Origin of the sequence: Pantoea sp. sgz302252 (genome assembly GCF_042610525.1) — a bacterium.
Lineage (GTDB): Bacteria > Pseudomonadota > Gammaproteobacteria > Enterobacterales > Enterobacteriaceae > Erwinia.
The window spans coordinates 57,672-157,001 of the sequence record NZ_JBHDVM010000009.1 but is presented as its reverse complement, the minus strand read 5'-3'; the positions used below and the strand labels follow the sequence as shown (position 1 = coordinate 157,001).

Here is a 99,330-nt window from a genome sequence, read left to right as displayed (position 1 = left end):
CGATTCCGCCAGGTAGCCGTCTTCCTGCGCCATCATTTCGGTCGCCAGACGAATACGCGTGAGGGGCGTGCGCAGATCGTGGCTGACGCCTGCCATCAGCAGCGTACGGTCATCCGCCAGCTGCTTGACGCCCGCCGCCATCTGGTTAAAAGCTCGAGTTACTGAACGCACTTCGGAGGCGCCGTACTCGCGTAGCGGCGGCGGGATCACGCCTTTGCCAACCTGTAGCGCGGCATGCTCCAGCTCTACCAGTGGCCGGTTCTGGATGCGGATAAACAGCCAGGCACCGCCTATCGCCAACAGCATTATCGCCAGCGTATAGCGGAACAGCGGCGAGAAGTCGCCCTGGTGGATTTCGGTTAGCGGAACCCGTACCCAGATATCCGGCGATAGCCAGGTTTTCAGCCAGACTACCGGCGAATTTTTATTCACCTCTACGCGCACGTCGGTCGGGCCGCCGAGCTGCTGCGCCATCTGCTGGCTGAGGAATTCGTAATGCTGCGCCCAGCGCAATCCGCTCTCTTCCGCCGCCGCGTTGGTATACAGCGAGATCCCCAGCTCGCGGTAAATTTCGCGGCGGAACGCTGGCGGCACCTCCAGCTGCGTGCCGTCTTCCAGCTGCAGCCGGTCGGTCATCAGCATCCGCACCTCATACGCCAGCACCTTATTGAACTGCTGCAGGCTGGGCAGAATAGCGAAGTTCAGCACCACCAGGTAGGTCGTCACCAGGCTGACAAACAGCAAAGTGACGATCAGCAGCAGCGTACGGGCAAAGGAGCTGCGGGGAGAGAAGCGGATTCGCCTCATGCTTTACTGCCGTCCGGTACGAAGACGTAGCCTAAACCCCAAACGGTCTGGATATAGCGCGGATGCGCCGGATCTTCTTCCACCATACGGCGCAGGCGAGAGATCTGCACATCGATAGAACGTTCCATCGCGCTGTACTCGCGGCCGCGAGCCAGGTTCATCAGCTTGTCGCGGGAAAGCGGCTCGCGCGGATGGCTGACCAGCGCTTTTAGCACGGCAAACTCGCCGCTGGTGAGCGGCATTGGCTCATCTTCGCGGAACATTTCGCGCGTGCCCAGGTTCAGCTTGAATTTGCCGAAGGCGATAACCGCTTCTTCCTGCGAAGGCGCGCCTGGCAGTTCGTTGGCCTGGCGGCGCAGCACGGCGCGAATACGGGCCAGCAGCTCGCGCGGGTTAAACGGCTTAGGAATGTAGTCATCGGCGCCGATTTCCAAACCAACGATGCGGTCGACTTCTTCGCCTTTCGCCGTGACCATAATAATTGGCATCGGGTTGCTCTGGCTGCGCAGACGGCGACAGATGGAAAGGCCATCTTCGCCCGGCAGCATTAAATCCAGCACCATCAGATGGAAAGATTCGCGGGTCAGCAGACGATCCATCTGCTCGGCGTTCGCCACGCTGCGCACCTGGAAACCCTGCTCGGTCAGATAGCGCTCCAGCAGCGCGCGTAAACGCATATCGTCGTCCACGACCAGGATTTTGTAGTTCTCTTGCATTTCGATACTCCCAAAGGCGCTATTGCCTGAGCCATTATTCTTAAAAAAGATGCCTGAATGTAACAGTCAATAATGGTTTATATTCTAGCCGAAATTGTTACAAAGCATATTAAACAGGAGCTTATCTTTAATTTTCATTCTCTTTGCGCAGCGGCAGCACGCTTTTTTAGCTTAGTATTCCGGGCCTAAGGCAAATACGATGCGTACTATTAACGTTCATAAACGTCGTTTTCCGTCCGGGTGACGGCCGGAGCGCTAACGCTAACATTGCTCAGCTGTAGGTTATCCACGCCAGCGATTTTACCGAACTCTTTCGCCTGTATGCCGATATCGCTAAAGATCAGGTTTTTAATGGGTCGCTCTTCGCAGCCCTCTATAAAGAAAGCGCGGGAAAAAATCTCGTCCGTTGTTAACGTAGCCGTTACCTGCGCCACGCTGATATCGCTGACCTGGGTTAAACCCGCCTCGCCTTCCACGCCCTGGCGAATTGCCTGCCAGTGCGCTGGCCAATCCGCCTGTTCATTTTGCGTCGCATAGCTGTATTGCGGAAACCAGTTAAGCTGCAGCAGAAACGGGAAGCGTACGTCCGTCATGGTCAGATGGCGTACGGTTATCTCTTTTATCCAGCCGCCGCGATTACGGGCGGATTTAATACGAAAACCTGCGCCCGTGCCGATAAAACGGTTATGTTCGATCAGCACTCGTTCAATGCCGCCGGAAGTTTCGCTGCCCAGCGTGATGCCCGATCCTTTGCGCAGTTCGCAATGGCGGATCACAATATCTCGCGAGGTTTTCGATTGCTGGCAGGCAGCTAAACCTCGCCCTGATTTCACGCAGATGCTGTCGTCATTGCAGGAAAGCGTGCAGCGCTCTACCGTTACCTGCTCGCAGGAGTCGATATCAATGCCGTCCGTACTTGGCCCACCGGAGTTATTAACTTCAATGTCTGCCAGCAAAACCTCGCGGGAATAGCAAAGATGAATATTCCAGAAGCCTGATTCGCGGCTGACAAAATCGTGTAATGCAATCTCTTCGCTTTGGTAAACCACCAGGTTGCGCGGCCGCCGACAATCGTAATCTACCGCCCAGCGCAGGTTACGCTCGCTGTAATCCGCCAGCATGCCGCCTTGTTCATCCTCTCCCCAGAAGCGCTGCCACCAGCATTCTCCCTGTCCGTCAATCACGCCGGGCCCGGCGATTTTTACACGTCGACAATTGTTGATATTAATGATGCCTGCTGGCCACTTCATATCGATTCCGGCGACGCGCGTCTGAATCTCCTGATAATCGACCAGCCGCTGGCTGCCCAACAGCACCGCGCCTGCGGCCAGCCAGAGCGTCATATCGCTTTTTAAAAACAGCGAGCCGGTCAGGAAGCAACCAGCGGGAACCACGACGGTATCGCCCGGCACGGCGCGATCGATAGCCTGCTGTAAAGCGCTTGTAGAGAGCGTGGCCGCCGTTGGATCGGCCCCAAATGTCAGTATATTTAGCTCGCTCATTTTCAACTTCCTCTGTTCAGTATTTAACCGTCACTCTACGCGGTGCCGACAACCCGCCCTTGTTGTCAGCGACAGAAGAAAAGGAATGATGGCAATAGCGCAAAGGTTTCGCCGACCGCTACGCCATTCCGGAAAATAAGGCCCCGGGATGAATAACGCCGCCAGAGTGATTACACTACCGCCACCGTTTCACTGAAAATGTCTGTTGCCGGATGAAAACCAAACTGATCACCCGTGAAGGGTACGACAAACTAAAAGCCGAGCTGGATTACCTGTGGCGCGAAGAGCGGCCGGAAGTGACCAAAAAAGTCACCTGGGCCGCCAGCCTTGGCGACCGCAGCGAAAACGCCGACTATCAATACAATAAAAAGCGCCTGCGTGAGATTGACCGCCGGGTGCGCTATCTGACCAAATGCCTGGAGCAGCTGCGTATCGTGGACTATTCGCCGCAGCAGGAGGGCAAGGTTTTCTTTGGCGCCTGGGTCGAAGTGGAAAACGACGACGGCGAGCTGAAGCGTTTTCGCATCGTCGGCTATGACGAAATTTTCGGCCGCAAAGACTATATCTCTATCGACTCGCCGATGGCGCGCGCGCTGCTGAAAAAAGAGGTTGGCGATCTGGCTGTGGTGCAGACACCCTTAGGCGAAGCGGGCTGGTACGTTAACGAAATCACCTACGTTAAACAATCCTAATCCTGCGGATTGAGCGCATCCTGGCGGTCATATGCTGGCAATTGCCGGCGGCAATCCGTATAACTGTCCGCAATTTCTCAAGCCATAAAGTAACCGACAATGAAAGATTCGCTGAGCCGCATAATTGCAAATGAGCTGCAGGCGCGGGCAGAACAGGTTGATGCCGCTGTCCGTCTGCTGGATGAAGGAAACACCGTGCCGTTTATCGCGCGCTACCGTAAGGAAGTGACCGGCGGCCTCGACGATACCCAGCTGCGTCAGCTGGAAACGCGTCTGGGCTACCTGCGCGAGCTGGAGGAACGCCGCCAGTCGATTCTGAAATCTATTGGCGATCAGGGCAAGCTTACCGACGAGCTGGCTAAGGCGATCGGCAGCACGCTAAGCAAAACCGAGCTGGAAGATCTTTATCTGCCCTATAAGCCGAAACGCCGCACCCGCGGACAGATTGCTATCGAAGCGGGCCTGGAGCCGCTGGCAGAGACGCTGTGGCAGGATCCTTCGCACGAGCCCGAACAGCTTGCCGCTGGCTTTGTCGATGCTGAAAAAGGCGTGGCGGACGTCAAAGCCGCACTGGACGGCGCGCGCTATATCCTGATGGAACGCTTTGCGGAAGACGCCGCGCTGCTGGCGAAAGTGCGCGACTATCTGTGGAAAAGCGCCCATCTGGTCGCGCGCGTGGTAGAAGGCAAGGAAGAAGAAGGCGCTAAATTCCGCGACTATTTCGATCATCACGAGCCGCTCTCAACCGTGCCTTCACACCGCGCGCTGGCGATGTTCCGCGGTCGCAACGAAGGCGTGCTGCAGCTATCGCTGAACGCCGATCCGCAGTTTGACGAGCCGCCGCGCGAAAGCCACGGCGAGCAGATTATTGCCGACCATCTTGGCCTGCGCCTGAACAACGCACCTGCAGATAGCTGGCGTAAAGCGGTGGTGAGCTGGACGTGGCGGATTAAAGTTATGCTGCATCTCGAAACCGAGCTGATGGGCACCGTGCGCGAGCGCGCAGAAGACGAGGCGATCAACGTTTTCGCCCGCAATCTGCACGATCTGCTGATGGCCGCGCCTGCGGGTATGCGCGCCACCATGGGTCTGGATCCGGGTCTGCGTACCGGCGTTAAAGTGGCAGTGGTAGATGCCACTGGCAAACTGGTGGCGACCGACACCATCTATCCGCATACCGGCCAGGCTGCTAAGGCCGCCGCCGCTGTTGCCGCGCTCTGCACTAAACATCAGGTCGAGCTGGTAGCGATCGGCAACGGCACAGCCTCACGCGAGACCGAGCGTTTTTATCTGGACGTGCAGAAGCAGTTTCCTCAGGTCAAAGGCCAGAAGGTGATTGTCAGCGAAGCGGGCGCTTCCGTCTATTCCGCTTCCGAGCTGGCAGCGCTGGAGTTCCCGAATCTGGATGTTTCGCTGCGCGGCGCCGTTTCTATCGCCCGCCGCCTGCAGGATCCGCTCTCCGAGCTGGTAAAAATCGATCCGAAGTCAATCGGTGTCGGCCAGTATCAGCACGATGTCAGCCAGAGCCAATTGGCGAAGAAGCTGGATGCGGTAGTGGAAGACTGCGTAAACGGCGTGGGCGTGGATTTAAATACCGCCTCCGTGCCGCTGCTGACCCGCGTGGCGGGCCTGAGCAAAATGATCGCGCAGAATATCGTGAGCTGGCGTGATGAGAACGGCCGCTTCCGCAACCGCCAGCAGCTGCTGAAAGTCAGCCGCCTGGGGCCAAAAGCCTTTGAACAGTGCGCCGGCTTTCTGCGTATCAGCCAGGGCGACAATCCGCTGGATGCCTCTACCGTTCACCCGGAAACTTATCCGGTAGTGGAGCGCATTCTGGCCGCGACCGAGCAGTCGCTGCGCGATCTGATGGGGAATTCAACGGCGCTGCGCGATCTGCGCGCGGTGGATTTTACCGATGATAAATTCGGCGTGCCGACCGTCAGCGATATCATCAAAGAGCTGGAGAAACCTGGCCGCGATCCGCGTCCCGAATTCAAAACCGCGCAGTTTGCGGAAGGCGTGGAAACCATGAACGATCTGCTGCCTGGCATGGTGCTGGAAGGCTCGGTCACCAACGTCACTAACTTCGGTGCCTTTGTCGATATCGGCGTACATCAGGATGGCCTGGTGCATATCTCGTCGCTGGCCGACAAATTTGTCGACGATCCGCATAAGGTGGTGAAAGCTGGTGATATCGTTAAGGTGAAGGTGATGGAGGTCGATTTGCAGCGTAAGCGTATCGCGCTGACCATGCGCCTTGACGAGCAGCCGGGCGAAACCGGCGCTCGCCGCAGCGCGGGCCGCGATAACAATCGTCCGGCGCAGAATAAACTGCGCCCTCGCCAGGCCACGCAGCCTGCGGGCAATAGCGCGATGGGCGATGCGCTGGCCGCCGCCTTCGGTAAGAAGTCCTGAGCCTTCGGGAGCGTTTTACTCAAAACGTTCCCGAAAAAGCTATAAATGGCGCGGATTGCCCAATCCGCGCCATTTGATTTTTCCGCTTTTTGCCCTGTCGTTTACCTGCCGGTGAGCTTTCTCCGCCGAAAAATTGTTCTGTATCAACTGAATTAAGAATCATTATCATTATAATTCCGCCAGTCAACTATCACCACAGGCAACGCCTGTCAGGGCGGTATTATGAAATTACTTTCCAGTAAGCGCTATAAAATCGTCAGCTACTCTTCCGCTATCAGTCCGGCATTCCGACAAAAGCTGCTGTTACAAGGGTTGCGGCCCGGCTCCGAGTTTGTGGTAAAGGCCGTCGCGCCTTTCGGCGGCCCGGTCAAGATCGAGAACGATTACGCCAGCCTGGCGCTGCGTCGCGACGATCTTTCCCTTATCCAGCTTGACTGCCTGAACTGAACGCGAGCCCGACTATGAAAACCATTACTCTCGGCCTGATCGGCAATCCCAATGCCGGTAAAACGACCCTATTCAATCAGCTTACCGGCGCCAGGCAGCGCGTCGGCAACTGGGCTGGCGTTACCGTTGAACGCAAGGAAGGCGCTTTTAGTACAGCCCGGCATCAGGTACGGCTGGTGGATTTGCCAGGCGCCTATTCGCTGACCACTATTTCAGAACAAACCTCGCTGGATGAGCAGATTGCCTGTAGCTATATCCTGAGCGGCGAAGCGGATCTGTTGATCAACGTGGTGGACGCCAGCAACCTGGTCCGCAATCTTTATCTGACACTGCAGCTACGCGAACTGGGCGTGCCCTGCATCGTTGCGCTGAACATGTTGGATATTGCCGAAAGCCGCAAAATAAACATCAATGTGGCGCAGCTGGCGAAAGTGCTGGGCTGTCCGGTCGTGCCGCTGGTTTCCACGCGCGGTCAGGGTATCGATCGGCTAAAAGCGGCGATTGATGAGTTTGCAGGCCAGCCGGAAGTTTTCGCGGTGGCCTATCCGCAGCAGACAGAACGCCAGGTAGCCGAATTGTCGGCGGTTATGCCTGAGCGGCTGCCCGTTTCACGTCGGCGCTGGCTGGCGCTACAGATGCTGGAAGGCGATATCTGGTGCCGCAGCCAGGCTGGTGAAGCTGCCGCCAGCCTCGCCGGGCAAAGCGATCGCGAGGCGCCGCTGCATATCAGCCAGGCTCGCTATGCCGCTGTTGAAAAACTGTGCCAGAGCGCGACGGCGGAAGGCGAAGCCGCGCCGCATCTTCTTTCCGCACGGCTCGACGCGCTGGTGCTGAACCGCTGGCTGGGCATTCCCATCTTTCTGATGGTGATTTACCTGATGTTCTTTCTCGCCATCAACCTTGGCGGCGCGCTGCAGCCGTTTTTCGAACAAAGCAGCGCCGCGATTTTTATTGACGGCGTGCAATGGCTGGGCGCGACGCTGCATTTTCCCTCTATGCTGACGCTGTTCCTGGCGCAGGGCATCGGCGGCGGCATCAACACCGTGATGCCGTTGATTCCGCAAATCGGCCTGATGTATCTGTTTCTCTCCTTCATGGAGGATTCCGGCTATATGGCGCGCGCGGCCTTTGTCGTGGATCGCCTGATGCAGACGCTCGGGCTGCCGGGTAAATCTTTTGTGCCGCTGATTGTCGGCTTTGGCTGCAACGTGCCTGCGGTAATGGGCACCCGTACGCTTGATGCGCCCCGCGAGCGCCTGATTACGCTGTTAATGGCGCCCTTTATGTCCTGCGGCGCACGGCTGGCTATCTTTGCCGTTTTCGCTTCGGCTTTTTTCGGACAGAGCGGCGCGCTGGTGGTATTCAGCCTTTATCTGCTGGGCATCGCAGCAGCGATTATTACCGGCCTGGTGTTGAAACATACGCTGCTGCGTGGCGAAGCCGCGCCCTTTATGATGGAGATGCCCGGCTGGCACGTACCGCACCTGAAAAGCCTTTGCCTGCAAACCTGGCAGCGGCTGAAAAGTTTCGTGCTGCGCGCCGGGAAAGTGATCGTGGTGGTCAGCATAATTATCGGCGGTTTGAACAGCGTTTCCTTTAGCGGCCAGCCTGTTTCCAGCATCAATGATTCGGCGCTGGCAACCCTGAGCCGCCAGCTAACGCCGCTGCTTAGTCCTATCGGCGTGGATCAGGATAACTGGCAGGCTACGGTAGGGCTGGTAACTGGCGCGATGGCAAAAGAAGTCGTGGTCGGCACGCTGAATACGCTGTATACCGCTGAAGCGCTGCACGAAGAAGAATTCGACCCGCAGAGCTATAGCCTGGCGGCAGAGCTGAAAGATGCCGTCGCGCAAACCTGGCAGAGCGTAAAGGAAACTTTCAGCCTGAGCGTACTGCTGCATCCCCTGGAGGCCAGCAAAGGCGATGGTGAAATGGCGAGTGGCGCTATGGGCGTTATGCATACGAAGTTCTCCAGCGATATCGCCGCCTATAGCTATCTGATCTTCGTGCTGCTGTATGTGCCCTGCGTATCGGTAATGGGAGCTGTAGCGCGCGAAAGTAGCACTCGCTGGATGCTGTTCTCGAATTTTTGGGGGCTAAACCTGGCCTATTCGCTGGCAACGCTGTTTTATCAGTTCGCCACCTTCAGCAGCCATCCGCAGTCCAGCGCAATAACGCTGGCTACGGTAGCTATTTTTAATCTCTGTCTCTGGGCGGTCCTGAAAAATATCAGGCTGAAACCCGAGCGGCTGACGGTCAAAACCCTTGATGCCGTCGGCTGTGCTGGCTGCAGCAAAAAAGGCAGCTGTCACTAAGCGATCTGCCACCGCAGGAAGTTGCGATTTCGCTTCCAGGGTCTACAGTGAAGATTAATGTGGCTGTAAACCAATGCGGTGGCTCACTGTATAAAAATGGAAATTATCAATAATTTAATCGATAAGATCTATGAGGGCGCTTTTCCTGCCGACTACCTTAACAGGTTGACAGAGGCCATCAGGCAAACACGAAACCAGCTTAGCTACCAGCGGAAGGCGCACTGGGATGAGAAAGATGTCGTGCTGATTACCTATGCCGATCAGTTTTACGAGAGCGAAGCGCCCACGCTGGATACTTTTTCCCGCTTTTACCAACAGCACCTTAATTTTTTTACCCTGGTGCATCTGTTACCTTTTTTTCCCTACTCTTCCGACGACGGTTTTTCGGTTATTGACTATCACCGGGTCAACGCTATCTGCGGCGAATGGTCGGATGTGGCCGCACTGCACCAGCATACGCGGCTAATGTTCGATTTTGTCTGTAACCATATTTCCGCCCACAGCGCCTGGTTTAAACATTATTTGGCACAGGATCCCGGCTGGGATAACTTTTTTATCAGTATGCCGCCCACCGTGGATCTTAGCGCGGTAACGCGGCCCAGAACCTCGCCGCTGCTGACGCCTTTTACGCTGGCAAACGGCGAGAAGCGCTTGATCTGGACTACCTTTAGCGCCGATCAAATCGATTTAAATTTCGCTAATCCGCAAGTGCTGCTGAGCATGGTTGGCGTACTGCTGGATTATCTGGCGAAAGGCGCAGATTACCTGAGGCTGGATGCCGTGGGCTATATGTGGAAAACGCCCGGCACTTCCTGCATCCATCTGGAGAAAACCCACCAGTTGGTGAAGCTATTTCGCGCTATCGTCGATACAGTTGCACCCGGCACGGTGCTCCTGACTGAAACCAACGTGCCGCATAAAGACAACATCAGCTATTTCGGCAATGGTCGCGACGAAGCACAGATGATCTACCAGTTTTCGCTGCCGCCCCTACTGCTGCATGCTATTCATTGCGGTTCTTCTCGGGTGTTGAAAAAATGGGCAGCCTCGCTGGAGCCAGGAAACGGCGCGACCACCTGGTTTAACTTTCTCGCTTCACACGACGGTATCGGCCTGAATCCGCTACGCGGCATTCTGCCGGAAGCTGAAATAGGGTCGCTGGTCAAAGATCTGGCGGACGAAGGCGCGCTGGTCTCTTATAAAAATAATCCCGACGGCACCAGCAGCCCTTATGAAATTAACGTGACCTTTATGGATGCGCTGAATAAAAAAAGCGACAGCGACGAGGTACGGCTACAGCGTTTTATGCTGGCCCATGCGGTGCTGCTCGCCTTTCCCGGCGTGCCGGCCATCTATATCCAGAGTATTTTAGGATCGCGTAATGATATGGAAGGGGTAAAAGCAGCAGGCCAAAATCGAGCTATTAATCGCGAGAAGTATGTTATCAGCAATATCGAAACCGCGCTCAGCGATACGCGCTCCTTGCGGCATAAGGTTTATCATGGGCTCAGCCAGCTAATTCAGCTAAGAAAGCGTCAGCCCGCTTTCCATCCTGATAATCCGGCGGAAGTGCTGGAAAGCGATAACTCACTGTTTATTCTGCGCCGTCGCGCGGCAAATGCAAACGAAGAGATCCTCTGTATTTTTAACCTGAGCGGAAAAGAAGTTAGCTGGACGTTGCCAGATAACCGGCTCTATCGCAATATCACAGGTAACAGCATCTTCGACAGCAATCATCCACTAACGTTGCCACCGTGGCATTTTCTCTGGCTGAAGAATGCTGGCGAGAAACCCGCGCCAGCATCGTAAACTTCAGCGTGGTCCCGTTTTACTTGTAAACGTCTGCGGTAGCGCTGAATTTGCCGTGCTCACGACCGGCAATAATCAGATAGTATCTGCCGCCTTTTTCGTCAGCCCGTTTTGACAGCACTTTTTTCGCATCCATTGGCGAAGTGGTTTCCGCCGTGGTATGTACCGTGCCGATTTTTTCCAGCTTCATGGTTTTAACTTCTTCTCTGGTTACCTCTTTTGCCGCCAGGGCGGAAAAAGGTAGCGCCAGCGCCAGAGAGGCAATTGCCAGGGTTTTCAGTTTCATCAGAGACACTCCCGAGTAATGTTATTGTCTTTGGCTGCCGGATGAGAATGCCGGGCGGCCCGCCCGCTCAGAGGTAAAACGGCCAGCAGCCTCTGATAATTATTGTCTGAAACCGGCAATTCGCCAGCGCTGCGCGCAAATTTAAAGCGGCAATTTCACGCCAAAATCAAGCAGTTGCTCACAGAAGTCTTCGGGATGGGAAATAAAGGGCGCGTGCGCGGCCTTATCGATAATAACGGCCTTGCTTTCGGGCCAGCGCGCGTCCAGCAGCGGCGCGATTTTACGCGGCACCAAACCATCCAGTGCGCCATAAATTCGTAGCAGCGGCACCTGTAGCGCCTGCATTGGCTCACGCAAATCGACGGTGCGCAGGATTTCCAGCCCTCCTTGCAACACGCTAACTTCCGGCGCGGGTAGCGACAGCACTACGCTTTTTAACTGGCGCGCATCCTGTCTGGCTGTTTCCGTGCCTAAAGTTTGCAGTGCCAGAAAGCGCTCCACGGTGCGCTGAAAATCTTCGCTGAGCTGCTGTTGAAACTGGGTCAGGGTTTCAGGTTTGATGCCGGGCCATTCGTCCTGAGCGGTAAAACAGGGCGAAGAGGCGACGCTGACCAGGCCGCTGACGCGCTCAGGATGCTGTAAGGCAAGCGAACTGGCGACCAGGCCACCTAACGACCAGCCAAGCCAAATCGCGCGGGCAGGTGCGAAAGGCAACAGGTTCGCCACCATCTCTTCCACGCCCATTGCCGGAAAACCTTCACTGCGGCCATAGCCGGGCAAGTCCACCAGATGCAGGCGAAAATGCGGGCTGAGTCGCGCAATAATGTTTTGCCATACGCCCGCATTCAGTCCCCATCCGTGCAGCATCACAAGATCGCGATCTCCCGTGCCGATTGTCTGCCAGTAAAGCTGAGCCATCTATTACTATCCTGTTTTTGTCATGGAGGACGCTATGCTAACAATGCCCGCCGCCTGTTGGCTATGCCAGATGCCACTGGTGCTTGCCCATCACGGTATTTGCAGTTTCTGCCTCCGTGCTCTGCGGCCGCCCTGCTGTTGCCCGCGTTGCGGTCTGGCCACCTTTTATCCGAACGCAGAGTGCGGCCGCTGCCAGCGCCGTCCGCCTTCGTGGCACAGGCTGGTTTTTGTTGCCGCCTGGCAGCCACCGCTAAAAGATCTGGTCAGGCGGCTAAAGTTTTTTCAGCGAACAGCACTATCGGCGATGCTGGCGCGCCTGATTTTGCTAACCTGGTTAACGGCCCGCCGCGAAGGCAGAGTTAAGCGTCCCGATCTGCTGCTTTGCGTACCGCTGCACTACAGTCGCGCCTGGCGGCGCGGCTACAATCAGCTGGATGAAATGGCCGTTTATCTGGCGCGCTGGATGAACGTTCCTTTTATAAAAGGCGGATTAAGCCGAAGAAAGCGCACGAAAATTCAGCACTTTTTAACGGCTCGCGCCCGCCGCCGCAATCTGCGCGGCGCGTTCAGGGTTGAAATGGCAGTCAAGGGACGGCATATCGCTTTACTGGACGATGTCGTGACCACCGGCAGCACCGTAGAAGAGATTAGCCGGATTCTGCTGGCCGCAGGCGCGGCCAGCGTGCAGGTTCTGTGCCTTTGCCGCACCTTGTAGAGCGTCGGCGATGAGCGTATTATATAACCAACTAATTTAGTCAACTATTGAGCAATCGCCATGATCCGAATTACTGATTCTGCGCAAGAGCACTTCGCAAAACTGCTGTCAAAACAAGAAGAGGGCACCCAGATTCGCGTATTCGTTATCAACCCGGGCACGCCCGGTGCGGAATGCGGCGTCTCCTATTGCCCGCCCGATGCGGTAGAAGCCACCGACACCGAGCTGAAGTTCGAGAAGCTTTCCGCCTACGTTGATGAACTGAGCGCACCCTATCTGGAAGATGCCGAAATTGATTTCGTCACCGACAATCTGGGTTCCCAGCTGACGCTGAAAGCGCCAAACGCCAAAATGCGTAAGGTCAGCGACGATGCGCCGCTGATTGAGCGCGTAGAGTACCAGCTGCAGGCTACTATTAACCCGCAGCTGGCCAGCCACGGCGGCAAGGTATCGCTGATGGAGATCACGGACGATGGCTTCGCCATCCTGCAGTTCGGCGGCGGCTGTAACGGTTGCTCTATGGTCGATGTCACCCTGAAAGAAGGTATCGAGAAAGAGCTGCTGGCGACTTTCCCCGAGCTGAAAGGCGTGCGTGATTTGACCGAGCACCAGCGCGGCGAGCATTCATTCTACTAAACCTCTTTACTATGAAAAAAGGCAGGGTGGTTAGCCCCGCCTTGATTCAGGTTCCGTCTTCCTTTACGGGCGATCGGTCAGTTGCCTGACGGCAACGATAATCTGCAATGTGGTATAGATTATCTCCAGCACCACAAGGACAGCTGTCAGAGTTATCACCTGCGCGCTCTCCTTAACAGGAGCGCCGCACACCGGTTATGCCTTTGGGTTTCCCTCCCTGTGCGCATCTTGCTTACAGATACAGGCAGCGCTCTTTTGGGCGGAGGCAAACCGGACAGCACCACCTGTTTCCGGCCGGGAAAACTTGAGGCGACGTAGTCTCTGTCGCTTGCAAGAGGCCACCCTGAGATCCGTAAGGCAAAAAAAGTATATGCCTCACTGCAAGCGCCAGGCAATCTAATTCGGCTTGACGCCTCCTGGATAGATGGTAAAATTTTGTACAGCTTACAGATACAGGCAGCACATTTCCGAAAGCGGCTACCAACCGCTCAGGAAACAAAAAAACCGGCTTACCAGGCCGGTTTTTTTATGGGCTGCTTTTAGCCGCAGTCTTTTGCCCATCAGGGCTAAGCCTGCGGTTTTCGTTGTTTGTATTTAGCCCGATTTCTGACGAAAAAAGGCAGGGTGGTTAGCCCCGCCTTGATTCAGGTTCCGTCTTCCTTTACGGGCGATCGGTTAGTTGCCTGGATGCAACGATAATCTGCAATACGGTGTGAATTATCTTCAACACCATAAAGATAATTGCCAGAGTTACCACCTGCGCGCTCTCCTTAACAGGAGCGCCGCACATACTGGTTATGCCTTTGGGTTTCCCTCCCAATACGTATCAAGCTAACAGATATAAGCAGCACTCCCTTGGGTGAAGGCAAACCGGACAGCACCACCTGTTTCCGGCCGGGAAAAATCTGAAGCGGCTAAGATTCAGTCACTTACAGGAGTCTGCCCTGTCTATCTTTTAGCCAGATCACTGTAGGTTTTTTCTTCGTTCGCTACAATACCTTTAATGTAAATAAGGGTATTGACGCCCTTACTGAGGATGCTAAAATCTTTTGTAGCTAATAGATATAAGCAGCACGCTCCCCCAAGGCGGCTACCAACCGCTCAGGGGAATAAAAAAACCGGCTCACCAGGCCGGTTTTTTTATGAGTGGAACCTGCTATTTCAACGCTATACCCTGCTCTTTCGCCCACTTTCTCAATCTGGTGCAGGCGTTAGCATAGGGCGAAGAGGTATTTAGCGAAATCATTCTGCCCATCGTCCATTTGTCATACCAGGCTTCGCCATAAAGCGTTTGCTCAGAACGTTCTTCAATCAGCGCGACAATCTCGTTTTTCTTTGCCACCAGCCGCTCAATAAGCGCCAGATAATCCAGGGGTTCATAATCCTGATAGAACTTCTGCGCCAGTAGCCCGAGCTGATTCCATTTATAGCCAGTCTCGGGAAAATCAACCTGCTCGCCTTTTTCGCGATGCGTTATCCATTTTATTACCAGCTCGTTCCAGCCGGTTAAATATGCCGCCAGATCGTGCACGCTCATGACCGTGCCGCTGGCATGGCCCGCCAGTGTTTTTCCGGTGGTTTGCTCTGGCGGAACGGCATCTAAATAATGAATTAACCTGACGAATTTTTTATCTATGGCATTAAGCAGCTCGGCTTTAGTTTGCGGCACGCTCATCAAATTGCCCTCCAGGCTGTTGAAGTCCTTTCTTTTGGCCACTGCGGATAAGCTGGATGATAAAGCTTATCCGCAAGGCTTTTGACTGTAGCGCTTTTTTCCTCTGCGCCTTACTCCTTTTTCTCCGCTTTGCGCCGTCGATCCACTTCTTTCAGCAGTAAATTGACCTGCTTGTCGGCGAACATCTCCTCCAGCGTTTTGCTTAGCTTGCGCCGCCAGTTAGGATACTGATCCGTGGTGCCCGGCACGTTGACCGGCTTATCCATATCCAGCAGATCTTCCGGTTGTAGCCCCAGTAGCGCGCAGCTGCTGTCGGCGAGAAAGCGATGCATGCCCCGGTTCAACTGTGGCGACATCTTAACCAGACTGGCCTTTTTTCCGCTGCTTTTCGGCAGGCTGCCGTAGCGGTGCAGCGCCTCCAGCAGCGCTTGTTTTTGCCGTGCCCGATCCTGATAGAGGCTGCGCAAGACGGCTTTGTCAGGATAAAGGCCCAGCACTTCGCCCATTTCCAAATCGACCGCGTTCCAGAAACCCCGTAACGTCGGCAGATCGTGTGTGGTAGCGCTTGCCATCGCCTGGCGCGCCCATTTTTCCGGCGCGCGATAGCGATCCTGGCTTTCTTGCTCAAAGTAGAGCACTTTCCAGGAGTAGATGCCGCTGGTTCTCAGCTTAGCGATAATTTCTACCGGCACCGTGCCCAGATCTTCTCCGATCACCATGCACTGGTTGCGCTGGCTTTCCAGCGCCAGGATCGCCATCAGATCTTCTACCGGATAATAGACGTAGGCGCCAAAATTGGCGGTTTCGCCATAGGGGATCCACCACAGGCGCAGCAGTGACATCACATGATCGATACGCAACGCGCCACAGCTCATCATATTAGCCCGCAGTAGATCGATAAATGGCTGATAGCCTCTGGCGGTCATCACATGCGGATCCATCGGCGGCAGCCCCCAGTTTTGCCCCAGCGGGCCCAGCACATCCGGCGGCGCGCCTACCGACACATCCATACAATAAAGTTCGCGATCGCACCAGGTTTCCGCACCGCCTTCCGCGACGCCGACCGCCAAATCGCGATAAAGACCTATCGGCATAGCGCGCTGCTGGCTCACCTGCCAGCATTCGTCAAACTGACGATTGGCCAGCCACTGCATCCAGAGCCAGAAGCGCACCTCGTCTGCATTATTCGTGCAGAACTGCCGCACCGCTTCGCTGTGCGCCTCACGCAGATTTTCCGGCCAAACCGGCCAGCCCCAGTAATCTTCGTTTTCTTTCAGCATGGCGCCGTGCAGCGCATCGAAAGCCGCCTGCCAGTAAAGGCTTTCGCCGCCCTTTTCGACAAAGTCGGCAAAGTGCGCCCTACTCGCGTCTTCTTCGTTACGCTGGCTGAAGCTATGCCAGGCATGGCGCAGCGCCACTATTTTCAGTTCGCCTACCACGCCGTAGTCGACCCATTCCGCTTCCCTGGCCTGTTTCAGCCTGCGCTGGACAGTCGCGCCGCGCAGCCAGCGCTGCCCCGCTTTGCTTTCCTGGAAATCCGGCACCGCGTTGACGTCAATATAGAGCACGTTGAGCCAGCGCCGCGAAGAAGGACTATAGGGGCTGGCGTTGACCGGGCTGGCGGGATAGAGAGAGTGGATGGGATTCAGCCCGATAAAGGCGCCGCCACGATCGGCGAGTTCCGCCAGCATGCGCTTGAGATCGCCGAAATCGCCGATGCCCCAGTTATGTTCAGATCGAACTGTATAAAGCTGTACGCAGGCGCCCCACAGCTTTTTGCCCTCGCGCAGCTGTTTGGGTTCGTAGCAGCGTTTCGGCGCTATGATAATCCGGCAATCCCAACTTTTTTTGCCCTGGCTTAGCAGCAGGCTGTGATAGCCATACGCCAGCGAGGACGGCAGCGTGATAGCCTCTTCGGCGCTGACCTCGCCCTGATATTCACGGCCTTTTTCCGTTATCAGGCGCCACTGATATTGACCTTTGCCGCCCACATCCAGCTGCATGGTGCGTTTTCGCAGAAAAACCCTGCATGGCGGAATCGGGCCTGGCTTAACTTTCTTTGTGGACATCGCCGCCAGCAGGCGCTGACGAATAGCGGGAGAAATTTCCTCGTGTTCGCCTCTGGCATTAGTGTATTTGGCAGCAATGCCCGCCGCCGCTGCCGCCTGCTCAAACTTCTTTTTATCCATTGCTGCTCCCTGTAGGTCTGGTCTGCCAGATACGCTGCTGATAGTCACGAATAGAGCGGTCAGAGCTGAACATGCCGCAGCGTGCGGTATTCAGGATGGTCATTTTTGTCCAGGTCTCCCGGTCGAGATAGAGCTGTTCGGCGCGCTTTTGCGCTTCGCAATAGCTGGCGAAGTCGGCCAGCGCCAGCCAGTAGTCACCGCCTTTGCCAAGGCTGTCGAGCAGCGGTTCGAACGCCTGTTTGTCGCCGTTACTGAAAAAGCCGTTTTCCAGCTCTTTCAGAATCGCGTTAAGGTGCTTGTCTTTTTTACGCAGCTTCAGTGGCGCATAGCCGCTTTTTCTGAGTGCTTTTACCTCGTCAACGGTATGGCCGAAGATAAAGATATTCTCTTCACCTACCTGCTCCGCTATCTCTACATTCGCGCCATCCAGCGTGCCGACCGTCAACGCGCCGTTCAGCGCAAGCTTCATATTGCCGGTGCCGGAAGCTTCATAACCGGCCGTGGAAATTTGCTCGGAGATATCAGCCGCCGGGATCATTATTTCCGCCGCGGTAACGCGATAGTCCGGGATAAAAACGACTTTTAATCTGTCGCCGATAAGCGGATCGTTATTGATTTTTTCCGCCACTTTATTGATGGCATGGATAATGTTTTTCGCCAGGTAATAGCCCGGTGCAGCCTTGGCGCCGAACAGGAACACGCGCGGTACAAACGCCATCTTTGGGTTTTCGCGCAGTTGTTTGTAACAGGAAAGAATATGCAGTAACCCGAGGTGCTGGCGCTTGTATTCATGCAGCCGTTTGATTTGCACATCAAATATCGCCTCGGGATTAACCACAATGCCGGTCAGGCGCTGGATGTAGTCTGCCAGCCTGACTTTGTTATCCTGTTTGATCTGCCGGTAGCGCTGACGGAAAGCGGCGTCATCGGCAAAGGCTTCCAGCCCTTTTAACGCATCCAGATTATTAACCCATTCTGTTTGCAGGCTTTCGTCAATCAGCTTCGCCAGCGGCGGATTGCACTGTTTTAGCCAGCGGCGCGGCGTAATGCCGTTGGTTACGTTATGAAATTTTTCTGGCCAGAGCTGGTGATACTCGGGGAAAAGATCTTTAACCACCAGCGCGGAATGCAGCGCCGCCACGCCGTTGACCGCAAAGCCGCTGACCACACAGAGGTTAGCCATGCGCAGCTGATTATCGTGGATCACCGCCAGCTTTTCCCATACTGCTGCTTCGCCCGGCCAGCGTTTATCCACCAGTTTTTTAAAACGTCTGTCGATCTCTTTGATAATCATGACGTGGCGCGGCAATAGCGATCGCACCAGCTTTAAGTCCCAGCGCTCCAGCGCCTCCGGCATCAGCGTATGGTTGGTATAGGCAAAGGTTTTGCTGGTGATAGCCCAGGCCTCTTCCCACGCGAGCTGATGCTCATCCAGCAGCACGCGCAGCATTTCCGGGATAGCGATAGTGGGATGGGTATCGTTGAGCTGGATCACTTCGTAGTCGGGCAGTTCGGCAAGCTGGCGTCCGGCTTGATGATGGCGGCGCAGAATATCCGCCACCGAGCAGGCGCACTGAAAATATTGCTGCATCAGGCGCAGACGCTTGCCTTCCTGATGGTTGTCGTTGGGATAGAGCACTTTGGTCAGCTTTGCCGCCGCAATGCCCTGCTGTTCTGCCTGAAGAAATTTACCTTCATTAAACAGCGTCAGATCGAAAGGGTGCTTATGACTGGCTTGCCAAAGCCGCAACGGTTGGGTAACACCGTTGCGATAGCCAACCACCGGCAGATCCCAGGCTTCGCCGCGTATCCGGAAAGCCGGTTGCCATACGAAGCCACCCCGATCGTTTTTACTGACTTTACCGCCGAAGCCGACATCGACATCCAGCGCGCTGTTGTGGCGAAACCAGGGATAGCTTTCACGGTGCCAGTCGTCCGGCGCCTCTATCTGGCGGCCATCGTCAAAAGACTGGCGAAATAAACCGTACTGATAGTTCAGCCCATAGCCGATAGCCGATTGCCCGACCGTTGCCATCGAGTCGAGAAAGCAGGCGGCCAGCCGACCCAATCCGCCATTGCCCAGCGCCGGATCGATTTCTTCCTCCAGCAGCTCGCTCAGATCGCAGCCATATTCGGCCAGCGCGGCTTTTGCTTCGTCGTACCATCCCAGGTTGAGCAGCGTATTGCCGGTCAGCCTGCCGATTAAGAACTCCATCGAGATATAGTTTACGTGGCGCTGCTGCTTTGCCGGTTTAGCGGGCGCGGCGGCGGCCAGCATTTCCGCCAGCGCGCCGCTCAACGCCTGCCACCATTGGCGGACAGTCATTTCATCGGTTAACGAGAGTCCTGCGCGCTGCCGCTGGCGGAGTAAAGCCGCCGCGAAACGCGCCTGGTTGAATTTCTGCTGCGACATACCGCTTCCTTTTAAAAGAGTAAGAGGAACCAAGGCGGGACACATACAGTTAAGACCGGAACGGAAAAAAATGCTCAGTTCTTCGGCGGTTAAAGTGAAAAAAGTAGCGGAGATTTTTTTAGAGGACAAAAGGATTGCTCCTGATTACCCCTGTACCTGGATGGGTCGTCAGAAAGATTTTTGCGCCAGCAGCGTTAATACGTAAAAAACCATCAGACGCGTAAAGCAGCTATTAACCTGTTTGCCACCTTACAATCAAAGAAGCCATCGATTTTTTAGTCGATGGCTTCTGAAACGGGCCAGCTAAAACTCAGCACAGCTCCAGATGCACTTCGTGCTGCTCAATAGTTTTCAGCACGCCGGGCGGCGGCACTTCATCGGTAAAGAGATAGTCGATCAGGCTCATATTGCCCAGGTTGACCATCGCGTTACGGCCAAATTTTGAGTGATCCGCCACCAACATGACGCAGCGCGAATTCTCAATAATCGCCCGCTTGGTGCGCACCTCGTGATAGTCGAAATCCAGCAGCGAGCCGTCCATATCAATGCCGCTGATGCCCAGGATGCCGTAGTCCAGACGGAACTGTGAGATATAGTCCAGCGTCGCTTCGCCCATAATGCCGCCGTCGCGAGTACGTACCTCGCCGCCCGCTACAATCAGGCTGAAATCGGGCTTGCTCATCAGCAGCATCGCCACGTTCAGGTTATTGGTAACGACGCGCAGATTGTTGTGGTTCAACAACGCATGCGCTACCGCTTCCGGCGTAGTGCCAATATCGATAAACAGCGAAGCGCCATCCGGGATCTGGCTGGCGACGCGCTGGGCTATGCGGGCTTTTTCTGCCGACCACATCATTTTACGATCCTGCCAGGCGGTGTTTTCCGAACTGGAAGGCAGTGCCGCGCCGCCGTGATGGCGCTGGATCTTATTCTGCTCCGCCAGCTCGTTCAGATCGCGGCGGATGGTTTGCGGGCTGACGGTAAAGTGATCCACCAGCTCCTCGGTACTGACATAGCCCTGACGACGAACCAGATCGATAATGGCGTCGTGACGTTGCGTTTGCTTCACAAAGCTCTCCTGTTGCCCGTTATTTTTTTTTGGTATCCACAAAGGCCATCGCCAGACCAAGCAACAGGCCGACAATATGGGAAGCGTTGGCAACCGGCGAACCGAACCAACCAGTAAAGCCAAGCACCAGCATCAGCAGTAAGAAACCAATCAGGCCGCGTTCAAGATAAATGCCGCTGGCGGGATCCCGTTCTCCTCTCAGCCAGACGTAGCCCATCAGCGCATAGGTCACGCCGGAAAGGCCGCCAAACATCACGCCGCTGAACTTTGCCTGTATCCAGCCGCTGAGCAGCGCGGAAATAAGCATAATGACAAAAAGCTTACCGCTGCCCAGCCGTTTTTCAACGGCGCCGCCCAAATACCACCACCAGAGCAGATTAAAAAGCAGAGATATCAGGGAGAAGTTAGGCAGGATATGGCTAAACCAGCGCCAAAGCTGGAAGTGCTGCCCGGCATTTGGCCAGGAGAACCAGCTTAGCACCTTATAGGTACCGACAGTCTGCATCAGGACATAAGTGATAATGCAGGCCGCCATCATCACCAGCGTCAGCGGCCCGGCCCGCTCGCGAATAGCGGCCATCAGCGAAAATTTACCGTAGCTAATGCCGCTGGTGGTGGTACCGGATTGCCAGCTTGCCGCCTGATAGCGTGGATGATTAGGGTTGCGGATAAACTGATTCAGTTCGCTTTCGACCAGCGCCAGCCGGGAATCATCGTCCAGCCACAGCGTATATAAACTTTCATGCTCAATGCGCAGCTGAACGCCGCGGGTCGCCATATAGTCCACAAAAGCCTGCGCCACGCGGAGGTTGGCAAATTCGGTAATACGCGTCATCGCCTTTGAAATCCCTGTAAAGAAAAAATGGTTTCCTGAAAATAATCAGCTGGCGGAATCCACCTGCTGCGGGAAAGCGGCGCGCCAGGCATCGAAACCGCCATCCACGCTATAGGCCTCAGCAAAACCCTGGCTCAGCAGATATTGCGCTGCGCTTTTGCTGCTGTTGCCGTGATAGCACATTACCAGTACCGGCACAGAGAGATCGTTTTGTTGCAGGAAGTCCCCCAGCGTAGCGTTGCTCAGGTGAAAAGCGCCGCTGGCGTGAGCGATGGCATAGCTTTGCGGATCGCGGATATCCACTAACAGCGCTTTGCCTTCCGCCAGTTTAGCCTGGGCCTGCTGCACGTTGATGCACTCAAATTGTTCCATGATTCATTCTCTGAAAATAACAAGCGGACGCTATTGTATCGTGAACAAAGCTGACAATAACCCAATAAAGCGCAGGGCTATACGGCTTTTTCGTGAACAATTCTGTTACCTCCATCACGCATAGATGTTTTTGTGCGGTTAACGCTGGCATCAATGTCGCTTTACGATTATTATAATGCTCGAAAACGAACATTTAAGAACTATTCCGAACATCGGAGGAGATGACGTGGAAACCAAAGACTTGATCGTAATCGGCGGCGGTATCAACGGCGCTGGCATTGCAGCTGATGCTGCAGGACGCGGCCTGTCTGTGCTGATGCTGGAAGCGCAAGATTTGGCCTGCGCAACCTCTTCCGCCAGCTCGAAACTGATCCATGGTGGCCTTCGCTACCTGGAGCACTACGAATTCCGCCTGGTCAGCGAAGCGCTGGCCGAACGCGAAGTGCTGCTCAAAATGGCGCCGCATATCGCTTTCCCCATGCGTTTCCGCCTGCCGCACCGTCCGCATCTGCGTCCGGCATGGATGATCCGTGTTGGCCTGTTTATGTACGACCACCTGGGCAAACGCACCAGCCTGCCGGGCAGCAAAGGGTTGCGTTTTGAATCAGACTCGGTACTGAAGCCGGAAATCACGCGCGGTTTCGAATATTCCGACTGCTGGGTAGACGATGCGCGCCTGGTGGTACTCAACGCGCAGGAAGTAGAAAAACGCGGCGGCGAAGTGCGCACCCGTACCCGCGTGACCCGCGCCTGGCGTGAAAACAACCTGTGGACGGTAGAAGCAGAAGATATCGACACCGGCAAAACTTATACGTGGCAGGCAAAAGGGCTGGTCAACGCGGCTGGCCCGTGGGTTAAGCAGCTGTTTGACGATGGCCTGCAGCTCAAATCGCCTTACGGCATTCGCCTGATTAAAGGCAGCCATATCGTGGTGCCGCGCGTACATACGCAGAAGCAGGCTTATATCCTGCAGAACGAAGATAATCGTATTGTATTTGTTATTCCGTGGATGGACGAGTTCTCGATCATCGGCACCACAGACGTCGAGTACAAAGGCGATCCGAAAAACGTGCATATCGATGAGAAAGAGACTGAGTATCTGCTGAAAGTGTTTAACAGCCACTTCAAAAAGAACATCAGCAAGGAAGATATCGTCTGGTCTTACTCCGGCGTGCGCCCGCTGTGCGATGACGAATCGGATTCGCCGCAGGCCATTACCCGCGACTATACGCTGGACGTACGTGACGACAACGGCAAAGCACCGCTGCTGTCGGTTTTCGGCGGCAAGCTGACCACCTACCGCAAGCTGGCTGAGCATGCGATGGAGAAACTGTCGAAGTACTATCCGAAAATTGGCCCGGCCTGGACGCGTAACTGCGTGCTGCCAGGCGGCGACATCGCCGGAACACGCGAAGATTACGCCGCCAGCCTGCGCCGCCGCTATCCGTTTATCACGGAGGCGATGGCCCGCCATTATGCTCGTACCTACGGCAGCAATACCGAGCTGTTCCTGAAGCCAGCGAAAAGCCTGGAGGATTTGGGCGAACTGTTTGGCCACCACTTCTATGAAGCGGAGCTGCGCTATCTGGTAGAGCATGAATGGGTACGCGAGCAGGACGATGCGCTGTGGCGCCGCACTAAAACCGGCATGTTCTTAAACGAACAGCAGCGCGCGCGCGTCGGCGAATGGCTGGCACAGCATGCGAAGAAACCGGCGCTGTCGCTGGCTTCCTGATAGCTAAGCGACTGATGTAAAAAAGGGCGGATTTCCGCCCTTTTTGTTTTTGCTCCGCAGCCGATGGCGCGCCTCAAAGCCGAATTGGCTTAATGCCCCAAATTTCGTCGGCATACTCCTGAATCGTTCTGTCCGATGAGAAGTAGCCCATATTGGCAATATTAAGCAGCGTTTTGCGCGTCCATTCTTCCGGATGGCGGTACAGTTCGTCTACCTTATCTTGCGTGTCCACATAGCTACGATAGTCCGCCAGCAGCTGATAGTGGTCGCCCAGGTTCACCAGTGAATCAAAAATATTGCGGTAGCGGCCAGGTTCCTGCGGGCTGAACGTGCCGGTGGCGATCTGCGTTAATGCCTGGTGCAGCTCGGCGTCCTGCTCGTAGTATTTGTGCGCGTTATAGCCTTTAGCACGCAGCTCCTCGACCTGCGGCGTGGTATTGCCGAAGATAAAGATATTTTCCTCACCTACGTGTTCCAGCATCTCGACGTTGGCGCCATCCAGCGTGCCAATCGTCAACGCGCCGTTCAGGGCAAACTTCATGTTACTGGTGCCTGAGGCTTCCGTACCCGCCAGAGAAATCTGCTCAGAGAGATCGGCAGCCGGGATAATGACCTGCGCCAGGCTTACGCTGTAGTTAGGAATAAAGACGACCTTCAGTTTGTTTTTCACCTGCGGATCGTTATTGATCACCTGCGCTACATCGTTGATCAGATGAATAATATGCTTCGCCATGTAATAAGCCGAGGCGGCCTTACCGGCAAAAATATTAACACGAGGCACCCAGTCGGCATCAGGATCGGCTTTGATCCGGTTATAGCGAGTGATCACATGCAGCACGTTCAGCAGCTGGCGTTTGTATTCGTGAATACGTTTGATCTGCACATCGAACAGCGCATGAGGATCGATAACGATATCCATTTTCTGCGCGATATGTTCTGCCAGCCTCTTTTTATTGATCAGCTTGGAATCGCTGATTTTTTTCAGGAAGCCCGGATAGTCGATATGCTGCTTCAGCTCGTCGAGCTGGCTTAAATCGGTGCGCCAGTTGCGGCCAATGGTATCGTCCAACACCTCAGAAAGCGAAGGATTAGCCAGCGCCACCCAGCGGCGCGGCGTTACACCGTTGGTTTTATTACAGAAGCGGCCCGGAAACAGTCTGGCGAAGTCGGCAAACAGCGACTGCACCATCAGGTTGGAGTGCAGCTCGGATACGCCGTTGACCTTGTGGCTGACCACTACCGCCAGCCAGGCCATTCTTACCTGGCGGCCATTGTTTTCATCAATGATTGAGATGCGCGACTGCAGATCCCAGTCGTCGGGATAATAATCCTGAATGGTTTTCAGGAAGTAGTCGTTGATATCGAAAATAATTTGCAGATGGCGCGGCAGGATCTTGCCGATCATATCTACCGGCCAGGTTTCCAGCGCTTCCTGCATCAGCGTATGGTTGGTATAGGAAAAGACCTGGCAGGTGACTTCAAAAGCGTCGTCCCAGCCGAATTTGTGCTCGTCAATCAGCAGCCGCATTAGCTCGGGGATCGCCAGCACCGGATGGGTATCGTTAAGGTGAATAGCGATCTTATCCGCCAGATTGTCGAAGGTCTGATGCATCACCCAGTGGCGATTAAGAATATCCTGCACCGTTGCCGACACCAGGAAATACTCCTGACGCAAGCGCAGTTCACGGCCGGAATAGGTTGAGTCATCCGGATAAAGCACTCGTGAAACGTTTTCCGAGTGGTTTTTATCCTCTACCGCCGCAAAGTAATCACCCTGATTAAATTTCCCCAGGTTGATCTCATTGCTCGCCTGCGCACCCCACAGGCGCAGCGTGTTGGTGGCGTCGGTATCAAAGCCCGGAATGATTTGGTCGTAGGCCGTGGCCAGCACTTCTTCCGTTTCCAGCCAGCGCGAGCGGTTGCCCTCAACCTGGATACGTCCACCAAAGCGCACTTTGTAGCGCGTGTTAAAACGCTGGAACTCCCACGGGTTGCCATATTCCAGCCAGTAATCCGGCGATTCCGCCTGGCGGCCGTCAACGATATTTTGCTTGAACATACCGTAGTCATAGCGGATGCCGTAGCCGCGGCCAGGCAGGCCCAGCGTAGCCAGAGAATCCAGGAAACAGGCGGCCAGACGGCCCAGACCGCCGTTGCCCAGACCCGGATCGTTCTCTTCGCCGATCAAATCTTCCAGATCGAAACCCATCTCTTCCAGCGCGGCGCGAGCATCCTCATAGATGCCCATCGCCAGTAACGCGTTGGAAAGCGTGCGCCCGACCAGAAATTCCATCGACAGGTAATAGACCTGACGCACATCCTGCGACAGCTGCGCCCGGTTAAAGCGCAGCCAGCGTTCCACCATCCGATCCCGCACCGCCAGCAGCGTCGCGTTCAGCCATTCATGCTTATTGGCGACGGAAGGATCCTTGCCAATAGTGAACATCAGTTTGTAAGCGATAGAGTGCTTCAGTGCCTCGACGCTGAGCGTTGGGGCGGTATAGATGAAAGGTGCGTTCATATCAGTTTTCCTGGTTTTTACAGCAAGCGTTGATAGAGATCGCGGTAGGCCACGGCGGCCACCTGCCAGCTAAAATCCATCGCCATCGCCTGGCGCTGTACGTAGCGCCACAGCGAAGGGCGAGACCAGAGCACAAAGGCGCGACGGATCGCTCTTAGCAGCGACCAGGCGTTGCTGTCTTCAAACACAAAGCCGCTGGCGATGCCGTCGGCCAGGTTTTCCAGCGAGCTGTCGTTGACCGTATCGGCCAGACCGCCGGTACGACGTACCAGCGGCAGCGTGCCGTACTTGAGGCCATAGAGCTGGGTCAGGCCACAGGGCTCGAAGCGGCTCGGCACCATAATGATGTCGGCGCCGCCCATAATGCGGTGCGAGAAAGCTTCGTGATAGCCGATCTGTACGCCTACCTGGCCCGGATATTCAGCCGCCGCCGCAAGGAAGCCCTGTTGTAGCACCGCGTCGCCTGCGCCCAGCAGTACCAGCTGGCCGCCCTGCTCCAGCAGGCCCGGCAGCGCTTCCAGCACCAGATCCAGCCCTTTTTGCTTAGTCAGGCGGCTGACCACGGCGAAGACCGGCGCTTTTTCGTCGATTTTCAGGCCCATGGCGATTTGCAGCTGGCGCTTGTTTTCCTGCTTGGCGTCCAGCACATCGCGGTTATAGCGCGCGGTCAGCAGCAGATCCTGCTCCGGATCCCAAATCAGCGGATCCACGCCGTTGAGAATGCCGGTTAGCCGCCCTTCCAGCTGCCGCTGTTTCAGCAAACCCTCCATGCCATAGCCGAATTCCGGCAGCGTAATCTCGCGCGCGTAGGTCGGGCTTACCGCTGTAATATGATCGGCATAATAGAGCCCGGCTTTGAGGTAAGAGATTTGCCCATGAAACTCCAGGCCCTCCACGCTAAAGAACGACCAGGGTAGCTGGATCTGCTCAAGATGATGCGCGTAAAACAGCCCCTGGTATGCCAGGTTGTGTACGGTAAAGACGGATTTGGCCGGACGGCCTCTGGCGGCCAGATAGGCGCAGGTCAGACCGGCATGCCAGTCGTGAGCGTGTACCACTTCCGGCCGCCAGAAGGTATCCAGTCCACAGGCAATTTCGCAGCCCATCCAGCCCAGCAGCGCAAAACGCAAATAGTTATCCGTATAGGCAAACTGCGATTCATCGTGATACGGGCTGCCGGGACGATCGTAAAGCCCCGGCGCGTCAATCAGGTAGATGCCAACGCCATCATACCGACCATAATGCAGCTCGACATAGCCTGCGAAAGTATGCAGACGAGCCACTACTTCCGTTTCCGGTATCCCCTTTTTCAAATCCGGGAACGCAGGGATCAATACGCGGGTATCGGTCCCTTCCGCAATCTGCGCCGCCGGTAATGCCCCCACAACATCAGCAAGCCCGCCCGTTTTCAGCAGCGGGAAAATTTCTGAACAGACATGTAAAACCTGCATTATCGGCTCCTTTACCTTGTTCTGACGCGTTCCTCCGCATCAAATACCTGTGCTTTATTGTTTTGATTTATGCGGTTAACTGCGCCAGCCAAGCTTTGCCAGCATGGATCGCGTTACCAGCACAATGCCTTCTTCCGAGCGGTAAAAACGGCGCGCGTCATCATCCGGGTTCTCACCGATTACCGTTCCTTCCGGCAGCTCGCACGCACGATCTATAACGCAGCGGCGCAGGCGGCAAGAGCGCCCCACTACCACGTCCGGCGACAGCACAGAGGATTCGATATTGCAGAAAGAGTTGATTCTTACGCGTGAAAACAACACGGAATTCACCACTACCGAGCCGGAAATAATGCAGCCGCCCGATACCAGAGAATTCATTGTCATGCCATGACTGCCTGACCTGTCCTGCACAAATTTCGCCGGCGGTAACGGCTCCATATGGGTGCGGATCGGCCATTCACGATCGTACATATCCAGTTCCGGCGTGACCGATGCCAGATCGAGATTCGCCTTCCAGTAGGCTTCCAGCGTGCCGACATCACGCCAGTACGGCGGCGCGCCGTTGTCGCTTTGTACACAGGAAATACTGAAGGAGTGCGCCAGCGCTTCACCGCTCGCCACAATCTTCGGCAGAATGTCTTTACCAAAATCGTGATTCGATTCCGGGATCTTCAGGTCATCTTCCAGCAGCTGATACAGATAGTCGGCATTAAAGGTATAGATGCCCATGCTCGCCAGCGCCAGGGTATCGTCGCCCGGCATCGACGGCGGATCGGCCGGTTTTTCCAGGAAATCGACCACTTTGTTTTCATCGTTGACCGCCATAACGCCAAAAGCGCTCGCTTCCTCAATCGGCACCGGCAGGCAGGCGATGGTGCATCTGGCACCGTTTTCCACGTGGTCCAACAGCATGCGCGAATAGTCCATTTTGTAGATATGGTCGCCGGCCAGGATCACGATATATTTCGCCTGATAGCGGCGAATAATATCGAGGTTTTGCGTGACGGCATCCGCCGTTCCGCGATACCAGTGTTCCGTGGACTGCCGCTGTTGAGCAGGCAGCAAATCGACGAACTCGTTCATATCCTCATTAAGGAAAGACCAGCCGCGCTGCAGATGCTGTACCAGCGTATGCGACTGATACTGCGTGATCACCGCGATCCGCCGGATCCCGGAATTCAGGCAGTTTGATAAAGCAAAATCGATAATGCGGAACTTGCCGCCGAAATGTACGGCAGGCTTGGCGCGCTTGGCGGTAAGGTCTTTCAGGCGCGTACCGCGTCCGCCCGCCAGGATCAGGGCTACAGTTTGCGACGGCAATTGTCTTGCCAACATCAGAGGGTCGTTCTTATCTAAAGTGGCCATGCCTGACTCCCGTTATGGTTGCTCCTGGAACACGCACACGCCGTGCGCAGCTCCATGCCAGACGGTTAACAGAATGGGGTTGTCATCCCCGGCGAAGGGCGGAATAGCATGCCAGCGCCCCGGTGGCAGTTGGAGATCGCACACTTCTTCGGTGGCGTTAATTGTTATCAGCCAGTGCTGCGACAGCCTGATTTGCATCCTGCGCTCGCCGTGGCGCCAACCTTTGGCGGTCATTGGCTGGCCATCTGGCCCAAGCCACTCCACGTTGCCGTCATCAATCTGCCACCAGCGATCGGCCTGAAGCGCGGGAATGCGTTTGCGCAGGTGGATCAGGGCAGCAGTGAAATTGAACAATCCGCTGTTGTTATTTTCCCAGTCGAGCCAGGTCAGCTCATTGTCCTGGCAGTAAGCGTTATTGTTGCCGTGCTGGGTATGTCCGTGCTCGTCACCGGCCAGCAGCATTGGCGTGCCCTGCGAAAGCAGCAGCGTAGTCAGCAGCGCGTGCACGCTGCGCCGACGATGTTCCGCCACCAATAGCGGCGCGTTCAGCCCCTCCACGCCGTGGTTATGGCTGAAGTTACTGTTGTGGCCGTCGCGGTTCTCTTCGCCATTCGCTTCGTTATGTTTGTCGTTGAAGCAAACCACATCGGTCAGGGTAAAGCCGTCGTGCGCGGTAATCAGGTTAATGGTGGACGAAGGCGGCCGCTCCTGCTGCGCGAAAATATCGCTGGAGCCAGCGAAACGTTTGGCGAACTGGCCGTTGCTGACATCGCCATGTAGCCAGTAGCGCCGCATAGTGTCGCGGTACTGGTCGTTCCATTCAGCAAAAGGCGGCGGAAAGTTGCCAACCTGATAGCCGTCCGGGCCGATGTCCCAGGGCTCCGCAATCAGCTTGCATTGAGACAGCACCGGATCTTCCTGTAACACTTCAAAAAACGAAGCGTGCGGGTAATATTCCGGCGTACGGCCCAGCACCGTGGCCAGGTCGAAACGGAAGCCATCGACGTGGCAAACCTCCACCCAGTAGCGCAAACACTCTATGGTCCAGGTAGTGACGTTGGGATGGCTGATATTCAGCGTATTACCGCAGCCCGTCCAGTTTTCGTACTGGCCTTTTTCGTCCAGCCAATAGAAGCTTTTATTGTCCACGCCGCGCTTACAGAGCGTTGGCCCGGATTCGTCCAGTTCGGCAGTATGGTTAAATACCACGTCCAGAATCACTTCGATGCCCGCCGCATGCAGCGCTTTTACCGCCTGTTGGAACTCTTCACGCGGATGTACGCTGTCCACGCCGGAAGCATAGCGGGAATCCAGCGCATAGGTGGCTACCGGGTTGTAGCCCCAATAATTGGTCAGCCCCAGCCGCAGCAAACGGGGCTCATGGGCGAAATAAGCTACCGGCAGCAGTTCCAGCGCGGTAATGCCCAATCGTTTGAAATAGCTAATCATCACCGGATGCCCTAACGCCGCGTAGGTACCCTGTAGCTCTGCAGGAATGCCCGGATGGCGTTTAGTCAGGCCGCGAACGTGCGCCTCGTAGATCACTGTTGATCCCCAGGGCACGCGCGGCGGCTCATCGTCTCCCCAGTCAAAGTCATCCGCCAGCACCACGCTTTTTGGCGCGACGGCGGCGCTGTCCGCCGTGTCCATCTCTTTCTCGCCACACTGGAAACGCGGATCGTCTGTCACCTCGCCGATCACTTCACGCGCGCAGGGATCGATCAGCAGCTTGTGCGGATTAAAGCGATGGCCTGCCTCAGGCAGCCACGGCCCATGTACCCGATAGCCATAAAGCTGGCCCGGCTTAAGCGCAGGCAAATAACCGTGCCAGATATCTTTAGTCCGTGCCGGAAGATCCAGCCGCGTTTCAGCGCCTCGCTCATCGAACAGGCAAAGCTCTACCCGTTCGGCATGCTGCGAAAACAGCGTGAAATTTACGCCTTTGCCATCGTAAGTTGCGCCTGAAGGCGTGGGCTTACCGGGCTGCAAATGACTCATGACGCCTCCCTGACCAGCCAGACCGTGGCGAGCGGTGGCAGGGTCATACTGACTGAGTGTTCACGGTTATGGCTTGGGATCGCCTCGCTGCGGATCGCTCCCAGGTTGCCGATGTTGCTGCCGTGGTAATACGCGGAGTCGGTGTTCAGCACTTCCTGCCAGCTCCCCGCTTCGGTAACGCCAAAACGGTAATGATGGCGCGGCACCGGCGTGAAATTACTGGCGACGATCAGCTCGTTGCCTTCGCGATCGCGGCGAACAAAAACAAAAACGGAATTTTCAAAATCATCGACCACCAGCCACTCAAAGCCCATCTGATCGAAGTCGAGCTGATAAAGCGGCGGATGATCGCGGTAGGTATGGTTAAGATCGCGCACCAGACGCTGAACGCCGTGGTGCCAGTTATCCTCGCCTTCCAGCAAATGCCAGTCCAGGCTGATATCGTGATCCCACTCTTTGCCTTGGGCGAATTCGTTACCCATAAACAGCAGCTTTTTACCGGGAAAGCCAAACATCCAGCCGTAGTAGGCGCGCAGGTTGGCGAACTTCTGCCAGGCATCGCCGGGCATGCGATCCAGAATAGAGCGTTTGCCGTGCACCACCTCATCGTGCGACAGCGGCAGCACGAAGTTTTCGGTGGAGTTATAAAGCATGCCGAAGGTCAGGTTATTGTGGTGATGCTTGCGGTAGACCGGATCTATCTTCATGTAGTTGAGCGTGTCGTGCATCCAGCCCAGATTCCACTTGTACCAAAAACCCAAACCGCCGGTTTCGGAAGGCCGCGAGACGCCCGGAAAATCTGTCGATTCTTCAGCGACAGTCACGGTTCCGGGCGCGGCATTGCCCAGCGTGCGGTTGGTATAACGCAGGAAAGCAATAGCCTCCAGGTTTTCTCTGCCGCCGAAATGATTGGGAATCCACTCGCCCTCTTTACGGCTGTAGTCGCGGTAGATCATTGAGGCGACCGCATCCACGCGCAGGCCATCGATACCGAACCGCTCGATCCAGTAAAGCGCGTTGCCCGTCAAATAGTTGCTGACTTCGCGGCGGCCAAAGTTGTAAATCAGCGTGTTCCAGTCCTGGTGGTAGCCTTCGCGCGGGTCGCCATGTTCGTAGAGTTCGGTGCCGTCAAATTTGGCGAGGCCGAAATCATCGGAGGGAAAGTGGCCTGGAACCCAGTCCAGCAGCACGTTCAGTCCGGCCTGATGCGCAACGGCGATAAAATTGCGGAACTCGTCGCGCGTGCCAAAACGGCGCGTCGGCGCATACATGCCGGTAGGCTGATAGCCCCAACTGCCATCGAAAGGATGTTCGTTGATCGGCAGCAGCTCCAGATGGGTAAAGCCCATCTCTTTAGCGTAAGGCACCAGCTGCTCGGCCAGATCTTTGTAGCTCAACCAGTAGTTGTTGTCCGTGTGGCGGCGCCAGGAGCCAAGATGCACTTCGTAGATCGAAATGGGCGCGTCAAAATCGTTGGCCCGCTGCCGCTTTTCCGACATCTTCGTTTTCGGCGGAAGGCCGCAAATCATCGAGGCGCTGTCCGGCCGCATCTGGGCCTCAAAGGCGTAAGGATCGGATTTCAGACGCAGCTGGCCATGCTTGTCAATAATTTCATATTTATAGAGCTGGCCCTGCACCGCGCCGGGCACAAAGAGTTCCCAGACGCCGCTTTCCTGCCGCAGCCGCATTGGATGACGGCGGCCATCCCAGAAATTAAAGTCGCCAACTACGGAAACGCGACGGGCATTGGGTGCCCAAACGGAAAAGCGGGTGCCTGGCACGCCATCAATCACGTCAGCATGCGCGCCCATGGTTTCGTAAGGCCGCAAATGGGTGCCTTCCGCCAGCAGCCAGCTATCCAGCTCTTTTAACAGCGGCCCAAAGCGATAGGCGTCATCAATCAGGTTTTGCTGTCCGTGCCAGGTCACAGCAAGCTGGTAACGAAACAGATTTTTACGACGCGGGATCACTCCCTCAAAAAAACCGCGCGAGTCGATGCATTCCAGCTGGGCGCATTTCCGGCCGGTATTGGTTTCAATCACCCAGACCTCGGTGGCGTCCGGCAACAGCGCGCGCACCGTCAGCCCCTTTGGGGTCTGATGCATGCCAAGCAGCGAAAAAGGGTCAGCATAATGGCCGGAAATTAACGTATTAATTAGCCGGCGATCCGTAAGCTCTGACATGACTGTCTTCCCGTGATGTATGGCAGCCGACCCACCACAGAATGGAGGAGTGTGCTGCTCTTCATTGAGCCAAAAGCACGCTGGCGGATGCGACCATCCGGTGCGAAAGAACCGCCGCAGCGTGCGACATCTTCAGTTGGATCCTCAAAACGCGATCGGGCGCGGCAGACAGCTCCGTCATCCTGCAATCGGGCGATACAGCTAAGCATAGCCAGGCCACCACCAAAGCCAGCACAGAATGCAGAAAAATATTGCTTTTAGATCAAACTTTCACAGATTAATAACTTCCAAAAAACGCTGGTGCGCAAGGCAAGGGCTTGCATTAAGGCAGGCAGGGCGGATGGTTAAGCGTTTACATTGCGGCAGAGGTTAATTTTTGGATACTTTTGTCGTATTGGCAGTGACGTTACAAAAACAGAGGGGAAATAAAAACGGATGCAAAAAAGCAGTCTTTAAGAAGAAAGGCTGGAAAGATAACGCCCTGTCGTTATCGCCAGGGCGCGGCAAAAATTAGTCTACCAGCAGACGCAGCATACGGCGCAGCGGCTCGGCGGCACCCCACAGCAGCTGATCGCCGACGGTAAAGGCGGAAAGGTATTCCGGCCCCATGTTCAGCTTGCGCAGACGGCCTACCGGCGTTTTCAGCGTGCCGGTCACTGCGGCAGGCGTCAGCTCGCGCATGGTCAGCTCGCGGTCGTTCGGCACGACTGTCGCCCACTCATTATGGGCGGCCAGCAGCTGTTCGATTTCCGCCAGCGGCACATCTTTTTTCAGTTTCAGGGTAAAGGCCTGGCTGTGGCAGCGCAGCGCGCCGACGCGGACGCAAAGGCCATCGACCGGAATAGTACGGTTCGGCTGCAGGATTTTGTTGGTTTCCGCCTGCCCTTTCCACTCTTCGCGGCTCTGGCCGTTCTCCAGCTGCTTGTCAATCCAGGGGATCAGGCTGCCCGCCAAAGGTACGCCAAAGTTATCGGTCGGCAGCACGCCGCTGCGGCTCATCTCGGTGACTTTGCGTTCAATATCCAGAATAGCGGAAGCCGGGTTTTGCAGCTCTTTCGCCACGCCATCGTGCAGCATGCCCATCTGCGCCAGCAGCTCGCGCATATGGCGCGCGCCGCCGCCGGAAGCAGCCTGATAGGTAGCAACAGAAGCCCACTCCACCAGATCATGAGCAAACAGGCCGCCCAGCGACATCAGCATCAGGCTGACGGTGCAGTTACCGCCGGCGAAGGTTTTGATGCCTTTATCCAGGCCCTGGCGGATAACGTGATGGTTGACCGGATCCAGAATAATCAGCGCATCATCCTGCATACGCAGCGTAGAGGCCGCATCGATCCAGTAGCCCTGCCAGCCCGCCGCACGCAGCTTTGGATAGATCTCTGTGGTGTAGTCGCCGCCCTGACAGGTAATGATGATATCCAGCGCCTTCAGTGCTTCCAGATCATACGCATCCTGTAGCAGGCCCGGCGACTGGCTGCCAAACTGCGGCGCGGCCTGACCGTGCTGAGAAGTAGAGAAAAACACCGGGCGAATAACGTCAAAGTCGCGCTCTTCCGCCATCCGCTGCATCAGCACGGAACCGACCATGCCGCGCCACCCAATTAAGCCTACTGATTTCATATTGCACCTGTTTCAGGCTGGTTTACCTGCCAAAGCGTACCCTTAATGGGCTGCGCGAACTGGCGAATGCAAACTGTCTGCGACAATAACGCCTGACCTGTTAGAGTAGATAAATAGTAAAGATGGCTATCACCTTACAAAATGCTGGAAAAGTGGCAAGTGAATTAAATCGATTAGCGTCGTTTTTTTAGCAGAACTGCTTATAACGGAGCGCGCAGCCCGCCGGTCACGAGGGAAAAACCATGTCAGAGCTGATTTCGGTTACGATACTTTTGTTGCTTATTATGGATCCGCTAGGCAATTTGCCGATTTTTATGTCGGTTTTAAAGCATCTGGAGCCGAAACGTCGACGGGCGGTGCTGATCCGCGAAATGCTGATCGCATTGGCAATCATGCTGCTGTTTCTCTTCGCCGGTGAAAAAATTCTCGCCTTCCTGAATCTGCGCACGGAAACGGTCTCGATTTCTGGTGGCGTCATCCTGTTTTTAATCGCTATTAAAATGATTTTCCCCTCGCACGAGAGCAACAGCAGCGGGCTGCCCGCAGGCGAAGAACCTTTTCTGGTGCCGCTGGCGATTCCGCTGGTAGCTGGCCCTTCGCTGCTGGCAACGCTGATGCTGCTGTCGCACCAGTACCCCAACAACATTGGCTATCTGGCGGGCGCGCTGTTAATCGCCTGGGGCGCAACGGTGACGATACTGTTGCTTTCAGGACTGTTTCTGCGGCTACTGGGCGAGAAAGGCGTTAATGCACTGGAGCGTCTGATGGGCTTAATCCTGATTATGCTGGCAACGCAGATGTTTTTGGATGGCATCCGGGCCTGGCTTAGATCCTAACCAATGAAACAAACGATCAACTTTTGTATCACTACTATCACCTTAACAATACATTCCTCCTTTTATATTAAATAATTTTTCTTCTCTCACCGGTCAGAGAGACATAATCCTTTCTTAATAAGGAGAATGCGCCTTATTAAGCCCCCACAATTAGTAGATGTAATCATCCAGTCTTTTAATTTAAAGAATAAACTACTGCGCTAGCGCTCTTACCGAGTCGCCAAAACTGTTATAAATGAAAAATTAAAGTTAATTTTTATTCAAAAATAGCAACCTCGCTAAAGGGTTCCCGCCCTTTCCAGAATCATTGCTCTCTTTTTATGAAACTTTAGAATAATATCCTTATTAGTTAACTACCGGGTTCCGGCTACTTTATTTCCTGAACAAGCTTAATCACCAGAATAAAATGTTAATTTCTACAATTAAACAGACTTAAATCCTGAGAAAACCTTAGCATCTCAAAACAATAAGAATAAAAAATTTATCACTTATTATTAAGGTCTGTTGATTTACTTCACCCCGTAAATTTAGTAAAAATTCGCTCACCCCTCTTAATTAAGAACGGTAAAAATTGTTGCATCGACATCTACCTCGTTAAAAAAAGGTCTTTAATGATAAAAGCAGTCCTGGCTGGATATTACATTGGCAATGATGTTCAACTTGAAATAAACACCGGGAAAATTATTAATGTTAAATCGCATCCGGATAATAAACAAAGCTATATCCTTCGTAACACGATGTTAAGGCTTCTTATTTTTTTACTGGAAACTAAAGAAAAGGGAGGTGAAGTTACAGATGAAGAGATTTTGTTAAACGTTTGGGACAAGTACGGCCTGCAGTCTTCTGTCTCACGCCTGTGGCAGGTTATGCAGTCGTTAAAATACAGGCTTATGTTGTCAGGCGTTCCGGAAGATTTTATTAAGCGAGTAAAAAAGGGCTATCGGGTAAAAACAGAGAACGTCAAACCTTATTACTTTATGACGAATTGACCCTGGGTTATTTATAACTTATTAAGTGTAATCCATTTTTAAGTCACGGATGAACTTTTCCTCATACATAAAATAGTTGTTATTTAAGGTAGAAATATGTCTTATATCAAAGCAATAGCTTTTTTCCTGTTATGCTGTTCTGCCGTTTCTGCTGCCGCGGCACAGGAAGCGCCGTCCCTGCCATGGACAATGAGCGTTGCAGGAGCACAGGAGCCGCTTGCGGCCACAGGCGCCACAAGGATTGTTGTTTTTCGTCTGGCTCGCGCCGGCGCTAACGCTACTCCTTTGAAAATTTATATTAATAATGACTATCACTCGACGCTCCTACCGGAAAAGCGGACATGGATTGCCAACGTTTGTCCCGGTATCAACAGTATTAATATTGTGCCTGAAGGCGAAGAGGCTTCTTCCGGTCATAAGGTTTATCGCAACCTGAAAGCAGGCGATGCCGCCTTTTATCAGATTGATGCGGAAGACAACGGTATTATCCAGGGCCGTTTTGTTAATGAAGATCAGGCGCGAGATCTTGTGTCGAGTCTGCATATCCAGGCTCATACCTTAAGCCGGGTTGCCGCGCATACGCACTGCCCTGCCGAGGTTTTCTTTCTTGATGCCACTACGCTATTTCGTTTTGGCAAAAGCGACTATGCGGGTATCAAAAAAGAGGGCCGTCAGGTCGTTGAGGAACTTTCCCGGCAGTTAAAGGATAAATATCCCTCGTTGTCGAAAATAGTAGTAAATGGTTACAGCGATCCTGTAGGCGACGCCAGCTATAACCTCCACCTTTCTCGCCAGCGAGCGGAAACCGTCGCGCGCCTGTTAACCGATAACGGCATAGATAATTCTTTGATTATTAAAAACGGTTTTGGCGCGGAAAAACTGCTGGTCGCAGATTGCGATCGTCAATACCACAAACGCGCCGACATTATTAGCTGTAACCAACCAAACAGGCGCGTTTCCCTGGAAGTTTATGACTCGCCCAACATTGAGTCAAAAAAATAACCTATTTAGCCTCTTTAAAACACCAGACACATAGATTGAGTGAATAAACATATGCACAACAACATAAAAATAAATGTACGTAGCACCCGCGGCATTCTGAATACTTATGAAATTTCAGCAGAAAAAAAATCGCCCTTTATCCTTGGCCTGCCAGCAAAAGGTAAGCTCAATATTGAGCTTATTGATGAAACTACGGGTTTAGCGCCGCAGGTCGTCAGCCTTAAACGCGTAGGCAAAGATCTGGTATTAATATTTTCCGGCAGTGAGACGGAAGATATTATTATCAAAGGCTTTTATGACAATGATGAAGTTAGCGTGATCGGCCGCGCTGAAAACGGACAATATTACGAATATATCCCGCTCACTGGCGATAGTAAAGATGCGCCAGCAGAACTGGCAGAAGGCGCGGAAAGCGAAGTTGCGCTGGGCGGCGAAGGCCATACCAGCGCCAATCCCACTGAAAATAACGAGAATGACTTTGCCTGGCTGCCTTTGCTGCTGGCTGGCGCCGGCGGCCTGGCTGCAGCAGGCGCCGCCTTCGCTTTAAGCCACAACGGCGATAGCGAAGACGCCGCAGATAAAACGCTGCAGATAACCATTAATGAACCGACGGATACCGATAGCGATGGTCGCCCAGAAATCAGCGGCAGCAGCAACGCGCCAGACGCTACGGTCACCATTACCCTGCCCGATGGCAGCGTCATCACTACGCAAACCGATAGCCAGGGTAACTGGAGTGCGGAAGCGCCAAACAGCCAGCCGAACGGTCAACTGGTGGTTACCGTTACCGATCAGGCAGGCAATGAAGCCTCAGCGGCCATCGATTTTATCGATAACGTGGCGCCTCAGCCACCGAACGTGACCGTGAACGATGACGAGCAGCTTGCCGGTAAGGCAGAGCCAAATGCTACCGTGGTGATTACCGATCCGGTAACAGGTGAGAAAACTACCACAGTTGCCGACGATGAAGGCAACTGGCAGGTAGAGCCGAATCCTGTTAGCGAAGGCGAAACCAACGAAATCACGGTAATCGATCCCGCAGGTAACGCATCTGAAACCATTATCGTTGAACGTCCGGATGTGACGCCACCGGACAATATCACCTCTGGCCTCGATCCGGAAAGCCTCAGCCTGCTGGATGACGTTGATCCCGTTACCGGTGTTATCGCCGACGGCGGCGTGACCAACGATACACAACCAACCTACTCCGGCAAGGCTACCAACGATATCGCCTCCGTGAATATTTACGATAACGGCAAGCTGGTTGCCAGCGTAGCCGTGGAGGCGGACGGCAGCTGGAGCTTTACGCCAGAAACCGATTTAGCCGATGGCTCTGCGCATACCTATACCGCTGCCGCTGTCGATAAGGCAGGCAATATCGGCCCGCAGATCGGCGGCACCGCCGACGATGGCTGGGACTTTACTATTGATGCTACTGCACCGGACAACGAAACTTCCGGTATTGTCCGCGAAAGCCTCGTTCTGACCGACGATGTGGATCCCGTTACCGGCGTTATCGCCGACGGCGGCGTGACCAATGATAAGCGGCCGACCTACTCCGGCAAGGCTACCAGCGATATCGCCACCGTCAACATTTATGACAATGGCGAACTGGTGACCAGCGTTGCCGTGGAGGCGGACGGCAGCTGGAGCTTTACGCCGGATATCGAACTGACCGATGGCTCTGCGCATACCTATACCGCTGCTGCCGTCGATAAGGCAGGTAATATCGGCCCGCAGATCGGCGGTACCGCTGACAACGGCTGGGATTTCACTATTGATGCCACCGCGCCGGAAGGCGACGCGTCTTTCGTGGCGGGCAGCATCACGCTGCTGGACGACGTGGGCGCGGTTCAGGGCCCGATTGCCGACGGCGGCGCCACCGACGACAGCCAGCCGGAATATAAAGGCGTTATCACCGCCGAAGCGCTGAAAAGCGGCGTAAAAGAGGTCGCCGTTTATGACGCGGGCGTGGAAATTGGCCGGGCCGAGGTAGATCAGACCACCGGCGAGTGGAGCTTTACGCCGTCCATCGCGCTGGCAAGCGGCGCACACGGCTTTACCGTGGCGGCCGTGGATTTTGCCGGCAACGTCGGCCCGCAGGTCAGCGGCACCGACGACGAAAGCTGGGACTTCAGCCTGCTGATTGGCGCGCCCGCTGCGCCTGCCATTGAAAGCCTGACGGACGACGTGGCCCTGAGCGACGGCGACTACAGCGGCGCGCTGCAAAAAGGCCAGGCCACCAACGACGCAACCCCGACCCTGAGCGGCACCGCAGGCGCGGGCCTGACCGTCACTGTCTGGGCCACAGACAGCGAAGGCAACCGCCGCGAGGTCGGCTCCACCACCGCGGATAAAGATGGCCGCTGGACGGTGACCACCGAAGCGCTGGGCGAAGACGGCGAATACGGCCTCACCGCCACTGCAGAAAACGCGGCAGGCGTTTCCTCGCCGGAAACCGGCGGCTTCCCGATAGTGCTTGATACCACGGCACCGGAGGCGGCCACCGCCGATCTGCTCGACGACCAGGGCGAGGTTCAGGGCGTCATCGCCGCGGGCGGCACGACCGACGACAGCGCCCCGCTGCTGGAAGGCAAAGGCGAGGCGGGCAGCACCGTGACCGTCTACGTGGACGGCGAAAAAGCGGGCAGCGCCACCGTGGACGAAAACGGCGACTGGTCGCTGCAGCTGACCGAACAGGCCGACGGCGAGCACAGCCTGCAGACGGTTATCACCGATGCGGCGGGTAACGAAACGGCATCGGACAAGGTGAGCTTTACCGTGGATACCAGCGCGGTTGAGGTCAGCATCGGCAAGGCTATCGATAACGCGGGCAGCATCCGGGGCGCGGTCGCCAATAACGGCATAACCGACGACGTCACGCCGGAACTTCAGGGCAAGGCGCAGGCGGGCTCCGTGGTCACCATCCGCGACGAAGAAGGCACGGCGCTGGGTACCGCCACCGCGGCGGCCGACGGCAGCTGGTCGTTTGTGCTGCCGGAGCAGAGCGAGGGCAAGCACAGCTGGACGGCAGAAGTCACCAACAGCGCGGGCAACAAGGCGCAGGCGGGCTTTACGCTGACCATCGACAGCACCGCGCCAGAAGCGCCAATCATTACCGCTATTACCGATGATGTCGGCCTCTATCAATCGCCGGAATACGGCGTGGAAAAAGGCGGTGTAACCGACGATCCGACGCCAACTTTCAGCGGAACCGCCGAAGCGGGCAGCACCGTGACCCTTTACGATGGCGACAGAGTGCTCGGCGCTGTGATAACCGATGAAAAAGGCAACTGGAGCTACACGCCTACCACTAACCTGGTGGAGGGCGCACACAGCATCAGCGTGACGGCTACCGACGAAGCGGGTAATGAAAGCGCGCGTAGCGAAAGCTGGGACTTTACGCTGGATATCAGCACGGAAACGCCGACCGTGGCGATCAATGACGATACCACGCTGGCGGGTACTGCCGAGCCGGAAGCCACAATAACCGTAACGCTAGCGGACGGCACCACCAGAGAAACTACAGCCGATAAAGATGGCAACTGGAGCATGGAAAATCCGCTGTCCCCGGACGATAAAGAGGTAACGGTTACCGCCACTGATAGCGCAGGCAACGAGGCCAGCACCCTGACCGATGGGCCGAATGTACAACCTCCGGACAACGAGACCTCGGGCATAATCGTCAGTAGTATTACGCTGACCGACGACATAGACCCGATCACCGGTACTATCGCCGACGGCGGCGTGACCAACGACATGCGGCCGACCTATTGCGGCAAGGCAACCAGCGATATCGCCTCCGTAAATATTTACGATAATGGCGAGCTGGTCGCCAGCGTTGCCGTGGAGGCGGACGGCAGCTGGAGCTTTACGCCGGAAGCCGATCTGGCAGACGGCTCGGCGCATCAATACAGCGCTTCTGCCGTAAATCGTTATGGTCAGGAAGGCCCGCAGACAAGCGGCACCAACGATGACGGCTGGGACTTCACCATTGACGTTACCGCGCCGGACGGCGACGCGTCTTTCGTGGCGGGCAGCATCACGCTGCTGGACGACGTGGGCGCGGTTCAGGGCCCGATTGCCGACGGCGGCGCCACCGACGACAGCCAGCCGGAATATAAAGGCGTTATCACCGCCGAAGCGCTGAAAAGCGGCGTAAAAGAGGTCGCCGTTTATGACGCGGGCGTGGAAATTGGCCGGGCCGAGGTAGATCAGACCACCGGCGAGTGGAGCTTTACGCCGTCCATCGCGCTGGCAAGCGGCGCACACGGCTTTACCGTGGCGGCCGTGGATTTTGCCGGCAACGTCGGCCCGCAGGTCAGCGGCACCGACGACGAAAGCTGGGACTTCAGCCTGCTGATTGGCGCGCCCGCTGCGCCTGCCATTGAAAGCCTGACGGACGACGTGGCCCTGAGCGACGGCGACTACAGCGGCGCGCTGCAAAAAGGCCAGGCCACCAACGACGCAACCCCGACCCTGAGCGGCACCGCAGGCGCGGGCCTGACCGTCACTGTCTGGGCCACAGACAGCGAAGGCAACCGCCGCGAGGTCGGCTCCACCACCGCGGATAAAGATGGCCGCTGGACGGTGACCACCGAAGCGCTGGGCGAAGACGGCGAATACGGCCTCACCGCCACTGCAGAAAACGCGGCAGGCGTTTCCTCGCCGGAAACCGGCGGCTTCCCGATAGTGCTTGATACCACGGCACCGGAGGCGGCCACCGCCGATCTGCTCGACGACCAGGGCGAGGTTCAGGGCGTCATCGCCGCGGGCGGCACGACCGACGACAGCGCCCCGCTGCTGGAAGGCAAAGGCGAGGCGGGCAGCACCGTGACCGTCTACGTGGACGGCGAAAAAGCGGGCAGCGCCACCGTGGACGAAAACGGCGACTGGTCGCTGCAGCTGACCGAACAGGCCGACGGCGAGCACAGCCTGCAGACGGTTATCACCGATGCGGCGGGTAACGAAACGGCATCGGACAAGGTGAGCTTTACCGTGGATACCAGCGCGGTTGAGGTCAGCATCGGCAAGGCTATCGATAACGCGGGCAGCATCCGGGGCGCGGTCGCCAATAACGGCATAACCGACGACGTCACGCCGGAACTTCAGGGCAAGGCGCAGGCGGGCTCCGTGGTCACCATCCGCGACGAAGAAGGCACGGCGCTGGGTACCGCCACCGCGGCGGCCGACGGCAGCTGGTCGTTTGTGCTGCCGGAGCAGAGCGAGGGCAAGCACAGCTGGACGGCAGAAGTCACCAACAGCGCGGGCAACAAGGCGCAGGCGGGCTTTACGCTGACTATCGACAGCACCGCGCCAGAAGCGCCGCTCGTTAACTCTCTGAGCGACGATGTTGGATCAATCCAGTTTACTTCCGTCGCCAGAGGCAATGTTACTGACGATCCGACGCCAACTTTTAGCGGAACTGCAGAAGCAGGCAGCACCCTGACCCTTTACGACAACGGCAAAAAGCTGGGCAGCGTGGTAGCTGATGAAAAAGGTAACTGGAGCTACACGCCGACCACTAATCTGGTGGAAGGCGCACACAGCATCAGCGTGACGGCTACCGATGAAGCGGGTAACCAGAGTGAACAGAGCAGTTACTGGAACTTCGTACTGGATATCACAGCGCCTGGCGTCGGCATTACCCAAAACAGCAACGAGTCGCTGGGCGGCCTGACGGAACCTGGCGCAACCGTGACCGTTGTTGATGTCAATGGCGTTGCCCATAGCACAGTGGCGAACGATAGCGGTCGCTGGCTGATGGTGCCGAATCCACTGAGCACCGGCGAAGTGGGCAGCATCTATGCGACAGATCCTTCCGGCAACCAGAGCGAGGCGCAGGCGTTCCAGGGCGCGGCGCTGGGCAGCTACGGCAAACTGTTGACCGATACGATCCAGGTAAACACCACGGTTGCCGGTAACCAGGAGAACCCGAGCGTCGCCCGCCTCAGCGACGGCCGCATCGTGGTGATCTGGCAGGGTGACGGCACCAGCGGCTACGAAGTTTACATGCAGATGTACGAAGCCGACGGCGTGACCAAAGTGGGTTTCGAGCAGCAGGTTAACCAGCGCACCAATGACAACCAGGATTCGCCGCAGGTTGCGGCGCTGGCGGACGGCGGCTTTATCGTGGTCTGGGAGTCCAACAAGGGCGGCCTGGATACCAGCGACGACGGCGTGGTGGCGCGCCGCTACGGCGCCGACGGCCAGGCCGTCAGCGACGAGTTCCTGGTCAACCAGAACATAAAAAACGACCAGAACTGCCCGGGCGTGGCCGCGCTGCCCGACGGCGGCTACGTCATCACCTGGGTCGACGTCAACACCAACACCGTGATGCAGCGCATCTATAACGCCGACAACACGCCGGCCACGGACGAGGTGATTGTGGCTTCCGGCACCGCCCTTAACGCCACCGGCGGCCCGGAAATGGCCGTGTTCAGCGACGGGGCGCACGGCGGCATGTACGTGACCGTCTGGAGCTGTACCGGCGGCACCGGCGACAGCAGCGGCACCGGCGTTATGGGCCAGATTTACGGCGCCGACGGCAGGCCGCTCGGCGGCGCCTTCCAGGTCAACACCACCACCGACAGTTCCCAGAACTATCCGGACGTGGTCACCCTGGCGGACGGCAGCTTTGTCGTGGTCTGGGACAGCAGCGACTCCGGCGCGAACGGCTCCGATATCCGCGCCGTGCACTACGCCGTTGACGCCGCCACCGGCCAGGTGAAGGTTATCGGCACCGGCGACTTTATCGTCAACAGCTACACCAGCGGCAAGCAGTACAAGCCGGTCGTGGTGGCGCTGGAAGACGGCGGCTACCTGGTGGTCTGGGGCTCGGAGGGCGGCGACGGCAGCGGCTCGGCCATCTACGCCCAGCGCTTTGACGCCGCGGATAACCGCCTCGGCCGCGAGTTCCTGGTCAACGTCACCACCGACGGCAACCAGGGCTCCGGCGGCGACTCCTTCGACGTCAGCCACGTGCTGGACGCCACCCTGATGGCCGACGGCAACGTCTATATCAGCTGGCAGTCCGACAAGGTGGACGGCGCCAAAAACGGCGTGGAGTCGGTGATTGTGGACATCAACGCCGGCTATTACTCCGAGTTCGCCGTCAACACCGACGCCACCGGCGACCAGACGGTCTCCGCCGTGGCCGCGCTGCCGGACGGCGGCTCCATCGTGGTCTGGCAGTCCGCCTCCGGCGACGGCGCCGGCACCTGCATCAAAGGCCAGCTGCTGGACGCCCAGGGCATGCCGCTGGGCGGCGAGTTCGTGATTAACAGCACTACCGCCGGCGACCAGAAAGACCCGCAGGTGGCGGTGCTGGCCAACGGCGACATCCAGGTGGTCTGGAGCAGCCCGGCCTCCGGCAGCGCCAGCTACGTCAAGGGACAGACCTATACCTACAGCTACAACACCGACGGCGAAGTCACCGGCGTGACGGCGAAGGGCGCGGAGTTCAACATCAGCTCCGGCGGCACCGCCACCCGCCAGGGCGAGCCGGAAATCGTCGCGCTCGACGGCGGCGGCTACATGGTGGTCTGGCAGGCGGTGGTCAACAGCAAATGGGTGGTGTTCGGCCGCCAGTACGACGCCGACGGCTCCCCGGTCAGCGCCGAAACCCAGCTGTGCGAAACCGGCATGGGCACCGGCCTGTTCGACACCTGGTATCCGCTGCCCGCCGTGACCCAGCTGAGCAACGGCACCCTGGTGATCAGCTACACCGTGACGCAAAGCTCGGTGGGCTACGAGGTCTGCTACCGCACTTACGATCCGGCCACGCAGGCGCTGGGCGAGGAGGTGAAGGTGAACCAGACCCAGGCGGGCAACCAGGCCTCGGCCAGCATCACCGCGCTGGACAACGGCAACTTTATCGTGACCTGGGACTCCACCGACAACGGCGGCCCGGACCAGAGCGGCCTGAGCGTCTGGGGCCGCCTGTACGACGCGGACGGCAACGCGCTCGGCGGCGAGTTTATGGTCAACACCGCCACCGCCAACGACCAGCAGATGGTGCGCGTGGTCAGCCGCGCGGACGGCAGCTTCGCGGCTGTTTATACCTCGCAGACCGATCCGGCGCCGGGCGCGAATACCTTTGGTATTTACGTGCAGTTCTTCGACAAGAACGGCAACAAGGTTGGCCAGGAGATGCAGGTCAACCAGCTGACGTATGGCGTGCAGGACGAGGTGGACGCCGCCTTTATCGAAGGCGGCCAGCTGCTGATCACCTGGACCGATCACGGCGTGGGCGACGGCAGCGGCACGGCGATCAAGGCGCGCCTGGTGGATCTGGAGAGCGCGCTGGGTCTGGTACATGAAACAGCCGCTGGCGAAGAGCCAACGCTGATTGATTACCAGCCGGCGGCTACCGTGAACTCCGACTATCTGGCGCCAAACGTAGGCATATCGGTTAACAACCAAAATACGCTAAGCGGCCAGACCGAAGCGGGCGCCACGGTCACCGTTACCGATGCCAACGGGAAGATTTATACGGCCATCGCTGATGAAAACGGACGCTGGACAATCGAGCCAAATCCGTTGGGCTTTGGAAAACCAGGCACTATTTTTGCCACTGACAAAGCGAATAACGCTGGCGATCCTGTGGCGATCGAAGGCGCGGCGTTAAGCGGTTACGATCTTCTACGCGATACCGTGCAGGTGAATACTACGGTTGCCGGCAACCAGGAGAACCCGAGCGTCGCCCGCCTCAGCGACGGCCGCATCGTGGTGATCTGGCAGGGCGACGGCACCAGCGGCTACGAAGTTTACATGCAGATGTACGAAGCCGACGGCGTGACCAAAGTGGGTTCGGAGCAGCAGGTTAACCAGCGCACCAATGACAACCAGGATTCGCCGCAGGTTGCGGCGCTGGCGGACGGCGGCTTTATCGTGGTCTGGGAGTCCAACAAGGGCGGCCTGGATACCAGCGACGACGGCGTGGTGGCGCGCCGCTACGGCGCCGACGGCCAGGCCGTCAGCGACGAGTTCCTGGTCAACCAGAACATAAAAAACGACCAGAACTGCCCGGGCGTGGCCGCGCTGCCCGACGGCGGCTACGTCATCACCTGGGTCGACGTCAACACCAACACCGTGATGCAGCGCATCTATAACGCCGACAACACGCCGGCCACGGACGAGGTGATTGTGGCTTCCGGCACCGCCCTTAACGCCACCGGCGGCCCGGAAATGGCCGTGTTCAGCGACGGGGCGCACGGCGGCATGTACGTGACCGTCTGGAGCTGTACCGGCGGCACCGGCGACAGCAGCGGCACCGGCGTTATGGGCCAGATTTACGGCGCCGACGGCAGGCCGCTCGGCGGCGCCTTCCAGGTCAACACCACCACCGACAGTTCCCAGAACTATCCGGACGTGGTCACCCTGGCGGACGGCAGCTTTGTCGTGGTCTGGGACAGCAGCGACTCCGGCGCGAACGGCTCCGATATCCGCGCCGTGCACTACGCCGTTGACGCCGCCACCGGCCAGGTGAAGGTTATCGGCACCGGCGACTTTATCGTCAACAGCTACACCAGCGGCAAGCAGTACAAGCCGGTCGTGGTGGCGCTGGAAGACGGCGGCTACCTGGTGGTCTGGGGCTCGGAGGGCGGCGACGGCAGCGGCTCGGCCATCTACGCCCAGCGCTTTGACGCCGCGGATAACCGCCTCGGCCGCGAGTTCCTGGTCAACGTCACCACCGACGGCAACCAGGGCTCCGGCGGCGACTCCTTCGACGTCAGCCACGTGCTGGACGCCACCCTGATGGCCGACGGCAACGTCTATATCAGCTGGCAGTCCGACAAGGTGGACGGCGCCAAAAACGGCGTGGAGTCGGTGATTGTGGACATCAACGCCGGCTATTACTCCGAGTTCGCCGTCAACACCGACGCCACCGGCGACCAGACGGTCTCCGCCGTGGCCGCGCTGCCGGACGGCGGCTCCATCGTGGTCTGGCAGTCCGCCTCCGGCGACGGCGCCGGCACCTGCATCAAAGGCCAGCTGCTGGACGCCCAGGGCATGCCGCTGGGCGGCGAGTTCGTGATTAACAGCACTACCGCCGGCGACCAGAAAGACCCGCAGGTGGCGGTGCTGGCCAACGGCGACATCCAGGTGGTCTGGAGCAGCCCGGCCTCCGGCAGCGCCAGCTACGTCAAGGGACAGACCTATACCTACAGCTACAACACCGACGGCGAAGTCACCGGCGTGACGGCGAAGGGCGCGGAGTTCAACATCAGCTCCGGCGGCACCGCCACCCGCCAGGGCGAGCCGGAAATCGTCGCGCTCGACGGCGGCGGCTACATGGTGGTCTGGCAGGCGGTGGTCAACAGCAAATGGGTGGTGTTCGGCCGCCAGTACGACGCCGACGGCTCCCCGGTCAGCGCCGAAACCCAGCTGTGCGAAACCGGCATGGGCACCGGCCTGTTCGACACCTGGTATCCGCTGCCCGCCGTGACCCAGCTGAGCAACGGCACCCTGGTGATCAGCTACACCGTGACGCAAAGCTCGGTGGGCTACGAGGTCTGCTACCGCACTTACGATCCGGCCACGCAGGCGCTGGGCGAGGAGGTGAAGGTGAACCAGACCCAGGCGGGCAACCAGGCCTCGGCCAGCATCACCGCGCTGGACAACGGCAACTTTATCGTGACCTGGGACTCCACCGACAACGGCGGCCCGGACCAGAGCGGCCTGAGCGTCTGGGGCCGCCTGTACGACGCGGACGGCAACGCGCTCGGCGGCGAGTTTATGGTCAACACCGCCACCGCCAACGACCAGCAGATGGTGCGCGTGGTCAGCCGCGCGGACGGCAGCTTCGCGGCTGTTTATACCTCGCAGACCGATCCGGCGCCGGGCGCGAATACCTTTGGTATTTACGTGCAGTTCTTCGACAAGAACGGCAACAAGGTTGGCCAGGAGATGCAGGTCAACCAGCTGACGTACGGCGTGCAGGACGAGGTGGACGCCGCCTTTATCGAAGGCGGCCAGCTGCTGATCACCTGGACCGACCACGGCGTGGGCGACGGCAGCGGCACGGCGATCAAGGCGCGCCTGGTGGATCTGGAAACCACGCTGGGTCTGAGTTCGGACGACGAAAGCGTGACGCTGATTGACTACGTACCGGCGCAAACCCAGATGTACGGTACCAGCGAGCACGATGTTCTGGACGCGCGTAATGCCGCAACGGTCGATGCAGGCGAAGGCGACGATACCATCGTGATCAGCAGCACCAACTTTACCAGCATCAACGGCGGGGCGGGTCAGGATACGCTGGTGTGGGATTCCAACAACGATCTGGATTTAGGATCGGTTTCCAACAAGCTGTCCGGTATTGAAACCATTCATATGGGAAACAATGCGGCGCAGGTACTGACCATCCGTCCTGAAGATGTATTGGATATCACCGCAGGCGAGCAGCAGGATGAATTTGTACTGCGCATCACCGGCGATGATGGCAAAGCTTCAGCGGAAGGTGCGAAGGATACGGTCAATCTGGATCTGTCGCTCTGGACGGAAAGCGCCGAGGCGAAAACCGAAGATGGCGTGACCTGGAACGTTTATGTCAGCAATGACGATTCAACCGTGAAGTTGATGATTCAACAAGGAATGAACGTTATCTGATGTCCATAAGGCCGACGGTGGATGCCGCCGGCCTGCTTTTCATGGCTGCAGGGAAGATAACAATGGAAATATAAAAATTGTTAAATTTAAAATTGACCACCAGAAAGCATTTATTTGCTGTATCCGTAGCCGCTGCCCTGGCTTTAGTCTCCGCCAGCGCCAGCGCAACGGAATTTACGGAATTATTAAGAATGGCGGATAATCATCCCGCTATTCTTTCCGCAGAGAATTCTGCCAGCGCCGCGCTTTCGGATATAGACCAGGCTAAAGCCGCCAACAGCTTAAAAGTTAGCGCGGGCGTCAGCGCGGTAGGCTATGCCGGGCAAAGCAGCGGGTATGAAAATACGCTTTTTTCACCTCATGTTAGCGCCAGTAAAATTCTTTATGACCACGGCCGCGCCGATGCAGCAATTAATGGACGTGAAGCGGCTTATTATATGCAGCAGGCGCAAACCATCGCCACGCGGGAATCGGTACAGAAACAGATCCTGACCTGGTACGTCACGGCTTTAAGCGATGCAAAAATGGGCGCGGTCATGGATGAACAAATCAAAGCGCTAACAGACTTACGCGACCGGATAAAAAAAATCGCCGCTATCGATCCAGGCCGGGCTTTTGAAATCAACCAGGTCGAAGCAAGGCTAAATTCAGCACTCGTCAGCAAGGAAACCCGGGATATTTCCGGCCAGCAGGCGTGGAAACAGCTCAGCCAGCTACTGCAGGAAAACGTTTCTCTGACGCATGAGCTGCCTGATTTAAAAAAAGCCGGGCTTTTTCCTGCCTCGCTGGAGCAGGCGGAGCAGCTGCTTAAAGAGCATCCCAGCCTTGCCGCCAGCAAGTTCAAACGTGACGAAGCCGAGGCTACCGCCAGGCAGGCAGCGAAATGGAACCGCCCGCAGTGGAAAGTTCAGCTTAGTATGGACAGTCCTCGCCGGAACGGCGATATCGAGCTCTTTAAAACGACGACGCTACAGTTCAGCACGGATATCGATCTTTTCGATGGCGGAAGCGGAGCCGCTAATGAAAAAAGCCAGGCGCTGCGCCTTTCTGCCGCCGACGCCGAGCTTGAAGCGACCAAAAGAAGCCTGACGCAGGAGCTACGCCAGCTTTGGGTTTCATTGCCGCTACGGGAAAAACAGCTTGCCACGTTAGAAACCCAGACGGCAGTCGCGAAAAAGACATTAGAAGCCGGTGAAGAACAGTTTCTCGCCGGCAGAAGGCCGCTGACCGATTTAATCTCTTTTATCAGCGACTATTACGCCAGTATGGCGAGCTATGAGGATAATCAGGTGCAGTATGTCGCTACTCAGTGGAAAATTATGTCTGCGCTTGGCCGTATTAGTAAATTAATAAAGGATCGCCCTACTCTTTCCGCGCCTGTGCTTAACAAAAACCTCGGGCAATATGAAATAAATAAAAGAGCGTTGAATAATATTCGGCGACCTGCACCGGTAAATAATAGCGCAGGCAAAAATCCGTTCAAAGAGAGCCAAACCGCTATAACCAAACCCGCGACGGAACCTGGGGAAAATATGTTGACAGTCGAAAATAATAACCTGAGGGCCTGGCCGTGGAAATAAAAGAAAATACGCATGATACCGCGGCTTATTCAGCAGAACTGCACGCGCCTGAATTAGTTAAGGTTGTGGAATATGCTATACGCCTGTTTAACCTACGGGCGTCACCTCATGAAATTCAGGATGGCCTGCCTGCCGTTGCGGCGGGCAGTGACCAGGCTATTTATCGTCGCTGGTTACTCGACGCATTCCAAAAGTCGGGCCTGCAGGCCGCCTGGCAGTCGGCGGCTCTGCAGGCGTTGAATCCCGCCTTTTTACCCGCCGTTCTGGAGCTGAACGAGAGTTTTATCGTGCTGTGCGAATATGGCGAAAAAGAGTGCCGGGTGATCCTGCCCGAGCTTGGCTCTCACCCCGTCGCTATGGATACCGCCGCGCTGGCGCTGAGCTATAGCGGACGGATTTTGCTGTTCCGCCCTTTGCATCACGACGATCGGCGGGCGGATGACCTTATCGTCACCCGCGGCAAGCACTGGTTCTGGAGCACGCTCTGGAATTTTCGCCGCTATATTGCCGAGGCCGCCGCGCTCTCGGTCGTCATCAATATGCTGGCGCTGGCAATGTCCATTTTCACCATGACCGTTTATAACCGCGTGTTGCCGAATCAAACCTACGTCACGCTGTGGACGCTGGCGATCGGCGTCAGTATGGCGCTGGTTTTTGAGCTGGCCGCACGCCTGACACGAGCCTGGATCACCGATCGCGCCGGAAAAAAGATCGATCTACTGCTGGGCGCGCGCATTTTCCGTCACGTCCTTAACGGCAGAATGGAAAACCGTGCGCAGTCCAATGGCGCCTTTGGCAACGTGATGCAAAGTTTTGAAAGCGTGCGCGATTTAGTGACCTCAGCGGCCTTAACCGCCGTAGCCGATTTACCCTTTGTACTGCTGTTTCTGCTGGTTATCTGGTTCGTCGCCGGGCCGCTGGTGTGGTGCGTACTGCTGATCCTGCTTACCGTAGCGGGCATCGCGCTATTAATGCAGATACCGCTCAGGCGACATGCCGAGGCCTCAATGAAAATCGGCAGCAACCGGCACGGCCTGGTTATGGAGACGCTGGACAATCTGGAAACCATCAAAGCGCTGCGGGCAGAGAATCATCTCGCTGCCAAACACGATACCGCCAGCGTCAGGCTGTCGGCAGTTTCCATGAAAGCGCGCTTTTTATCCACGGCCGGCACGACGCTGATTCAGCTTATCCAGCAGTTCGGCACCGTGGGGCTGCTGGTCTGGGGAGCCTATCTGGTCGGCGACGGCGAAATCTCTATGGGCGGCATCATCGCCACTATGACGCTGATGGGAAGAGCCATTATGCCCGTCAGCACGCTTGCCGCGCTGGCGCTTCGCTTTCAGCAGGCCAGAACCTCTTTTCAGATCCTGGAAAAATTTATGGCTGCCGAACCGGAATACAGCCGGGACAAAGTGTATGTCCAGTTGCCCACGGGCGCGGCGCCCGAAATCCTCTGCTCGGGCCTCTCGCTGCGCTACAAGCCGGATTTGCCGCCTGTTATCGATAACCTGGCGCTGAAGATCCAGCCTGGTGAAAAAATTGCCATATTAGGCAAAATCGGCAGCGGCAAATCTTCCCTGCTGCGGCTGCTGGTCGGGCTTTATCAGCCTACAGCGGGTTCCGTTACTTTAGCTGGCGTGGATACCCGTCAGATTTCGCCTGCCGAGCTGCGATCCCAGGTGGCGCTGGTTAGTCAGGATGCCCGCATGATGTTCGGCACTTTGCGCGACAACCTACTGCTGGGCGCGCCTTCCGTCAGCGATGAAGAGATGATGCGTGCAGCTGAAATGACCGGCGTTAACGACATCGCCGCCGCTCATCCAATGGGCTACGGGATGCCGATCGGCGAGCGTGGCGATAACCTTTCCGGCGGGCAAAAGCAGGCTATTTCCCTTACGCGCGCTCTGCTGGGCCGGCCGCAAATCCTACTGCTTGACGAGCCAACTTCCGGTATGGATATGGGCTCGGAGCGGGCGGTTTTAGAGGCGATCTCTTCTGCTATTGCCGGGCGCACGGTGGTTATTGTTACCCATCGTCCGGCCATTCTGCAGTATGTCGACCGGGTGATAGTGATGGACGGCGGAATGAAGGTAGCGGACGGCGAAAAGCAGCAGGTTCTGGAGCTGCTGAACAGCGGCAAAGTCCCTTCCGCCTCTGCCCTGAGAAACCAGCAGGCATATAGCGGTGTCGTGGAGGCGTAATAATGAAAAAATTCCGACAACTTTTTTCCGGTAAAACCGAGGAAATTACGCCGCTTATCGCCAGCGAGCTGGTGCGCACGGCGGCCAAAGATCGCTGGGACGGCTGGCTCTATATTTTTTGGGGCAGCGTGGCGATGCTGATGCTCACGCTGGTGTGGGCGGCTAACTTTGAGCTGGAGGAAATTACGACCGGCAGCGCCCGCATTATCCCCAGCTCGCGCGAACAGATTTTGCAAAGTCTGGAAGGCGGAATTTTGCAGGATCTTTTAGTGCACGAAGGCGATACGGTGGAAAAAGGCCAGATTGTCGCCCGTATCGATCCCACCCGTGCAGCGGCTTCTTTCCGGGAAAGCGCCAACCGTATGCTGGCGCTGAAGGCCCAGTCGGAAAGGCTGGATGCGGAAATTCTGGGCAAGGCCACGCTAACTTTCACGGCCGAAATTCAGCCGCACGAAGAGCTGGTAAAGCGTGAAACCGAGGCCTGGCGCGTACGCCGCCGCGCGCTGGAAGAGTCGCTGGCGGGCTATCTGAAAAGCCAGAAGCTGCTGGAAAAAGAGCTGAAAATGGCGCGTTCACTGGCGGCGAAACGGCTACTTTCCGAAGCCGAAGTTTTTAAACTGGAACGCCAGGCTAACGATATCACGCTGCAAATTACCGAGCGGCGCAACCGTTATATTTCGGAAGCGACAGCAGAACTCACTAAAGTGGAAACCGAGCTGGCAGGTTTGGAAGAAACGGCACACGGCAGACAAGATACGCTTGTCCGTACGGAGCTGCGCTCTCCGGTTCACGGCGTGGTTAATAACGTACGAATCAATACGCTCGGCGGCGTTATTCAGCCCGGCGCGGAGATTATGAGCATTACGCCGTTGAATGACTCGCTGCTGGTGGAGGCAAAAATAAAACCTTCCGATATCGCTTTTCTGGCGCCAGGCCAGGAAGCGGTAGTCAAGCTTTCCGCCTATGACTATTCGGTTTATGGCGGCCTGCACGGCCACGTAGAGCTGATCAGTTCCGGCACGCTAAAGGATGAAGAAAACAAAGCGGCCGCCCGTCCCGGCATGGATACCAGTTACTATCGGGTAGTGGTGCGCACCACCAACAATACGCTGACTAAAGAGGGCAGTAAAAAGCTGGAGATCATTCCAGGCATGACGGCTACCGTTGATATCCGCACCGGACAAAAGTCGTTGCTCAGCTATATGCTACGGCCGCTGTTAAGGGTGCAAGAAGCGTTCCGGGAAAAATAAAGCCCGCCTGCCGGCGGGCCAGGCAGAGGCGAATGCCTCTGCCAATCAGGAAAGCAGCTCGAAGGCAACCATACCGACAATCGCGCCGGTGGTGCCCAGAATGGTTTCCATCAGCGTCCAGGTTTTCAGCGTCTGGCCTTCGGTGGCGCCGGTAAAGCGGCCAAACAGCCAGAAGCCCGCGTCGTTAACGTGGCTGAAAATAATCGATCCGCCAGCGATACAGATAGATAATGCCGCCATCTGCGCGCCGGAATAGTGCAGCGGCTCAATCACCGGCATAATCAGGCCGACCGCCGTCAGGCAGGCTACCGTCGCGGAACCCTGAATGATGCGCACCGCGCCCGCCAGAATAAAGCAGGCCAGTGCAACAGGTAAGCCCGCGCCGGTCAAAGCGTTGCCCAGCGCCGGGCCAACGCCCGAATCTACCAGCACCTGCTTAAACACGCCGCCCGCGCCGATCACCAACAGAATAATCCCCGCAGGCTGTAGCGCGCTGCCGCAAATCTGCATGACGCGCTCTTTATCCATACCCTGACGATATGCCAGACCATAAATAGCCAGCAGGCAAGCGAGCAGGATGGCGATAAACGGATGGCCAATAAACTCCAGCCACTCATAAAGCGAAGTGCCTTCAGTGGCAAAGCGCGCGCCAATGGTTTTCAGGCCGACCAGCACCAGCGGAAACAGGATCAGCGACAGGCTGAAGCCGAATGACGGCAGCTTATGCTCTTCGAACTCCGGCTGGTTGGTCTCTGTAGGCAGAGTAAACTGTACGCGTCGGCTGATAAAACTCCCGAACAGCGGCCCGGCAATCAGCATGCTGGGAATAGCGGCGCAGACGCCCAGCAGGATCATCCAGCCGAAGTCGACATGCATCTGCGAAGCCAGCAGCATCGGCGCCGGACCAGGCAGCAGAAAGGCAGCGGCAGCGGCCACGCCAGCAAACAGCGGGATCACCAGTTTGACCAGGTTGTCACCGGTGCGGCGCGCCACGGCAAAAGCAATGCTAATCAGCAGCACTACCGCCACCTCAAAGAACAGCGGCAGCGCGCAGATCAAACCAGCGATGCCCATCGCATAGTGCGCCCGGCTTTCGCCAAAAGTTTTCAGCATCTTGATTGCGATTTGATCGACCGCGCCGGTTTCATGCAGGATTTTGCCAAACATTGCGCCCAGCGCCACTACCACAGCCAGGAAGCCCAGGGTGCCGCCCATGCCTTTTTGCATGGTAGTGGCGATATCTTCCAGCCGCATGCCGGAAAAAATCCCCGCGCCGACGGAAACCAGCATCAGCGCCAGAAAGGCGTGCATACGGGCTTTCATCACCAAAAACAGCAGCAGCAGGACAGAGCCCGCCGCCGTTAATACCAGTGTTGCAGTTGCCATGACTTCCTACTTGTTTATCGCACCTTCGATGGTGGCGATAGTGGCAGCCACAACTTCATCCAGCGTCTGGTTGATATCCACGACCAGTACGTCGCGCTCGTCGCTGCCCGGCTCCTGCAGCGTTTCAAACTGCGTTACCAGCATTTGCGGCTTAAAGAAATGCCCTTTGCGCGCGCGCAGACGGGACTCGATAGTATCGAAATCGCCCTTCAGATAGACAAAAGAAAGGTTGTCGTTGCCTTCGCGCAGGATGTCACGATAGCTCTGCTTCAGCGAAGAGCAGACGATCAGCGAGACCTGGTTGGTGCGCTGCATAGCGAAAGCGGCATCGTTGATCGCTTTCAGCCAGGGCTGGCGATCTTCATCGTTCAGCGGATGTCCTTCCGCCATTTTTTGAATGTTGCTGCGAGGGTGCAGGAAGTCGCCATCCAGAAAGGCCGCTTTCAGGTGGTAAGCCACGGCGTTGGCAACGGCGGATTTGCCGCTGCCGGAAACGCCCATCAGCACAAACACATGATTGGACGCAGGTAATTTGTTCATTGTTCTACTCCGGCGAAGATGTCAGGGGCCAGCCCATGATGTTAGCGTTATGTTGTTATCGGTAACATTGTCTGGACGCCTGTGAAGTATGGCAACAGCTGGACGGGAAAAAGCTGGTAAATGTGAGGTGGTTCAAAAAAATGACAGATTAGGAGTGTTAGCGGCACAAAGAGACAAAGAGCCGAGGTTATCGGCCCTACCGCTTCAGATACTGCCGCCTTCGGAAATGGTAAAACCCAGGTCGATTTGCTGCGATCCCGTCTGCTCGCCGCGTATTCTTGCCAGCAGCAACGAGGCGGAAACCTGCCCCATTTTTTCGCGCGGCGTCAGCACTGTCGCCAATTCTGGCGTAACGACCTGAGTGATATCGTGACCGTGGAAGCCCGCTATCGCCATATCTTCCGGTACGCGCAGCCCCTGCCGCTGGCATTCGAACATCGCGCCGACGGCTAAATCATCGTTGGTGCAAAACAGACTGTCGGTGCCGGGATAGCGCCTTTGCGCCTCCAGCAGCAGCGTGCCGCCCATTGAGAACGACGAAGCCTCTTCCATCATAATGCTGCGCGGTTCAAGGTTCGCCTCGCGCATTGCCTGTTCGTAACCCTGGTGTTTCAGCAAGGTACGCTCATCCAGCCGTGCGCCAAGATATACCGTGCGGCGATGTCCTTTCCGCAGGATTGCGTGCGTCATTTGCCGCGCCGCCTCGACGTTATCAAACCCTACAGCCAGATCCAGGCACGGCGAGACGCAGTCCATCATCTCCAGCACCGGGATGCCCGCTGTTTCAATCATGCGCAGGCTCGCTGGCGTGTGGGTGCGTTCGGTCAGGATTAACCCGTCGATATTCCAGCCCAGCAGCGAACGCATCTGCAGCTCTTCTTTCTCTGCGCTGTAGCCAAAGTGGCCGAGCATGGTCTGATAACCCGCCGCATCGGTTACCGCTTCGATACCACGCAGCACGTCCGCAAATACCTGGTTGGTGAGTGAAGGCAGCAGCACGCCAATCGCCCGGCTGGTGGCGTTAGATAAAATATCCGGCGCACGGTTGGGAATATAGCCCAGTTCGTCCAGCGCGGCGGCGATACGGCTCTGTAAGGCGACGGAAACCTGATCGGGGTTGCGCAGATAACGGCTGACGGTCATCTTGGTGATGCCCACGCGATCGGCAACGTCCTGTAGCACCGGTCTTTTTTTCTTCATTGTTTTCAGCGAGTCAGGGGAAGAGAAACTGAGTGTAACAAAAAAGCCGGGAAAACGGGGAGCGCCAGTATCAGACCTTTTGCAAAGTGCGGGCGCAAGCTGGCCAGAGTACGATTGCCGGGCTGTCGCTAATCGGCCTGTCTTTATCAGCGGCCTGGCTCTGGTTATTATGATCTGCCGTTCGATTTTTACTGAGACAAGAGATGCCCTGGTTATTGCATGTAATCAAAGAGAATCTGCTAAAAAGCTTTAACTATGATGAGCGGGAAACACGTGGACGTTATCTGGTTTTCCTCTCTTTTCAGCTTTTATGGTTTTGTAGCTATCTGAACTGGTTTACCGCTGCGGATAACGAAATAAGCTTTATCGCGCTGCTGCTGTTTATTTTACCTGGTTTAGCCTGCGCCGTGCGCCGAATAAACGATGCGGGCTATTCGCGCGGCGTTATCGTTTTACTGGTTATCGCGCCTTATCTGCTAATTCCGTTTTTAATTTTTCCGGCTTCGGCAAAAAACCAGCAGCTATCATAAAGAAAGGGCGCAGTATGTTGCGCCCTGTGGTTAGCTTTTTGTCTTAAACCGGCGGCAGATCAAACAGTAACACTTCGGCGTCGCTGGCGGCTTCCAGGCTCAGGGTGGCTTCGTCCCAGATAGCGAAGGCGTCGCTGGTGCCCGCTTTCTCACCGTTGACGGTAACATCGCCCTTCACGACCTGGATCCAGACACGGCGGTTCGGATCAACCTGTACGCTATCCTGCTCGCCCTGTTCCAACACCCAGCGAGAGAGCGTCATATCCTGATAAACCTTCAGCGAGCCTTCCCGCGCATCCGGCGACAGGATCAGCTGGCGGCCCTGGATATCAGCGAAACGACGCTGGTCATAGCGCGGCGTGATACCGGTGCTTTCCGGGATAATCCAGATCTGATAGAGATGCAGCGGCACTTCTTTGCTGGCGTTGTATTCAGAGTGACGTACGCCGGTACCGGCGCTCATAATCTGAAACTCGCCTGCCGGGATCTGCTCTTTATTGCCCATGCTGTCCTGGTGCTCGACCGTGCCGGAAAGCACGTAGGTCAGGATTTCCATATCTTTATGCGGATGGGTACCAAAGCCCTGACCCGCGTCGATCACATCTTCGTTAATCACTCGCAGCGCCGAAAAGCCCATAAAGTTGGCGTCGTAGTAGTTAGCGAAGGAGAACGTATGCCAGCTGTCCAGCCAGCCGTGGTTAGCGTGACCGCGATCTTCTGCTTTGCGTAAATAAATCATATTCAATCCTCCTCAACGTTTTCAGCTAGTCTGCGCCTGCGACGGAAAGGAAGATAGCGGAGAAAATTGTCTCCTCTGTTCAAATTATTCGACTAAACGACCGACGGCTATTCAGGCCATTTGCGCAAAGGTTCAGGTAAGGAGCGAGCGTACCATTTTCAGGCAAAAAAAAAGCCAGCACCCGAGCTGGCTAAGTAAAACTGGAAGCAATGTGAGCAATGTCGTGCCTTCCCGACCGGTCCGTGAAGTCCGTATCGAAAACGCATGACAATAATAATCATTATCATTCGCACTTGTAAAGTTTTTCGCGCTTTTTTTCCTTGATTTTTTGGGTAAATCCCATGAATTTAGGAAGGAAATACCCCAAAGGAGCAGGAAATGAGCGAGATTGCGATAAGACATGCCGCTGTTGAAGACGCCGCTGCGCTGTACCGTATGTTAAGCCAGCCGGAGACTTATGCCGATACTCTGCAAATTCCTCATCCTTCGCTTCAGCTTACTCAGGAAAGGTTGCAGAATTTTCAGCCCGGTACGCAGCGGCTGGTGGCCTGCATTGACCAGCAGGTGGTCGGCGATCTTTATCTGGAGGTAAACAACCGCGCACGGCGGCGGCACACGGCGACGTTCGGCCTGTGCGTTGATTATCATTTTCGTGGCCGTGGCGTAGCGTCGGCTTTAATGCGCGAGATGATTAGCCTGTGTGATAACTGGCTAAACGTAGAAAGAATAGAGCTGACGGTTTTTGCCGACAATGAGGTTGCAGTCGGGCTTTATCAGCGTTTTGGCTTTGAAACAGAAGGCAGGGCGAGGCGCTTCGCCATGCGCAACGGCAAGCTGGTAGACGCGCTTTATATGGCAAGGTTCAGGCCGCCTGTAAACGAATAAGCATGGGCCAGCCCCTTTCGCTGCCAACAACCTCAGCCTGTCCGGATCGGGGTCTGTTCCTGAGATAAAGTGCTTTTATTGCGCAAAAAAAAGACTATACTGTAACTACAAATATGTAAGTACAAGGATAGGTGCGTGGCATATACCGAGCGTTTTATCCATAACGGCTGGCAGTACGAATGGAACAAGGACAAGCTGGCTGCAAATCTTGAAAAGCATGGCGTGCATTCCGAACTCGCCTGTGAAGTATTTAGCGACCCTAATCTGCTGTCCGTAAAAGATGCCTCTGCCTGGTATGGTGAGATAAGGCACAGGCATTTAGGCGAAGTGTGGCTGGATGAAACGACCGCGCTTCTGGTTGTGGTCACAACCGAGCGTAATGATGCAACCAGGATTATTTCGGCCCGACTGGCTGAACCTCGCGAAATCAGGTGGTACCGAAAATGAACCGTCAGGAACAGATTAAGCTTTTAAAAACAAAAGCTTCACAAAAAGCCACTGAAGATGCCGCTAAGTCTCCGCAGGCGCTGGAAAAAGCTGGCGACAATTGGGACAGAGCGGAAAGAGGCAAATTTTACCGGCCCAGGAAAGAGCAGCGCACGGTGCGGATTGATGCTGATGTTCTGTACTGGTTAGAACAACCCGGCCCCGGCTACCAGACCCGCCTTAACCAGATCCTGCGCGAAGCGATGGAAGATGACAGGAACAGCAATTAAAGGCTTTGCCCTGAAATCTGGGTTGATGCAGTTAAAGTTCAGGGCGCAACCCTGCGCCCTTCCACTCTTAATAACCCGCCGTCAGATCGTCAATGGAGCGCGGATCCGATGCGCCATATAGCGTGCCGTCCGGGCCAATCATAATGCTTTGCGTGCTGCCCATCGCAGGCAGTACCTTCACATGTTGCCCTTTCTCTTCCAGCAGTTTCAGCGTATCGGGGCTGAAGCCTTTTTCCACACGCAGCTGATCCGGCAGCCACTGATGATGGAAGCGCGGCGCATTGGTTGCCTCTGCTACGTTCATTCCAAAATCAATGCTGTTCACTACCATTTGCAGCACCGTAGTAATAATCCGGCTGCCGCCCGGGCTGCCTGTTACCAGCCAGGTTTTACCGTCTTTAGCAACGATGGTCGGCGACATGGAAGAAAGCGGCCGTTTGTAAGGCTGCACGGCATTGGCTTCGCCACCAACCAGGCCATAAATATTCGGCGTACCCGGCTTGGCGGAGAAATCGTCCATTTCGTTGTTCAGCAGGATGCCGCTTTTGCCCGCCACGATACCGCTACCGAAGTAGGTGTTCAGCGTATAGGTGACAGCGACCGCGTTGCCTTGCTTATCCACTACTGAAAAGTGCGTAGTCTGGTTGCTTTCGTAAGGCGCGAGCTTGCCAGGTTTGATCTCGCTGGAAGGCAGCGCCTTGTTAACGTCGATTTGCTGCGCCAGCGATTTTGCATAGGCTTTGTTGGTCAGCGCCTGCCACGGCACCTTTACAAAATCGGGATCGCCCAGGTATTCCGAGCGATCGGCATAGGCATGTTTCTCCGCCTCTGCCATGACCTGCATTGCATCGGCGCTGCCAAAGCCCATTTTCGCCAGGTCAAAGTTTTCCAGAATATTGAGGATTTCCACGATATGAATACCGCCGGACGATGGCGGCGGCATAGAGAAGACCTCGTAGCCGCGATAAGTGCCGCTGATGGGCTTGCGCTCTACGGCTTTATAGTTAGCCAGATCCTCTTTACCGATCAGGCCGCCGTTGGCCGCCATTTCCGCTGCAATTTCGTCGGCTATTGCGCCTTTATAGAAGGCATCCGGCCCCAGCGTGGCGATCAGCTTCAGGCTACGGGCAAGATTATGCTGCACCAGCTTTTCGCCGCGCGCATAAGGCTGGCCGTCCGCTTTATAAAAGACAGCTTTACTGTTGGGATGATTAATCAGCACTTCCTTGCCGTAAACCTTTAAATCATCCGCCAGCGCCTCGTTGACCACTATACCTTTTTCCGCCAGCTGGATTGCCGGAGCGATTAGCTGCGCCAGCGGCAGCGTACCGTATTCTTTGTTGGCTAAAGCAAAACCGGCAACGGTGCCGGGCACGCCGGAAGCGAGATGGGAAGTCAGCGATTTTTTGCTGTCGGCGTTGCCCTGAGCGTCCAGGAACATATCGCGGCTGGCTTTGATCGGTGCCATTTCGCGGAAGTCGATCGCAGTAGTATGGCCGGAAGCGGTGCGGATCAACATAAAGCCGCCGCCGCCAAGATTTCCGGCCTGCGGATGCGTAACCGCCAGCGCGTAGCCTACTGCTATTGCCGCATCTACCGCGTTGCCGCCGCGCTTCAGCACATCCACACCAGCCTGGGTTGCCAGCGCATCTACCGAGGCGACCATACCGTGCTGCTCTTTAACCGGATGAAAGGTGTCCGCGCCTACGCCATAGGATATTGGCGGCGCGGTTGGCGCCGCTATGGCGCCCTGCCAGAGGAACAGCCCTGCCATCAGCGATACTGCCAACTGCTTAGTGCCCATAGAAACCTCTTATTAGTATTATTTACGTTTGTTTACCGTCTCTAACTATGCACAAAATAAGCAAAAAGGCGAGAATTCGCGCGAATTCAGAGTAATACGCAGGCTGGTGCCGCCGCTCTGGCATACACTGAAGCAACAGCAACAGGGAGATGAAAAATGAAATGGTTACTCGTATGCGCCGCGCTGCTGCCTTTCGCCAGCATGGCCAATATGTTGAATAACAATAATGAGCCAAACCGTCCGGGCTACAACCCCAGTTCGCAACGTATGCAGCAGCAGATGCAGACGCAGCAGCAACAGCAGCAGTTGAAGCTGCGCCAGGATCAGCAGCAGCAGAGCCAGCAGCTACAGCGTAAGGTGCAGGAGCAGCGCAACAGTGCTTCCCAGCGAGTGCTGCAATCCCAGCCGGGGAATGCTACCTCGCCGCCGGTGCAGCAGAATAATAATTAAGTTTCCGTCTACGCGGCCGGACGGCAAAAGGCCGCGTTTATCCCAACCAGCTATCCGCCAGCCTGAAGCGCCGCAAAATCCGCCGTCAGCAGGTCAATGCGGTCAGTGCAGATGGCATCAACGCCCCAGTTCAGCAATTCCCTTGCCCTTTCCGGCTGGTTGACCGTATAAACTAAAATCTTCAGGCCCGCCGCTTTTAGCACCGCAACTCGCTGCTGATTCAGCACCTTATGATTGAAGTGCACCGAAACGCAGTCCAGCCGCTGGGTTAACTGTTGCCAGTCATCATGCCATTCATGCAGCAGCAGCCCGCGCGGCAGTTCAGGCACGGCCTGCTGAGCGGCTTGCAGCGCTTCATAAGAAAACGAGGAAAGCAGCGGCGCAGTTTGATGCTGCCACAGTTCGCGGGCCGCCAGCGCGACTACGCGGCCTGTTTCTTCTTCCAGCCCGGTAGTCGGCTTGATCTCAATATTCGCCATCATGCCGTAAGAGGCGCAGCGCTCCGCTACCTGAGAAAGCAGCGGCAGCCGCTCGCCGGTGAAATCTTTGCCAAACCAGCCGCCCGCATCCAGCTGGATCAGTTTTTCCCAGGGTAGCTGGCCAGCAATGCCCCAGCCGTTGCTGGTTCGGTCCAGCGTGTCGTCATGCAGCAGAAAAATTTCGCCGTCCAGCGACAGCTTGACGTCAAATTCAATCATTTTATGGCCCAGACGCGCGCCGGTATCAATGCCGACGAGGGTATTTTCCGGGGCCAGCTTGCCGCCGCCGCGATGGGCGACGATGGGCGGGTAAGGCCAGGCTTTAATAGTCATTCGAGCCGTTGTCCGTTGTAAGTGTCAAAGAAGTGTAGCGACTCCGACGGCAAATGCAGCCACAGCAGGCTGCCGATAGCCGGGCGCTCAACGTGCGGCAGCCGCACCACCATATTGTGGTCGCCCCATTTGCCGTGCGCCAGGTTATCCGCGCCCAGCATCTCCAACGTTTCCACCGCCAGCGCCAGCCCGCTGTGCCGGTCGGCCAGCTTAATATGCTCCGGCCGGATCCCCAGCGTCAACTGACGACCAGCCCACTGTTGTTTGGGCTGCGGCAGCGGAATAGCGCTCTCCGCCAGCATTAGCCTTGCGCCGTCCTGGCTGATTTCGCCTTCCAGTAAGTTCATAGCGGGCGCGCCGATAAAGCTGGCGACAAAGCGCGTGGCCGGTCGCTCGTAGATTTCTACCGGCGTTCCCAGCTGCTCCAGAACGCCTTTGTTCATTACCATGACCCGCTGCGCCAGCGTCATCGCCTCGACCTGATCGTGCGTGACATACAAGCTGGTGGTTTGCAGGCGACGGTGCAGCTGTTGTAACTCAAGTCTCATCTGCACCCGCAGCCGCGCGTCCAGGTTCGATAAAGGCTCATCAAACAGGAACACCGCCGGTTCACGCACTATAGCGCGGCCCATCGCCACGCGCTGCCGCTGGCCGCCGGAAAGCTCGCGCGGTCGACGATGCAATAGCGCTTCCAGCTCCAGGCTTTTCGCTGCTTCCAGCACGCGCTGGCGAATGTGTTCTTTGCCCATGCCGCGAATTTTCAGGCCGTAGGCCATGTTCTGCTCGACGCTCATATGCGGATAGAGGGCGTAGTTCTGGAATACCATCGCAATGCCGCGATCTTTGGGTTCCAGATCGGTGACCCGCTCGCGGTCAATATAGATATCACCGCTGCTGACCTGCTCCAGCCCGGCGACCATGCGCAAGAGCGTAGATTTGCCGCAGCCGGAAGGCCCGACCATCACCATAAATTCACCGTCGCGGATATCCACGTCAAGCGGCTGAATAATCTGGTTTTTACCATCATAGGATTTGGTGACCGCCTGAAACTTAACGCCTGCCATGTTATTTCTCACTCTCCACCAGCCCGCGAACGAAAGCGCGCTGCATTACTAAAACAATCACTACCGGCGGGATCATAGTCAGCAGCATCGCCGCCATCACCAGATTCCACTGCGTGGTGGTGCCGTCACCGCTGCCAATCATGCTGCGGATGCCCGCGACCGCGGTGCCCAAATCGACCTCATTGATAATCAGCAGCGGCCAGAGATACTGATTCCAGCCGTAAATAAAAGTGATAACAAACAGCGCGGCCAGGTTGGTTTTCGACAGCGGCAGGACGATATCCCAGAAAAAACGCATCGGGCCAGCACCGTCGATACGCGCCGCCTCGATCAGCTCATCAGGCAGCGTCATAAAGAACTGACGAAACAGAAAGGTGGCGGTAGCGGAAGCCATCAATGGCAGCGTCAGCCCGCTGTAGCTGTCCAGCATTTTCAGGTCAGCGATCACCTCTACGGTCGGGAAAATGCGTACTTCCACCGGCAGCATCAGGGTGATGAAAATCAGCCAGAAAAAGAGGCCGCGTAGCGGAAAGCGGAACCAAACCAGCGCGAACGCAGAAAGTATCGACACTGAAATTTTCCCTACGGTGATGGCCAGCGCCATAAAGGTGCTGTTGAACAGCATTCTGCTGAAAGGCGCGCTGTTTTGCCCTATACCGTGCTGCCAGATAACGCTGACGTTATGCCATAGCGAGCTGCCGGGGATCAGGGGCATCGGCACCTGAAACACTTCATTATCGTTCAGCGTGGCGGCGACAAAAGCGATATAAAGCGGAAACAGCACGGTCAGCGCGCCCAAAGCCAGCATCAGGTGACTGAAAAGAGTCAGTCCGCGTCGGTTCTCAATCATTGGTAGCGCACCTTTTTCTCGACAAAGCGGAACTGGATTACCGTCAGCGCGATCACCAGCACCATCAGCACCACCGACTGCGCGGAAGAGGAAGAGAGATCCAGACCGGCAAAGCCTTCGCGATAGATTTTATAAATCAGCGTAGTGGTGGACTGCACCGGCCCGCCGCCCGTTGCGGCGTCGATCACCGGAAAAGTGTCAAAGAAGGCGTAAACCAGATTCACTACCACCAGAAAGAAGCCCACCGGCGTAATCAGCGGCAATGATATCTGGAAGAAGCGCCGCACCGGGCCTGCGCCGTCGATGGCCGCCGCCTCGATCAGGGATTTGGGTATCGATTGCAAAGCGGCAAAGAAAAACAGGAAGTTATAGCTCATTTGCTGCCAGACGGAAGCCAGCACCACCAGCGTCAGCGCCTGGCCGCTGTTTTGCGCATGGTTCCAGCTGTAGCCCAGCTGGCCCAGAAAATGGGTAATCAAGCCCTGGCCGGGGCTGAATAAAAACATCCACAGTACTGCGGCCACGGCGGGCGCGACCGCGTACGGCAGCAGAAACAGCGTTTGATAAAAACGCTTCAGGCGCAGTACGTGGTCGGTTAGCGCGGCTAAAAACAGCGAGAGCGTCAGGCCGATAACGGTAACCAGCCCGCTGAAAATCAGGGTGGTTTTAAACGAATCGAGGTAATACTCATCGTCCAGTAGCCGGGCAAAGTTTTGCATGCCGACAAAAGTACTGGAGACGCCAAAAGGGTCGACCTGCTGCACCGAATACCACAGGGCTTCGCCAGCGGGCCAGAGAAAGAAAATCAGGGTGATCAGCAGCTGCGGTAGCATCAGCAGATAAGGTAGCCAGCGCGAGCGAAAAACGGGACGTGAAGAGGACATAAAAAAACTCAGGACGTGAAAGCGGTCTGTACGCCGCCGTGGGTTGCACGGCGGCGCGGCTGATTATTGCTTAACGGTTTGCTCGAAACGTCTTAGCAGGATATTACCGCGCGTTACTGCGCTATCCAGCGCGGCCTGCGGCGTTTTTTTGCCTGTCCAGACGCCTTCCAGCTCTTCATCCACTATGGTGCGGATCTGCGGCATATTGCCCAGACGCATGCCTTTGGTAAACGGCAACGGCGGCTTGTTCAGCATCTGGCGCGTGGCGATATCCGCGCCTGGATTTTTCTCGTAAAAGCCCTGTTTACGGGTCAGCTCGTAAGCCGCCGTAGTAATCGGCAGATAGCCAGTTTTCTGGTGCCATTCAGCGGCAATTTCCGGCTGCGCCAGGAACTGCATAAATTCCGCCACGCCTTTATAGGTTGCGGCGTCTTTGCCTTTCATCACCCACAGGCTGGCGCCGCCGATCATGGCGTTTTGCGGCGCGTTCGGCACGGTTTCGTCATAAGGCATCATGCCAACGCCATAATTGAATTTGGCGTAATGACGGATATCGGCCAGCGAGCCAGAAGAAGCTGTGGTGATGCCGCAATCGCCGTTGTAAAACTTGGCGGTGGATTCATCCTTGCGGCCAAAATAGGTGAAATCGCCCTTTTTATTCATCTCTTGCAGCAGCTGAATATGGCGCACCTGGGTCGGCTTGTTGAATTCCAGCTCGGCATCGGTACCGTCAAAACCGTTGTTTTTAGTGGCGACCGGCAGGCCATGCCAGGCGCTGAAGTTTTCGATCTGGATCCAGCCCTGCCAGCCGCTGGCGTAACCGCAGCTCAGACCGGCTTTACGCAGCGCGGCGGCATCCTTTGCCAGCGCCTGCCAGGTTTTCGGCGGCTGCTCCGGATCCAGGCCCGCTTTTTTAAAGGCGTCTTTGTTGTAATAAAGCACCGGCGTGGAGCTGTTGAAAGGCTGCGAGATCAGATGGCCGGTTTTGGCGTCGCTGTAGTAGCCGGAAACCGTCGGCACAAATTGCTTTTCATCTACGACGATGCCCGCGTTCTGGAAAACCTCGTTTACCGGCACGATCGCTTTCGAGGCCATCATGGTCGCGGTGCCTACTTCATAAACCTGAAGAATGGCGGGCGCTCTGCCGGAACGCACGGCGGCAATCCCGGCGGCCAGGCTTTGTTCGTAGTTGCCTTTATAGGTCGGCACTATTTTGTAGTCAGGATGCGACTCGTTAAAACGCTGCGCCAGTGAATTGACTTCCACGCCCAGCTCGCCTTCCATCGAATGCCAGAAAGGGATATCGGTGGCGGCCAGCGCCTGTCCGCTAAAGGTCAGCCCCAGCGCCATGCAAAGTGCGGTGTGACGAAATGAGAACAATGCCATATCGGTTTTCCTGTACCCGTTTTTATTACGCGCAAAGCCGCGTCCCGTAACGCTTCGGCAGGTAACATGACATGCAAAAATGACGGAAAGATAACAGCGAGATGACAGCAGGATGACGGAAGGATGACCAGCAAGCCCGGCTGAAGGGGATCAGACCGGGCCTGAGAAAACGCGGTTAACCGCCCAGATAGGCGCTGCGCACCGCTTCGTTAGCCAGCAGCGCTTCGCCGCTGTCTTCAAGCACTACGTGGCCGTTTTCCAGCACGTAGCCGCGATCGGCCAGCTTCAGCGCCTGGTTAGCATTCTGCTCCACCAGAAAGATAGTCATGCCTTCCTGACGCAGCTGCTCGATGGTGTCGAAGATCTGTTGAATAATAATGGGTGCCAGGCCCAGCGACGGCTCGTCCAGCAGCAACAGGCGCGGCTGGCTCATCAGCGCGCGGCCAATCGCCAGCATCTGCTGCTCGCCGCCAGACATAGTGCCGGCACGCTGTACGCGGCGCTCGTAAAGACGGGGGAAAAGCTCATAGACGCGCTTGATCCGCGAATGATACTGCTGGCGATCGGCAAAGAAGCCGCCCATTGCCAGGTTTTCATCCACCGTCATGCGCGAGAATACTCGCCTTCCTTCCGGCACTATAGCTATTGCCTCGCGCATAATGCGCGCGGTTTGCCAGTCGGTAATATCTTTGCCGTCGAACAGCACTTTTCCCTGCGTCGCCCGAGGTTCCCCACAGAGCGTGCCCAGGATAGTGGTTTTTCCTGCGCCGTTGGCACCAATCAGCGTAACAATTTCGCCCTGGTTGATATGCAGGCTGACGTTGTGCAGCGCCTGAATTTTACCGTAGTGCGCGCTGACGTTTTCCAGAGAGAGCATGGCCATTTTACGCTTCTCCCAGGTAGGCGCGGATTACATCCGGATTATTACGAACCTCTTCCGGCGTGCCGTTTGCCAACGGCGTGCCCTGATTGACCACGTAAATGCGATCCGAGATGCCCATTACCAGTTTCATATCGTGCTCAATCAACAGTACCGATACCTTATGCTCATTGCGCAGCTCGGCGATCAGCTCGTCCAGCTCCAGCGTCTCTTTAGGGTTCAGGCCCGCAGCCGGTTCATCCAGCATCAGGATTTGCGGCCGCGTCACCATACAGCGGGCGATTTCCAGACGGCGCTGCTGACCATAGGCCAGGTTGCCCGCCTGACGGTTAGCCAACGCCAGCAGGCCCACACGATCCAGCCAGGTTGCCGCTCTGTCCAGCGCTTCGCTTTCCGCTTTGCGGAAGCCAGGCGTTTTCAGCAGCCCGGCAAAGAGGCCGCTTTGCAGGTGCTGATGCTGCGCTACCAGCAGGTTTTCGATTACCGTCATTTCACGGAACAAACGCACATGCTGAAAAGTGCGCACTATGCCCATTCGTGCGATCTCTTGCCCCGCCAGGCCCGCCAGCTGGCGTTCGCCCAGCATAATGCTGCCGCCCGTTGGCCGATAGAAACCGGTCAGGCAGTTAAATACCGTGGTTTTCCCGGCGCCGTTAGGGCCAATCAGGGAAACGATCTCCTGCTCTCTAAGTTCCAGCTCAACGTTGTTGACCGCCAGCAGGCCGCCGAAGCGCATCATCAGGCCATTTACGGCTAATAGAGGCTTCATGGCTGCTCTCCTTTTTCCACGCTTTTTAATTTCAGGTGCGGTCGCTGCATCGGCAGTAATCCCTGCGGCCGCCAAATCATCATCAGCACCATCAGGCCACCCAGCACCAGCATGCTGTACTCATTTAAGTCACGCATCAGCTCGCGTGAAACCACCAGCAGCACGGCGGCGAGAATGACGGCGAACTGCGAGCCCATGCCGCCCAGCACCACTATCGCCAGTACAAAGGCCGATTCGGCAAAGGTAAAGGATTCCGGGCTGACGAAGCCCTGCCGCGCCGCGAACAGACTACCCGCGAAACCGGCGAAGGCTGCGCTGATGGTAAAGGCGGTCAGCTTGATGCGCGTTGGGCTGAGGCCCAGCGAACGGCAGGCTATCTCATCTTCGCGCAGCGCTTCCCACGCCCGGCCCAGCGGCATTCTCAGCAGCCGGTTAATCACGAACAGCGTCAGCACTACCAGCAGCAGCGCCACCATATAGAGGAAGATAATGCGGTCGCTGGGATCGTATTTCAGGCCAAAGAAGTGGTGGAAAGTATCCCAGCCGCCATCGCGCACGCTGCGGTTAAACTCCAGGCCGAAAAACGAGGGCTTAGGGATCTGGCTGATGCCGTTCGGCCCGCCAGTGATTTCGGTATTGTTCAGCAGCAGAATACGGACGATTTCACCAAAGCCCAGCGTCACTATCGCCAGATAGTCACCGCGCAAACGCAGTACCGGGAAGCCCAGCAGCAGGCCAAACAGCGCCGCTACTATGCCCGCCAGCGGCAGACATTCCCAGAAGCCGAGGCCGAAATAGTGGTTCAACAGCGCGAAGGTGTAAGCGCCAATGGCATAGAAGCCGCCATAGCCCAGCACCAGCAGGCCGGAAAGGCCAACCACCACGTTCAGGCCCAGCCCAAGCATTACGTAGATCAAGGTCAGCGTAGCGATGTCTACCGTGCCACGAGAGACCAGGAAAGGCCAGGCGACGGCAGCGACGATCAGCAGCAGCAGGAAGAGCTTCTGCTTTGGCGTGGAGCCGTCGATACCCGGCAACACCAGCGCCGGGCCGGAAATCTTCTTCAGGCCGTGCTGGAAAACGGGCCGCAAAAGCTGGAAGAAAAAGACCACGGCGCAGCCGACGGCTATCCAGTTCCAGCGTACGCTGCCCGCATTGTTGACCACCAGGTGCGTCCCGTCCAGGTTAAGGCGCATGCCCATAAAGAACGCGGCTAACACCAGCAGCATCAGGGCAGAAGCGAAGGCATTAAACAGGTTTTTCATACCTTTTCTACCTCCGGACGGCCCAGGATACCGGTAGGCATCACCAGCAGCACTACGATCAGCAGCGCGAAAGAGACCACATCTTTATATTCGGTGCTCAGATAGGCCGAGGTCAGCGCTTCTGCGATACCCAGGATCAAACCGCCCAGCATCGCGCCGGGAATGCTGCCTATTCCGCCCAGCACGGCGGCGGTAAAGGCTTTCATGCCCGCCATAAAGCCGATATAGGGGTTAATCACGCCGTAAAACTGGCCCAGCAGCACGCCCGCTACCGCCGCCATCGCCGCGCCGATAACGAAAGTCAGCGAGATCACGCGGTCGGTATTGATGCCCAGCAAGCTGGCCATTTTTAAATCTTCCGCGCAGGCGCGACAGGCGCGGCCCATGCGGGAATAGCGAATAAACAAAGTTAAGGCCAGCATGGCGATAAAGGTCACCGCCCAAATCACTACCTGCATGGTAGAGACAGTCGCGGCGAAGCCGTTGCTGACGCCCAGCGTCCACTGCCCGGTCACCAGCCCCGGCAGCGCCAGATCGCGCGAACCCTGGGTCAGGCTGACGTAGTTTTGCAGAAAGATGGACATACCGATGGCGGAAATCAGCGCAATCAGCCGTTTGGAAGAGCGCACCGGCTTATAGGCCACGCGCTCAATGCTCCAGCCATAGGCGCTGGCGATAACGATAGCCACGATAAAACCGGCGCCGATCAGCAGCCAGCTGGCATCAATACCCATCATCATCAGCGCGGCGATCACGATAAAAGAGACATAGCTGCCGATCATATAAACTTCGCCGTGGGCGAAGTTAATCATGCCGATAATGCCATAAACCATGGTGTAGCCGATGGCGATCAGCGCATAAGTGCTGCCCAACGTGACGCCGTTGAACATTTGCTGCAGAAAATAGAGAAGCTGCTCGGACATAAAGAATACCTTACTGCTATCCGCCCTGGCGGAAAGAGAATTGCCTTATCGACACGGGAGGAAAAATTCCTTTATCGGGTCAGCCCCGACCTTCCACCCTCTATACCCCGGATGTGCGTTGGTACAGGGCCAGGCCCGTGAAGCGTAGCGCTACGGGCGTCAGCGACGCCCGCTGTTGTTGTTATTTTACGGCGGTAGAAGAGCCGTCGGCGTGCCAGGTAAAGATGCCGAACTCAAAGCCTTTGAGATCGCCTTTGGCATCCCAGCTCAGATCGCCCATCACCGTTGGCACCGGCGCGCCCTCTTTCAGGTTTTTAGCAATCTCTTCCGGTTCGCTGCTCTTGCTGCGTTCCATGCCGGTGGTTAAGGCCTGCAGCGCTGCATAGGTCGTCCAGACGAACGGGCCGGTTGGATCCAGTTTTTTCGCTTTAATCGCATCGACGATAGGTTTGTTCGCGGGCACCTGATCGTAGCGTTTCGGCAGCGTTACCAGCATGCCTTCAGAGGCAGCGCCAGCGATGTTGGAGAGCGAAGCATTACCCACGCCTTCCGGCCCCATAAAGCCGGTTTTCAGGCCAGCCGCGCGGGACTGGCGCAGGATTTGCCCCATTTCAGGGTAGTAGCCGCCAAAGTAGACAAAGTCGACGTTTTCTTTCTTCAGGCGAGCCACCAGCGTAGAGAAGTCTTTATCGCCCGCGGTAATACCTTCAAACATCACTACGTTGCCGCCCGCTTTTTTCAGGCTTGCCTGAACAGAGCGAGCCAGCCCTTCGCCATACTGCTGTTTGTCATGAATAACGGCGATACGCTGCGGTTTGATCTGCTCAAGGATATATTTTGCCGCCGTTGGCCCCTGATCGGAATCCAGGCCGGTGGTACGCATAATCATCTTGTAGCCGCGCGTGGTGAGATCGGCGTTGGTGGCCGCAGGCGTAATCATCAGCACGCCTTCGTCTTCATAGATATCGGAAGCAGGCTGGGTGGAAGAGGAACAGAGGTGGCCGATCACGTAATGGATGCCATCGTTGATCACTTTGTTGGCAACCGCGACGGCCTGTTTTGGATCGCAGGCATCATCATACTGTACGGCGACCAGTTTATTGCCGTTTACGCCGCCTTTGGCATTGATATCGGCAATGGCTTGCTTAGCACCAGTAAATTGCATATCGCCATACTGTGCGACCGGGCCCGACATCGCGCCAACAATGGCCACTTTGATATCTTCTGCCATCGCGGCCTGGCTGAGCGCCAGCGCCATGCAACCAGCTAAAAACGCGCTACCTTTTATTTTCATCCTGACTACCCCATCAGTTGTGTTTGCTGTTTTTTATCCCGTCGCCATCAATAAATGCTGTGAGAATAACGGCTTAGCGTGGAAACGGGTCTTTTTAGTAATAAGGCTTTAAATTTCAGGTTATTAAACAGGAATTTTCTTCTGTAAATCAACTGACATAATGTGATATCGCCGCTTACTTCAGCACAAATGACTGGCACGAACGCGCGTTATTCCGGCGTTTTGCCAGCGGGTTATTCTGCGTTCTCGCTACTCCTTCAGCGTTTCTCTTTAACTTTACTCGCCACCCTGACAGATTGCTTTGTTTTTATACAAAAAAAGTTACGCGCCCCTTTGCGTATAATTTCGCTACAATCTGCCTCTCGCGTCGGCAGGGTAACTTTTTATGAAACTGACTATTCTCAGGCTGCAACGCCTTACCGCTCAGGATTGCCTAGATCTGAGCAAAATCTGGCCGGAAAGCGATGCGGCCACGCTGGAAAGCACACTGGATGAGCATCACCGACTCTATGCGGCGAAATTTAACGATCGGCTGCTGGCCGCCGTAAAAGTGACGCTGACAGGAACCCAGGGCGAGCTAACGGATTTTAGGGTACGGGAAGTCACCAGAAGGCGCGGCGTAGGCGGCTATTTGCTGGAAGAGACGCTGGCGCAGAATGCGGCTATCAGGCAGTGGTGGATGGCGGATGTGAGCGGCGAAGATCGGGAAGGTCTGGCTGCCTTTATGCAAAAGCAGGGATTTACGGCACAAACCGGCGGCTGGGTTTATCAGCGTTAAGCCGGGCGGCTGTAGCCAGGCCCAAAACAGAAAAGGCGACCCGAAGGCCGCCTTTTCTCGCTACTGCGAATTATGCCTCAATGGCAACGCGTAGCTTTTTCATCGCATTTTTTTCCAGCTGGCGGACGCGCTCGGCGGAAACGCCGTATTTGTCGGCCAGCTCCTGCAGCGTGGTTTTGTTGTCGTCATCCAGCCAGCGGGCGCGGATGATATCCTGGCTGCGCTCGTCCAGGCCCTGCATAGCGTCGCTCAGCTTATCTGCGGCGTGGTTATCCCAGTTATCTTCTTCGATGCCATCGGCAAAGTCGGAAGATTTATCCTGCAGATAGAGCATCGGCGCCATTGAGCGGCCTTCGCCCTCGTCTTCCGGCGTGGGATCGAAGGTCATATCCTGGGCCGCCATACGCGACTCCATCTCGAGTACGTCTTTGCTGGTTACGCCCAGCTCGCGCGCCACCATTTCGACTTCATCCTGGTTAAACCAGCCCAGACGCTGCTTGGCTTTCCGCAGGTTAAAGAACAGCTTGCGCTGCGCTTTAGTGGTGGCAACCTTAACGATACGCCAGTTGCGCAGAACGTACTCGTGGATTTCGGCTTTGATCCAGTGTACCGCGAAGGAGACCAGGCGCACGCCCACTTCTGGATTGAAGCGGCGCACGGCTTTCATCAGGCCGATGTTGCCTTCCTGAATCAGGTCCGCCTGCGGCAGGCCGTAGCCGGCATAGTTGCGAGCGACATGAACAACAAAGCGCAGGTGAGACAGGATCAGCTTTTTGGCTGCTTCCAGATCGCCCTGGTAATGCAGCCGTTCAGCCAGCGCTTTTTCCTCTTCTGCCGTCAGCACAGGCCAGGCATTGGCCGCCCGGATATAGGAATCCAGGTTGCCTAAAGGAGCAATAGCTAAAGTTTGCATTTCTTTGGTCATTCAAACCCTCTCTGTTTTAAGCGATATTGCCGCACTTTTCCCTGCGCGGTTCACAAGCCTACGTGAACCTCCACGAGAAAGGAGAGCAATCCGTGCTACTTCGACTGCAAAGTTATCCACAAGTTCACTATCAGCTGTGCGTAATATACACACATTTCTCGGGTGGGGGGAACGGGCCGGAAGGAAATTTTTACTTAAGGAGGTTTCCTCTGCGGCACGGCGTTCATGCAACAGAGGAATAGTATAACAAAAAAAGTGAGAAGAGGTTACTGCGGCGTAAATCGACGTAAATGTTGCACTGTCGCCAGCCACGCGGCAATCCAGCCGATCATCGCGGAAATCAGCAGCAGCAGCAGGCTCTCATCCCATGCCAGGCCGTGCAGTACAAAGGTGGTGCCAAAGACCGCAGCGACCTGGGTGACTACCGATTCCAGGCGGAAAACCAGCACTTCGGAAAGCGCCAGCGACAGCAGCGCGCCGCAGAATCCCAACAGCGCACCGCCATACAGGAACGGCCGCAGAATAAAGCCATCCGTCGCGCCAATCAGCTTCTGCACGTTGATGGTATCGCGGCGGGCAAAGATGCTAAGCCGCACGCTGTTGCCGATCACCAGGAAGACCGCCACTATCATCAGGATGCCGATCATGGTCGCTACCTGGCCCACCAGGCCAGCCAGCGCCGCCAGCCGGGCGAACCAGCTGTCATCCATTTTCACTTCGTCCACGCCCTGCACTTTCGCCACGCGATCGCGCAGGTTGTTCATGGTGTCCGAATTCTGGAAATTGATCTGTGGCGTGATGATAGCTACCGCCGGTAACGGATTCTGCTCCAGCATATCCATTGCGCCGCCGAAGCCTGACCAGTTACGAAACTCGCCCATCGCCTCTTCGCGCGACAGGTAGTTAACCTTGTCTACGCCGTCCTCTTTTTTCAGCTGCGCCACAACGTTTTCCGCCGCGTCGTCATCCAGCGTTTTACTCAGGTAGACGGTTAGCTGCGGCGCTGGATACCACTGCTGCGCCGCGCTGCTGACGTTTTTCCATACCATAAAGCAGACGCTCGGCAACGTCAGCGAAATAGCGATAACCATGACCGTTAACAGCGTGGCCAGCGGCTGCCGCCACATATCGGATAAAGTGCCGCGCAGCGCATAGCGCCACTGCTCCTGCCAGCCGCCCTTCAGCGCTTTGCTTTTAGAAGGCTGCTTTGCGGCTTTCGGCGCGGCCGGACGCGGATTGCGTTTATTCGCCATAGTTGCCTCCGTGCAGACGCCCCTGATTCAGCGTCATCAGACGATAGTTGCGGCGGGCGATCAGCGCCCGGTCATGGGTTGCCATCAGCACGGTGACGCCCACGCGGTTGAACTCTTCAAACAGGCGCAGGATATCTTCGGACAGCGCCTCATCCAGGTTACCGGTAGGCTCATCCGCCAGCAGTACGGCAGGCTTGTTGACCACGGCGCGCGCGATGCCCACGCGCTGCTGCTCGCCGCCCGACAGCTGAATGGGGTAACTCTTCGCTTTGTCTAACAGCCCGACTTTATCCAGCGCGGCGGAAACGCGACGGCGAATATCTTCACCGCTCGCGCCCGCAATAATCAACGGGATTGCCACGTTGTCATAAACAGACCTGTCCATCAGCAGATGGTGATCCTGAAAAATCATGCCGATCTGGCGGCGCAGGAACGGCACCTCGCGGCTTTTCAGGCGGCTGATATCATGGCCGCTGAACCAGATGTGACCAGCGCTGGGGCGCTCAATGCCGCAAATCAGCTTCAGCAGCGTGCTTTTCCCCGCGCCGGAATGTCCGGTCAAAAACGCCATCTCGCCTGGCTGCAGGTGAAAATCTACGCCCTGCAGCGCCTGTCGCCCGCCGAGATAAGCCTTACTGACTTCTTCAAAGCGAATCATCCTAATTAGTCCTCTCGGGCAAATAGTGCCTCTATAAAATCGTCCGCCTTGAACGATCGTAAATCTTCAATGCCTTCGCCGACGCCGATATAGCGGATCGGAATGCCAAACTGATCGGCAACCGAGAAGATCACGCCGCCTTTAGCGGTGCCATCCAGCTTGGTCAGCGTAATGCCGGTCAGACCAACCGCCTCATGGAAAAGCTTAGTCTGGCTGATAGCGTTCTGGCCGGTGCTGGCGTCGATGGTCAGCATCACCTCATGCGGCGCCTGCTCGTCGAGTTTTTTCATCACGCGGGTGATTTTTTTCAGCTCTTCCATCAGGTGCGATTTGTTCTGCAAACGCCCTGCCGTATCGGCGATCAGCACGTCTACATTGCGTGCTTTCGCCGCCTGAATCGCATCGAAAATCACCGAGGCGGAATCCGCGCCGGTATGCTGGGCTACGACCGGAATATTGTTGCGCTGGCCCCAAACCTGTAGCTGCTCTACCGCTGCCGCACGGAAGGTATCGCCTGCCGCCAGCATCACCGATTTGCCTTCGGCCTGGTACTGACGCGCCAGCTTGCCGATGGTGGTGGTTTTACCCACGCCGTTAACGCCGACCATCAGGATAACGAACGGCGTTTTACCCGTTACATCCAGCGGCGCGTCAACTTTTGCCAAAATTTCGGACATTTCCTGCTTAAGCAGGCCATAGAGCGCTTCCGCATCACGCAGCTGTTTGCGGCTTGCCTGAGCGGTCAGGTTGGTAATAATGCGGCGCGTGGTTTCAACGCCCACATCAGCAATCAGCAGCTGCTCTTCCAGCTCTTCAAACAGCTCGTCGTCGATTTTTTTGCCGCGGAACAGGCTAACAAAACCGGATCCCAGATTCTGGCGGGTTTTAACCAGGCTGCGCTTCAGTCGGGCGAAAAAGCCTTCTTTGGTTGGACGCGCTTGCTCTTCGACGTGGCTCTGCTCTTGTTCAGCCGCGTTGGCATGCTCGATGGCTACCAGCGCAGCAGCAACGGATTCTTCTTCTTCAATAACCGTCTGCTCGGCCTCGGAAGCGCCTGCGGCCAGCGCGGCGGCTTCCAGCTCTTCCGGCGTAATGATTTCGTCCAGCTCTTCCGGCAGCGGTTCCGGCTCTACTGCTGCCGTTTCCTTCGGCAGCGGTTCCTCTTCCGGCTCTACTGCCACGATTTCTTCTGGCAGCGGCTCTTCTTCCGGCTCTGGCTTAGCTGGCTCGATTTCTTCTGGCAGCAGCTCTGCTTCTGGTTCCGGTTTAGCTGGCGCGATGTCTTCCGGCAGTAGTTCCTCTTCTGGCTTAGCTGGCACGGCGCTTTCCGGCTCAGCCGGAGCGGCCTGCTGCTCTGCCTGTTCCTGAGCCACTTTCTCGGTAGCCTCAACGATAGCTTCAGCGTGCTGCTCTGCTTCGGGAGGCGTGGCGCTCTCCGCCGCTTCGGTCTGCTCCGGCGTCTGGATCTCTTCCTCAGGCGCTTTTTCTTCGCGTCCTAATCCCAGCCAGGAAAAAAAGCCACGTTTTTTATTTTTTGCCATGGTGCAACCACACTCCTCGCGGGGAAAAAAACCGTCAGGTCTCTGAAAATAATCTTAATCCCCTAGTCTAACACTTTCCTGCTAACGCAACACAGCACCCTTTTTACGTTTCCTCTGCCCGGTAAGCCCGTTAAACTGTGCAACAAATTATGAAGAGTTAAGTCAGATGAATAAAAAACCTCGCGGCGGCAGCGCCGGACAGATCCGCATTATTGGCGGCCAGTGGCGCGGCAGAAAGCTGCCGGTGCCCGATAGCGCCGGGCTGCGCCCGACTACCGATCGCGTACGTGAGACGCTGTTTAACTGGCTCGCGCCGGATATTCAGGGCGCGCGCTGCCTGGATTGTTTTGCCGGCAGCGGCGCATTGGGGCTGGAAGCGCTGTCTCGCCATGCGGCTTCGGCTACCCTACTGGAGCTGGAGCGCCCCGTGGCGCAGCAGCTGGAGAAAAATCTTGCCACGCTGGGCGCGGCTAATGGTCGGGTTATCAACGCCAATACGCTGCAGTTTCTGGCACAGGCAGGCGAGCCTCATCAGCTGGTTTTTATCGATCCGCCGTTTCGCAAGGGCCTGCTGGAAGAGACGATAACATTGCTGGAAACCCAGGGCTGGCTGGCTGAAGAAGCGTTAATTTACGTAGAAAGCGAAGTAGAGAACGGCGCGCCGCCGGTGCCGGCTAATTGGCTGCCGCATCGCGAGAAGATCGCCGGGCAGGTCGCTTACCGCCTTTATGTCCGCCGTTCCCCGGAAAGGAGAGAAAGTCATGCTGATTAATTTGGGCAGAGCGCTGATGGTATGCGTCTGGGCCTTTTTGCTGCTTAACCTGATCCATCCCTACCCCGCGCCGCTGAAGTACTTTATCAACGTCGCGCTGTTTTTTATGGTGATTATGCACGGCCTGCAGCTGGTGTTGATGCGCGCTACCCAGCCGAAAGAGGGGCCGAAGTTAAGCGGCGCGCTTCAGGCTAAGATTTTCTTTTTCGGCGTTTTTGAGCTGCTGGCCTGGCAGAAAAAGCAGTTGCCAAAACAGTAAAGCGCTCTGCTTAGCGAGGCCGGAAGGCGACAAACCTGGTGCCCTTCACTTTTAGCTCGCCTTTTTCTCCCCGTTCAAGCTGGTGATAGTCTTTAGCCTCCAGCACCAGCTTGAAATCACCCGCGCCGTTCAGCGGATGAAACCATGCCTCATAGCGCATCGCTTCGACCGGAATATTTTCACGCTGGCGCGACCGCAGCGCGGAAGTAGACACTTCTCTCTTTTCTTTTACCTCGACAGGCAAGGTGCGAACGGGCAGCGCATCGTTGACCGCCACTTCCTGCCGCTGCTTGATAAACTGCCGGGTGGCCAGCACGGCGATAATAGCCAGCGTAATAAAAAAGATCAGGGGCGGCTTCACGGCTTCTCCTCGTTTCACGACGTAAAAGGAAAGAATACAACCAGAGGCCTCTCATTGTCACATCGTCGGCAACTGGCCTAAGCTTAAAAAGAGTTGTGGAATTTTGCATCTAAAACAAAGGGACACATTATGATTTGGTCGTTTTTGGCAGTGCTTTTTTCCGGCTGGCTATACGTGGACGCGACTTACCGCGGGCCGCAGTGGCAGCGCTGGGTCTTTAAACCGGTTACGCTTTTGCTGCTGCTTGCCTGGGCCTGGCAGGCACCGGTACTGAATGCCACGGATTATCTGATCCTGTTCGGGCTGTTGGCGACGCTGGTGGGCGATGCGCTGATGCTGCTGCCCGAGCGCCGCATGCTTTACGCCATCGGCGCTTTTTTCCTGTCGCACCTGCTCTATACCATCTGCTTCGCCAGCCATATGACGCTGACTTTTTTCTGGCCGATCCCGCTGACGGTATTGGTTATCGGCGTGCTGCTGATAGCGACTATCTGGACAAAACTGGCTGAACTGCGCTGGCCGGTTTGTACTTTTATCGGCATGACGCTGCTGATGGTCTGGCTAACCACCGAGCAATATTTTTTCCGCCCAACGGACTACGCTTTTTCGCTGATGATCGGGACCTCGCTGCTGCTGCTCGCCAATATTGTCTGGCTGGTTAGCCATTATCGCCGCCGCTTTACGGCCGACAGCGCTATTACCGCCGCCTGCTATTTTGCCGGGCACTTTATGATTGTTCGCTCGCTTTATCTCTGATTTTCGCCTTGACTCTGGAGTCGACTCCAGAGTGTAAGATGGGCCTGGCGGGGAGTTCGCTCGCCAGGCTTATCAGGAGGCGTTATGCATCAGAATCTATCTTCTTCCTGCCCTTGCGGGCAGCGCCATGCAGTCGGTCAAAAAGATTGTCGGCCAGCGTCAGGCGTGAAGCTCGCCGCAGCTAAGAAAACCTGTTGCGGCGCCAACAGCTGTACTTCCCCGTCAGAAACCCAACCCCACAGCGGCGATTATAGCTGGCAGATTAGCGGTATGGATTGTCCGGGCTGCGCCAGGAAAATAGAGAATGCCGTGGGCCAGCTGGCAGGCGTTACTCAGGCTCGCGTTCTGTTCGCCACCGAGAAGCTGGTTGTTAACGCCGATCGAGATGTTCGTCAGCAGGTTGAAAATGCGGTCGCCAGAGCGGGCTTTACTCTTCGCTCAGCCGCGCAGCCAGCGAGGGAAAAAGAAGGCTTCTGGCAGGAAAACGGGATGTTGATGGCGCTTGCCGGATTGATGGTCGCCAGCTGGCTGCTGCAGTTGTTCAACCCGCAAGCCGGCAAAATAGCTTTTATCCTGACCACGCTGGCTGGCTGCTGGCCGGTTGCCCGAACGGCGCTGCGTCTGACGCGCAGCGGCACGCCTTTCGCTATCGAAACATTAATGACGGTGGCTGCTGTCGGCGCGCTTTTTATCGGCGCAACGGCGGAAGCGGCAATGGTACTGTTACTTTTTATGCTGGGCGAACGCCTGGAGGCTTTTGCCGCAGGTCGCGCCCGCCGTGGCGTGACGGCGCTGATGGCGTTAAAACCTGAGCAGGCACTGCGGATACGTGGCGACATTGGTGAAACGGTAGCGGTCGATGCCCTACGGCCTGGCGATATTATTGAGGTTGCCGCTGGCGGGCGTTTACCTGCCGATGCCAGCCTTGTTACGCCTTTCGCCAGTTTTGATGAAAGCGCGCTGACCGGCGAGTCAATGCCGGTAGAACGCCAGGCGGGCGAAAGCATCGCCGCTGGCAGCCTGAGCGTCGATCGTCTGGTCAGGCTGAAAGTGGTTTCCAAACCCGGCGAAAGCGCTATTGACCGCATCCTGCATTTGATTGAGGAAGCTGATGCCCATCGTGCGCCGGTCGAACGTTTCCTCGATCGTTTCAGCCGCGTCTATACGCCGTTGGTGATGGCGGTGGCGCTATTGACGGCGCTGGTACCGCCGCTGCTGTTTGCCGCCGACTGGCAGTCATGGATCTATAAAGGGCTCACCTTGCTACTGATCGGCTGTCCCTGCGCGCTGGTTATCTCTACGCCAGCCGCTATTACTTCAGGCCTGGCCGCCGCCGCGCGTCATGGCGTGCTGATTAAGGGTGGCGCGGCGTTGGAAATCCTGAACGGCGTGCGCACACTGGCCTTTGATAAAACCGGTACGCTGACCGAGGGCAAACCGCAAATTGTCATGATTCTGGCCTTCGACAACGAAGACGAAACGGTGCTGCTGGCGAAAGCCGCCGCTGTCGAACGGGGATCTTCTCATCCGCTGGCGAAGGCGGTTGTGCAACTGGCGGAACAGCGCAGGCTGATCATACCCCAGGCCACGGCGCAGAGAGCACTGGCAGGAAGCGGTATTGAAGCGGTAGTTGGCGATCACAAACTTCTAATCTGCGCGCCGGGCCAGCGGATGCTGATAGCGGAGCGGCAGGCGCAGGTTGCGAAACTGGAGTCGGCAGGCAATACCGTAGTCATCGTCGTGCAGAATGAACAGCCGATTGGCCTGATAGCGCTGCGTGATACGCTGCGCCCGGACGCCGCTGCAGCGCTGGCCGAATTGCGCGCGTTGAATATAGAAGCAGTGATGCTGACCGGCGACAATCCGCGAGCGGCGGCGGCCATCGCCAGCGAGCTTGCTATCGACTATCAGGCCGGTCTGCTGCCTGAAGATAAGGTTGCGGCTATTCACGAGCTTAATCAGCAAAGCGCCGTAGCTATGGTTGGCGACGGCATCAACGATGCGCCCGCGATGAAGGCAGCGACGCTGGGGATTGCAATGGGCGGCGGCAGCGACGTAGCGCTGGAAAGCGCCGATGCCGCATTAACTCATAACCGGCTGGCGGGTCTGGCGACGATGATCCGTCTTGCACGCGCCACACATGCCAATATCCGGCAGAATATTACGTTGGCGCTAGGGCTGAAAAGTTTGTTTCTGGTGACCACGCTGCTGGGAATAACCGGGCTGTGGCTGGCGGTGCTGGCAGATTCCGGCGCAACCGCGCTGGTGACGGCGAATGCGTTACGGCTACTGAGTAAGCGCTAACTTAGCATCTTGCCCTGCGGGTTCCGGCAGGGCGAGCGGCTGTTAAACGGGGCTACAATCCTTTTTTCAACAGATAACGATAGGGCAGCGCGTCCGTCTCCTGCGCCAGCAGCTGGTGCTCCATAAAACGGCAGAAGCCAGGAATATCGCGAGTAGTAGCCGGATCGTCCGCGATAATAAGCAGGGTTTCGCCTTCCTGCATATGGCGCACGGCCTTGCGCACCATCATTACCGGTTCGGGACAGCGCAGGCCCAGCGCGTCCAGGGTTTGGTCGGGATTTGCGAAGAGTTCGCTCATTTTATTCTCAATCAGACAGGAAATGGCTCTATTTTACCCCTGCAAACAACATGTGCAAGCCAGGCACCCGACGTTAACGTTTGCGCTAAAATTAACCATTGCATTAGCAGGCTGTTTCGGTAAGATGCCGCGCAATCGCTCAGGCGACATACAATTTTTTTGGGTTCCCTCACCCCAATGTTCAAAAAGGTGACATGATGATTGCTTTCTCTTCTCGTCAGCGCAAGCATGCGCTGGTCTGGCTATCGCTGTTCCATTTACTGGTAATTATCTCCAGTAACTATCTGGTACAGCTACCTATCTCAGTTTTCGGCTTCCACACCACCTGGGGTGCCTTCAGCTTTCCGTTTATTTTTCTGGCTACCGATCTGACAGTGCGGATTTTTGGCGCACCTTTGGCCCGCCGTATTATCCTGGCGGTGATGATCCCGGCGCTGTTTATCTCTTACGCTATTTCTGCCCTGTTTTACCAGGGCGCGTGGCAGGGAATGGCCGCACTGGAAAGCGCTAATCTGTTTGTCGCCCGTATCGCCTGCGCCAGCTTTATGGCCTATGCGCTGGGCCAGATTCTGGATGTGCATGTCTTTAACCGCTTGCGCAAGCTGCCGCAGTGGTGGATAGCGCCTGCCAGCGCCATGTTTCTGGGCAATATCAGCGATACGCTGGCATTCTTTTTTATCGCCTTCTATAAAAGCCCCGATCCTTTTATGGCGCAGAACTGGGTGGAGATTGCGCTGGTGGATTACAGCTTTAAAGTGCTTATCTGCATGATTTTCTTCCTTCCTGCCTATGGCGTACTGCTTAACGCTACCTTGAAGCGTTTAACGGAAAAATCTTCTGGCGCCCAGGTTAACTTCGGCTAGTCTGTCAGGCAGTGAGATTAAGCCAGCCGCGGCCTGATACGCCGCTTTGGCCTGGCCGGTTGCTTTTACTCACTGATTGCTATTCTATAAGTTGCTGAATAAAGCATACGACTAACGTAAAGGGATCATGATGCGTAACTTACTGAAATATGCCGGTATCGGTTTACTGGTGGTCGGCCTGGCCGCCTGCGACGGCAAAGATGATAAAGCCGCGGCCGACGATAACGGCGTCAGCAGCAGCCAAAGCAGCCAGACGGTGACCCTGATGGACGGCAAGCTTAGCTTCTCGCTGCCGGCGGGCATGTCCGATCAGAGCGGCAAGATGGGTACGCAGGCGAATAATATGCACGTTTACGCCGACGCCACCGGTCAGAAGGCGATTATTGTGATCGCAGGCGACGCCACCACAGAGAGCCTGGACGTGCTGGCTAAGCGTCTGGAAGATCAGCAGCGCAATCGCGATCCGCAGCTGCAGGTCGTCACCAGTAAATCTATTGAGCTGAAAGGCCAGCCCGCGCAGCAGCTGGATACGGTGATTTCGGCCAAGGGCCAGTCTTCCTGGTCGTCGGTACTGCTGGCGAAAGTGGACGGCAAGCTGCTGACGCTGCAAATCACGCTGCCTGCGGATAACCAGCAGCAGTCGCAGACCGAAGCAGAAAACATTATCAATACAGTAGTGCTGAAGTAAGACCCAGCCCTCAGAAAAACGGCCCCTGCCATTATGGTCAGGGGCCATTTTAATTCATTGCGTTAGCGCCAGATAATCTACAGGCCCGCGTGTTCGCGGATATATTTCCTGGCCTTTACGGCATATTCAAACGGATTGGCTAAGGCCGGATCCTGCTCTGCCTCGACGACCATCCAGCCCTTATAGCCTGATTCGTCCAGAATTTTAAATACCGGGGCAAAGTCGATTACGCCATCGCCCGGCACGGTGAAGGTGCCTTTTTTTACGCCGTCCAGAAAAGAGAGGCGCTGGCTTCTGACCTGCGCAACTACCTCATCGCGCACGTCTTTCAGGTGCACATGATTGATACGCGGCAGATACTTTTCCAGGATAGCCAGCATTTGCGCCTGGCTGCCTTCCGAATAATAAGCGTGACCGGTATCGAACAGGAGATAAACGTCGTCGTTGGTCAACGCCATAAATTTGTCTATTTCCGCCGTGGTCTGGATAGCGGTGCCCATATGGTGATGCAGGCAGACCTGCATGCCTTTTTCCGCCGCCAGCCTGGCCAGCTCGTTGTAGCCTTCCGCCGTCAGTTGCCACTCTTCTTCGGTGAAATGCGGCTTCTCTTCCAGTACCGCCAGCCCGGTGCCCTGGATGCTTTTGCTCTGTTCGGAGCAGCCGATTACCTTCGCGCCCATCGCATGCAGAAAATCACGATGATTGATAAATTCATCAATGGTCTTCGCTTTTTCGCCGTTGGCGAAAAAGGTGCTGAACCAGGCGTTGCAGATTTGAATGCCGCGGATTTCCAGCATAGGTTTCAGCACCGCCGGATCGCGGGGATATTTACTGCCGACTTCGCTGCCGGTAAAGCCCGCCAGCGCCATTTCGCTGACGATTTGCTGGAAGGTGTTTTCCGCACCCAGCTCTGGCATATCATCATTAGTCCAGCCGATGGGGGCTATTGCCAGCTTTACGTTTTCTTTGTTCATAGTGGTTTCTCAGCGGTCAATCCATAGGGTGGCGCGGGGCGCCCGATCCGGCTTTCCGCGCTTTGGTTTTCATCGGGACGCTTGCCCGGCGTTAGCGCAGCAGCTCTCGTTCAATCAGTTCGCGGTGTTCTATCGCCTGATGCTTCATTTTCTCCGGATAGCCGAACAGCGACGCGGCTATGATCGACTCGCCGCCCACTTTATAAGTGCGGTTGGCAAAATCCATCTCACGCAGGGTTTTGAACAGCGTATCGAAATCCACTTCGCCTTCACCTACGCCTACGTGCTGATGAATGGTGGCGTCTACGCCTGGCGGATTGACGATGTAGCGACAGTGTTTGGTGTGGTTCATGGTATCGGCAATCAGCACGTGCGAGAGATCGCCGCCCGCATACTCCAGCATGCTTTTCACATCGCCTTTGCCTTTGTCGTAAAAGAAGGTGTGCGGCGCGCTGTAGAGGTATTTTACGTTTTCGCTGCGGAACGACTTCACCAGGTCGGCGGTTTCGTTGTTTTCCTCGCAGAAATCCCACGGATGGGACTGGATTTCGATGCGGATGCCTTCCCGTTCGACGATGGGCAGCAGCTCTTCCATGGAGCGGTAAAACATCTCTTCGCAGATTTCCGGCTCGTTAGGGTTGCCGGAAAGTTCGGTATTAATGACCTGAACACCGGTTTCCACCGCTATTTCGATCATGCGCTTCCAGTTGCGTACCGCCGCCTGGCGCCTGGCCTCGTCCGGCCCTGACCAGCGATAGACCACGATATAAGAGGAGATTTCCAGCCCGGTTTCGCGCAGCGCGTTTTTGTATTCGGTGATGATTTCCCGGCTGGCTTTAGGGTGCTTGTAGAATGGGTTGATCTGCGGATGTGGCGACTGCTCGATGTATTTGTAGCCCCACTCCGCCACCTGGTGAACCATTTTGGTGATGCCTAAATCTTTGATGACATCAACGTCAAAGGCAATCTTCATCAGTTTCTCCCTGCTAATCGTTTGGCGGCTCCTCCGCCTGCGCAGAGGAGCCTGTGGAGACTATTTGTTGTAGAACGCCGGACGCGGCGGCAGCTCTACGCTTTCGATCGCGCCGCTCTCCTGCGCCTTCAGGCAGGCATCTGCCGCTACCGATGCTGCATAGCCATCCCAGGCTGACGGGCCGTGTAGTTCGCCAGCAGTGACGTCGTTGATAAAGGCCTGCAGCTCAACGTCATAGGCATCGATAAAGCGATCTTTCCAGTCGGTCAGAATGGAAGTTGAAAGTTTTGCCTCTTTACGCAGCTGCACGGAAGAAGGTTCCGGCAGTCTGGCGATGCCGGTTTCACCGACCACTTCGCACTGGATATCGTAGCCGTAGGCGCAGTTCACAAAGATTTCGACATCAATGCGCAGGCCCTTTTGCGTTTCGAACAGCACGATTTGCGGATCGCGCAGTTTCGCATGGGTATTTTTGGTGTCGCGCGGGAAGACCACCTGTACAGTTTTATAGTCGTCTTCGGTTAGCCAGCGCAGCACATCCAGCTCGTGGATCAGGGTGCTGGTGATCGCCATATCTGTGGTATAGCTCTCCGGCACCGTTGGGTTACGGTGCGCGCAGTGCAGCATCAGCGGCTCGCCGATTTCACCATTGGCGATAACCTGCTTCAGCGCGCGGTAGCCTGTGTCGTAAGGGCGCATAAAGCCAACCTGTACCAGACGCTTGCCGTGAGCGATCTCGGCATCCACAACGCGGCGGCAGCCTTCGGCGGTCAGCGCCAGCGGTTTTTCGCAGAATACCGGCTTGCCAGCCGCGATGGCCGCCAGCGTAAACTCTTCATGCGTGGGATCCCAGGAGGTCACGATTAGCGCGTCCACGTCGGAAGAGCGGATCACGTCGTGCCCGTTGGCATAGACCTCCGCATCCAGCCCCAGGCGGCTGACCACGCCTTTGGCGCCTTCGATATTAATATCGGAAACAGCTACCACTTTCGCGCCCTGCAACACTTTACTGCAACGACGAATATGTTCCTGTCCGATTGCGCCGGTGCCGATTACGCCAAGTTTCAGTGTCATAACTACTCCGTTCAAATCCAGGTTATAGGGGAGTCTTCCGGACGGGAAAATCCAGTCCGGTTCAGGCCACAAAAATTAATTAGTATTTACGCGCCTGGTCGATATGCTCGTTCAGCATGCGGGCAACGGCGTCGACGCGTTCAGACTGCGACACCTGTGCGCCGCCAACGCGCCACCAGCTGAAATACTTGTGCACCATGGTTTTTGGCAGCACCTTGACGTCAATCAGCGTCGAGACCGGCGACTGGCGTGCCTCTTCCAGCGCCTGCTTTAGCTGCTCCAGCGTGGTAACGCGCCAGGTTTTGCAGCCATAGCCGGCGGCAATAGCGGCGAAGTCCACCGGCACAAAGCCGCCGTCCAGCTTGCCACCTTCCGCATTACGGAAACGAAACTCGGTGGTAAAGCTGTCCATGCCATGTTCCATTTGCAGGTTGTTGATACAGCCATTAGTCATATTGTCGAACAGCACTACGTTGATCTTGGCTCTCTCCTGAATAGAGGTCACCAGCTCGGAGTGCAGCATCATGAAAGAGCCATCGCCGACCAGCGTATAGACCTCGCGGTGCGGCTCAGCCAGCTTGACGCCCAGCGAGGCGTTGACCTCATAGCCCATACAGGAGTAGCCGTACTCGACGTGGTAGCTGTTGTAGTCCTTGTTACGCCACACGCGCTGCAAATCGCCCGGCAGGCTACCGGCAGCGGCGACGATCACTGCATCCTTTGGGAGATTTTCATTTAGCGTGCCCAGTACGCTGCTCTGCGTCAGGAAGGAATCCGTCAGCCGGTTGAACTCGGCGAACACCGCCTCGCGATCCAGGTGATCGTCGATTTCCGGCACGAAGCCGTCACTGCTGTACACCGCCTGATAAACGCGCTGCGTCTCTTTCAGCAGCTTGCTCTGCGCCTGAGTGATTTTTTCTCCCCAGCCGCTGGCGAAGCCCTGCCGGGCCAGGCGATCGTCCAGCGCGGTCAGCGCCTCGCGGGCATCGGCCACCACCTGAACGCCATCCAGCTTGTAAGCGTCAAAGCTGCTGACGTTGATATTGATATAGCTGACATCCGGGTTCTGGAAGATCCATTTAGAGGCGGTGGTGAAGTCGGTGTAGCGGGTGCCGACCCCAATCACCAGATCGGCCTCTTTCGCCAGCAGATTAGCCGCCAGGCAGCCGGTTTCACCCACGCCGCCAACGTTCAGCGGATGATCGGAGAGAAGAGTGCCCTTGCCTGCCTGGGTCTCCGCGAAAGGGATCTGGTGGCGTTCGGCAAACTGGCGCAGCGCCTCGCCCGCTTCGGAATATTTTACGCCGCCGCCGCAGACGATCAGCGGCTTGCTTTTGCCTGCCAGCAGCCTGAGCGCGGCGGCCAGCTGCGCTTCCGTTGGCAAACGGCGATCTAACAGATGCACGCGCTTCTGGAAGAAGTAGTCGGGGAAATCCCAGGCTTCGCCCTGCACATCCTGCGGCAGCGAAATAGTTACCGCGCCGGTTTCCGCTGGATCGGTCAGCACGCGCATGGCGTTGATACAGGCGGTCATCAGCTGCTCCGGCCGGTTTACCCTGTCCCAGTATTTGCTGACCGCGCGGAAGGCATCGTTGGTGCTGATGCTGAGATCGTGATGCTGCTCGATCTGCTGCAGCACCGGATCGGGCTGGCGCGTGGCGAAGACGTCGCCGGGCAGCAGCAGTAAAGGAATGCGGTTAGCAGAGGCGGTGCCCGCTGCGGTAATCATATTGGCCGCGCCAGGCCCTACGGAAGAGGTACAGGCGATGATTTCACGGCGCAGCTTCTGTTTGGCATAGCCTATGGCGGCATGCGCCATGCCCTGTTCGTTACGGCCCTGATGCACCACCAGATCGCCGCTGTCCTGCTCCAGCGCCTGCCCCAATCCCAATACGTTGCCGTGGCCGAAAATAGCGAAGATGCCCTTCACGAATTTGCTCTCGACGCCATCTACCGACAGATACTGGTTGTCCAGAAATCTGACCAGGGCCTGTGCCGTGGTTAATCTGATCTTGCCCATTTGCTCTTCCTTTACGGTAAGGCGACAGGCCGTTGACCTGCCGCGCTTCGCCTGAGTAATCGCCACTGCGGTAATGGCCGAAAGTGAAACGTGAGGCGATTATAAACAAATATTTTTTTCACTAAACTACATTACAGAAGAAACATTTCATTTTGCGAGAGAGATCAAATAATGTCATGAAACGGCTGTTGCAAAGGCAAGCGTCCCAACAGACGGATTCGGGGCTTTTCCAGAAAGAATAGTCAAGCATAATTCCAATACTATTCAGCCTCTTAACTGCAAAATATCCGGCACTTTGCGTGCTGTTTTCTGGCCTGCGAATAGATGAAATTTCTCTCTGGTGGCGGAAAAGCGGGCGTGATTGGCGAGAGTTTTAGCCACTTCACATTTTTGGGGTAATAATTTCATTCCATGTTGAAGTTGAAATTTTTATTCCCCATACTGCTTTCACCCCCTATCCGGACGCCGCTATGCGTTCAGGAGGATGCGCTAAAACAGCGCGGCTGGCTTATCACAGAAGGAAAACAGAATGAGTACACAACAGAAGCGGCTTGATGTGATCTGTATCGGGCGCATTGCCGTTGATCTCTACGGTCAGCAGATCGGCGCCCGGCTGGAAGATATGAGCACGTTTTCCAAATATCTCGGCGGTTCGTCCGGAAACGTCGCTTACGGCACGGCTATTCAGGGGCTGAAATCCGGCATGCTGGCTCGCGTAGGTGATGAGCACATGGGCCGTTTTCTGCGGGAAGAGCTGCAGCGCGTGGGCGCAGATACCGAATGTTTGATCACCGATAAAACCCGGCTGACCGGTTTGGTCATCCTGGGGATCAAAGATCAGGATACTTTTCCACTGGTGTTTTATCGCGATAACTGTGCCGATATGGGCCTGACGCCCGAAGATATTAAAGAAGATTACATCGCCTCTTCTCGCGCTGTCGCGGTGACGGGCACGCATCTGTCTCATCCTGATACCCGCGCCGCCGTGCTGAAAGCGCTGGAAATAGCGCGCCGTCATGGCCTGCGCACCGCGCTGGATATCGACTATCGTCCGGTGCTGTGGGGCCTGACCTCGCTCGGCGACGGCGAAACCCGCTTTATCGAATCCAGCCACGTAACGCAGCAGCTGCAGGAAGTGCTGCACTATTTCGATCTGGTGGTTGGCACTGAAGAAGAGTTTCATATCGCTGGCGGCAGCACCGATACGCTAACCGCGCTGAAAAACGTACGCCAGGCGACCAAAGCGACGCTGGTGTGTAAACGCGGCGCGCTGGGCTGTGTAGTACTGGAAGGCGACATTCCGGATAGCTGGGAGCAAACAAAATTGCAAAGCGGCGTGCGCGTAGAGGTGCTGAACGTACTCGGCGCGGGCGATGCCTTTATGTCTGGCCTGCTACGCGGCTGGCTGAACGACGAAAGCTGGGAGCAGGCATGCCGCTATGCCAATGCCTGCGGCGCGCTGGTGGTTTCCCGACATGGCTGCGCGCCTGCTATGCCGACCAAAGCCGAACTGGATGATTTTCTCAGCCGCCACAGCGAGGTTAAACGTCCGGATCTGGATAGCCGGCTTAACCATCTGCACCGCGTCACTACGCGTAAACAGCAGTGGCCTGAGCTTTGCGTGTTCGCCTTCGATCATCGCAAGCAGCTGGTGGATATGGCGAACGAAGCGGGCGTGGATACCACGCGCCTGCCGGAACTGAAGCTGCTGCTGCTGCGCGCGGCGCAGGAAGCGGCAACAGAAGCCGGCCTGGATCGCCGCAGCGGTATTCTGGCGGATACGACTTTCGGGCAGTCGACACTGAACGCTATTACCGGCAAAGGCTGGTGGATTGGACGCCCGATTGAAATGCCGAGTTCCAGGCCGCTGCGGCTGGAACATGGCAATATCGGCTCCCAGCTGGTGGACTGGCCGCAGGAGCATGTGGTGAAGTGTCTGGTGTTCTACCATCCACACGACAGCGCTGAACTGCGCAAAGAGCAGGATGAGCTGATCCTCGACGTCTGGCGCGGCTGTAATAAAACCGGTCATGAGCTGCTGTTAGAGGTGATCCTGCCGGAACACAACCCGGATAAAAAAGAGTCTTACTATCTGGAGATGCTGAGCCACTTTTACTCGCTGGGCATTCAGCCCGACTGGTGGAAGCTGCCGCCGCTCAGCCTGGAAAGCTGGCAGGCCATCAGCGGGCTAATTGAGCAGCAGGATCCCTGGTGCCGTGGCATTCTGATTTTGGGTCTGGATGCGCCGGAAGAGAAGCTAAAAGCCGGTTTCGCGGCGGCGGCGCAGGCGCCATGGGTAAAAGGCTTTGCCGTAGGCCGCACCATTTTCGGCCAGCCTTCGCGCCAGTGGCTACAGGGCGAGCTCAACGACGAGGCGCTGATCGCTGAAGTCAAAGGCAACTATCTGCGCCTGATTGACTACTGGCAGGAAGTTCGTCCGTCCAACTAATTCTCTGCCCGTAACCCGCACCGTTGGCTGTTTTCTCTGACTGTCGGCGGTGCGGTTATCCTGCCCGCCGTTTGCCTTTAGCCTGTTTCAGGTAGCTAAATAAAGCGATCCTCTGCAAAGGCGCGCCGATCGTGTTTTTTCTGTGATGCAATTCATATAGCGATGAAATAGAACCGCTGAATTCCGTTTGCAAGTGAAATTTTTTGTTCATCTGATAGAATAACCGCCAGAAGAATATGACTAAATTTTAGCGAGCCTGAGTGAATGACTATTACCCCAACACAGCTTTCCCTGTTACAGGACGATATCCGTCGTCGCTACGACACCCTGAGTAAGCGCCTGAAACAGGTGGCTCGCTATATCCTCGACAACAGCAACAGTATCGCTTTCGACACCGTGGCGTCGATTGCCCAGCAGGCGGACGTACCCCCTTCCACGCTGATCCGTTTCTCCAATGCCTTTGGTTTTAGCGGTTTCAACGAAATGAAACAGGTTTTCCGCCAGCATCTGATGGAAGAGACCGTAAACTATACTGAACGCGCCCGCCTCTTCCGTCAGACCTCCACGGATGAAACGGCCACGCCGCCGGAGAATCCCGCTGAAATCCTTAACGTATTTACCATGGTTAATTCGCAGGCGCTGCAACAGCTGGCGATGCAGACCAATCCGGAACAGCTCAACAAAGCCGTAGAGCTGCTGGCCCAGGCGGAAAACATCTATGTGATCGGCCTGCGCCGCTCGTTCAGCGTTGCCTCCTATCTGACCTACGCGCTGCGTCATCTGGAGCGTCGGGCTTTTCTGATCGACGGCCTTGGCGGCATGTTTACCGAACAGCTCAGCATGGTTAACCCAAAAGATGTAGTTATCGCCATCAGCTATTCGCCTTATGCCCGCGAAGCCGTGGAGCTGGTGGAACTGGGTGCCAAACGTGGCGCACAGCAGATAGCTATTACCGACAGCCAGGTCAGCCCGCTGGCCGCCTTTAGCGATGTTTGCTTCGTGGTGCGCGAAGCTCAGGTTGACGGCTTCCGTTCACAGGTGGCCTCGCTTTGCCTGGCGCAAACGCTGGCCGTCTCCCTGGCACTGAATAACGCCAAAACCTGACCGAACGGGCTGCGTCAACAAGCAGCGGGCCGTCCTGTTTCAGGCAATAAGCCAGAGGCTTTCACAGAAAGGCTTTTTGCAACTAAGCCTTAACGACAACCCGGCGCCTACCCGTGCCGACAGCGCCGGATAATAACTCTCAGGCCAGCGGTGCCGCCGCTTGCGCCAGCCGATCTTTTAGCTGCTGATAGCGTTCCGCTACCTGCTGCTCTGCCCATTGCGCATCCGCTATTTTCTCTACTCTGGCGGCGCAATGTTTGAACTCTGGCGTTTTCGCTACCGGGTCAAGGTGATCGAGAGTCAGCTCGTTGCAGGCGCCAATCCACCACTGATAAGTCATATAAACGGCGCCCTTATTTGTCCTGTCGCTAACGTCGGCGCGGCTGATTACTTTACCGCGTCGGGACGCTACCCATACCAGTTCCCCGTTTTCAATGCCCAGCTGACGCGCATCCTCCGTATTTATCTGGACTCTGCCGGGTTCGTCCGCCTGCGCCGTCAGCGCGTGGCAGTTACCGGTCATGGAACGGCAGCTGTAATGCCCGACTTCTCTTACCGTGCAGAGCACCAGCGGCCATTCCCGATCGGTCTCCTCAGCTGGGGGCAGCCAGTCACAGGCATAAAGTAGGCCTTTGCCAGAAGGGCGCGAAAAGCGGTTGCCCTCATAGAGATAACGCGTGCCGGGATGGGATTCATCGGGACAGGGCCACTGCACATAGCCGAACCCGGCCATTTTTTCCCAGGTTGCGCCAGCATAGAGCGGACAGAGCGCGCGCAGTTCGTCCCAAATCTCTTTGTTGTTATCGTAATGCATGGGATAGCCCATCGCCCGCGCCACCCTGCTGATGATTTCCCAATCCACCAGCACATCACCCTGCGGCTCCACGGCTTTATCGAAACGCTGGAACCCTCGATCGGCGCTGGTATAAACCCCTTCATGCTCGCCCCAGCTGGTGGCTGGCAGCAGCACATCCGCCAGCTCGGCGGTTTTAGTCATAAAAATATCCTGCACTACGATCAGATCCAGCTTCGCCATTGCCTGACGCATCAGGGCAAGATCCGGTTCGGTTTGCAGCGGATCTTCGCCCATGATCCAGTAGGCATGCAGCTTGCCTTCCAGCGCCAGGTGCGGTACATCGGTAATCGAGTGGCCGGGTTTGTCGCTCAGCGATTCAACGCCCCAGGCGGCGGCAAACTTCTCTCTTACCGCCCTGTCGGCAACGGACTGGTAGCCTGGATAAACATTTGGCAAAGCGCCCATGTCGCAGGCACCCTGTACGTTGTTTTGACCTCTGACCGGGCCAACGCCGACGCCAGGCCGGCCAAAGTTACCGGTAGCCAGCGCCAGGCCGGAAAGCCCTTTCACCACGTCAACGCCCTGGCCCCACTGGGTTACGCCCATCCCCCATAAAATGGTGGCATTGCGCGCGCTGGCATACATCCTCATCGCCTGGCGAACCCGTTCCGGTTTCAGGCCCGTGATCGACTGTACCGCTTCGGGCGAATAGCGCTGCGCCACTTCACACCAGGCTTCCAGCCCTTCCGTATGCTTATCGATATAGCTTTTATTCCACAGTTTTTCTGCAATCAAAACGTGGGCAAAAGCGTTTACCAGCGCCATATTGCTGCCGTTTTTAAGCGGCAGCCACAGATCGGCCAGCCTGGCGCTCTCGATATAGCGTGGGTCGCAGACAATAATTTTGGCGCCTCTTGCCTTTGCGTTCAGGATCCGTCTGGCTACGATGGGATGAGAATCCGCCGCGTTATAGCCGAAAATCAGCAGGCAGTCGCTCTCTTCAATGTCCTGCAGGGAATTGCTCATCGCCCCGTTGCCCAGCGTGGCTTGCAAACCGGCAACGGACGGGCCGTGGCAAACTCTTGCGCAGCAGTCGATATTGTTGCTGCCCAGCACGGCACGCACGAATTTTTGCATAACGTAGTTAGTTTCGTTGCCCGGCCCGCGCGACGAACCGGTGACCATAATGCTTTCCGGACCGAATTTATTTCGGATTTTCTGTAGCCTGGAACTTACAAAGTCAATGGCTTCCTGCCAGCTTACTTTTTCAAAAGGCCCGCCGCGTTTACGACGAATAGCGGGATGCTGGAGTCGGGGTGTGAGCAGACGGGTGTTGTTCAGAAACTCCCAGCCGAAGTAGCCTTTCAGGCAGAGTCTTCCTTCATTGGTAACGCCCGGGGCACCTTCTGCACCAACCACTTTACCTTCTGCAATCTGTAGCGCGATTTTGCAGCCGCAGCCGCAATAGGGGCAAACCACAATAGCTTTATCCATGCGTTTTTACCTCTTCCGGAATATGAGCATGCAGCTGGCTTTTCGCTGCGGCTCGCTGCTGTTTTTGCTGCTGGCGAGTCAGGTCGCCGGCGGTCACTAGCGTAAGCGCGCCGGTTGGACAAACGCGAACGCAGGCTGGCCCTGCCTGCTGCCCGGCGCAGAGATCGCACTTCACTATCTGCGGCACCGCCTCGTTTTTGCCGACAATCTCTATCGCGCCGAAAGGACAGGCGATTACGCAGCTTTTGCAGTTGATGCAGCGCTGGCTCTGCGTCTCTATAGCCTGCTCGCCTTTATAAAGCGCCGCCACGGGACAGGCCGCCACGCAGGGGGCATTTTCGCACTGGCGGCACATAACGGGCACGCTGATTTGCGCCGATTTAACTACCTTTAGCCGGGGAAAATAGTGACGGGCCGCCAGCAGAGGCGTCCCCTCATGCCCAACGGCGCAGGCAACCTCGCAGGTATAGCAGCCGATGCATTTTTCAGGTTGGGCAACGATAAAATGGCTCATGACGCCTGCTCCTTAACTGCTCCGTTTTGCGCGAACATGGCAAGGATCTCGCGCGCGCTGCGGCGGCCTTCCGCCATTGCCGTTACTACCAGATCGGCACCGTGCACGGCGTCGCCAGCGGCAAAAACTTTTGGGTTGTTGGTTTGCGTTGTGTAGCATCCAACCCCCGTTTCGATCAGTCCCCAGCGATCGAAGCGGATATCTTGTCCGGCCAGCCAGGGCATCTCGTGCGCCTGGAAACCAAAGGCCAGGATCAGCGCATCAGCGGCAAGGACGAATTCGGAACCTTTAACCGGCTGCGGCTTGCGCCGCCCGTCGCTGCCAGGCTCGCCTAAAACGGTGCGGATCATGCCAATGCCGCTCAGCCGCCCGGATTTATCCAGCTCAATAAATTGCGGTAAAAGGTTAAACATAAACTCCACGCCTTCTTCGCGGGCATTGGCGACCTCTTTCTTCGAGCCTGGCATGCTCTCTTCATCGCGACGGTAGGCGCAAATCACCTGTTTCGCCTGCTGCCTGGCAGCTGTACGCACGCAGTCCATCGCCGTATCGCCGCCGCCCAGCACGACTACTTTTTTGCCCTTCATTGAGATGTATGGCTGCCGCTTGTCTTCTTCCAGCGCCATTACCCGGCGGGTGTTAGCCGTAAGATAAGGCAGGGCCTGAATAACGCCGGGCGCGTCTTCATGCTCCAGCCCCGCCTGCATCAGCTGATAGGTGCCAACCCCCAGAAACACGGCATCGTACTCTTCAAGCAGTCGGGAAAAAGGCATATCGCGGCCGATCTCGCAGTTGAGATGAAAGCGAATGCCCATTTCGCTGAAAATAGCGCGCCGATTTACCATCACTTGTTTATCAAGCTTGAAAGAGGGAATGCCGAAAGTCAGCATGCCGCCAATTTCAGGATGGCGATCGTAAACATCTACCTGCACCCCACCGCGCTTCAGAATATCGGCACAGCCCAGCCCGGCGGGCCCGGCTCCCACTACGGCCACTTTTTCCCGACGCGGTTCGACCGACGGGAAAGTTGGCCGCCAGCCCTGTTTTAACGCCTCGTCGGTAATGTAACGTTCAATATTGCCGATAGTGACCGCACCCAAGCGCCCATTCAGGGTACAAGCACCTTCGCAGAGCCGATCCTGTGGACATACCCGTCCGCAAATTTCCGGCAGGCTGCTGGTTTGATGGGAAAGCTCCGCCGCTTCGATAATTTTCCCTTGTGCCGCCAGACGGATGAAGTCGGGAATGGCGTTATGCAGTGGACAGGCCCAGCCACACCAGGCTTTTTGTGCGCAATAGAGACAGCGTTCCGCTTCATAAACGGCCTGCGCCGGGGAAAAGCCCTGGTAAATTTCATGGAAATGCTGCTTACGCGCTTTGGCCTCCAGTTTGCGTGCGCCAATACGAGCCGGCTTATCCAGCAGCCTGGCGGCGCGCCTTGCCGTTGCAGGATGCTTTCTGCCTTCGGCGCTGGCATGCTGGCGGCTATGCTGGAGTTGCGCCAGCGCTTTTTCGTCCATCAGGTGCAGCGCCTGCGTAGGACAGGAGGCCACGCAGGCCGGCGCGCCCTTTTCGCTTTGCTGGCAGAGATCGCACTTGCTTACCGTTTCTGTTGACGCCGCTGGTTCAATCGCGCCAAACGGACAGGCCAGCAGACAGTTTTTGCAGCCTATGCATTTTTCCTCATATAGCTGCACGCTGCTACGGCTGAAAGCCAGTGCACCGGTCGGGCAGCTGGCTACGCAGGGCGCACTATTGCATTGGCGACAGGTAACGGGGCCACAGCCTTTGACCAGGTGAATACGCGGGCGGAACTGCTGGCGGATAGCGGGCCATTCTCCATCGCCATGCGCCAGCACGCAGGCCACCTCACAGACGTGACAATCAATACATTCGCCGGGATTAACAGTGACAAACCGGTTCATTTTTTCTCCTTATTGTGCCGCACAGATCCCTTTCACTGTCCTGAAAGATGCAAAAAAAGGGCCGTTTGCGGCAAAAAGCGGAGTAAAGACAGATTTTGTGAAGCGGCCCGCATTTCGCAGCGCAAAACCTGGTTTCTCAAGGCTTAGCGCGGTCACAGGCCTACTCCCTTGCGAGAAAGGCTTCTCATTTTGAGAAAAAAAACGCCAAAGTGAAATCTTACGCCACGGCGTTGAGCCGGGGCTTTGCACATTTTATCGGGTTTGTTCTGATGCGGATCACAACCCTGGTGTTTCTGAAGCGCTGCATTCTGTTCTGGCATAACGCTTGCTTGGGGCAGGCCTGGTGCAGCGTATCAGGAGGGCAAAACCCTGTGAAAACACTTTTGGTTGGCAGTGAAGTGCCGCGCGTTGACGGCCTGGCGAAGGTCAAGGGCGCTGCCGTTTATGGCGACGATGTCGTATTAAAAAATATGCTTTACGGCGTGTGCCGCTATGCCGATATCGCCGCAGGAGAGATTGCCTCGCTGGATCTAACAGAGGCAGAGAAAATACCGGGCGTGGTCAAAATCGCCACCTGGAAAGATATTCCTGGCCAGCGTTTTATCGGCGTAGTCATCCCCGATTACCCCCCTATCGTCGATCGTGAAATCGCGTTCCGTGGCGACGTTATCGCCGTAATCGCGGCGGAAAGCTATGAGATAGCCTGCCAGGCCGCCGATAAAATCCGCGTGACCTATAAGCCCTGGACGCCGGTCACCTCGGTCAAAGAAGCAATAAGGCCCGGTGCGCGGCTAATCCATAGCGATAAAGAGAACAATATCATCAACCACCACCACACGATCAAAGGGGATATCGAAGCGGGTTTTGCCGCTTCCACCCATATTCTCGAGCGTGATTTTGAGGTGGGTTTTCAGGAACACGCTTATATAGAGCCAGAGTCCATTACCGTCGGTTATGACGATAACGAACAGATCGTAACGGTATATGGGTCAATACAAAATGCGCATCGCGTACGCGGCATGGTGGCCAAATATCTGGATCTTCCTCAGGCTAAGGTCAACGTGAAGCGTTCCATTCTTGGCGGCTCTTTCGGCGGCAAGGACGATATTATCGATCATCTGGCCTGCCGCGCGGCGCTGCTGGCTTTACTGACTTCGCGCCCGGTAAAAATGACCTATAACCGCGAGCAGTCAATGCGGGAGAGCTATAAGCGCCATCCCTACCAAATGCATTATAAAATTGGGCTGGACGACGAAGCGCGCATTCAGGCAATTAAAATCGATATCCTGGCGGATGGCGGTAGCTACGCAGGACAGACGCCTTTCGTGACCTGGCGCAGCTCCGTGCAGGCCGCCGGACCCTACAGGATCCCTAACGTTCGCATCGATATTACTGGCATTTACACCAACAACAATTACACCTCCGCCTATCGGGGCTTCGGCGCGCCGCAGGTTATTTTCGCTAACGAATCTTTAATGGACGAAGTTGCCGAGAAAATGGGGCTGTCGCCGGTGGAACTGCGCCTGAGAAATGTGCTGCAGCAAAACGACACCAGCATGGCCGGGCAGGTTTTCAGCGAACATAAGGTTTCCGCCCGGGAAGTACTGGAAAAAGCTATTGATAAAACCGAGTTTCTGGCAAAGCGGGAATACTATCAGCAGCTTAACCAAAAGGGCGGCCCGATTAAATACGGCATTGGCCTGGCACTGAGCCACCGCGGCTGTTCGCTGGGTGCCGAGGGGCTGGATGCTTCTTCCGCACTGATCCAAATCAACGCCGACGGCAGCCTTAATGTTTCCACCTCCGTCTCTGAGAATGGCCAGGGTCTGCAAACCACGATGTCGCTGATCGCGGCAGAGGCTTTCGGCCTGAGCCTGGATTGCGTCCATTTTACCGACCCGGCAACCGCCATGATTGCCGATGGCGGTTCCACCGTAGCTTCACGCGGGACGCTGATGGGCGGCCAGGCGGTGCTTAACGCGGCAGACCAGCTCAAGCGAAGCATGAAAAAAGCGC

General features: G+C 56.4%; 76 protein-coding genes (1 of these 76 cut by a window edge). 30 read left to right on the top strand and 46 right to left on the bottom strand.

The genetic code is table 11. The features are described from left to right. From envZ to ACETPC_RS16820, 3 genes are all read right to left on the bottom strand, one after another. The coding region (gene envZ / locus ACETPC_RS16830; RefSeq protein WP_380183297.1) for a two-component system sensor histidine kinase EnvZ at positions 1–807 on the bottom strand (807 nt) is incomplete at its 3' end. Beyond that, on the bottom strand, positions 804–1,523 hold the full coding sequence (gene ompR / locus ACETPC_RS16825) for a two-component system response regulator OmpR (protein WP_001157751.1): 720 nt from the start codon (positions 1,521–1,523) through the stop codon (positions 804–806). The genes envZ and ompR, both read right to left, overlap by 4 nt. Before the next feature lie 209 nt (positions 1,524–1,732). Further along, a complete protein-coding gene (locus ACETPC_RS16820; RefSeq protein ID WP_380183277.1) occupies positions 1,733–3,025 on the bottom strand; it encodes a glycoside hydrolase family 28 protein in 1,293 nt (430 codons plus the stop codon). Positions 3,026–3,237: 212 nt separating this feature from the next. Between ACETPC_RS16820 and greB the strand changes: the two genes are divergently transcribed. Both greB and ACETPC_RS16810 read left to right on the top strand, forming a co-directional pair. Beyond that, complete coding sequence (gene greB, locus ACETPC_RS16815; RefSeq protein WP_380183275.1) at positions 3,238–3,717, top strand: transcription elongation factor GreB; 480 nt, start codon at positions 3,238–3,240, stop codon at positions 3,715–3,717. 99 nt (positions 3,718–3,816) lie between these two features. Next, positions 3,817–6,132, top strand: a complete 2,316-nt coding sequence (locus ACETPC_RS16810; protein WP_380183273.1) for a Tex family protein — start codon at positions 3,817–3,819, stop codon at positions 6,130–6,132. Between the two features lie 19 nt (positions 6,133–6,151). Here the strand turns inward: ACETPC_RS16810 and ACETPC_RS16805 are convergent, their stop codons facing one another. After that, entirely contained in the window at positions 6,152–6,301 is a 150-nt protein-coding gene (locus ACETPC_RS16805) for a hypothetical protein (protein ID WP_380183272.1), read from the bottom strand. Positions 6,302–6,354: 53 nt separating this feature from the next. On the opposite strand from ACETPC_RS16805, the gene ACETPC_RS16800 reads away from it, so the two are divergent. The 3 genes from ACETPC_RS16800 (at position 6,355) to ACETPC_RS16790 (ending at position 10,703) form a co-directional block, all read left to right on the top strand. Further along, complete coding sequence (locus ACETPC_RS16800; protein WP_380183270.1) at positions 6,355–6,579, top strand: FeoA domain-containing protein; 225 nt, start codon at positions 6,355–6,357, stop codon at positions 6,577–6,579. A 14-nt stretch (positions 6,580–6,593) separates the two neighbouring features. After that, entirely contained in the window at positions 6,594–8,894 is a 2,301-nt protein-coding gene (gene feoB, locus ACETPC_RS16795; protein ID WP_380183268.1) for a Fe(2+) transporter permease subunit FeoB, read from the top strand. Positions 8,895–8,990: 96 nt separating this feature from the next. Next, positions 8,991–10,703, top strand: coding sequence for an alpha-amylase family glycosyl hydrolase (locus tag ACETPC_RS16790; protein ID WP_380183266.1), 1,713 nt, complete (start codon positions 8,991–8,993; stop codon positions 10,701–10,703). 19 nt (positions 10,704–10,722) lie between these two features. Here ACETPC_RS16790 and ACETPC_RS16785 read toward each other — a convergent pair whose 3' ends face one another. Both ACETPC_RS16785 and bioH read right to left on the bottom strand, forming a co-directional pair. Next, on the bottom strand, positions 10,723–10,989 hold the full coding sequence (locus ACETPC_RS16785; RefSeq protein ID WP_380183264.1) for a DUF1471 domain-containing protein: 267 nt from the start codon (positions 10,987–10,989) through the stop codon (positions 10,723–10,725). 141 nt (positions 10,990–11,130) lie between these two features. After that, on the bottom strand, positions 11,131–11,907 hold the full coding sequence (gene bioH, locus ACETPC_RS16780; protein WP_380183262.1) for a pimeloyl-ACP methyl ester esterase BioH: 777 nt from the start codon (positions 11,905–11,907) through the stop codon (positions 11,131–11,133). A 34-nt stretch (positions 11,908–11,941) separates the two neighbouring features. Between bioH and gntX the strand changes: the two genes are divergently transcribed. Both gntX and nfuA read left to right on the top strand, forming a co-directional pair. Next, positions 11,942–12,622 carry a DNA utilization protein GntX gene (gene gntX / locus ACETPC_RS16775; protein ID WP_380183260.1) on the top strand — a complete coding sequence of 227 codons (681 nt, stop codon included), beginning with the start codon at positions 11,942–11,944 and terminating at the stop codon, positions 12,620–12,622. Between the two features lie 60 nt (positions 12,623–12,682). After that, positions 12,683–13,258 (top strand): Fe-S biogenesis protein NfuA, encoded by a 576-nt coding sequence (gene nfuA, locus ACETPC_RS16770; protein ID WP_125289892.1) that lies wholly within the window; start codon positions 12,683–12,685, stop codon positions 13,256–13,258. 1,156 nt (positions 13,259–14,414) lie between these two features. On the opposite strand, the gene ACETPC_RS16765 is transcribed toward nfuA, so the two are convergent. From ACETPC_RS16765 to glpE, 6 genes are all read right to left on the bottom strand, one after another. Beyond that, positions 14,415–14,933 carry a ClbS/DfsB family four-helix bundle protein gene (locus ACETPC_RS16765; RefSeq protein WP_380183258.1) on the bottom strand — a complete coding sequence of 173 codons (519 nt, stop codon included), beginning with the start codon at positions 14,931–14,933 and terminating at the stop codon, positions 14,415–14,417. A 110-nt stretch (positions 14,934–15,043) separates the two neighbouring features. Continuing rightward, a complete protein-coding gene (gene malQ, locus ACETPC_RS16760; RefSeq protein ID WP_380183256.1) occupies positions 15,044–17,122 on the bottom strand; it encodes a 4-alpha-glucanotransferase in 2,079 nt (692 codons plus the stop codon). Further along, positions 17,115–19,535, bottom strand: coding sequence for a maltodextrin phosphorylase (gene malP, locus ACETPC_RS16755; protein WP_380183254.1), 2,421 nt, complete (start codon positions 19,533–19,535; stop codon positions 17,115–17,117). The genes malQ and malP overlap by 8 nt, the downstream gene beginning before the upstream one ends. Before the next feature lie 310 nt (positions 19,536–19,845). Continuing rightward, positions 19,846–20,604 (bottom strand): DeoR/GlpR family transcriptional regulator, encoded by a 759-nt coding sequence (locus tag ACETPC_RS16750; RefSeq protein ID WP_380183252.1) that lies wholly within the window; start codon positions 20,602–20,604, stop codon positions 19,846–19,848. Positions 20,605–20,623: 19 nt separating this feature from the next. Continuing rightward, positions 20,624–21,439, bottom strand: coding sequence for a rhomboid family intramembrane serine protease GlpG (glpG, locus tag ACETPC_RS16745; protein ID WP_380183250.1), 816 nt, complete (start codon positions 21,437–21,439; stop codon positions 20,624–20,626). Between the two features lie 45 nt (positions 21,440–21,484). Beyond that, positions 21,485–21,811: a thiosulfate sulfurtransferase GlpE gene (gene glpE, locus ACETPC_RS16740; protein ID WP_380183248.1), complete on the bottom strand. Its 327-nt coding sequence runs from the start codon at positions 21,809–21,811 to the stop codon at positions 21,485–21,487. 226 nt (positions 21,812–22,037) lie between these two features. Between glpE and glpD the strand changes: the two genes are divergently transcribed. Next, positions 22,038–23,546 carry a glycerol-3-phosphate dehydrogenase gene (glpD, locus tag ACETPC_RS16735; protein WP_380183246.1) on the top strand — a complete coding sequence of 503 codons (1,509 nt, stop codon included), beginning with the start codon at positions 22,038–22,040 and terminating at the stop codon, positions 23,544–23,546. Between the two features lie 73 nt (positions 23,547–23,619). On the opposite strand, the gene glgP is transcribed toward glpD, so the two are convergent. The 6 genes from glgP to asd form a co-directional block, all read right to left on the bottom strand. Further along, entirely contained in the window at positions 23,620–26,067 is a 2,448-nt protein-coding gene (gene glgP, locus ACETPC_RS16730) for a glycogen phosphorylase (RefSeq protein ID WP_380183244.1), read from the bottom strand. Between the two features lie 17 nt (positions 26,068–26,084). Next, the gene (glgA, locus tag ACETPC_RS16725; RefSeq protein WP_380183242.1) at positions 26,085–27,518 is read right to left on the bottom strand and encodes a glycogen synthase GlgA; all 1,434 of its coding nucleotides are present in this window, start codon (positions 27,516–27,518) and stop codon (positions 26,085–26,087) included. Between the two features lie 75 nt (positions 27,519–27,593). Next, positions 27,594–28,883, bottom strand: coding sequence for a glucose-1-phosphate adenylyltransferase (gene glgC, locus ACETPC_RS16720; protein ID WP_380183240.1), 1,290 nt, complete (start codon positions 28,881–28,883; stop codon positions 27,594–27,596). 12 nt (positions 28,884–28,895) lie between these two features. Next, positions 28,896–30,881, bottom strand: coding sequence for a glycogen debranching protein GlgX (gene glgX / locus ACETPC_RS16715; protein ID WP_380183238.1), 1,986 nt, complete (start codon positions 30,879–30,881; stop codon positions 28,896–28,898). Continuing rightward, on the bottom strand, positions 30,878–33,064 hold the full coding sequence (glgB, locus tag ACETPC_RS16710; protein WP_380183236.1) for a 1,4-alpha-glucan branching enzyme: 2,187 nt from the start codon (positions 33,062–33,064) through the stop codon (positions 30,878–30,880). Before glgB ends, glgX begins: the two co-directional genes overlap by 4 nt. Positions 33,065–33,574: 510 nt before the next feature. Next, positions 33,575–34,684 carry an aspartate-semialdehyde dehydrogenase gene (gene asd, locus ACETPC_RS16705; protein WP_380183234.1) on the bottom strand — a complete coding sequence of 370 codons (1,110 nt, stop codon included), beginning with the start codon at positions 34,682–34,684 and terminating at the stop codon, positions 33,575–33,577. 242 nt (positions 34,685–34,926) lie between these two features. On the opposite strand from asd, the gene ACETPC_RS16700 reads away from it, so the two are divergent. From ACETPC_RS16700 to ACETPC_RS16670, 7 genes are all read left to right on the top strand, one after another. Beyond that, the gene (locus tag ACETPC_RS16700) at positions 34,927–35,520 is read left to right on the top strand and encodes a YhgN family NAAT transporter (RefSeq protein WP_380183232.1); all 594 of its coding nucleotides are present in this window, start codon (positions 34,927–34,929) and stop codon (positions 35,518–35,520) included. Positions 35,521–36,131: 611 nt separating this feature from the next. After that, positions 36,132–36,509, top strand: coding sequence for a transcriptional regulator (locus ACETPC_RS16695; RefSeq protein WP_380183230.1), 378 nt, complete (start codon positions 36,132–36,134; stop codon positions 36,507–36,509). A gap of 96 nt (positions 36,510–36,605) precedes the next feature. Then, positions 36,606–37,511 carry an OmpA family protein gene (locus ACETPC_RS16690; RefSeq protein WP_380183229.1) on the top strand — a complete coding sequence of 302 codons (906 nt, stop codon included), beginning with the start codon at positions 36,606–36,608 and terminating at the stop codon, positions 37,509–37,511. A 51-nt stretch (positions 37,512–37,562) separates the two neighbouring features. Continuing rightward, positions 37,563–49,124 carry an Ig-like domain-containing protein gene (locus ACETPC_RS16685; protein WP_380183227.1) on the top strand — a complete coding sequence of 3,854 codons (11,562 nt, stop codon included), beginning with the start codon at positions 37,563–37,565 and terminating at the stop codon, positions 49,122–49,124. A gap of 191 nt (positions 49,125–49,315) precedes the next feature. Further along, positions 49,316–50,704, top strand: coding sequence for a TolC family protein (locus tag ACETPC_RS16680; RefSeq protein WP_380183226.1), 1,389 nt, complete (start codon positions 49,316–49,318; stop codon positions 50,702–50,704). Beyond that, positions 50,695–52,908 carry a type I secretion system permease/ATPase gene (locus tag ACETPC_RS16675; protein ID WP_380183224.1) on the top strand — a complete coding sequence of 738 codons (2,214 nt, stop codon included), beginning with the start codon at positions 50,695–50,697 and terminating at the stop codon, positions 52,906–52,908. Before ACETPC_RS16680 ends, ACETPC_RS16675 begins: the two co-directional genes overlap by 10 nt. A 2-nt stretch (positions 52,909–52,910) precedes the next feature. Then, a complete protein-coding gene (locus tag ACETPC_RS16670; RefSeq protein WP_380183222.1) occupies positions 52,911–54,158 on the top strand; it encodes an HlyD family type I secretion periplasmic adaptor subunit in 1,248 nt (415 codons plus the stop codon). A 45-nt stretch (positions 54,159–54,203) separates the two neighbouring features. Here ACETPC_RS16670 and gntU read toward each other — a convergent pair whose 3' ends face one another. The 3 genes from gntU to gntR all read right to left on the bottom strand — a co-directional run bounded on the left by gntU (position 54,204) and on the right by gntR (position 57,284). Next, entirely contained in the window at positions 54,204–55,544 is a 1,341-nt protein-coding gene (gene gntU, locus ACETPC_RS16665) for a gluconate transporter (protein ID WP_380183220.1), read from the bottom strand. A gap of 6 nt (positions 55,545–55,550) precedes the next feature. Further along, positions 55,551–56,084 carry a gluconokinase gene (gene gntK / locus ACETPC_RS16660; protein WP_380183218.1) on the bottom strand — a complete coding sequence of 178 codons (534 nt, stop codon included), beginning with the start codon at positions 56,082–56,084 and terminating at the stop codon, positions 55,551–55,553. A 204-nt stretch (positions 56,085–56,288) separates the two neighbouring features. After that, positions 56,289–57,284, bottom strand: a complete 996-nt coding sequence (gene gntR / locus ACETPC_RS16655) for a gluconate operon transcriptional repressor GntR (RefSeq protein ID WP_380183216.1) — start codon at positions 57,282–57,284, stop codon at positions 56,289–56,291. A 203-nt stretch (positions 57,285–57,487) separates the two neighbouring features. On the opposite strand from gntR, the gene ACETPC_RS16650 reads away from it, so the two are divergent. Then, positions 57,488–57,814 carry a DUF805 domain-containing protein gene (locus tag ACETPC_RS16650; protein ID WP_380183214.1) on the top strand — a complete coding sequence of 109 codons (327 nt, stop codon included), beginning with the start codon at positions 57,488–57,490 and terminating at the stop codon, positions 57,812–57,814. A gap of 43 nt (positions 57,815–57,857) precedes the next feature. Here the strand turns inward: ACETPC_RS16650 and ACETPC_RS16645 are convergent, their stop codons facing one another. Beyond that, the gene (locus tag ACETPC_RS16645) at positions 57,858–58,553 is read right to left on the bottom strand and encodes a pirin family protein (protein ID WP_380183212.1); all 696 of its coding nucleotides are present in this window, start codon (positions 58,551–58,553) and stop codon (positions 57,858–57,860) included. A 378-nt stretch (positions 58,554–58,931) separates the two neighbouring features. On the opposite strand from ACETPC_RS16645, the gene ACETPC_RS16640 reads away from it, so the two are divergent. From ACETPC_RS16640 to ACETPC_RS16630, 3 genes are all read left to right on the top strand, one after another. After that, positions 58,932–59,438 (top strand): GNAT family N-acetyltransferase, encoded by a 507-nt coding sequence (locus ACETPC_RS16640; RefSeq protein ID WP_380183210.1) that lies wholly within the window; start codon positions 58,932–58,934, stop codon positions 59,436–59,438. A gap of 135 nt (positions 59,439–59,573) precedes the next feature. Continuing rightward, positions 59,574–59,885: a BrnT family toxin gene (locus ACETPC_RS16635; RefSeq protein ID WP_380183208.1), complete on the top strand. Its 312-nt coding sequence runs from the start codon at positions 59,574–59,576 to the stop codon at positions 59,883–59,885. Beyond that, a complete protein-coding gene (locus ACETPC_RS16630) occupies positions 59,882–60,154 on the top strand; it encodes a BrnA antitoxin family protein (RefSeq protein ID WP_380183206.1) in 273 nt (90 codons plus the stop codon). Before ACETPC_RS16635 ends, ACETPC_RS16630 begins: the two co-directional genes overlap by 4 nt. Positions 60,155–60,221: 67 nt before the next feature. On the opposite strand, the gene ggt is transcribed toward ACETPC_RS16630, so the two are convergent. Then, the gene (gene ggt / locus ACETPC_RS16625) at positions 60,222–61,958 is read right to left on the bottom strand and encodes a gamma-glutamyltransferase (protein WP_380183204.1); all 1,737 of its coding nucleotides are present in this window, start codon (positions 61,956–61,958) and stop codon (positions 60,222–60,224) included. Between the two features lie 156 nt (positions 61,959–62,114). On the opposite strand from ggt, the gene ACETPC_RS16620 reads away from it, so the two are divergent. Next, positions 62,115–62,408 (top strand): DUF2756 domain-containing protein, encoded by a 294-nt coding sequence (locus ACETPC_RS16620; RefSeq protein ID WP_380183202.1) that lies wholly within the window; start codon positions 62,115–62,117, stop codon positions 62,406–62,408. A gap of 50 nt (positions 62,409–62,458) precedes the next feature. Here the strand turns inward: ACETPC_RS16620 and ugpQ are convergent, their stop codons facing one another. From ugpQ to ACETPC_RS16570, 10 genes are all read right to left on the bottom strand, one after another. Beyond that, positions 62,459–63,220 (bottom strand): glycerophosphodiester phosphodiesterase, encoded by a 762-nt coding sequence (gene ugpQ, locus ACETPC_RS16615; RefSeq protein ID WP_380183200.1) that lies wholly within the window; start codon positions 63,218–63,220, stop codon positions 62,459–62,461. Next, complete coding sequence (locus tag ACETPC_RS16610; RefSeq protein ID WP_380183198.1) at positions 63,217–64,284, bottom strand: sn-glycerol-3-phosphate import ATP-binding protein UgpC; 1,068 nt, start codon at positions 64,282–64,284, stop codon at positions 63,217–63,219. The genes ugpQ and ACETPC_RS16610 overlap by 4 nt, the downstream gene beginning before the upstream one ends. Before the next feature lies 1 nt (position 64,285). Next, complete coding sequence (ugpE, locus tag ACETPC_RS16605; protein ID WP_380183196.1) at positions 64,286–65,134, bottom strand: sn-glycerol-3-phosphate ABC transporter permease UgpE; 849 nt, start codon at positions 65,132–65,134, stop codon at positions 64,286–64,288. Then, a complete protein-coding gene (gene ugpA, locus ACETPC_RS16600; RefSeq protein WP_380183194.1) occupies positions 65,131–66,018 on the bottom strand; it encodes a sn-glycerol-3-phosphate ABC transporter permease UgpA in 888 nt (295 codons plus the stop codon). The genes ugpE and ugpA overlap by 4 nt, the downstream gene beginning before the upstream one ends. Positions 66,019–66,081: 63 nt before the next feature. After that, positions 66,082–67,404 (bottom strand): sn-glycerol-3-phosphate ABC transporter substrate-binding protein UgpB, encoded by a 1,323-nt coding sequence (gene ugpB / locus ACETPC_RS16595; RefSeq protein WP_380183192.1) that lies wholly within the window; start codon positions 67,402–67,404, stop codon positions 66,082–66,084. A gap of 175 nt (positions 67,405–67,579) precedes the next feature. Then, entirely contained in the window at positions 67,580–68,287 is a 708-nt protein-coding gene (gene livF / locus ACETPC_RS16590; RefSeq protein ID WP_380183190.1) for a high-affinity branched-chain amino acid ABC transporter ATP-binding protein LivF, read from the bottom strand. Position 68,288: 1 nt separating this feature from the next. Continuing rightward, a complete protein-coding gene (gene livG, locus ACETPC_RS16585; RefSeq protein WP_380183189.1) occupies positions 68,289–69,053 on the bottom strand; it encodes a high-affinity branched-chain amino acid ABC transporter ATP-binding protein LivG in 765 nt (254 codons plus the stop codon). Then, a complete protein-coding gene (locus ACETPC_RS16580) occupies positions 69,050–70,318 on the bottom strand; it encodes a high-affinity branched-chain amino acid ABC transporter permease LivM (RefSeq protein WP_380183187.1) in 1,269 nt (422 codons plus the stop codon). Before ACETPC_RS16580 ends, livG begins: the two co-directional genes overlap by 4 nt. After that, positions 70,315–71,241, bottom strand: a complete 927-nt coding sequence (livH, locus tag ACETPC_RS16575) for a high-affinity branched-chain amino acid ABC transporter permease LivH (RefSeq protein WP_380183185.1) — start codon at positions 71,239–71,241, stop codon at positions 70,315–70,317. Before livH ends, ACETPC_RS16580 begins: the two co-directional genes overlap by 4 nt. 181 nt (positions 71,242–71,422) lie before the next feature. Next, positions 71,423–72,535, bottom strand: a complete 1,113-nt coding sequence (locus tag ACETPC_RS16570) for a branched-chain amino acid ABC transporter substrate-binding protein (RefSeq protein ID WP_380183183.1) — start codon at positions 72,533–72,535, stop codon at positions 71,423–71,425. A gap of 385 nt (positions 72,536–72,920) precedes the next feature. On the opposite strand from ACETPC_RS16570, the gene panM reads away from it, so the two are divergent. Continuing rightward, a complete protein-coding gene (gene panM, locus ACETPC_RS16565; protein WP_380183181.1) occupies positions 72,921–73,313 on the top strand; it encodes an aspartate 1-decarboxylase autocleavage activator PanM in 393 nt (130 codons plus the stop codon). A gap of 70 nt (positions 73,314–73,383) precedes the next feature. Here the strand turns inward: panM and rpoH are convergent, their stop codons facing one another. The 4 genes from rpoH to ftsY all read right to left on the bottom strand — a co-directional run bounded on the left by rpoH (position 73,384) and on the right by ftsY (position 77,690). Then, the gene (gene rpoH / locus ACETPC_RS16560; protein ID WP_336144325.1) at positions 73,384–74,238 is read right to left on the bottom strand and encodes an RNA polymerase sigma factor RpoH; all 855 of its coding nucleotides are present in this window, start codon (positions 74,236–74,238) and stop codon (positions 73,384–73,386) included. Between the two features lie 266 nt (positions 74,239–74,504). Then, complete coding sequence (gene ftsX / locus ACETPC_RS16555) at positions 74,505–75,491, bottom strand: permease-like cell division protein FtsX (protein ID WP_380183178.1); 987 nt, start codon at positions 75,489–75,491, stop codon at positions 74,505–74,507. Beyond that, entirely contained in the window at positions 75,481–76,149 is a 669-nt protein-coding gene (gene ftsE, locus ACETPC_RS16550) for a cell division ATP-binding protein FtsE (RefSeq protein ID WP_125289938.1), read from the bottom strand. Before ftsE ends, ftsX begins: the two co-directional genes overlap by 11 nt. Positions 76,150–76,154: 5 nt before the next feature. Continuing rightward, on the bottom strand, positions 76,155–77,690 hold the full coding sequence (gene ftsY, locus ACETPC_RS16545; RefSeq protein ID WP_380183175.1) for a signal recognition particle-docking protein FtsY: 1,536 nt from the start codon (positions 77,688–77,690) through the stop codon (positions 76,155–76,157). 166 nt (positions 77,691–77,856) lie between these two features. On the opposite strand from ftsY, the gene rsmD reads away from it, so the two are divergent. Both rsmD and ACETPC_RS16535 read left to right on the top strand, forming a co-directional pair. Next, positions 77,857–78,462: a 16S rRNA (guanine(966)-N(2))-methyltransferase gene (rsmD, locus tag ACETPC_RS16540; protein ID WP_380183173.1), complete on the top strand. Its 606-nt coding sequence runs from the start codon at positions 77,857–77,859 to the stop codon at positions 78,460–78,462. Further along, positions 78,452–78,721: a DUF1145 family protein gene (locus ACETPC_RS16535; RefSeq protein WP_380183171.1), complete on the top strand. Its 270-nt coding sequence runs from the start codon at positions 78,452–78,454 to the stop codon at positions 78,719–78,721. The genes rsmD and ACETPC_RS16535 overlap by 11 nt, the downstream gene beginning before the upstream one ends. Before the next feature lie 10 nt (positions 78,722–78,731). Here the strand turns inward: ACETPC_RS16535 and ACETPC_RS16530 are convergent, their stop codons facing one another. After that, the gene (locus ACETPC_RS16530; protein ID WP_380183169.1) at positions 78,732–79,082 is read right to left on the bottom strand and encodes a DUF2500 domain-containing protein; all 351 of its coding nucleotides are present in this window, start codon (positions 79,080–79,082) and stop codon (positions 78,732–78,734) included. 129 nt (positions 79,083–79,211) lie between these two features. On the opposite strand from ACETPC_RS16530, the gene ACETPC_RS16525 reads away from it, so the two are divergent. After that, entirely contained in the window at positions 79,212–79,838 is a 627-nt protein-coding gene (locus ACETPC_RS16525; RefSeq protein ID WP_380183167.1) for a lysoplasmalogenase, read from the top strand. An 84-nt stretch (positions 79,839–79,922) separates the two neighbouring features. Then, positions 79,923–82,142 carry a zinc/cadmium/mercury/lead-transporting ATPase gene (locus ACETPC_RS16520; RefSeq protein WP_380183165.1) on the top strand — a complete coding sequence of 740 codons (2,220 nt, stop codon included), beginning with the start codon at positions 79,923–79,925 and terminating at the stop codon, positions 82,140–82,142. Between the two features lie 52 nt (positions 82,143–82,194). On the opposite strand, the gene tusA is transcribed toward ACETPC_RS16520, so the two are convergent. Further along, complete coding sequence (gene tusA, locus ACETPC_RS16515; protein WP_380183163.1) at positions 82,195–82,440, bottom strand: sulfurtransferase TusA; 246 nt, start codon at positions 82,438–82,440, stop codon at positions 82,195–82,197. A 197-nt stretch (positions 82,441–82,637) separates the two neighbouring features. On the opposite strand from tusA, the gene ACETPC_RS16510 reads away from it, so the two are divergent. Both ACETPC_RS16510 and ACETPC_RS16505 read left to right on the top strand, forming a co-directional pair. Beyond that, complete coding sequence (locus ACETPC_RS16510) at positions 82,638–83,303, top strand: 7-cyano-7-deazaguanine/7-aminomethyl-7-deazaguanine transporter (RefSeq protein WP_380183411.1); 666 nt, start codon at positions 82,638–82,640, stop codon at positions 83,301–83,303. Positions 83,304–83,433: 130 nt separating this feature from the next. Beyond that, positions 83,434–83,991, top strand: coding sequence for a DcrB family lipoprotein (locus tag ACETPC_RS16505; RefSeq protein WP_380183409.1), 558 nt, complete (start codon positions 83,434–83,436; stop codon positions 83,989–83,991). Positions 83,992–84,068: 77 nt separating this feature from the next. On the opposite strand, the gene iolE is transcribed toward ACETPC_RS16505, so the two are convergent. The 4 genes from iolE to iolD form a co-directional block, all read right to left on the bottom strand. Continuing rightward, the gene (gene iolE, locus ACETPC_RS16500) at positions 84,069–84,965 is read right to left on the bottom strand and encodes a myo-inosose-2 dehydratase (protein ID WP_380183161.1); all 897 of its coding nucleotides are present in this window, start codon (positions 84,963–84,965) and stop codon (positions 84,069–84,071) included. A 91-nt stretch (positions 84,966–85,056) separates the two neighbouring features. After that, positions 85,057–85,938 carry a sugar phosphate isomerase/epimerase family protein gene (locus ACETPC_RS16495; RefSeq protein WP_380183159.1) on the bottom strand — a complete coding sequence of 294 codons (882 nt, stop codon included), beginning with the start codon at positions 85,936–85,938 and terminating at the stop codon, positions 85,057–85,059. Between the two features lie 60 nt (positions 85,939–85,998). Next, entirely contained in the window at positions 85,999–87,012 is a 1,014-nt protein-coding gene (locus tag ACETPC_RS16490; protein ID WP_380183157.1) for a Gfo/Idh/MocA family protein, read from the bottom strand. Between the two features lie 79 nt (positions 87,013–87,091). Then, the gene (iolD, locus tag ACETPC_RS16485) at positions 87,092–89,032 is read right to left on the bottom strand and encodes a 3D-(3,5/4)-trihydroxycyclohexane-1,2-dione acylhydrolase (decyclizing) (RefSeq protein ID WP_380183155.1); all 1,941 of its coding nucleotides are present in this window, start codon (positions 89,030–89,032) and stop codon (positions 87,092–87,094) included. A 529-nt stretch (positions 89,033–89,561) separates the two neighbouring features. Between iolD and iolC the strand changes: the two genes are divergently transcribed. Together iolC and ACETPC_RS16475 are read left to right on the top strand one after the other, a co-directional pair. After that, on the top strand, positions 89,562–91,481 hold the full coding sequence (gene iolC / locus ACETPC_RS16480) for a 5-dehydro-2-deoxygluconokinase (RefSeq protein ID WP_380183153.1): 1,920 nt from the start codon (positions 89,562–89,564) through the stop codon (positions 91,479–91,481). 264 nt (positions 91,482–91,745) lie between these two features. Further along, positions 91,746–92,585: a MurR/RpiR family transcriptional regulator gene (locus ACETPC_RS16475; protein WP_380183151.1), complete on the top strand. Its 840-nt coding sequence runs from the start codon at positions 91,746–91,748 to the stop codon at positions 92,583–92,585. 139 nt (positions 92,586–92,724) lie between these two features. Here ACETPC_RS16475 and fdhF read toward each other — a convergent pair whose 3' ends face one another. From fdhF to ACETPC_RS16460, 3 genes are read right to left on the bottom strand one after another with little or no spacing between them, the layout of a single operon-like run. Beyond that, on the bottom strand, positions 92,725–94,875 hold the full coding sequence (fdhF, locus tag ACETPC_RS16470; protein WP_380183149.1) for a formate dehydrogenase subunit alpha: 2,151 nt from the start codon (positions 94,873–94,875) through the stop codon (positions 92,725–92,727). Continuing rightward, complete coding sequence (locus ACETPC_RS16465) at positions 94,868–95,389, bottom strand: 4Fe-4S dicluster domain-containing protein (RefSeq protein WP_380183147.1); 522 nt, start codon at positions 95,387–95,389, stop codon at positions 94,868–94,870. The genes fdhF and ACETPC_RS16465 overlap by 8 nt, the downstream gene beginning before the upstream one ends. Continuing rightward, entirely contained in the window at positions 95,386–97,314 is a 1,929-nt protein-coding gene (locus tag ACETPC_RS16460; protein ID WP_380183145.1) for an FAD-dependent oxidoreductase, read from the bottom strand. The genes ACETPC_RS16465 and ACETPC_RS16460 overlap by 4 nt, the downstream gene beginning before the upstream one ends. 371 nt (positions 97,315–97,685) lie before the next feature. Between ACETPC_RS16460 and ACETPC_RS16455 the strand changes: the two genes are divergently transcribed. Next, positions 97,686–99,330, top strand: partial view of a molybdopterin cofactor-binding domain-containing protein gene (locus tag ACETPC_RS16455; RefSeq protein WP_380183143.1) — the 5' portion only. 1,574 nt of this gene lie beyond the right edge of the window; the window shows 1,645 of its 3,219 coding nt (coding positions 1–1,645); the start codon lies at positions 97,686–97,688; its stop codon lies beyond the right edge, outside the window.

Bases quoted from the DNA above. Each gene is read 5' to 3' on its own strand.
- ompR (WP_001157751.1), bottom strand. From the start codon at position 1,523: ATGCAAGAGAACTACAAAATCCTGGTCGTGGACGACGATATGCGTTTA.
- ACETPC_RS16820 (WP_380183277.1), bottom strand. From the start codon at position 3,025: ATGAGCGAGCTAAATATACTGACATTTGGGGCCGATCCAACGGCGGCC.
- greB (WP_380183275.1), top strand. From the start codon at position 3,238: ATGAAAACCAAACTGATCACCCGTGAAGGGTACGACAAACTAAAAGCC.
- ACETPC_RS16810 (WP_380183273.1), top strand. From the start codon at position 3,817: ATGAAAGATTCGCTGAGCCGCATAATTGCAAATGAGCTGCAGGCGCGG.
- ACETPC_RS16805 (WP_380183272.1), bottom strand. From the start codon at position 6,301: ATGATAATGATTCTTAATTCAGTTGATACAGAACAATTTTTCGGCGGA.
- ACETPC_RS16800 (WP_380183270.1), top strand. From the start codon at position 6,355: ATGAAATTACTTTCCAGTAAGCGCTATAAAATCGTCAGCTACTCTTCC.
- feoB (WP_380183268.1), top strand. From the start codon at position 6,594: ATGAAAACCATTACTCTCGGCCTGATCGGCAATCCCAATGCCGGTAAA.
- ACETPC_RS16790 (WP_380183266.1), top strand. From the start codon at position 8,991: ATGGAAATTATCAATAATTTAATCGATAAGATCTATGAGGGCGCTTTT.
- ACETPC_RS16785 (WP_380183264.1), bottom strand. From the start codon at position 10,989: ATGAAACTGAAAACCCTGGCAATTGCCTCTCTGGCGCTGGCGCTACCT.
- bioH (WP_380183262.1), bottom strand. From the start codon at position 11,907: ATGGCTCAGCTTTACTGGCAGACAATCGGCACGGGAGATCGCGATCTT.
- gntX (WP_380183260.1), top strand. From the start codon at position 11,942: ATGCTAACAATGCCCGCCGCCTGTTGGCTATGCCAGATGCCACTGGTG.
- nfuA (WP_125289892.1), top strand. From the start codon at position 12,683: ATGATCCGAATTACTGATTCTGCGCAAGAGCACTTCGCAAAACTGCTG.
- ACETPC_RS16765 (WP_380183258.1), bottom strand. From the start codon at position 14,933: ATGAGCGTGCCGCAAACTAAAGCCGAGCTGCTTAATGCCATAGATAAA.
- malQ (WP_380183256.1), bottom strand. From the start codon at position 17,122: ATGGATAAAAAGAAGTTTGAGCAGGCGGCAGCGGCGGCGGGCATTGCT.
- malP (WP_380183254.1), bottom strand. From the start codon at position 19,535: ATGTCGCAGCAGAAATTCAACCAGGCGCGTTTCGCGGCGGCTTTACTC.
- glpG (WP_380183250.1), bottom strand. From the start codon at position 21,439: ATGACGCGTATTACCGAATTTGCCAACCTCCGCGTGGCGCAGGCTTTT.
- glpE (WP_380183248.1), bottom strand. From the start codon at position 21,811: ATGGAACAATTTGAGTGCATCAACGTGCAGCAGGCCCAGGCTAAACTG.
- glgP (WP_380183244.1), bottom strand. From the start codon at position 26,067: ATGAACGCACCTTTCATCTATACCGCCCCAACGCTCAGCGTCGAGGCA.
- glgA (WP_380183242.1), bottom strand. From the start codon at position 27,518: ATGCAGGTTTTACATGTCTGTTCAGAAATTTTCCCGCTGCTGAAAACG.
- glgC (WP_380183240.1), bottom strand. From the start codon at position 28,883: ATGGCCACTTTAGATAAGAACGACCCTCTGATGTTGGCAAGACAATTG.
- glgX (WP_380183238.1), bottom strand. From the start codon at position 30,881: ATGAGTCATTTGCAGCCCGGTAAGCCCACGCCTTCAGGCGCAACTTAC.
- glgB (WP_380183236.1), bottom strand. From the start codon at position 33,064: ATGTCAGAGCTTACGGATCGCCGGCTAATTAATACGTTAATTTCCGGC.
- asd (WP_380183234.1), bottom strand. From the start codon at position 34,684: ATGAAATCAGTAGGCTTAATTGGGTGGCGCGGCATGGTCGGTTCCGTG.
- ACETPC_RS16700 (WP_380183232.1), top strand. From the start codon at position 34,927: ATGTCAGAGCTGATTTCGGTTACGATACTTTTGTTGCTTATTATGGAT.
- ACETPC_RS16695 (WP_380183230.1), top strand. From the start codon at position 36,132: ATGATAAAAGCAGTCCTGGCTGGATATTACATTGGCAATGATGTTCAA.
- ACETPC_RS16690 (WP_380183229.1), top strand. From the start codon at position 36,606: ATGTCTTATATCAAAGCAATAGCTTTTTTCCTGTTATGCTGTTCTGCC.
- ACETPC_RS16685 (WP_380183227.1), top strand. From the start codon at position 37,563: ATGCACAACAACATAAAAATAAATGTACGTAGCACCCGCGGCATTCTG.
- ACETPC_RS16680 (WP_380183226.1), top strand. From the start codon at position 49,316: ATGGCGGATAATCATCCCGCTATTCTTTCCGCAGAGAATTCTGCCAGC.
- ACETPC_RS16670 (WP_380183222.1), top strand. From the start codon at position 52,911: ATGAAAAAATTCCGACAACTTTTTTCCGGTAAAACCGAGGAAATTACG.
- gntU (WP_380183220.1), bottom strand. From the start codon at position 55,544: ATGGCAACTGCAACACTGGTATTAACGGCGGCGGGCTCTGTCCTGCTG.
- gntK (WP_380183218.1), bottom strand. From the start codon at position 56,084: ATGAACAAATTACCTGCGTCCAATCATGTGTTTGTGCTGATGGGCGTT.
- gntR (WP_380183216.1), bottom strand. From the start codon at position 57,284: ATGAAGAAAAAAAGACCGGTGCTACAGGACGTTGCCGATCGCGTGGGC.
- ACETPC_RS16650 (WP_380183214.1), top strand. From the start codon at position 57,488: ATGCCCTGGTTATTGCATGTAATCAAAGAGAATCTGCTAAAAAGCTTT.
- ACETPC_RS16645 (WP_380183212.1), bottom strand. From the start codon at position 58,553: ATGATTTATTTACGCAAAGCAGAAGATCGCGGTCACGCTAACCACGGC.
- ACETPC_RS16640 (WP_380183210.1), top strand. From the start codon at position 58,932: ATGAGCGAGATTGCGATAAGACATGCCGCTGTTGAAGACGCCGCTGCG.
- ACETPC_RS16630 (WP_380183206.1), top strand. From the start codon at position 59,882: ATGAACCGTCAGGAACAGATTAAGCTTTTAAAAACAAAAGCTTCACAA.
- ggt (WP_380183204.1), bottom strand. From the start codon at position 61,958: ATGGGCACTAAGCAGTTGGCAGTATCGCTGATGGCAGGGCTGTTCCTC.
- ACETPC_RS16620 (WP_380183202.1), top strand. From the start codon at position 62,115: ATGAAATGGTTACTCGTATGCGCCGCGCTGCTGCCTTTCGCCAGCATG.
- ugpQ (WP_380183200.1), bottom strand. From the start codon at position 63,220: ATGACTATTAAAGCCTGGCCTTACCCGCCCATCGTCGCCCATCGCGGC.
- ACETPC_RS16610 (WP_380183198.1), bottom strand. From the start codon at position 64,284: ATGGCAGGCGTTAAGTTTCAGGCGGTCACCAAATCCTATGATGGTAAA.
- ugpE (WP_380183196.1), bottom strand. From the start codon at position 65,134: ATGATTGAGAACCGACGCGGACTGACTCTTTTCAGTCACCTGATGCTG.
- ugpA (WP_380183194.1), bottom strand. From the start codon at position 66,018: ATGTCCTCTTCACGTCCCGTTTTTCGCTCGCGCTGGCTACCTTATCTG.
- ugpB (WP_380183192.1), bottom strand. From the start codon at position 67,404: ATGGCATTGTTCTCATTTCGTCACACCGCACTTTGCATGGCGCTGGGG.
- livF (WP_380183190.1), bottom strand. From the start codon at position 68,287: ATGGCCATGCTCTCTCTGGAAAACGTCAGCGCGCACTACGGTAAAATT.
- livG (WP_380183189.1), bottom strand. From the start codon at position 69,053: ATGAAGCCTCTATTAGCCGTAAATGGCCTGATGATGCGCTTCGGCGGC.
- ACETPC_RS16580 (WP_380183187.1), bottom strand. From the start codon at position 70,318: ATGAAAAACCTGTTTAATGCCTTCGCTTCTGCCCTGATGCTGCTGGTG.
- livH (WP_380183185.1), bottom strand. From the start codon at position 71,241: ATGTCCGAGCAGCTTCTCTATTTTCTGCAGCAAATGTTCAACGGCGTC.
- ACETPC_RS16570 (WP_380183183.1), bottom strand. From the start codon at position 72,535: ATGAAAATAAAAGGTAGCGCGTTTTTAGCTGGTTGCATGGCGCTGGCG.
- panM (WP_380183181.1), top strand. From the start codon at position 72,921: ATGAAACTGACTATTCTCAGGCTGCAACGCCTTACCGCTCAGGATTGC.
- rpoH (WP_336144325.1), bottom strand. From the start codon at position 74,238: ATGACCAAAGAAATGCAAACTTTAGCTATTGCTCCTTTAGGCAACCTG.
- ftsX (WP_380183178.1), bottom strand. From the start codon at position 75,491: ATGGCGAATAAACGCAATCCGCGTCCGGCCGCGCCGAAAGCCGCAAAG.
- ftsE (WP_125289938.1), bottom strand. From the start codon at position 76,149: ATGATTCGCTTTGAAGAAGTCAGTAAGGCTTATCTCGGCGGGCGACAG.
- ftsY (WP_380183175.1), bottom strand. From the start codon at position 77,690: ATGGCAAAAAATAAAAAACGTGGCTTTTTTTCCTGGCTGGGATTAGGA.
- rsmD (WP_380183173.1), top strand. From the start codon at position 77,857: ATGAATAAAAAACCTCGCGGCGGCAGCGCCGGACAGATCCGCATTATT.
- ACETPC_RS16535 (WP_380183171.1), top strand. From the start codon at position 78,452: ATGCTGATTAATTTGGGCAGAGCGCTGATGGTATGCGTCTGGGCCTTT.
- ACETPC_RS16525 (WP_380183167.1), top strand. From the start codon at position 79,212: ATGATTTGGTCGTTTTTGGCAGTGCTTTTTTCCGGCTGGCTATACGTG.
- ACETPC_RS16520 (WP_380183165.1), top strand. From the start codon at position 79,923: ATGCATCAGAATCTATCTTCTTCCTGCCCTTGCGGGCAGCGCCATGCA.
- tusA (WP_380183163.1), bottom strand. From the start codon at position 82,440: ATGAGCGAACTCTTCGCAAATCCCGACCAAACCCTGGACGCGCTGGGC.
- ACETPC_RS16510 (WP_380183411.1), top strand. From the start codon at position 82,638: ATGATTGCTTTCTCTTCTCGTCAGCGCAAGCATGCGCTGGTCTGGCTA.
- ACETPC_RS16505 (WP_380183409.1), top strand. From the start codon at position 83,434: ATGCGTAACTTACTGAAATATGCCGGTATCGGTTTACTGGTGGTCGGC.
- iolE (WP_380183161.1), bottom strand. From the start codon at position 84,965: ATGAACAAAGAAAACGTAAAGCTGGCAATAGCCCCCATCGGCTGGACT.
- ACETPC_RS16495 (WP_380183159.1), bottom strand. From the start codon at position 85,938: ATGAAGATTGCCTTTGACGTTGATGTCATCAAAGATTTAGGCATCACC.
- ACETPC_RS16490 (WP_380183157.1), bottom strand. From the start codon at position 87,012: ATGACACTGAAACTTGGCGTAATCGGCACCGGCGCAATCGGACAGGAA.
- iolD (WP_380183155.1), bottom strand. From the start codon at position 89,032: ATGGGCAAGATCAGATTAACCACGGCACAGGCCCTGGTCAGATTTCTG.
- iolC (WP_380183153.1), top strand. From the start codon at position 89,562: ATGAGTACACAACAGAAGCGGCTTGATGTGATCTGTATCGGGCGCATT.
- ACETPC_RS16475 (WP_380183151.1), top strand. From the start codon at position 91,746: ATGACTATTACCCCAACACAGCTTTCCCTGTTACAGGACGATATCCGT.
- fdhF (WP_380183149.1), bottom strand. From the start codon at position 94,875: ATGGATAAAGCTATTGTGGTTTGCCCCTATTGCGGCTGCGGCTGCAAA.
- ACETPC_RS16465 (WP_380183147.1), bottom strand. From the start codon at position 95,389: ATGAGCCATTTTATCGTTGCCCAACCTGAAAAATGCATCGGCTGCTAT.
- ACETPC_RS16460 (WP_380183145.1), bottom strand. From the start codon at position 97,314: ATGAACCGGTTTGTCACTGTTAATCCCGGCGAATGTATTGATTGTCAC.